The organism is Microvirga aerophila, from assembly GCF_003332305.1.
Lineage (GTDB): Bacteria > Pseudomonadota > Alphaproteobacteria > Rhizobiales > Beijerinckiaceae > Microvirga > Microvirga aerophila.
Genome location: NZ_QOIO01000027.1, coordinates 1 through 82,823, shown reverse-complemented (window position 1 = coordinate 82,823; position 82,823 = coordinate 1). Strand labels below are relative to the sequence as shown.

The following is an 82,823-nucleotide window of genomic DNA, read 5'->3' as shown; positions in this document are numbered from 1 at the left end:
ACTTGTTCGAGCCTCAGGAGTGCTGGAACTACCTCAAGGCAGCCGGATATGCGTCTGTTTAACCGTCCGATGCTTTAGAGCGCGGCGGAGATGCGCCACCGCTTCAGGCGCATTTTCGCAATGGTGGAAGATGTCGTCATAGGCGATTTCGACGCCCAGATCCGTTCCCTTTGTGGCGTCCGCCACCAATTGCTCAGCTCTTGCCCGAAGATCGTCCATGCCCGCATCGGTGAGCGTGCGCAACGTCGCCCAGATCTCAGCGTGTCCCGGCGCGATGCCGAAAGCGGCCTTGCCGAGTTTGGCGTGCGTCACGGTGACCATTGCGAAGTTCTCATCCTGGGTGCTGCCACCGCCAAGCGTGGTCAACGCGAGGAGCAGTTTTGCCACCGCGTTAGCCGGAGACACCCCGAATTCGGGCATCGACGCATGGGCCGTCTTGCCGGACAGAGCGATCCGCATGCCCCGCGATGCGCAGTTGACCGGTTCCTCGGCGAGGGCGACCTTGCCGGCCGGCATGCCGGGCAGGTTGTGCAACGCAAATGCGAAGTCTGGCTGAATTTCGCTGAACCTCGGATCAGCCACGACGGCTGCGGCCCCGGAGCCATCCTCCTCGGCCGGCTGAAACAGCAATACTGCACGACCGGTGCGTGGGCGCTGACGGCCAAGGCCACGGGCGAGGGCGGCCAAGATCGCCATGTGGCCGTCGTGACCGCATAGATGCGCCTTGCCTGGAACGGACGAGCGATGGAGGCTGGAGGAGATTTCTTCGATCGGCAGACCATCGAGCTCCGCACGAACCATCACGGTCGGACCAGGCTCCTCGCCGTCAAAAACGGCGGCGACGCCGTGTCCGCCAAGGTCGGTGATGATCCAATCCGCACCACTAGACGCCAAAAACGCCTGCACCATGCGAGCGGTTTGCACCTCCTCCCGCGACAATTCGGGGAAGCGGTGGAGTTTGCGCCGCCAATCGACGAGTTCGACCATGTCTTGGTTGGTGAGGAACATCGGAAATCCCGGTAAGAGTCCTATACGGATCAACCTTGGATTATACCACCTGTAACGGCCTAACAATGGTGTCTGGCCCGTACCTCCCGGACAACGGCCGGAACGGATGCGAGGTGCTATCCCCGGGCAGCGCTCTTCCTGATGCTCGACCTACGCGCCGCATCATCGTGTGGGGTTACCCCTAATTATAAAATTAGCAGGGAATATAACGGCCACCGCAACGTTTTCTTTGGGTGGCTGCGACGGATTCAGAAATCGGTCGTGCCAATCATCAAGGAACACGAACATGAGCTACGAAGTGGCGATCGGTCCGTGGTTGGCTTTGGTTTTCGTCATCATCGCATTTATGTTGATTATCTACCGGTTTGTATCCCCGCAGTCCCGCGAGCTTATTTTTGGCGTTATTGTCGCCGGAATGACGATCGAGTTCATCGTCATCCTTCCGATCTGGCTCGTTCGCATCTAGCCACGCAGCTACTCGACAACCTAACGATACATCCGGGCGGCTGAGATCTGCTTAATCGGCTTGCCGAGCCGGAAAGTTCACCAATAGAAAAGGGGCGACCTGAAAGGCCGCCCCGTTCTCAGTCCCTAGACCGAAGATCGTTAGCGAACGACCTGGACGATCTTACGGCTGCTCGGCTCAACGAGCACAGGGGTGTTGTTCACGACCGTATACCGGTAGCCCTTCACCTTATACTCGGCCGGCACCTCATGGTAAGTTACGCCGGATTCCGGGAGAACCGCGCCAACGCGAACCTCTTCCTTATAGGTGTAGGACGGAACCTTCTGGGTGGTCACATACTGACGGAACTCCGGCTGCTGCTGGTCGGCAATGCCGCCAACGATCGCACCCGTGACACCGCCTACCGCAGCGCCGACAGGACCGCCGACGATAGCGCCACCAACGGCGCCCGTTGCGGCACCCGCTGCAGCGCCGCCGGATTGAGCAAAGGCGCTAGCCGGAGCGAGGACTGCGAGAACGGCGCCAGCAAGAAGGATTTTCTTCGACATGTATACTCTCCTGAAATGACTTCGGGCTAATTGCCCGCTGGTGATACAACGTCGAAGTGCAGGAGTAGTTTCAGGTTTCTTCAATTAAAAACGCCTCATTTCTCTCATTGCAGCAACTATGAATGAACAATGAACGATGTGGGCGGGTGAGATTATTGCAAACCTATTCATCAATCGTTCATAGAGCACTATATTCGTTAATTTCTACTGCAGTTCCATTCGATGCAGCCTTATTCTAAAGAACAATGTGAAAGGTATACTAGACCTTTCTGCATCGATTCCGAATTATTCATAAAATACCGAGAGTATTTATTGAGCCTGTTGCACGGGAGTTTTGTTCTCTGCAAGAGGTTCTACCTTGGTCGGCATGTGATCGGCCGCCCACATGGCTGCTTGTGTGCGATTGAAGACACCAATTTTCCGAAGGATTGCTTTAATGTGAACCTTGACCGTCGCCTCGCACAAATTCAGCTGACGGGCGATGACCTTGTTTGGAGATCCCTCCGTCAGACAATACAAGATTTCGGTCTCGCGGCTCGAGAGTCTGTGGCCCTTCGGGTCCGAGGCTTTTGAACCTGTCCTGGCATCAGCAGAGTGACGCTCGGTATTGTGGCGCGCCTGGCTCATGATTTCGCGGACCAGGGAGGATGGAACGACCACTTCTCCGAGCATCACGAGTTCTAACGAACGAACCAGAATTTCGCGATCAACAGTCGTGAGGAAAAGCCCGTCTGCTCCCGCGTCTTGGGCAGAAATCAAAGTGTAGAGATCGAACCGATCCGCCATCAAGACAGTGCGCGCTGCAGGATGGAGTGCCTTCAGTTCTCTGATCAGCTCCAGCCGTCCGTCGAAACTTTGACTGCCATCGACGATGAAGAGGACTGGGCTCTCGTCCGGAAGGGAAGGGACATCGGATAATTCGTGGACCGGGTCCTTCCATACGTTGAAACGCGTCTCCGCTAGAAGGCTCTTCAGCCCAAGACAAAGCAAGGGATTCCTGGAGACCTGGATGGTTGCCACCGAGGTCGTATCCCTAACTTCCGTATGTGAAAGGTATCGATCGAAAGTGTCGGTTAACATAGGCGCCTGGCCTCTCTCGTAATAGAAGAGTCAAAATTGCTTGCCCCTGGTGTTCCCAGATATTATCGAACGACGTAGACGATCTCCCGTGACCCTGCATCAACGATAACTCGATGATTATTCACGACCGCGTAGCGATAGGTTTCGTGTTTCGGGATCAGGCGTAGCTCCACAAAATCGGGGAGCGTCTCTCCAATCGCAATGCGCCGGTCAATTGAGGTAGAGGGCGTGCTTCCCCAGTGAATTCGGGCGTTCCCCTCATTCGGCAGGCCTTCGGCAATGACGCGAGCAGCATCAGTGCCGTCACGTTGAGTGATGGATCCCGTGCTCAAAGTCGGGTCGATCGCACGAGACGCCGTACCCGGCGAATCGAACGTCGTTGTCATGCCGAAGAAGAGCACGATCAAACCCAGGAGATCTGATGCTCGCATACGCCACCTCTCCCGCTTGCTGGGACCGAGGTGAAAACGGATCGCATCAACGTTTTATTCCATGCAAGGCAAAATTTCGTTGGGCGCTGGTCTTTCAACGGCTGCTTTCAGCCAGTGCCTTTGTCTCCGCCGCGTCCACCAAAGGTTCTCCGGCGCCCGCATCCTGAAGATATGCCGTTACCAGGTCACCGCCGCTGCTCGGCGTATAGGCGGCATCGCCTTCGGGGCCCGCCATGGCAAAGGTGACGTTCCAATCGCCGTTGCGGCAGGCAACTGCCGCGGCTGCGCCGGCCGAACCCTGAAGCCGAAATTCTCGGCAGAGAGAGCCATTTGCCAGACGATAGGTCGAGATCACCCGCATGCGGCCAAGCGGCAAAGTCACATCCTTCCCAGACGCTACCGTGCTCAGTGCGTCTTGCACTGGGGCGTCGTCCAGCTGCGCGACCAAGCTTGCCGGGCGCGTCGGCAGGGCCTGGTGCTGGCCTACGAAGTAGCTCGCGGACGCGATAGCCAGAGCTGCGACCGACGCGGCAAGCGCTCCATTCAGGGAAAACCATGTATCGCGGCGTTGGCGATGCACGCCCACGGGCGTCTCGGGTTTCGCCGGCGGATCATCGGTTCCGGCGAAGGCGTCGATCTGCGCCTGGACAGCCGCGCGAAGTTCGGGCGAGACTTCTGGCAGGCGCTCTCTGGAGAAGGCTGACCGGGTCAGGCGCCTGCTGCGAAGAAAATCTGCGATTCGTCTCGTGACGGTAGGATCAGCAAGCATGGCTTGTTCCACGGCGCTCGCGACCGGCTCGTCGAGTTCGCCGTCCGCGAAAGCCATCAGGATCTCGTCACTGAGGTGCAACTGCGACATGGATATGTCTCCCCAGGAGCTTCTGCCGGGCGCTCATGCGGCGACCGTCAGTTCAACAAGGCGCTTGCGGGCCCGTGCAAGGCGGCTCATCACAGTGCCAAGCGGTACGCCCAAAACTTCCGCCGCTTCGCGGTAGGCGAGGTCTTCGACGCAAACGAGAACAAGCACTTCCCTTTGCTCGTGCGGCAGTTGTTCGATGGCACGTTGGACCTCCGTCAGAGCGAGCTTGCTTAGAAGTGGCCCCTCGCCGGGGTCCCCCATCAGTTGTCGATGAGTCGTCACGTCCTCTGTCATACCTTCAGCCTTCAATCGCCTCAGATGATCGATCCAGTGGTTTCGCAGAATGCGAAACATCCATGCGTCGAAGCGGGTCCCGGGCGTCCAGCTTTCGGCGTTCGCAAGCGCCCGCTCGCAGGCACCTTGGACAAGGTCGTCCGCAAGCGATGGCGACCGGCAAAGCACCAAAGCAAAGCGCCGTAGTCGTGGCAGAAGCGCCACAAGATCCTGTCCGATGGCTGCCGGCATTCCTGCTCCACATGGCCTGGATTGTAAGAGAACGAAAAAGCCCCGAGTTTTATTCCAGGCTATTTATGCCCATCTCGCCCATTCTGGGGAAAAAATCCTGTTCTGCATCGGCGGCACTTCGGCTGGAGGAGTTTGAGACTCCTGGATATTCGATGCATCTCGGCCTTATCGTTCAACGGTTTGGAATGGGGAAAAGTCGAAAAGGACCTCGCTGTTCCAAACAGAAGGACCCGCGATTGATACATAAGTGGTAAAGAATGGCCCGAGCGCCGCCTGCCCTGATCCTGCCCCTAAAGAGATATCAGACTCAGCCTGGCTCAATGGCCCCACTGACCCTGTTCTGCCACAGTTCAGGGTTTTGAGTGATGATAGGCAACAAGTCGCGTACCTTGACCGTTATCCTTGTCCTCGCAGTAACGACGTGAAAGGCTCTTTTATGGAGGCCTTGGTCCCAAACCGTAGATACACCCCCTTTGGGCCAGTTCCCGGTTGGCTCCCATTCTCGGCTCAATGCCGAAGTGAGCGATGAAGATGGTGAAAGGACGCCGCTACCTGCTGATTGCGACCGCTTCGCTCGCCCTTGCCTGCCCGGTCCAGCTCCAGCTCGATTTCAGCCATGGCTTCCACTTCCAGGCGGTGGACTCCGCTGCGAACGCCAAACCGGGAGATAACGGCGGTGGAGGCGGCAAGGGAGGTGGTGGAGGTGGAAATGCTGGAGGAAATGGCGGAGGGGGAAACGGTAATGGCGGGGGCAACGGAAATGGTGGCAACAGCGGCGGAGCGGCCGGAAATGGTGGCGGCAACGGAAACAGCGGGGGAAATGGAAATAGTGGGGGCAACGGCGGCAAGGGTGCTGGCGGGCTAGGAGGCGGTGCCGGCGGGCTGGGAGGCGGTGGCGGCAACAGCGCGACCGGAGGCGGGAATGCCAACGGCGGCGGCATAGGCGGCATAGGCGGCGCTGGAGGCGCGGGCCGAGGCGGCGGAGCTAGCGCGGGTGGGTCGAATGCTGGCGGTGTAGGCAACGCCGGCGGGAACGGAAGAGGACAGGGCAACTCGGGAAATGCCAGCCCCGGCAACAGCGGCGCGGCCGGCAACAAGGGTGGAAACAAGAACGGCGGCATCGGCGCGGGAGCCAGTTCAGGGGCCGCTGGCTCAGCAGGGGCTGCCGGAGGGAGCAAAGGTCAGGGACAGAAGGGCGGCGAGAGCAGTCGCAGCAGTAACGGCGCCAGCGGTCGGACCACGGCAAGCCAGAGCAGCAGTTTGAGCAAGAGTGTAGAGAGCAAGCCGTCCAACAGCCTTAGCTTTGGACGTGCGTCAGGCCTGATTGGCGCAGCCGCCAATAGTTCTAAGGCAAACAATCCCCAGCTGGGTTCACCGAACAATCCTCGGCTGGGTTCTCCCAGCCGAGCCGCTGCGACTTCCCCTGGCACAGCCAAGGGCAGTTCGGCAAGCCGGCGGTCGACACAAAAAACATCCCCCCAGGCAACCCAGAAGCAAACGCAGAAGCCGAAGACCCAGACCGCCAAGAAACCGAGCATAGAAATACCGGTCATCCGGCCTCTTCCTGCCGCCAAAGCGGATGCGGACGAGGTCGGTTTTAAGCCGCGCCAGGCGCAGCGATCCATTGTCGCGGCAGGTTTGACCGACAGGGACGTCGCCCGCCTGGCTGCCCGTGGCTATCTCGTAGAAGCACAGACCAAAGGCGTTCTTGCACCACGCGTGGTCCGGCTCCGTCTGCCCCAGGGCGTGAGCCTCGATCAGGCCCGACGCGCGGTGCGCGTCGCCGATGCGGCCGCTACTACAGACCTCGATCATTTCTACTATACCGACGAAGGCGCTCCCGGATGTTCCGGCTCCGAATGCGAGCCGGTCTCGTTGATTGGGTGGAACGTGACAGCGGCTGATCAATGCGGGGCAATGCCCGTGATTGGCGTTATCGATACCGGCATCGATCTCGATCACGAAGCCCTGAAAGGTCAGTCGATTGAAGTCCTGAAGGGTCCCCAGGGCGGCAGTCCTTCGCAGCGGGATCACGGCACGGCAGTGGCTGCTCTCCTCGTGGGCCGGGTTGGCAGCAACGCGCCCGGGCTTCTTCCCGGTGGAAGGGTTCTCGCTGTGGACGCCTTCTACCGCGACACGGGAACCGTGGACCGAACCGACGTGGCCACATTGGTTGCCGCAATGGAAATGCTAGCCGAGCGTGGTGTGCGCGTGATCAACATGAGCCTGTCTGGCCCACCGAATGAAGTGCTCAGGAGCGCCATCGAGGCGGCTCAGGCTAAAGGCATCGTGGTCGTTGCTGCTGCCGGAAATGGGGGCGCCAAAGCTGAGCCCTTCTATCCTGCCGCTTATCCTGGGGTCATCGCGGTAACGGCAGTCGACCGCCAACTCAACGTTTACCAGAGAGCAACCCATGGCGATTACATCGACTTGGCTGCTCCCGGCGTTGAGCTATCGGTCGCGGTCTCAGGGCATGGCCGAGTAACGAAGAGCGGGACTTCCTACGCGGTTCCATTCATCTCGGCGGCAGCGGCGGTGATGCATGCATCCGATCCGAGGATGGACAACAAAAGCCTTCGAGCAAAACTGGAGGGCAGCACCCGCGATCTGGGGCTGCCAGGGCGGGACCCGACCTACGGGTACGGCCTGATCCAAATGTCGCATCTCTGCCGATCGCTTCCAGAGGAGCAACCCGTTGCCCACTCAATGCCGGCTGAAAGCTCCCGAGTCCCATGATCCGCAAGGGCTGACATATCTGTCAAACGGTGTTCGGTCGCTGGGCTTCGATCGACCGCATATTCATTGCGTAGCCGGTTATCGAGGACCTGAGCAGCCAGGCGCTGCATCGTGAAAAATCCGCCGATCGCTCCAAAGAACCGGCAGAATTTCGGTTTTGCCGAGTGGTTTCGCCCCGGGGAATACAGGCGGGTCGAACAGGCGCTGGACGGGATGCGACGAGCCGGCGTGCGTTATATCAGAACGCACCTCTCATGGGCGGAGTATCACTCCTCTGGTGGTCAGGAATGGTACGACTGGCTGATCCCGTTCATCGGCAGAGATTTCGATCTCTTGCCCTGCATTCACTATACGCCGCCCTCCCTGTCGCGAACGGGAACGTCTGCGGGGCCGCCGCACCGGCTTCTCGACTACGCCGATTTTATCGATCACGTCCTCGGTCGCTACGGCACCCATCTGGATGCCGTGGAACTGTGGAACGAGCCGAACAATCTCCTGGATTGGGACTGGCGCCTGGATACCGACTGGCAGCTCTTTTGCGAAATGATCGGGGCAGCTGGCTACTGGGCGCAGGAGCGGGGCTTCAGGACGGTCCTGGGCGGGCCGTGCCCCTTCGATACCCATTGGCTCCGGCTCTTGGGCGAGCGTGGCGTCCTGGGCGTGATGTCGGCCGTCGGCCTGCATGGTTTCCCAGGTACCTGGGACAGTGAGGCCTCGACTTGGGATGGTTGGGAGCGGCAAGTCTCCGCCATGCGGAGCATCCTCGACGTTTATAACCCGCAGGCCGAAATCTGGATTACCGAAGCGGGTTATTCCACTTGGCGAAAGGATGAGGCGGTGCAGGCCCGTTCCTTCCTGGAGGCGCTGGAGGCTCCCGCCGATCGACTTTATTGGTACGGTTGGCAGGACATCGCCGGTGATGTGGCGGTACAGGAAGGCCTGCGGTTTGACGATCGCCACTATCACATGGGGGTCGTCGACGTTCACGGGACGCCCAAGCTCCTCGGCCGTCTCCTGATGGAAGGAGGCATTGCTGGGGTCGCGCGGACACTCTCGTTGTCAGCCCCTAATGTCGCCAAGCCCGTCGAACCGATTGTCGTCATTGGAGGAGCGGGTTTCGTTGGAAGTCACTTGGCAGAGAGCTTACTCGCCACCGGGCGCGAGGTGGTCGTCTTCGACAATCTCAGCCGCCCAGGGGTCGAAGGCAATCTCCAGTGGCTCAAGGACAGGCATCGCGACCGGGTCCATCCCATCATCGGCGACGTGCGCGACGAGACGACCGTGAGCGGCATCACCCGCGATGCAGAGGCGGTTTTTCATCTCGCAGGGCAGGGGAGCGCCGTAGGTTACTGCCATCCGGTGAACGACTTCGAGGTGAATGTGCGGGGCACGCTCAACGTGCTGGAGGCCCTCCGGCGCGTAGACCGGCGCATCCCGGCGGTCTTCGCCTCGAGCAGCAAGGTCTACGGTAGCCTCGCAAACATCCCCTTGCGGGAGGGACGGGACCGCTACAGCCCGGTTGACCGGGCTGTGGCAAGATGGGGAATCTGCGAAGAACAATGTCTCGACTTCCGGGCACCTTTGGACTGTTCAAGTGGCGCTGCCGACCAATACGTGCTGAGCTACGCCCGGACCTACGACCTCCCAGTGCTCGTGATGCGCATGAGCTGCATCTACGGGCCGCGCCAAATCGGCGCCGAGGAGCAGGGTTGGCTCGCGAGGTTCCTGATCCAGGCGCTTAATGGCCAATCGGTGATGGTCAGCGGCGATGGCAAGCAGGTTCGCGACCTGCTGCATGTGAGCGATGCAAGTTCGGCCTTCAGGGCGGCGCTGCATGGTGTCGAGCGGGTCAAAGGTCAGGCCTTCAACCTCGGAGGTGGGCCACGCAATGCCGTCAGCGTCAGGGCGGCTTTGGACGAGATCGAAGCGCTGTTGGGACGAAGCATTGATATTCGGTTCAACGAACGACGGCAGGATGATCGGGCCTATTTTGTCTCGGATACGCGCAAGCTGGAGCAGTCGTTAGGATGGAAACCGAAAACAGGCTGGCAGGAAGGCCTTGCCGAGCTGCATGATTGGTTCCGCAGCCTTCAGTCCCGCGTTGATATAGGCAGTCGAGAGGCCGTTTTCCCGCATCCGCCGCCTCAGACGGCTGCGAGGGCAGAATCCGCGTGAGGCCTAACTTTGCTCGCTTTGCTTTGAACTGAGTCTCTTCCCCTGATTCCATCCAGCGAAAGGTGCAACGTGACTGCAAGTCTGTCCGCTCCTGCCGATCTCGCGCAACGCATCAAGGCGCTTGCGCCGTGGTTCCACAACATCGACCTCGGCGGCGTCCAAACCGCGCCCGATCATTTCCTAGGGGATTATCCAAGCTTCAAATGGCAGGGCTTTCGGCATCTGCTCCCGGAGGATCTCCGCGGATGCAGTGTGCTCGACATCGGCTGCAACGGAGGCTTCTACTCATTGGAGATGAAGAGGCGAGGGGCGGAGCTCGTGGTCGGTGTGGACTCAGATCCGCGGTCTCTTGCGCAGGCCCATCTGGCTGCGGAGATTTCTGGCCTCGATATTTCGTTTCGCCAATTGTCCGTGTACGAAATCGGCGCATTAGGGCAGCGTTTCGATCTCGTTATTTTCATGGGAGTCTTCTATCATCTGCGGCATCCTTTGCTTGCGCTCGACTTGCTTCACGAGCACGTGGTCGGAGACCAATTCCTCTTCCAGTCGATGTTGCGCGGCAGCACATCCATTCCCGACCTTGAGCCGGATTACTCATTCGATGAGAAGGCAGTTTTCGAGCAGGAAGGCTATCCGCGGATGGTTTTCATCGAACACAACTATGCGAAGGATCCTACGAATTGGTGGGTGCCGAACCGCTCCGGGATGGAAGCGATGCTGCGCAGCGCTGGCTTCAGAATTGAACAGCAGACCGAGGATGAGGTCTATTTGTGCCGGCGAGGTGAGCGTCCAGCCATGGTCGAGCCACCACCGAAAGTCGCCGTATGATCCCCGTGCGCCTCGCTCGTTCCAAGTTCGTGCGATGTGAGAACAGCCGGTCATTCCCAGGAGGGGAGGGCCCAAACGCGCAGGGTGTCATTGTTGCCTAATCCTTTGGATAGACAGGACTTTTTTCTCTTGGGTCAGTGCCTCTGCAACATGTCCGAAAGGAACAAAAGGACAGCGCCGACGTTCATGAACGACAAGCCCAAGCTTCGTGTGTCGGAGCCGGGTGCAGCTTATAAAATAACCTTACTAGACAACTCTAATATATAGATGCTCGGTCGCCTCGAACCAGAAGGGCGGCTCTGTTTCTCCAGTGTAGCGCGTCATCGTCAACGATCGATCTGGAGTTAGCCGTGGTTGATACCATTCTCATTACCGGCGGTGCGGGCTTCATCGGTCGATATGTTGCTAGGGCCTGTTTAGAGCGGGGGCATCGGGTTCGTGTGCTCGACAGCCTCATCGAGCAGGTTCATGGGGCCAAGACCCAAGCCGACGGATTCGATCCTGAGGTCGAAGTTGTTGTTGGAGACGTGAGGGACGAAACGGCACTGCTCCGGGCCCTGAAGGGCGCCACGAAAGTTGTGCACCTTGCGGCAGAAGTGGGCGTTGGTCAGAGCATGTATGCGGTGGATCGCTACGTCTCGGTCAATGATTACGGGACAGCTGTCCTCTTGCAGCAATTGATCGACAACCCTGTCCAGCGTGTGGTGGTCGCTTCGTCCATGAGTATTTACGGCGAGGGGCTCTACCAGGACGCAAGCGGGAAGATCCGCGAGGACGTGGTTCGTACGCCTCGCAAGCACGAGAGCAGCTCTTGGGATCCACTGGATGAGCAGGGGCGGCCGATGGTTCCGGTGCCGACGCCGGAATGGAAGCGTCCCGCCCTGGCGTCCGTCTATGCTATCTCGAAATATGTCCAGGAGCGACTGACCCTGACATTGTCTTCCGCATACGGCATGGAGGGCGTGGCGCTCAGGCTGTGGAACGCTTATGGCCCGGGCCAGGCCCTGTCGAATCCGTATACGGGCGTCCTCGCCATCTTCGCGTCGCGACTTCACAATGGTCAGCCCCCGATGATCTTCGAAGATGGCGAGCAGCGGCGAGACTTCGTGCATGTTGAGGACGTGGCGCAGGCTTTTCTCTTGGCGCTTGAACATGAAAAGGCGCCCGGTGGCGTGTTCAACGTCGGGAGCGGGCAGGACAGGACAGTGACGGAAGTCGCCGAGCTTTTGAGTCAAGCCATGAGCCGTCCGACAAAGCCGGAGATCGCCGGCAAAGCTCGCCTCGGCGATATCCGTCACTGCATCGCAGACATCTCCAAGATCAAGCAGGAACTCGGATATGTGCCAAGCAAGGATTTCTCGGAGGGACTCGCCGAGCTGGCCGAATGGGTGGCTAAGCAGGAGGCCAAGGACCTTGTTGACGAGGCTCGCAAGGAACTCGAATCTCGGGGTCTCGTGGCATGAAGTCTGACCGACACTCGGGTGCGCCTGCAATTCTTGATCGCCGTCCGGTTCTCGTCACGGGCGGCGCGGGCTTCATAGGTTCCAATCTCGCAGATCGCTTTGCCAACGAGGGCCATGACGTTCTCGTCTTCGATAGGCTCGCCCGCCCGGGTGTCGAACGTAATCTCGACTGGCTCCGAAAGCGGCATCCCGACAGAGTTTCCGCCATCATCGGCGATGTGCGCGATGAGGAGGCCGTGACCAAAGCAGCCAGCGAGGCGAAGGCAGTCTTTCATATGGCCGCCCAGGTGGCGGTCACCACGAGCCTTGTGGACCCGCGCGAGGACTTCGAGGTCAACATTCGCGGAACCCTGAACCTGCTCGATGCCCTGCGCCGCCGGAGTGAGCCTGTCCCTCTCATCTTCGCGTCTACCAACAAGGTCTATGGCGATCTTGCGGATATCGCGCTCGATAAGAGAGATGATGCATACGTTCCGCACGATCCGGCGATCCGCCGCACAGGCATAGGAGAGCGGCGTCCGCTCCATTTCCATACCCCCTATGGCTGCTCCAAGGGTGCCGCCGACCAATATGTCCTCGACTATGCCCGGTCGTTCGGAATTCCCACCTGCGTGTTTCGCATGAGTTGCATCTACGGTCAGCGGCAGATGGGTACCGAGGACCAGGGTTGGGTCGCGCATTTTCTGATCCGCGCTCTGAACGGACAGCCGATCTCCATTTACGGCGATGGCTGCCAGGTTCGAGACGTGCTCGATATCTCGGATGCGGTGGATGCTTACGCGCGTGCCTGGAAGAATATCGCGGCCGTTCAAGGTCGCGCCTTCAATCTGGGCGGCGGTCCGGATAATGCGATCAGCTTGAGGCAACTCCTCGCCCATATTCAAGACATCATCGGCCGCCCTGTCGAAGCGTCCTATTCCGATTGGCGAGCCGGTGATCAACGCTACTACGTGTCCGATACGCACTTGGCGGCCCAGGATCTCGGACTGAAACCGCCGACGCCATGGCGCAAGGGCGTCGCGGCCTTAGCTCAATGGCTACAGGAGGAGCCGCACCCGGCAGCATCGGCGTCTCAGGGCACCCAACGCCGTCGCGCGGAGGCTGTGTCATGAGGGGCGCCGGCAGCGGCTCGATGTGGCTGGAGGGCACGTGTCCTCGTCGGTGAAAGAAAGCTCCCGCCTCCATGTCTTCATGACGGCTGACGCTGTTGGCGGCGTCTGGCAGTATGCTCTCGACTTGGGCGAGGGGCTGCGTCCCTATGGGGTCCGAATTGACCTCGCGGTCCTCGGGCCCGCGCCGTCCCCCGACCAAGAGGCTATGGCGGAGACGGCCGGCGTCCGGGTCATTCCGATGGGGCTGCCCCTGGACTGGATCGCTGCGGGCCGGGACGAAGTCGTCGCGGCCGGAAGGGCTGTTGCCCGAATGGCGGCGCAGGTGGATCCGGATATCGTACACCTCAACAGCCCCGCTTTGGCGGCGGACGCCTCCTTTCCGGCTCCTGTGGTTGCGGTCTGTCATTCCTGCGTTGCCACGTGGTGGCAATCTGTCCGTTCTGGTCCATTGCCGGAAGACTTCGTTTGGCGAGCCGATCTGGTTCGCCACGGCTGCCTGAATGCTGACATGGTCCTCGCGCCGACGGCAGCTTTCGCGAAAGCGACAGCCCAGAGCTATGACCTCGAAACGCTGCCTGTGGTTGTTCACAACGGACGCCGCGCAGCCGAACCTGCCGCGGGCGCAACACCCGGATTATTCGCTTTCACGGCGGGACGGTTGTGGGACGAGGGCAAGAACCTTGTCAGTCTCGACCGAGCGGCGAAACGGCTGTCGGTTCCGGTGCTAGCCGCCGGGCCTCTTGTCGGGCCCAACGGGGCGCAGGTTTCGGCGAGGCACGTCCAGACCCTCGGTCGACTGACAGATGTTCAAGTCGAAAGACATCTCGGCGCAAGGCCGATCTTCGCCTCCGTCGCACATTACGAGCCATTTGGCCTCGCCGTCCTTGAAGCAGCGCAGGCAGGCTGCGCTCTCGTCCTGTCCGATATCCCGACCTTTCGCGAATTATGGGATGGCGCCGCTCTCTTCGTCTCGCCCAATGACGATCAAGAACTTGCGAAGGCTATTGAGAAGCTAGCGGATGATGCGGACGAGCGCGCATGCATGGGCCGCCGCGCCCAGGACGCAGCGAAAGCCTACGATGTCGAGCGCATGAGCATGAGTGTATTAAGCGTCTACCGGTCCCTCCTGGATGCGAAACGGAATACTTCCTCCGTCGAGGACGCGGCATGAAGGTCGCCTACTTCACTCACTCCCTTGCGTCCTGCTGGAACCATGGGAACGCCCATTTCCTCCGAGGGGTCCTGCGTGAACTCAGGGGGCGGGGGCACGCGGTCGCCGCTTATGAGCCTGAGGGTTCTTGGAGCCTGGAGAATCTTCTGAAGGATCACGGTGAGGCTGGATTGGAGGCCTATCATCGGCTCTATCCCGATCTCTCGTCGCGTACATTTACGCCGGATGTCGATCTGGGTGCGATGCTGGCGGACGCGGATGCGGTGATCGTGCACGAGTGGAACGAGCCCTGGCTCGTTGCGACAATCGGTCGATTGCGGAGCAAGGGGGCATCTTTCACGCTTCTCTTCCATGACACCCATCACCGGGCGGTCAGCGACCCGCGTGCGATCCGGCAGTTTGATCTCGACGGATACGACGGAGTTCTGGCCTTCGGCGAAACCCTGGCCGAGGTCTACCGCAGTTGGGGCTGGGGCAACCGTGTCCATGTCTGGCACGAGGCAGCGGATACGCGCCTCTTTCATCCTCCTCAGGAAGAGACGGAGAGGCGGGGTTTGGTCTGGATCGGGAATTGGGGCGACGATGAGCGAAGCGCGGAACTGGAAAGCTTCCTTTTCCGTCCGGCGCAAACGGTGGGATTGCCGCTCGAGATCTACGGCGTGCGATACCCCGAGCATGCACTCTCGATGCTCACAAGCTACGGCGTAACCTATCGCGGCTGGCTGCCGAATGCCCGCGCGCCGGAGATATTCGCGCAGCACCTTGCGACGGTCCACGTCCCGCGCCGGTTTTATGTGGACTTGCTTCCGGGAATACCGACCATTCGGGTCTTCGAGGCACTCGCTTGCGGCATTCCTCTCGTGTCTGCTCCCTGGCGCGATTCCGAAAACCTATTCAATCCCGGCACGGATTATCTCGTGGCGCAGGACGAGGCGCAGATGGAACGTCACCTCATCGCCCTCAAGAACGATCCGGAGCTGCGAGCCGCCCTCGTGATAAATGGCCTGACCGCCATCCGAAGCCGGCATTCCTGTTCCCACAGGGTGGATCAGCTCCTCGCCATATTGGCTGCGCATGGTGCTCCAGTGTCAATGGAGATGACCGCATGAAGATCGCCTTCTATGGGTCCAGCCTCCTGTCCTCCTATTGGAATGGGGCCGCAACCTATTACCGAGGCCTCCTGAGCGACTTGGCCGGACGGGGATACGGCGTCACGTTCTACGAACCTGATGCTTTCGACCGTCAGAAACACCGGGATATGGAGCCCCCGGATTGGGCCGAGGTGAAGGTGTATCCCGCAACGGAGGAAGCGCTCCGCGGTGTGATCGCGGAGGTGGCGCGAGCCGACGTGGTTGTGAAGGCCTCAGGCGTCGGTGTCTTCGATGATGAACTCCTGGAAGGTGTTATCGCGGCGTCTCGCCCAGATACGATCCGGATTTTCTGGGATGTGGACGCTCCGGCGACGTTAGCCGAACTGCAGGCTAACCCGGATCACCCTCTGCGCCGCACGATGCCGTCCCTCGACATGGTTCTGACTTACGGCGGCGGCCCGCCGGTCGTCGAGGCTTATGAAGGCTTCGGTGCCCGCCGCTGCGTGCCGATCTACAACGCACTCGATTCGTCGACCCATCACCCCGTTCCATCGGACGAGCGATTCAAGGCAGACCTTTCTTTTCTCGGCAACCGGCTGCCGGACCGCGAGGCGCGGGTCGAGCAGTTCTTCCTGGAGCCGGCGGCACGCCTGCCGGATCGGAGCTTCATCATCGGCGGCAACGGGTGGGACACAAAAAACGTGCCGTCCAACGTCCGTCACATCGGGCACGTCTATACACGCGATCACAACGCCTTCAATGCAAGCCCTTTGGCAGTTCTCAATATTGCCAGGGACTCGATGGCCGCGACAGGTTTTTCACCCGCAACCCGTGTCTTCGAGGCAGCGGGCGCAGCGGCCTGCCTGATCACCGACGCTTGGGTAGGTTTGGAGCTTTTCCTGAAGGAGGGCGAAGAGGTGCTCGTGGCCCGCGATGGCAAGGATGTCGCTGACCATGTGGGGGCGCTGACCTCCGATCAGGCAAGGCGGATTGGTGATGCCGCGCGGGCGAGGATCATAGCCGACCATACCTACGCACGCCGTGGTGCCCAGGTCGACGCGATCCTAAAGGCCGAGGCCTCACGCAAACGCGAAAGGAGCGTCGCGTGACACCACTTCGCATCGTCGTTCTTGGGTTGAGCCTCTCCTCGTCGTGGGGAAACGGACATGCGACCACGTTCCGGGCCCTGTTGAAGGCTTTCGCGAAGAGAGGACATGACGTTCTCTTCCTCGAACGCGACATGCCTTGGTACGCGGCCCAGCGGGACCTGAGCAACCCTGACTTCTGCCGCCTTGAATTCTACACGGGCTTGGAGGATCTCGGGCGGCATCGGGAGGAAATCAGCAGAGCCGATGCCGTCATCGTCGGCTCGTTTGTACCCGATGGGGTTGAGGTCGGCCGTCTCGTTCAACGCACCGCAGGAGGGATTTCGGCCTTCTACGACATTGACACCCCGGTGACGCTCGCGAAACTCAAGCGCGGAGACTACGAGTATCTCAGCCCGGATCTGATCCCTGGATACGACATCTATTTCTCGTTCACGGGTGGTCCGACGCTCGACCTCTTGATGGACCGCTATGGCTCGCCCGCCGCCAGGGAGCTGTACTGCTCCGTCGATCCAGGCGCCTACCCCCAGCTCGATAATGGGAAACGGTGGGACCTCAGTTATATCGGGACCTACAGCCCTGACCGGCAGCCTGCCCTTGAGCGGCTTCTGGTGGAGCCGGCGCGACGCTCTCCGCACCTGCGGTTCGTGGTGGCGGGACCGCAATATCCGGCGGATATCCCATGGCCAACGAATGTGGAGCGCATTGATCACGTGCCTCCAAGCGAGCATCCGGCCTTCTATGCCGCGAGCCGTTTCACTCTGAACGTCACGCGGGAGGACATGATCCGCGCCGGCTTCAGCCCGAGCGTTCGCCTCTTCGAAGCCGCAGCGTGCGGCACCCCTGTCATCTCCGATATCTGGAACGGCATCGAAACGCTCCTCGCGCCGGGAAGAGAGATCGCCCTCGCGCAAAGTTCTGAAGATGTCATGAATGTCATCGACACTTGGACCCCCGAAATGTCGGCAGCCATGGGGAGGGCGGCGCGGGAGCGGATCATGGCGGAGCACACGGCCGATCATCGTGCGCGCTCCTTGGAAGAGGACCTGGCTGAGGCACTCCAGGCTCGACGCGACAAACGGCATCCAGCGCTGGCGGCTCGTGCGTGATGACAAGCAGATCTAGGGCTAGCGTCGAACAAACACCAAGCCATGACGTTCGTTCAGAGATGTCCGATTGACTGTTTGCCCGCAGAGGGAGAGCGTCTTCATGGTGAATGGCAGTCGCAAACATATTCTGGTCGCCGGCGGAGCCGGCTTTCTCGGATCACACCTGTGTGACGCTCTTCTCAGCGAAGGCGCGCACGTCGTTGCTCTTGACAGTCTTCTGACGGGGCGAAGGCAGAATCTGCGCCACCTTGAGCGGGAACCGCGCTTCGACCTAGTCGAAAGCGACGTCATTCAACCGATTCCAGCTCGCCTCCGCTCCAAGAAACCGAAATTCGATCAAATCTACAACCTCGCCTGTGCGGCCTCGCCTCCGCATTATCAGGCCTTTCCGGAGCATACGATGCTGACGAGCGTCGTGGGTACTCGCAACCTGCTCACGCTCGCCGAGGAGCTTGGTGCGCGCTTCTTTCTGGCTTCGACCAGCGAAATCTATGGTGATCCAGAGGTTCATCCCCAAAAGGAAAGCTACTGGGGCAACGTGAACCCAACCGGCCCCCGAGCCTGCTATGACGAAGGAAAGCGGGCGGCGGAGACGCTTACCTACGACTTCGATCGATCCGCCCGTGCGGACGTGCGAGTGGCGCGCATCTTCAACACGTATGGTCCGAGAATGCGGGCCGATGACGGACGGGTCGTGTCGAATGTGATCTGCCAGGCCCTGTCGGGGGAGGACATCACGATCTACGGTGACGGCAGCCAGACGCGCTCCTTCTGCTACGTGTCGGACCTCATCGAAGGCTTCATGCGTCTGATGGCCTTTGAGGGGAAATTCCCTGGCGCGGTTAATCTCGGAAATCCCCTGGAGCTGACCGTTTTCGACCTTGCAAGCCGCGTTCTGGCGATGACGGCCTCGACGTCTGGGATCATAACAAAACCGCTGCCGGTTGACGATCCACGCCGCCGCCGCCCAGACATCTCACGCGCGGTGGAACTCCTGAAATGGACGCCTTCCACATCGCTCGAACGGGGCCTCGAAGAGACAATCAAGTGGTTCTCGGATGAGCGGAGCCGCGAGGGCGCATCTGCTCGGACTTCCATCAACCGTGAAATCACGGTTCCGGCTGGCCCGGCATAAACGTCGTCACTGCCGGACGAGCCTGATAGCGTGACTCGCGGAGGCAAATTGTATTCCGACCAACATGGAATGGACCGTGTACGCCGTGGAGAGAAACTTGCAGAAACACGAGTTGCTCGGCCGCGATAGCGGTTCCCTCGACAGCACCTTCTCTAGGGTTGGTGGAACGGGTGCTGCGATCAACCGGATGCGGGCTGCTGTCCTGACCGGGCCTGGATCGTTTCGAGTGATGGAGACGGGGATTCCGGAGCCGGGGCCTGAGCAGGTCCGCATCCGGCTGGAAGGATGCGGCGTGTGCGCCTCCAACCTGACGCCCTGGGCGGGGCCGGACTGGATGACGTTCCCAACCGAGCCGGGCTCTCTCGGCCACGAAGGATGGGGCATCGTGGACGCGGTCGGGGATCAGGTCAAAGACTTCGCGATGGGCGACCGGGTCGCAGCGCTCTCCTACAGGTCCTACGCGCAATACGACATTGCCGATGCTGGCGCGGTGATCCGCCTGCCGCCCTCCCTGTCCGGTCAGCCATTCCCCGGCGAGCCGCTTGGCTGCGCCATGAACATCTTCCGCCGCAGCGACATCAGGGCAGGGCAGACCGTCGCCATTGTCGGCATAGGCTTTCTCGGCGCGATTCTGACCAGACTCGCTACCGACGCCGGAGCGCGGGTGATCGCCGTCTCCCGGCGGTCCTTCTCTCTGGACGTTGCACGCGCCATGGGGGCTGCGGAGGCCATTCTCATGGAGGATCATCATGCCATCATCGAGCAGGTCAAGAGTCTGACCGGCGGCGTATTCTGCGACCGCGTCATCGAGGCTGTCGGCAAGCAATGGCCGCTCGACCTTGCGGCCGAACTGACACGTGAGCGGGGCAAGCTAATCGTGGCCGGCTACCACCAGGACGGGCCCCGGCAGGTCAACATGTGGCTCTGGAACTGGCGCGGCCTGGACGTAATCAACGCACATGAGCGTGATCCTAAGATCTACGTCGAGGGCATCCGGCAGGCGGTCGAGGCCGTCGCGTCCGGGAGCCTTGATCCCAGCGCCCTCTATACGCACAGGTTTCCATTGGAACGGTTGGACGAGGCTCTCAACGCGACGCGCGACCGGCCGGATGGCTTCCTCAAGGCCCTGGTGACGTTTGAATGACGCGGTCTGGCGCTCAAATACCGCCGCTTGCATCCCTGAGGCGTCCGCGGCTGGGCTTCCTGGGCGTAGGCTGGATCGGGCGTCATCGCATGCAGGCCATCCTTGCAACGGGTATGGTCGATGTCGTAGCCATCGCCGATCCCTCGGCCGAGATGGCAGCCGAGGCCGGGCTGCTTGCGCCCGCCGCGAAGCTGATGACCACGGTGGACGACCTGCTTGCCGAGGGAGTGGACGGGATCGTCATCGCGACGCCAAGCGCCATGCACGCGGAGCAGTCGATCAAGGCCCTCAAACAAGGTGTCGCCGTTTTTTGCCAGAAGCCGCTTGGTCGAACGACAGCCGAGGTGCAGGCCGTCGTCGACGCCGCCGAGGCGGCGGATCGCCTGTTGGGAGTGGACTTCTCTTATCGTTCCGCGGAAGGGATGCGGCGTATCCGCGACATCATCCGCTCGGGGGAACTGGGGCGGATCTATGCGGCCGACCTCGTGTTTCACAACGCGTATGGTCCGGATAAGGCGTGGTTCTACGATCCTGCGCTGTCGGGCGGTGGATGTGTGATGGACCTTGGTGTTCACCTCGTTGATCTCGCATTGTGGAGCTTGGACTTTCCCGGCGTCTCCAGCACTTCGAGCAAGCTCTTTGCCGGCGGGGAGCCTTTGAGACACTGCGCTGGGCAAGTGGAGGATTACGCCATTGCCACCGTCGAGCTCGACACTGGCACAGCTGTGCAGCTGGCGTGCTCCTGGCGCCTTCAGGCCGGTTGCGACGCAGTCATCGCGGCGACCTTCTACGGAACCAACGGCGGGGTGGCGCTGCGCAATGTCGATGGCTCCTTTTATGATTTCATCGCAGAGCGCTACCGCGGCACATCCCGCGAAACTCTTGCAAGCCCTCCGGACGCTTGGGGTGGACGGGCGGCTGCGGAATGGGCGGCGCGCCTCGCTCGTGGAGACCGCTTTGATCCTGAGGCGAAGCGGGTCATCGAGGTAGCCAGGGTCATCGACGAGATCTATGCAAGATAATTCGGCTCCGTCAGGGAGCGACGAATGGGCCATTTGCCGCGCCGAACCGTTCCTGCGCGGGAACATTAACCCCGGTGGCGCAAAGGAGTGGCTCATGGAAAAGTCGCAAGACGGCCAGCGGAAAGCGGCCGGAGCGAATGTCAGCACGGCGGAATTGAACCCAGGCTCATTTTCCTCGGTCCTCGATCGAAACATCGAAGTTCTGCGCAAGAAGCGCGAGGAAGAGGAGCGGCAAGCCGGATTGCAGGAGAGGATCGCGGACGCCATAACAGTCTTCGCCGGAAGCATGGCTTTCGTCTACATTCACCTCGTGCTTGTCATTCTATGGGTTCTGGTGAACCTGGGCTGGCTTCCCCTTGTGCCGCCATTCGACCCGACTTTCGTGATCCTCGCGACCTTTGCATCGGTCGAGGCCATATTCCTTTCGACCTTCGTGCTGATCAGCCAGAACAGAGCCGCGGACGCCGCAGAACGTCGGTCCGAGCTCGATCTGCAAACGAACCTTTTGTCCGAGCACGAGATCACGCGCCTGCTCACGCTCACCCTGCAAATTGCCCGACGTCTCGGGATCGAGGAGGCCAGCGACCCGAGCTACTCCGAGCTTGAGCAACATGTCGCCCCCGAAAAGGTCCTAGACCAGATTGCGGAGCAGACATGAAGGGTGCCTTCTTCCTTTCGGCCTAACACCGGCACTATCGCCACGTAGCTTTGAGATCTCTCGAACGTCTAGCTTTCAGGTCCAGGCCTCGAGCCGGCAGTGACATTGAGCGGCATCTGGCGAGGCGGCCGCTGCTGAAAAAATGGCATGCCCGACAGTATTAGAGGTGGCTTTCCCGCTGAACTTACCGCACGGGCCTGAAGTGCTCGTGCATGCCCATACGCGTGCTCGTATTCCCCAGTTTACTTTTCCTGGAGAGCAGGCGAATCTCGCCTGCGGCCAAGCTCGAATCGGACCCGACTGCGGAGATCCTTCGGATGGTAGGCATTCTTTTGGCGCTTCTCATCGGCGTCGTCGCCGGGTTGCGGGCCATGACGGCTCCAGCAGCTGTAAGCTGGGCGGCGTCCCTTGGCTGGATCTCCCTTGGCGACACATGGCTGGAATTCCTCGGCTACAGGTGGACGCCGTGGATCTTCACCATTCTGGCCATCGGCGAATTCATTACTGATCAACTCCCCTCGACCCCAAGCCGTACCGTGCCGATCCAGTTCGGAACGCGGATCCTCATCGGCTCATTGTGCGGCGCGGCCCTTGGCATGGCATCGGCTGGATGGCTCCCCGGAGCCGTCGCCGGGGCGGCAGGTGCGGTGATCGGCACGCTCGGCGGGCGCGCAGCGAGAGCAAAGCTTGCCTCTGTGTTCGGTCGGGATTCGCCGGCGGCGATCCTCGAGGACGGGATCGCCGTCGGGGCCGCGTTTCTCATCGTGGCGGCCGCGCAATGACCCGCCGCTTCGACGCGATCATCGTTGGGGGAGGGCAAGCTGGCCCCTCCCTGGCCGGACGGCTTACTGCCGCCGGCATGTCTGTCGCGATCGTCGAGCGTAAGCTCTTCGGTGGGACTTGCGTCAATACAGGCTGCATGCCGACGAAGACCCTCGTTGCTAGCGCCTACGCGGCACACCTCGCCCGACGGGGCGCTGACTATGGAATCGTGCTCAATACGCCCGTGCGCATCGACATGGCTCGCGTCAAGGCGCGCGCCGAAACGGTTGCTTCGAATGCGCGGCGCAACCTCGAGACTTGGCTCCATGGCTTGGCAAACTGCACGGTGATCGAAGGCCATGCGCGCTTCGAAGGACCATATCGCCTCCGTGTCGGCGATGAGCTCTTGAGCGCACCGCGCATCTTTCTCAACGTGGGCGGCCGCGCCTCGGTGCCCGACATGCCTGGTATCGATCACGTGCGTTATCTCACCAACACCTCGATCCTCGCCTTGGACAAGGTGCCCGAGCATCTGGTCATTGTAGGCGGTAGCTATATCGGACTCGAATTCGCGCAGATGTACCGCCGCTTCGGCGCCCAGGTGACAATCGTCGAGAAGGGCCCGCGCCTGATTGCCCGAGAGGACCAGGACGTGTCGGAGGCGATTCGTGAGATCCTAGAAGGCGAGGGGATCGTTGTACGGACCAACGCGGAATGCATTAGATTCGAGCGCCATCCGGACGGCGTTTCCGTCGGCGTCAATTGCAGCTCGGGCGAGCCGGAGGTCGCGGGGTCTGACGTTCTACTGGCGGTTGGACGCCGTCCGAATACGGACGATCTCGGCCTGGACAAGGCAGGTGTCGCCCTGGATTCCCGCGGCTATATTCAGGTCGATGAGGAACTTGTCACGAATGTCCCTGGAATTTGGGCGCTCGGGGACTGCAATGGACGTGGAGCCTTCACTCACACGGCCTACAACGATTTTGAGATCGTCGCCGCCAATCTTCTCGACGGTGGCAGTCGCCGCGTCAGCGAGCGCGTTCTGGCTTACGCGCTCTATATCGACCCGCCTCTGGGCCGTGTGGGCATGACCGAGACGCAAGCCCGCGCCAGCGGGCGACCGCTGCTTGTCGGCAAGCGTCCCATGAGCCGCGTCGGGCGCGCCATCGAGAAGGACGAGACGCAAGGCTTCATGAAGATCGTCGTGGATCAGGATACACAGAAGATCCTCGGCGCCGCCATCCTCGGCACCGGGGGCGATGAGGCGATCCACGGCATCGTCGACGCCATGAATGCGGGTACGTCTTACATGGGCCTGCAATGGGCTGTGCCGATCCATCCCACCGTTTCAGAACTCATCCCCACCCTCATCGGGGAGATGAAGCCGGTTGCGTAGGACCGGCTTCCACCCTTTGGCAGCTCAGCCGACCACTAAAGGTACGCCGTCGAGAGCGCCGGGATCAGTGCAATGACCAGAAGGCCGATGAAGAGTGCGCCGATATAGGGCCAGATGGCGCCCATGGCCTCGTCTGGAGACACGTTGCCGATCTTGCAGGCGATGTAGAAGCCAATCCCGATTGGAGGGGCCATCAGGCCTACATTCATCGCGGTCACGACCACCATCGAGTAGTGAATGTCGTGAATGCCCAGGTTCTTAGCGATCGGGAACATGATCGGCGCCATCAGTACGAGCGCCGGCAGGCCCTCGAGCACGCAGCCTAGCACCATGAAGACCGCGATCGTGACCATCATATAGGTGACCCAGCCGCCTGGGAGATCGGTGACCAGCGCCGCCATCCTGAACGCGAAGCCGGTCTGCGTCAGGGTCCAGGCCATGGCCGAGGCTGTGCCCAGGATGATCAGGATGGCGCCGGAGAGCGCGGCCGTCTCCACCAGCATGTCGTAGATCTTGCCAGGGCGAATGCCGCCGTAGAGAACCATCCCGATGATCATAGCATAGAGCACCGCGATGGTGGATACTTCCGTCGCCGTGGCAAGGCCGCCGCCGACGGCGCTTCTGATCAGGAAGGGGAGCAGCAGGGCAGGCGCTGCAATCACCAGTGCCTTGCCGACCGCGCGCATCGGCGCCCGGCGGATGCCGTCCATGACCTCGCCCCGCGCCTTCCAACGCGCCAGAATGGCGAGCACCGCGAGCAGCACCATTGCGATGACGAAGCCAGATGTAAACAGACCGGCGATCGACACGCCGGCAACCGAGCCTAGAACGATGAGGACGATCGAAGGCGGCACCGTGTCGGCCATGGCCGCACCCGTTGCCAGAAGGGCGATCATCTCCTTCGGCTTATGGCCGCGGCGCTTCATCTCGGGAAAGAGGGCGGGCGCGACAGTCGCCATGTCGGAAACCTTCGAGCCGGAGATGCCGGAGACCAGAAAGAGCGATCCCAGCAGCACGTAGGACATGCCGGCCTTCACGTGGCCCAGCATGGAGGCGAGAAATTCCACAATGGCTTTGCCCATGCCGGTCGCGTCGAGAATGCAGCCCAACAGGACGAAGATCGGAACCGACAGAAGAATGAGACTCGACATACCCTCATCCATGCGCCCGATCAGCACGATCGTCGGCAGGGAGCTCGTGAAGGTCATGAAGGCTAGGGCGCCGAGGCCGAAGCAGAACGCGATCGGCACGCCAATGACCAGGAAGAAGGTCACGAAACCCACGAGGAAGATCAGGATGTTGAGGTGTCCGAGAGCCGGCAAGGACGACGAGACGAGCCACAGAACCGCGAGGGCGAAGGCGACGACGCCGGTCGCCGCCGCGATCTCCGTTAGGCTGGCGGATCGTATCGCATCCCGGAGTGCGAGGATCACCATCAGGCCGATCCCGGCCGGAAGGGCGGAGGCGCGCCAGGTCATCGGGATGTTGAGCGCCGCGGAGGTAATGTAGGATTCCTCCATCGCGTACTCGATCGCGGGCCACAGCATTCCAATGAGAAAGACGGCAACGAGGAGCGGGCCCAGGGCGCCGAAGAAGCCGCGAATGCGCTCCGGCATCATCTGAAGGAAGAGCGTGAGGCGCAGGTGCTCGTTGCGGTCGATGGCGATGACGGCTCCGAGCATTGCGAGCCATAGGAAGCACATCGAGGCTGCTTCATCCACCCAGACCACTGGGAACGAAAACACATACCGCGAGGTCACGCCCATCAACAGAAGCCCAATGATGATCGTCAGCAGAGTGGCTGCGATCACTTCGATCGGGCGCAGGAGGGGTGAGCCGGCCCGCAAACCAATCGGAAGATCTTCGAGCGGTTCGATGTGCATACTCTCTGTGACCATCGTCATCCATTCCTCCCGGCTTTGTTCTTCGGGCATCGCCGCCCGTCTTTAGCTTCATCCTGGTCCGACAGCGTGGCCGCTCGGAAACTCCGGCGCAAGCCATTCCGCATCACGGCAAGTTCTCTCGAAACATGACCTCGATCCGCATAGGATCAGGTGCGTTGTCCGGCTTTCTGCCCTCGCGCAGGTCCCGGAGCAAGGAGGCGCACTTCATAATCGTGTCCTCCGCGTTCTGGGTTATGACAGCGTCCATCGTGCCGTCGAGGAGGAATTCGCGGGTGTCGCCGGTGAGGCCGTGTCCCACAAACACCACCTCCTGCTCCCGTCTGGCATCCTTCAGAGCGCGTCCAACGCCGGATGCGCCGCCGCCGATATTGTAAATTCCATCAAGATCCGGATGGTGGGTCAGGAACGTGCGCATCTGGCGGTAGTTGAGCGCTTCGTCATCGTGCCCCTCGCGCAAGCCGACGACCTCGATGTCAGGGTAGAGCTCCTGGAGAATGTTGAGGAAGCCCATCTCGCGTTCGTTATGAGCGCGGTAGCTCAGGCTGCCGGCGATCATGGCGACCTTGGCAGGGCGCTTACAGATGAAACGGGCGAGAAGATAGCCGGCCATGCGGCCGGCGGCTCGGTTGTCGAGGCCGAAATAGGCAGTCCGCCCCGGGCTTGCCACGTCCGAGATCAATGTCACCACCGGAGTGCCGGCGGCGGAGATGCGGTTGACCGCTTCCCGCACGATTGGATGCTCGATGGCCATGAATACGACGGCGTCCGCCGACTTCGCATGGCGATGAAGGGCTTTCGCAAGAAGGTCGGGATTGAAGCTGCTGATGTACTCCACCGTGGGCTTGAGCGAGAAACGCTCGAGCTGAGGCGCCATCTCGGCAATCATGCGGCCAAGCATGGTAATGTAGCGGTTGCTTCCCTGTGGCAGAATAAACGAGACCGGTAATAGGGGGCGCACGTCGCGAGCACGCTCGTCGCTTTCATCCACATAGCCGAGCTCGGCCGCCGCCCGCATCACGCGCTTGACGGTTGCTGCCTTGACCCCGGTCCGACCATTGAGAACGCGATCGACCGTTGCGGTCGAAACATCCGCCACACGGGCAATGTCGATGATGGTGATGCGTCGGCTCAATCGAGGCTTTTCTGCGTGAATGTTCATAGAGTTACATCAAAAAACATCAAAAAAACGATTTGACCGCATCATTCTTATGATCAATTTTTTGATTAGAAAAGAACAAAATGTAGCTCATTGAGGAAATGTCATGACAATCAGCAGAAGATCAGTTCTCAAGGGACTTTCAGCCGCGCCAGCCGCAATATCTCTGTTCTCGATTCCCCGGTATTCTAAGGCGGCCGAAATCACTCTGCGCTACGGCAATAACCTGCCTCTGAGCCATCCCCTGAACATTCGCGCAAAAGAGGCCGCCGATCGGATCGCCAAGGAGACGAACGGACGCGTCGAGATGCTGATCTTCCCGGCCAATCAGCTCGGCGGTGACACTGACATGCTCTCGCAGGTGCGCAACGGTGCTCTGACGTTCTTCACCCCCTCAGCGCTGGTGATCGCCACCCTGGTGCCGGTAGCGGCCATCAACGCCGTCGGATTCGCGTTCAAGGACTACAATCAGGTATGGGCGGCAATGGACGGTCCCGTCGGGGCGTTCGTCCGTAAGTCCATTGCGGACGCGCGGCTTCATGCGCTCGATGTCATGTGGGACAACGGCTTCCGCCAGATGACGACGAGCGGAGCGCGCATCGAGAATGCCGACTCGATGAAGGGTTTGAAGATCCGGGTTCCGGTCAGCCCCATCAGCATTTCGATGTTTTCCGGCCTCGGCGCCGCGCCTGCCAGCTTACAGTTCAGTGAGGTCTACACTGCGCTGCAGACCAAGGTCGTCGACGCCCAGGAAAACCCGCTCCCGATCATCCAGGTGGCGAAGCTCTACGAGGTTCAATCCTCCTGTGCCCTGAGCAATCACATCTGGGACGGGTATTGGTTCATTGCCAATGGCCGGCAGTGGTCCGGCATGCCGGCCGACGTCCAGGAAATTGTCTCCCGCGCGATCAATCAGGCGGGCTTGAAGCAGCGCGAGGATATCAAGGCGCTGAACGAGTCGGTACAGACCGATCTGCAGAGCAAGGGACTGGCCTTCAACAAATGTGACACCGACAGCTTCCGGGCGAAGCTTCGTGAGGCCGGGTTCTATACGGAATGGAAGCAGAAGTTCGGTCCGGAGGCTTGGGGCCATCTTGAGAGTGTCGTCGGAACCCTTGCGTAGAACCTTCCGTGATCCGGCCTGCAAAGCCGGGACCTATTCCTTCCGGCACGGAGCCGAGGCTCCGTGCCTTCCTTGAGTTTTGCAGGTTAGAACATGAGCCGATTTCTGGGTGAAATCAGACAGGCCGGGTATGTCGTGGACGACATCGAAGCCGCGATGGATTACTGGTCGCGCGTTCTCGGCGTAGGGCCGTTCTTTTACAAGGAGCGTGTGCCTATCGAGAATTACACCTACCGGGGCGAGTCTTATCAACCTCATAATTCGGTTGCACTTGCCAATTCGGGGCCGCTGCAGATCGAGCTCATCCAAACTCGCAACGATGCACCGTCTATGTACCGAGACTTCAGGGAAGCCGGACATCGCGGATTGCAGCACGTCGCTTACTGGACGCAGAGCTATGACGAGGATCTGGAGCGCCTGACGGCCCTGGGCTTCGCGCCCGTCATGAGCGGGGAGGTCGGCGAGCGCGGCCGGTTCGTGTATTTCGACACTGAATACCATCCCGGTACGGTGATCGAGCTTTCCGAGGTCGCAGGTCCGAAGGGCAAGATGTTTCAGTTGATCAAGGACGCATCCGAGGGTTGGGACGGCCGCGATCCTGTGCGCCCGTTTCCGGATCTCTCCCGGATCTGAGAACCATGATGTCCGACACGCATTTCGAGGCGACCTATCTCGTCGAGACCCCGCTGCCGCTCGACAAGGTCGCCGAGATCATGGCCGGCGAGCAATCCTGTGGAACTTTCACCCGCGTCGAAGGAGAGACCGACGAACTCCGGTCCCGCGCCCGGGCAACAGTCGTTGTTGTCCATGACCATGGGGAAGTCGAGCAGCCTTCCATGCGCAGTGCGTGGCTCGACCGGAAGGGCATCTCAGATCGGTCCCGCCGGGGTGAAGTCATCGTCCGGTTCCCGCTCGCTAATGTCGGCGTCAACCTGTCGACACTTGCCGCAACCGTCGCAGGCAACCTCTTCGATCTCGGCGAGGTGACGGGCCTGCGACTTGAATCGCTCCGTCTGCCAGGCTCATATAGGAAGCGCTACGCCCTGCCGCGAAAGGGTGTGACGCAGACGCGGCGCGTGACAGGCGTGGCCCGGGGCGCTCTCATCGGCTCGATAATCAAGCCGAATGTGGGCTTATCAGCCGCTGAAATCGCTGCGCTCGTGGAGCGCCTATGCGCAGCCGGACTCGACTTCATCAAAGATGACGAGATCGCCGCGAACCCCGACCACGCACCATTGTCTGCCCGCATCCCTGCCGTGATGGCGGCTGTTCGCCGGCACCAGGACCAAACGGGCAAGCACGTGATGGTGGCGTTCAATATTACTGACGAGACCGATGCCATGCGACGCCATGCGGATCTCGTCACGAAGGAGGGCGGAAGCTGCGTCATGGCCAGCCTGAACTGGTGCGGCTACTCGGCAGTGGAAACCCTGCGGCGCAGCACGGATCTTGCCATTCACGGCCACCGCAACGGCTATGGTGCGCTCTCGCGGCATCCCGCGCTCGGCATCGGCTTTCAAGCCTACCAGACCCTGTGGCGTCTCGCCGGGGTCGATCACATGCATGTTCATGGCCTTGGCGGTAAATTCGCCCAGGACGATGCGGAAGTCGTGGCGAGTGCGAAGGATTGCCTGACGCCGCGCTGCGACGAGGACGATCGGGTCATGCCTGCATTTTCCTCCGGCCAGTGGGCCGGAACGGTGGGGCAGACATACAACGCAGTAGGCACGACTGATCTTCTCTTCATGGCTGGCGGCGGGATCATGGCCCATCCGGGCGGCCCGGCCGAGGGCGTTGCGAGCATTCGGGAAGCGTGGCGCGCAGTCGAGGCCGGCGAGGATCTTGCGGTTGCGCGCACCCGTCACCGGGCGCTGGCCGATGCCCACGCGTTCTTCGACAAGGCCTGATGACCAGGAGTTCGCAGTGACGCCGTCCTACGGTTGGTATGGAGACGATTTCACCGGGGCGACGGACACGCTGGCGACGCTGGCCCGTCGAGGTCAGCGCGCTTTCCTCTTCCTGAGATTGCCCGAAGAGCGGCACCTTGCGGAGGTCGGAGAACTCGACGCGGTCGGGATCGCCGGCGCAGCGCGCACTATGACGCGTGCGGAAATCCGTTCGGAACTTTCCCCTGTGGGAGAGTTCTTTCGCCGGCTCGGCGTTCGCGTCATCCACTATAAGTGCTGTTCGACCTTCGACAGCGCGCCGGAGCGCGGCAATATCGCAGCCGCTATCTCCGTGCTTCGGGATTATGTGGATCATCCAGGCGTGGCGATTGTCGGAGGGCAGCCGTCACTTGGGCGCTATTGCGCCTTCTCTAACCTCTTTGCTGCCTCCGGATTGGAGGGAGACGTCTTCCGGCTTGATCGGCATCCTACCATGAGCGGCCATCCGGCGACACCAATGACAGAGGCAGATCTGCGCCGGCATTTGACCCTACTCGGATTGCCGGCCGTCGCAGCGATTCACTGGCCCTTGCTCGTGAAAAGCGACCACTTGGTTCGCGAGGAATGGGAGCGGCTATCCCAGGGTTCGCAGGCAATTCTGTTCGATGCCCTCGAACAATGCCATGTCGAAGCGGTCGGTCGTCTCTGCAAGAGCCAGAGTAAGCAACGGTCTCTGTTAATGGTCGGAGCAAGCAGCGTTGCTCAAGCCTGTTTCGAGGAGGCAGGGGATTCCTTGAGCGGTCCGTCGGCTGCGCCAGGGCCCGTGCTCGCCTTCGTGGGAAGTCTTTCGCCCACAACGAGAGGGCAGGTCGCAGCAGCTCGATCCTATCATCGTATTCCGGTCGATCCGGACGATCTGACCACGAGTGCGCACCTGCGTGAGCAGGTTGTCGACAAGGCGGTTGCGGCACTCGCTCAAGGGCTCAATGTCATGCTTTCCACCGCTCCCGAGACGGGCGAAGCCCCGCCGGCAGCCACAGATTCCCTGGCCGATCTCAGCGGACTCGTCGTGGACAGCATCCTCAAGCGGCACCCGGTCCGGAGACTGGCCATTGCCGGGGGAGACACCTCCAGCAAGATCGTCGGCCGCCTCGGCTTCTGGGGCCTCGGCTACCAGGGCCAGATCAGCAACGGCGTTGCGGTCAGCGTCGCTCGCAGCAGCGACAAGGCCCGGGACAACATGCACTTGTTGCTGAAGGGCGGCCAGATGGGTCACACGCAGCTTTTCGAGACATTCTTGGCGGATTGACTGCCGCGCAAACGCCAGCAGCGCAGGCGGGGCTGTTGAATGGAACGCTCAAAGGCAGCTCCGGGTCATTGGAAGGCTTAGCCTTAAGCACGTGACTATGGGGTGCTTCCGCCACGGCTGATTTGATCCCCACCGGTCCCTGAAGAGCCAAGTTTTCTCAGACGGATAGGCCATTCGGCGAGGCTTTGTTGCGAAGCAGGGAGCCAGAGAGCGCCAGAGCCACTTGGCCAAGCCCAGGGGCAGGGGAACCCTCCGTTGGTTTGTACATTGAAAACTGTGCCTCTGCCTGCGTAGCAAAACTCGCGCTCGGCTTTCTCACTGGATCCACATGTCCGGGATATTGAAGAGCCCTGCGAACCGTTGGGAAAATGTGCCATGTCTGACGTCGTCGTGAAATCCCCCTTGCAGTATCTTGATCGGGCCACGTCAGCCCTGCGGGACCTTGGGATCACCCCACCCCAGGCCATGGAGGCTCCCATCAATGGTCTCCTGGAGAAAATTTCGGACCTCGACCAGGACCGGATCACGATCATCGCTCGGACATTAGGGCAGGCCAACGTCTTCAACGAGGTCGTGCGCGAGCAGACCGAGGGTGTGGAGATCGGCGAGCGCTACCGGCAAATCACAGAGTCGTTCAACTCAATTCGCGATGACTCCAAGAAAATGGTCGACCAGATCGCGGATTCGAAGATCGACCTGATGGAGCGCGTGACGAATGTCTGGATGAAGATTTCCAGAGGCGATATCGCTGATCGTTTCGATGACATCAAAGAGACCTATCTCGACGTGACCCGGTCCACGAGGGACCAGATCGAGCGCGAGCAGATCATCCTCGACGCCTACCGGGATTTCCGTGGCGCGCTCAAGCACGCGGAGGTCATGGCTCTGGAGGTTCTCAAAACCGCGGAGCAGAAGCTTGAGGCGGCCAAGGCGAGGCTGAAGGCTTCCTCTGACGCGGTCGTCAACTTCCAGGGTGCGGAGATTGCGGAGCGCGCGCGCCTCGAACTTGCCCGCGACGAAGAGCTACGCAGCACTCAGGACGAGGAAAAGCGCTACCAGATCGCCAAGGACCTCTCGGACAACCTCACCGTCAGCTACAACACCTCCGAAGTCATCATGGCCAGGCTGATGCAGATGACGAATGCCAAGGAGCGGGTCTATGCCCAGGCAGTCACGTTTTTCTCCACCAACGACTCCGTTCTGACCGCCTTGAGGGCGTCCTTCACGGGCATGTTCGGCCTGCACGAGGCGACGCAAACCCTGAACGAGATGAAAGAGGGCGTTTCCAGGAGTCTGGAGGTCCTGGCGGAGATCGGCGATCAGGTTGGCGAGGCTGCTGTGAAGGCCGGCTACGGCCCGACCATTCGGGCAGACGCGGTCAAGAAGCTCGTGGATTCCGTCATCTCCTTCCAGGAGCATTCGCTCGAAATCGTCGGCGAGATGCGCAGGCTCTCGACGCAGAACTCGGCCGAAATCCGTGATGCGGTCGAGGACGGCAAGCGGCGCATCGCGCGTCTCGTGGCGCAGGGAGAGGCATTGCCGATCAATGGCTGACTCGCCCGCCGCATCTGCCGCACCACTCGCGCCGGCTGCGGGGAAGACCCCTCAGAGCCTTGACGAGGTGATGCTCGCGATGGACGTGGTCGACACGCTCCGTCACCAGGAAAGCCTCGTCAACCGAGAACTCAGCGAGGAGCAGCGGGATGCCGAACTTCTGGAGCGGCTGCGGCAGATCTACCGGGGGCAGGGGATCGCGGTTCCGGATCGTATCCTCCTTGAGGGCGTGCAGGCCCTCAAGGAGCAGCGCTTCCTCTATACGCCGCCCGCGCCCGGTCTCTCGCGGACCATTGCAACCTTATGGGTCAATCGTGGTCGGGTCGGCCGAAGCCTTCTGACGCTCGTGGCCCTTCTGGGCTTTGGCTGGGGCGCCTATCATCTAGGCGTGGAGCGCCCGGCTCAGCAACGGGCCGAGCAGGAACGAATTCTGGCTGAAAGGAACCGGATCGAACTGGCCGAGGCGCTGCCGAGCGCCCTCGTGCAAGGACATGAGGATGTGCTGCGGGAGGCAAGGGTTCAGGCTGCCCGAGAAAAGGCGGATCAGATCCTCGCGGATGGTCGCGCAGCCGTTGCAAGCGCAGACGCTGCGGGCGCACGCCAAGCCATCAACGACCTCGAAGTCCTCCGCGCCGATCTCAGGCGAGAGTTCACGCTGCGGATCGTATCACGCCCCGGGGAGCCTAGTGGGGTTTGGCGGGTCCCGCAGCGGAATCCGGCAGGCCGAAACTACTACCTCATCGTGGAGGCAGTCTCTCCCGATGGGCGGATCCTCAGTATGCCGGTCACCAGCGAGGAGGATGGTCGAACCGTCACCACGTCCAAATGGGGTGTGCGCGTGAACGAGGAGGTGGCGATACAGGTGCAGCGGGACAAAAACGACGACGGCATCGTACAGCGCAGCCGCCTCGGCGAGAAGCGCCGGGGCTATCTCGACATCGATTACCTGATGCCGGTTCTCGGCGGCACAATCACGGGCTGGTAAGGCGATGATTTCAGGACGACAAGCCCTCGCCCAGATCGAACAGACTATCGAAAAGGCGCGCCAGCAGGAAGCGCAGCTTGAGCAGGCTTGGCAGGCCGCGAGCGAGGACGTAACGCGTTTACGGGTCGAGCGAACAGAGATGTTCCGTGAGCTCGCGCGCCTGAAGTTGGACGCGATCAAGAAGAACGAGATTGTTGGCCAACTGGACGCAGTCGAGCGCCAGGCCATCAATCTGCTAAACGACCGCCGCGAGGCGCTCAGGGTCATAACGGAGCGGCGTCGAGAGGCGGAGGAACGTGTTCGTCGGGCGGAAGCGGAGCGTCATTCGGCGGCGGCAATCTTGGAGAAGGCCTTGGGCGAAGTTGAAGCCTTGCGCAAAAGCGTCGAAGCCCAGATCCGCGTCAGCCCAGACTGGAGCGGCGCACGAACCCGGATCGACGAGATCACCAGAATGGCCGAGCAGGCCGAGAAAAAGGCCGTACAGGCGGAGGCTGACCAGAACGAGAAGCGTAGGCCTTATGAGGACGACCCTCTCTTCATGTACCTGTGGAACCGCAAGTTCGGCACCGCTGCCTACAGGGTGAACCCTCTGAGCCGCATTATGGACCGGCTCGTAGCCCGTGTCGTCGGCTATGACAAAGCACGTGCGAATTATACTCTTCTCAATGAAATCCCAGCGCGATTGCGGGAGCATGCCAGCCGCATCGTCGACGAACTGAGAAATGAGCGGGATCGACTGACCGCCATTGAGCGAACTGCCCTGAGGGCCGCAGGCATCGAAGCGCTGGAGTCGGTGGCTTCGAATGCGAAGAACGCAATGGACGCAGCCGACCGGCGGCTCATTGATGCGCGCGAGGCTCTTGCCAGGATAGACCGCACCCATGACACTTCCGTCCTGGAGGGAGATGCGCCTTATCGCGAGGCGGTCGAACTGCTGGCCTCTGCCGATGCTCGAGAGGATTTGAACCAGCTTTACCAGGAGGCTATGCGGACGCCGACGCCACGGGACGAGGAGATCGTCCGCCGCATCCAGGCGATTGATGTCATGATCGTGCGAGCGGAACGGCAGGTGGCCAACACGCACCGGCAATTGCAGCAGGCCGCGCAGCGGCGCAATGTGATTGAGCACGAATGGACCGAGTTCCGTCGCCAAGGCTACGACAACCCCTACGGGACATTTGGGAACGAGGCTGTGCTTGGAAACGTTCTCGGGGGCGTTCTCACCGGGGCGGTCGGAGGGGCAATTCTTGGGGAGGTTCTTCGAGGCGGCTTCCACCAAGGACCTAGCCCATGGGATTCCGGCTTCGGCGGCGGCATTCCGTTCCCGCAACCGGGCGGGTTCGAAACCGGCGGATCGTTCGGCGGAGATGGCTTCAGGACCGGCGGGGCCTTCTGACAGGAAGGCTTGAGTTTTTGAACGTTCGGCGCTGCTTGCTGATTGAGGCGCCCATATCGACGTAAAACACACAAAATGCCTTCGGAAAACTCACACCGCGAGGTGTGGGCGGAGGGGTTGTTTGATTCGCCCGAATACTTCGGGGCTGGTTCTGGAGTATCTGACTTAATAGCCCCTGATATCCGCAAGGCTTGTTGTGCGCACCTATCAAGTAGCGAGCATGAGCTGATGTTCCGCAGCCGCAGATAGGGTCGCGCTCATTCTGCGACTTGCTTTGTCTCCAGTACCCGCACGCGTCTGCCCATTGCGAGGTTTGGGCTGATTAGATCCGAGTTTTCCGCTCGAAGCTGCTGGAGATGACCCTAGCCAATCTGCAGGTTCGAATGCGACTTGATCCATCAAACAACGGATAAGCTCGTTTCTTATCACTATTTGGAGCTGATGGCGGCTGCGAAGCTTGGAGAAGTCGCGCCAAATCAAGGTAGGATAATTGGGAATAATGATATGGCCGTTTTATAGCGTATTACTTAGTAATTTGCTTAGTCATAATCTGGTATAATTTAACTTACAGACGGGATCATTCAGTGTGCGTACCAAAAACCAGCTTAAATCCCCGATTGAAGCACCTTTTGAATATATTCAAATCTATCAATATTCATTTCATCTAGCAGTCTGAGCTGATGACATCTGTGTTGATGGTGTAGGCCGCTATTCCTATACAATCGGGTAAAGAGCTACGCAACCTAAGTAGGGGCAGTTATGGCTTATACTCGTATTGTAGAGAATCTTGTCTTGACCTCGACGCTGCGTCTCGACAGCTCAGAATGGGACAACACCCTGGTCCGCAACGTGACCATCAAGAACGCCTCCGGCGACGGCATCTTCATCAAGGGCGTCAAGAACGTCAAAATTGAAAACGTCACCATCGACAAGGTGAGCGGGTCGGGCATCCGCCTGTCCTCAACCGACTCGACCAAGGATGTGGTGCTCGAGAACAACAAGATCACCAACATCGGCGTCAACGGCATTGGAGCCGCCCAGCGCATAGCCGACGGGGTTGATCATCCGGGCCTTGTGATCCGCGGCAACCACATCCAGAACACCGGGCAGAAGAGCCCGGGCAACGGCCTCGATCACGGCATTTACGTCCAGACCTCGGACGTGCTGGTCGAGTACAACACGGTTCTGAACTCGGCGGCCGGCAATGGCATCTCCATCCGCTCCTCGGGCGTCGTGCAGTACAACACCATCGACGGCGCCTACGAGGCTGGCGTGGGCTACTTCCCCGACCACATGGCGGGTCCATCCGACAAGCTGGTGGTCCACGGCAACGTGATCAAGAACTGGGGCAAGGCGTCGGCCAACTACGGCGGCGTGATGATCAAGACCGGCAGCGATCACTCACTGGCCGTCGATGACTTCGTCACCACCAACAACCAATTTGGATCCGGCGCGTCGTCCGGCGATGCATGGTATATCCAGTCGAGCTGGTACAAAGGCCATGCCAACTTCCAACACTCCGGCGATGCTGCTTGGACCCTTGGAAAGGCTTCTCCTGCTTCGGCGGCGGCTCCTGCAAGCGCGACGAGCGCAACGCCCACGACCCCCAATGGTGGTTCAGGAAACGATTGGCTGGTCGGCGGCTCTAGCAAGGACACCCTAGTTGGCGACGCCGGCGACGACCACCTTGCCGCCAAGCTTGGCAATGACGTCCTCAGCGGCGGCACGGGCCACGATACGTTTGTATTCGACACCAAATTGAGCAAGGCGAACCGAGACAAGATCAGCGACTTCAACGTGAAGTACGATTCGATTTGGCTGGACAACCTGTTCATGTCGAAGCTCAAAGGCTCGGATCAGGGCTCTGTCAAGCTCGCCAAGAAGTACTTCAGCCTCGATTATGCCAAGGACGGTAGCGACTACATCATCTACAACAAGAGCACCGGTGTCCTGTCGTACGATGTGGACGGATCCGGCGAGAAGGCTGGGGTCGACATCGCAGTTCTCAGGAAGGGTCTTAATATGAGTCACCACGACTTCTTCGTCGTCTGACGAGAACACTCGTGCCGGGGAGCGCCGGCCCTACCGGCGCTCCCCGGGTCACGGGGATCAAACCTCGCCTCAGGCATCGGGATCGTGTCGTTCAGCAGATGGTGGCGCGACACGGGCGAGTTCTTCCTTGATCAGTTGCGCCGTCTTGCGACCGATGCCGGGGAGCCAATGGACCCGGTCCGCCACTGCCTTGAGCTGATCTATCGTCGTAATGCCCTCCCGTTGCAGCGCGTCCCAAGTGCTCTGGGGAAGACGCAAGCCTCGAATTGGTCCTTCCCATCGATCCCATGGGCCTTTCGACATTGCCTCACCTCCCGACCTTTGTCCTTTTTCAGGTTCAGGGTACGGGGCGAGCAAAATTTGCCAATGATCAGAATCCCATAATTGGGCCCGGATATCCTTATTTTCCTCGGGCTCTTCCCTTTGGGCCGTGGGTCTTGGTATCACGATGCCGGTCAGGCAGCCTCCTAGCGTGAGAGAGCTTTCCTGAGGAACGCAAAGCCGAGGGCCGACAGGAAAGCCGCCTGCTTCTTGTTGGCTGCTCCGTGGCCGCCATCCTCGGGCTCATAGAAAAAGACGGTTCGCTTCAGGGCTTCGAGCTTTGCGGTCATCTTGCGTGCATGACCTGGATGCACGCGGTCGTCCCGTCGGGATGTGACTAGGAGCACCGGCGGATACGCCCGGTCTGCATCCAGGTTCTGATACGCCGAGAACCCCTCCATGAAAGCCCAGTCTTCAGGCTTGTCTGGATCTCCGTACTCTGCCACCCAGCTCGGTCCAGCGAGCAGGCGGGTATACCGGCGCATGTCGAGGAGCGGTACAGTGCACCAGATCGCTCCAAAACGGTCCGGATAGCGGGTGAGCATGTTGCCGACGAGAAGACCGCCGTTCGAGCCGCCATAGGCCGCAAGCTGGTCCGATGTCGCGACCCCGCGCTCCACGAGATCGCCCGCGATGGCCGCGAAATCGTCATGCGAGAGCCGCTTGCCCGCACGCATGCCGGCCTTGTGCCAGTCCGCCCCGAACTCACCGCCGCCGCGGATATTGGCGACAACCCAGACGTTGCCGCGCTCCAGCCATACCTTGCCGATGCCGCCGAGATAGCCTGGAGTCAGGGAGACAGAGAAGCCGCCATAGCCGTAGAGCACCGTCGGCCGAGGACCATCCTGGTTCTTGGGGCCAATTTGAAAGTACGGGATACGCTCTCCGTCGACCGAAACGGCTTCATGTCGCGTAACCTCCAAGCCGGAGCCACCGAACGCGGGAGGCGTCTCCTTGAGCAGGTGAATCCGCTTGTTCTCATCCACGAGGGCAAGTTTCGTCGGCTCAACGTAGCTGGAGATCGACAGAAGGATCTCGTCCGTTCGGTTCAATTGCCCCGTATCAAGCGGTGACGCATGCACGGAAACGGCCTCGGGCATGCCTTCTAGACGTTCCAGCGTCCAGTTGCGGCCAGGGGTTGCGAGCCAGATCTGACTCGAGAGGTTGTCGAGCACCGTGAGCACTAGTCGCGAGCGGCTCCACCAGAAGCCCGCAAGCACGCGACGAGGCGCTGGCTCGAAAAGGATTTCGAAGTTCCTGTCGCCGCCGAGAAATCGCGAGAAGCTGATCGCCAGCAGCGAATCCGCCGGATAGGTGCGCCCGGCTGGCGACCAGTCCGTCTTGAGCTTCACCACCATCCAATCCCTCTCCACATCGAAATGCGCGTCGAGGGGAAGATCGATTGCAAGGGGAGAGGCGTCGTCGCGCGCCAGATAGCTGATCCCTTCCTCGAAGGTGATTTGGCGGCGGTAGAAGGTGCGCTCAAAACCCGGCTCCCGGTCGACGGAGGCCGAGATATAGATGTCGCTGATATCACCCTCGAATAGCAGGGGCGCCTGCATTACATCCGTGCCCCGCCGCCAAAGGCGGACAGTGCGCGGATAGCCCGAGGCCGTAGCGGCGTTCTCGCCGAGAGTCGTTGAGACCAGCAGGGTGTCGTGATCGAGCCAAGTCGCCCCGCCTTTGGCTTCCGGCAGGGCGAAGCCGTTGGTGACGAAGCGCTTCTCGGCCAGATCGAATTCCCGGACCACGACCGCGTCTGCGCCTCCTCGGGACAAGCTTACGAGACCGAAACGCTGCTCGGGCTCGCGGGCGCTGCAGCCCTTCCAGACCCAGTCCTGGTTTTCCTCACGCGCCAGAGCGTCGATATCGAGCACCGTTTCCCAGCTTGGCTCCGCCTTACGATAATCGTCCATGGTGGTGCGCCGCCACAGGCCACGCACATGCGCCGCATCCTGCCAGAAATTGTAGAGCTGTCCGACGCGGCGCGTCACGAACGGGATGTTGTCAGGGCGCGTCGAAATCTCATACAGGGCAGCCTTGTCGGCTTCGAAAGCCGCATCACAAAGGGCTGCTTGGGTGATCTCGTTTCGGGCCCGAACCCAGGCGAGCGCCTCGTCGCTTTCAACCTCCTCCAGCCACAGGTAAGGATCGGGGCGCTCCAGCATCGGTTTGTTCATAGGTCGGCATCCGGTTCGGGTTTGGTCCCGCGCATATAGGGCGAGCCGTGGGTGAAACCGAGCCCGGCTCCGGTGGCCGCGTCGGCTGGCCATGGGGTAGCTTGACTGTAACTTAACACCATTTTCGGCCACAGTTTTCATGTCTGTAGAGGGTTCTCGCGCCGAATGATTCGGGGCGTCATAGGGCCAAAGATGACCCGCGCCTTTACTTTCGTGGCTGCCTTCCTGCTTGCGGGCGCAGCGCACGCAGCCGCTCCACAAGCAGCGGATCCGGTTTATTTCTGGGATCTCAAGCCTCGCTCGCTCCGGCTACTCGTCGCATCACCGCAGGTCATGGTCACTCGGACCAAGACCGGATGGGATGCCTATTGCCGCTGTCCCGTGGCTCTGACACCCGCTGAAATCCCCAGCGTGATGAAGAAGGCCATCGTGGCCGTCGAGGACAAGCGCTACTTCGATCATAATGGGGTGGATGTTCTGTCTCTGCTGTCGGTGCTCAAGGGCGGGCTGTCCCGGGGCGGCAGTACCATTCCCATGCAGCTCCTCAAGAACCTGGTGTTCCACGATCTGCGCGGCAGCGACGCGCTTACGCGTCTGGAGCGCAAGGGTGCCGAGGTTTGGTATGCGGGCCTTTTCGACGAGGCGGTCGGCAAAGAAGAGCTCTTGGCCGCGTACCTCAACCAGATCGAGTTCGGCGGCCGGGACATCGTCGGCCTCTATCGCGCGAGCCGTCACTACTTCCGAAAAGAACCCAAGGATCTGACGCTTTACGAGGCAGCCCTCCTGGCCGGGATGGTGCAGGCTCCGGCCCGCTTCAACCCTCTGAAGGAAAGGACCCGCGAGCGCGCCCATGAGCGTGCGCTTCTGGTGCTGAAGCTCATGGCCGAGCAGGGCAAGATCACCGAGAAGGAACGCCGTCGCGCCGAACAGGCTGGAGCGCGACCGGGCGTCCTTCCGGAGTTCAGGATCCAGCCTCAGGCCTTTACCGAATGGGTGGTGCAGGGTTGGGGCGAGAAATACGTCCAGCCTGGAGAGACAGTCCGGTTCTTCGTCACGCTGAACCCGCGTTTCCAGCACCTGGCGGAGCGACATCTCGATGAACTTGAGAAAGCCGGCTCGATACCATCTTCGTATGACGTCGGGGCCGTCATGATGGCGCCGAACGGGCGCGTGCAGGCAATGGTCGGATCGACCGACTGGTCTGAGCGGCAGTTCAATAACGCCGTGAAAGCCAGCGTTCAGGCTGGCTCGACCGCGAAGCTGCCACTTCTGATTGCCGCCTGCGAGAGCGGCAAGACGCCGGAAAGCCGCGTCATTGATCTACCCATCACAGGGAACTGGCCTGCCAACGGCACGCTCGGTTATAAAGGCCAGACCACCCTCAGAGAAGCTTTTGCGTCCTCGCGCAACGCCGCAGCGGTTCGCCTTGCCAAGGAAATCGGGGTCGACAAGGTGGCCGAGGCCAGCCGACGCATCGGAATTGAACCGGGTTCTGCGAACGACCCGAGCTTCGTCCTCGGCTCCTATTCCACCAACGTGATGACAATGACAGGCGCTTATGCTGCTGTGGCCAATGGAGGCTACGAGGTGAAGCCGTCCGGAGTGCTCGCGGTGATCGATGGGCGCGGTCAGGTGCGGGCGGATTTTCTAACTGTCATCAGGACGAGGGTTATCCCTGAGAAGTGCATTCAGCCGACGCATGCGATGTTGCGGGAAGTTGTGCGCAGCGGAACGGGCAGGGCGGCGACGCTGAAGCGCTGGTCTGCCTATGGCAAGACCGGCACCACGACTGGAAATGCCGATGCCTGGTTCGTCGGATGGAGCGAGGAGCGGGTGCTCGGGATCTGGATGGGCCGTCGCCGTGGCGACGATGGCCCTACGCTCGCGGGCGCTGGGGCCCCGGCGGCGTATTTCCGGCGCGTGGCGAATGCGACGAACGAATGGGCAGCGCATCAGCGAAGCCTCGATGAGCGCAGTGCGGCGGTTGCGCATACCGAGCGGCAGATCGATCCCCGCAAGATCGTCGACTGGTTCTCGACCCTCGGACATGCGATGAAAGCCCCGGATTCTCAGTCCGCCAAGGACATCTTGTTCAAGGACAAGCGGACCTGATCCGTACTCTTTCGCGCCGTCAGATATGGCGTCCTTGATGATCGAGAGGTCGATGTGAGCGAGATGATACTCGTGCGGGAGCCCGCACTTGAGGCTGCAACATTTGCGGCATTGCGGGAGGGCGGCGCCGACGAGCGCTCGGCTGGCGCTGCGACGCGGGCCATGATGCACGCCTCGCGGATCGGCGTCGATAGCCACGGCGTGCGTCTGACCGCGCATTACGTAAAGGCGCTGCAGGGCAGCCGGATCAATGGCGCTCCGAACATGGAGGTTCGCCGCACGGCGGCCTCGTCGGCAGTGCTGGATGCGGATGACGGGCTCGGACATGCGGCCGCATATGAGGGTATGAAGCTTGCTTGCGCCATGGCGAAAGATACAGGCGTGGCGGCTGTGGGAATCCTGCGATCGAGCCATTATGGCGCGGGCGGCGCTTATGCGCTCGCGGGAGCCGAGGAGGGCATGATCTCCCTATCGATGACGCAGAGCGACGCCGTCGTAGCCCTGCACGGTGGGGCCGAACGCTTTCATGGCACGAATCCTATCGCGGTCGGCGCGCCGGTGCCGGGCGAGAGGCCGTGGCTACTCGACATGGCTACCTCATCGATCCCCTTCAATCGTGTGCTGCTCTACCGCACTCTGGGGAAAACCCTGTCGGACGGCGTTGCAGCCGATGCTTCAGGCCAGCCTACGACCGATCCCAACGCGGCCGATATGCTGATGCCGCTCGGAGGTGTTGATTTCGGCTTCAAGGGTGCGGGTCTCGCCGGTCTCGTTACACTATTCTCGTCAATCCTTACAGGAAGCACGCTGGACCATCTCGTGATCCGCATGGCCGAGACGGACGACTTCCAAACGCCGCGGAATTTGGGCCATTTCTGCCTCGCGATCGATCCTGATCGCTTTGTTGGCCGGCAGTTCTATGAGACCGCCATCATGCGCTATCTGGTAGATCTGAGGTCGAGTGTTGCGCGTACCGGCGAGACGGTCATGGCACCAGGTGATCGCGAATGGGCAGTCGAGCAGGAACGCCAGCGTACCGGTATTCCGGTTGATCCGGAGACGGCGCGCTTCCTGCGCGTATAGCGGTCACTCAAACGAAGCCGCCCGCGAAATGCGGGCGGCGTCCTGTCCGTTAAATCTGCTTCAAAGGGGCAGGTTCTTGAGCGACGACACGGTAGTCATCACGCCGCGCAGCTCTGCAAGGCCCTTGAGGCGACCAATGGCCGGATAGCCCGGGTGGGTCTTCTTGCCCACGTCGTCAAGAAGCTCATGGCCATGATCGGGGCGCATCGGGATGCGCCATTTCGGATCGCCCGAATCCTTTCGCCGCTTCTGCTCTTCGAGGAGAGCCGTCACCACCGCGACCATGTCGGTGTCGCCGCCCAGATGATCGGCTTCCATGAAGGACCCGTCCGGCTCCTTCGCAACATTGCGCAAATGGGCGAAGTAGATGTGCTTGGCGAAGCGCCGCGCGATTGCCGGGACATCGTTGGCGGGTCCTGCGCCGAGGGAGCCGCTGCACAGGGTGATGCCGTTTGCCGGCGACTCGATTGCGCCCACGATGAATGCGAGGTCGTCCTCATTGGAGACGATACGTGGCAGGCCCATGAGAGGACGCGGCGGATCGTCGGGATGGATGCACATTCGAATGCCGACTTCCTCTGCAACCGGGATCACCTCGCGCAGGAAGCGGGCAAGGTTCTCGCGAAGGCGCGGTTTGTCGATCTCGCGGTAGCGGTCGAGCATGCGGCGCAGGCCCGGAATGTCGTAGCGGTCGTAAGCGCCGGGAAGGCCCGCCATGATGTTCGCCAGAAGTTTGCGGCGATCGGCTTCCGTGGAGCGCTCGAACCACTCCTTCGCGCGGGCCAGGACTTCGGGCGAATGGTCGGCTTCCGCACCAGGGCGCTCCAGCATGAAGCAGTCGAAGGCGGCGTGCTCATGCGCGTTGAAGCGCAGCGCCGTTCCGCCGCCGGGCAGGGGATAAGCCAGTTCGGTCCGGGTCCAGTCGAGCACCGGCATGAAGTTGTAGCACACCGTGGTGACGCCGCACTGGGCGAGATTGCGCAGCGACTGGCGGTAGTTGTCGAACAGAGGTTCGAGGTCGCCTTCGCCGATCTTGATGCTCTCGTGGATCGGCAGGCTCTCGACGACGCTCCAGCGAAGGCCAAGCGACGGGTCGGCGGCAATGAGCGCCTTGCGGACCTCGATCTCCTCCACGGTCCAGACCACGCCGTAGGGGATCTGGTGGAGTGCGGTCACGATCCCGGTCGCGCCGGTCTGGCGGATGTGGGGAAGCTGCACGACATCGTCGGGGCCGAACCAGCGCCAAGTCTGTTCCATTTGATAACCTCGTGGGAGAACCGGGCTTAAGCGCCGGCGTGGGAGTTGAAATCCGCCGCAGCGCCGCGGGCGCCGCGGGCCAGAAGCGACGCGTAGGCGGCAATCAGCGCACTTTCGAAACGCGGATCGCGCGCCAGATCGTCGCCGAAGATCGCTTCGATGCCCAGGACCGCGCGCACACGCGCCTGCGGGTCGCCACCGGCCTTGTCGAGGGTATCTCGGAGGCGGGCCGCCAAAGGATCGCGCACGTCAATCTCGCGTCCGTGCTCGTCGACTCCGCCCACATAGCGCATCCAGCCTGCAACCGCGAGGGCGAGACCGGGCAGGGGAAGCTCCCGCGTGAGGCGCTCTCGGATTGTCGCCAAAAGGCGCTGCGGCAGCTTCTGCGAACCGTCCATGGCGATCTGCCAGGTACGGTGCCGGATGGCTGGGTTGGAATAACGCTCCAGCAGGGCTCTTGTATAAGAAGCCAAGTCAGTTCCCGGCGGCGGCGGCACGACGGGAACGATCTCCCGCCAAAGTCGTTCGACGAAGGTCCGGAGCACCGGATCAGCCACCGTATCGGCGATGGTCTCATGACCCGAGAGATAGCCCAGATAGGCAAGCGCCGAATGTGAGCCGTTGAGCAGGCGCAGCTTCATGTGCTCATACGGAGCCACGTCGCCGACGATTTCCGCTCCGACGCGCTCCCAGCGCGGACGAGCGTCGCCGACGAAACGGTCTTCGATCACCCATTGGCGATACGGTTCGTGAACCACGGCTGCCGCATCCGTAAGGCCTGTCAGCCGCGTTGCTTCCGTAAGGTCGTCCGGCGTGGTCGCCGGAACGATCCGGTCCACCATCGTGGACGGAAAGGCCGCATTTGTTTCGATCCAGTTGGCGAGACGGTCATCCCTCAGCGCCGCGAAGTCACTGACGAGCGTCGCCACCACATCGCCATTCGACGGAAGGTTGTCGCAGCACAGGACGGTGAACGGCGCCAAGCCGGCGGCCCGCCGCCGCTCCAGAGCCGCCACGATGAACCCTACGGCCGTTCGCGGTGCATCTGGATGCTCGAGGTCGTGCCGGATGTCGGGGTGCTGCTGCTGCAGACGTCCGGTCGCCGGATCGATGCAGTACCCCTTCTCGGTCACCGTCAGGCTGACGATTCGGGTGTCGGGGCTCCCCATGGCGTCGATGACGGCCGAGGGATCCTCCGGCGCAACCAGCACCGAACGCAGGCAGCCGACGACGCGGGCCGAGAGGCCGGAAGGGTCCCGTTGAAGGGTCGTATAAAGGCCGTCCTGAGGCATCAGGCGGTCGCGCTGGTCAGGGCGCTGAAGGCTCACTCCGACCATGCCCCAGTCTCCCGGCTCGGTTGCAAGGAGATCTTCCGTGTAGAGGGCCTGATGCGCACGCACGAACGCACCAAGGCCCAGATGCACGATCCCGGTCCCCAGCCGGTCCCGGTCATAGGCTGGACGTTGGGTTTCGGCCTGCGCGGCGGCCAGGGTCGATGCGGAAAGACGAGGAAGTGTGGCTGTCATGGCTTTTTCGAACTCAGGCATCGTTGAGGATCAGGTCGGGGTGCTCCGTCGCAAGCCTTTCGGCGCTATTGAGCACTTCAGAGAGATGAACCCGCATGGCTCTCTCGGTCGCATTGGGATCCCGCTCAAGGATCGCGGCAAGAATGTCATGGTGCTGGGCGATAAGGGACGCGACAGGCGTAACCACGGGAAGGCTCAAGAAGCGGATGCGGTCGAATTGCGATTTCTCTCGCTCCAGTACCGGCCAAATCTGAGCGATGCCGATATCCTCAGCCAAGATTCGATGGAATGCGTCATCTGCAAGGGTGAAGCCTTCGGGATCCGTCTGGACGTGCTCCTGCTCGGCCAGCGTCAACGTCGCGCGATCGTGCGCCTCCGGCGATAGGCCACGCTCGGCGGCGCGGCGGGCGATTGCCACTTCAAGGGCCTCGCGCACGAAGCGCGCCCGCTGCATGGCCGCAAGGGAGATCCGGCTCACGAAGCTGCCGCGCTGCGGCAGGACTTCAATCAAACCTTCCTCAACCAAGCGTATCAACGCCTCGCGCACCGGGGCACGACTGGTGCCGAAGCGCAGTGCAAGCTCGTTCTCGGACAGTCTCACTCCCGGCCTGAGCTGGAGCGTCACAATATCCTGCCGGATTTGGGCATGGATACTTCTTACCATCGCCGAGGCTTGCAACGCGCCGTGGCCTGGAGCCTGCTCATTATCTTTGCGTATGAGTGAGGTCAGCATTGGGAACACACCAATGAAAAGGGACGGGCAACGCAAACCAATTATCGGGCGCGATTGGCCGAGATGGCTCGGGAAAGCCTAGCATTGCCTGAAGTCCATCTTGTCGACTAGTCGACAAGTAGCATTCCCGAAATTCCAGTGCAAGGAGGAATGGAGTTCAGCTGTCAGGCGCTGTGATAAGCCTTTGGATGAGTTTTACTTTCGCGAGTAGCAAAATCTTAAACGGATGACTTCATTCTTACCCAAACTGGTAAATTTGCCTGACCTTCCTCAACGGGAGCGATCGGGCAGGGCAGCCCTTTAGAACATCAAGAACAACAGGCCCCGGTGAACGACATGGTCTTGGGCAGCAATGCTCCCTGCTGGAACGAGATTGATCGTCTTGCCGCGTTGCGTGAGTTCGAAATTCTCGACACTGCGCCGGAAGGCGCATTCGACGGTATCGCCAGGATCGCAGCCCATGTCTGCAACGCTCCGATCGCTCTGGTGAGCTTCGTCGACGAACGGCGCCAATGGTTCAAATCCGATATCGGCCTAGGCGTGAAGGAGACAGGACTGGACCTGTCGGTCTGCGCTCATGCGATCCTTCAGCACGGCCTTTTTGTCATTCCGGACATGGCCCGGGATCCGCGCCTCGACTGCAACCTCTCGAATGCCGAAGGGCAGCGCCTGCGCTTCTACGCGGGCGCGGTGCTCGAAACGAACGATGGGTTTCCCCTTGGGACGCTGTGCGTTCTCGACTACGCGCCGCGCCCGGAAGGGCTCACGAACGAGTAGGAGGAGACGCTGTCGGCTCTCGCCCGTTCCGTAATGGACCAACTGGAGCTCAGACGTACCAATAAGGCGCTCGCGGAAAGCAAGAGGCGGCTCGAAACGATCACCGAGACCATCCCCCAAATGGTTTGGTCTGCCCGTTCGAATGGATACAATGCCTCCTATAACCATCGTTGGTATGAATTCACTGGCGTACCCCCCGGCTCGGCGGACGGCGAAGGCTGGGACAGGGTCGTTCACCCGGACGACCGGGATCGGGTTCTATCCGCTTGGCAGGATTCCCTCGCGACCGGCGAGGACTACGAGATAGAATATCGGCTTCGCCACCATTCGGGGGTGTATCGGTGGATCCTGGGCCGCGGAAGCCCGTTCCGCGACAGCCAAGGGCGGATTGAGCGATGGTACGGGACTTACACGGATATCGATGATTGGAAGAAGGCCGAGGCGTCTCTTGTGGACGGCGAGGAGCGCTACCGTGCATTGATCGAGGCCAGCACAGCCATCGTCTGGCGTGCGTCGAAAGACGGCTCGATCATCGAGGGCTGGGGCTGGGAGACCTTCTGCGGCCAAGGACCTGACGCCTACAGGGGCGAGGGCTGGTTGGACGCGGTCCATCCCGACGATCGGGAACGCGTCATGGCCGCTTGGCGGGAGACGCTCGCCTCTCCCAAGCCCAGCGCGAACGAGTATCGGGTTTTGCATCGGGATGGCCAATACCGGTGGATCCACGCCCGGGTCGTGCCCCTCAAGGGAACCGATGGTTCGATCCGGGAATGGGTCGGCACGATCACCGACATCAACGACAGCAAGCAGGCCGAAGCCGAACTCTGGCGGGCTGCGAACCATGATTCTCTGACCGGATTGCCCAATCGGGTCCTGTTCCAGCTTCGTCTGGAGCAGGCCGTCGCGGAGGCGAAGCAGAACAACGGGGCCGTGAGTCTCCTGCTGATCGATCTGGACGACTTCAAGGACGTTAATGACACCCTCGGTCACGATGCAGGCGACGCGCTGCTCAAGGAGACAGCGGCTCGTCTGTCGATGATGACCCGCGATTGCGACACCGTGGCAAGACTCGGAGGCGATGAGTTCGCGGTGCTTCTGGTGGAGCCATTTCGGCTCAACCATGCGACGGGTTTAGCCGAGAGCATGATCAAGAGATTGCGCCAGCCCTATTCCTACGCGGGACGAGCGCTCGTCACCCGGGCCAGCATCGGGGTCGCGGCATTTCCCGATCATGATTCGGAGCCGGTCGAACTCATGAAGGACGCAGATATCGCGCTCTTTCGAGCGAAGGCCGAGGGCCGCAACCGGGTCACGGCGTATTCGCCCGCCATGAGAGCATCGACAGAACAGCGCCTCACGCTGGGACGAGAGGTGCGGGAGGCGATTTCCCGGGACTGTATCGTGCCTTTCTACCAACCGAAGGTATGCCTCTCCACGGGCAGGATTATCGGCGTGGAGGCTCTGGCGCGGTGGAGGCACCCGACCAAAGGCATCTTGACGCCGGATACCTTCGGCGCAGCCTTCGACGATCCCGAACTTGCGACAGCTATCGGCAAGCGGCTGATCGGAAAGATTTCCTCGGACATGCGCAGGTGGCTCGATGCTGGCATCAATCCGGGTCGAGTGGGCGTCAACCTCTCATGCGCAGAGTTCGGCCAGCCTGATCTTGCAGAGGATATCCTGCGCATCCTGGCGCTCGTAAAGGTGCCGACGGATCACTTCGAGATCGAGGTCACCGAAAAGGTCCTGCTGGAGGGGCGGTCGGATTCCGTGTCGGCCACGTTGGAGAAATTCCAGCGGCATGGGGTTCAGATCGCGCTCGACGATTTCGGAACGGGCTATGCCTCCCTGGCCCATCTCAAGCGGTTTCCGGTCCATCACATCAAGATCGACAGGACCTTCGTTTTTGACCTTGAGCAGGATGCAGGCGACGAAGCCATCGTGGCAGCGGTCATTGGCCTTGGCCGTAGCCTCAACATCCAGGTGACCGCTGAAGGCGTGGAGACCGAGGGACAGGCGCAAAGGCTGCGTGAATTGGGCTGCAATAACGCCCAGGGCTACCTCTTCGCGAAGCCGATGGCAGTTTCAGAGCTTTCTTCGTATTTCAGCAACAATATCCGCCCTTCTGCCTGAGCCGCAAGCCTAGACGCTCTCGCCCTTTCTGATAAGCCGTGCATCACTTGCCCAGTATGGGGATAGGCCTATAAATGCGTACTGGCCGGGCTGGGGTGGCTCGGCAAGACGGCATTCCTATCAGGTCGGTGCCCAGGCGTCGCCCTCACTTCATGCAAAGGCCATAGATGGCACTGGTCAAGACGTCTGAACTTCCAGGCAAGGGTAACTCACGTTCTGCGAGCAATGACGTGTCGCCGACCCCTATCAAGGGGCCGGGCGGGCAGCGGCGGGCGCTCGACCGGATGAGAGCCCGACAACAGAAGGCTGCGGAGCGCATCGGCGCAGCTACCGAAGAGCTTGCAAGCGGAGTGGTCGAAGCATCCTCGGCAGCTGAAGAGCTACGCCGCGCCATGGAGCAGATTGCGACCGGCGCGGAGGAAGCCGCCGGGGCCGCCCAGCAATCCCTTACCGCCATCATGAGCCTCGGCGCATCCTTTTCCGATGCCCGTACACATGCGGAGGCCTCCCGGGCAAGGACGGCGGCTCTTCAGACCCTTCTCGCCGAGACAGGCGCTCAGATCAATATCTCCGTGGCGGCCGTGGAGGCGAATGCTTCGCGCCAGCAGACCCTGGTGGACATCATCGCGCTGCTAGAAAGGCAGGCTGTCAACATAGGTGATATCACGCGGGCGGTCGGCGACATTTCGGACCAAACCAATCTTCTGGCGCTCAATGCCGCCATCGAAGCGGCCCGGGCCGGGGACAACGGCCGGGGCTTCGCGGTCGTAGCAGACGAGGTGCGTGCCCTGGCGGCCAACTCCGAGAAGAGCGCCCATGAGGTTCAATCGCTCGCGGAAGGAATCGCGACCGAAGTTCGCTCCGTGGCCGAAAAGATCAGAAAATCCGCAGAGGACGCTTCCGGAGAGGCCCAGGTAGGCCGGTCGGTGGTTGTGGTGCTGGACAAAATCAGGACGGACGTTTCGGTCCTGGCCGAAGGCAGTCAGGCCATTCTCCTGGCTGCCGTCGAAGCCGAGTCGGCGGTCCGTGAGGCGCAGCGGGGCGCGGAGCAGGTCGCCAGTGCTGCCGAGGAGCAGGCTGCCGCAGCCGCAGAGGCGCAACGGGCCGTCCAGCAGCAGAGCGTTTCCCTGGATCAGAGCCAACAGACCGCGCAGGCTCTCGCGGCACTTGCTGACGATCTCCAGATGGGATCGACAGGCGCTGCGAATGCCGAGCAGGTCGGATCAGCCGCGGAAGAACTGTCGGCGGCGATTCAGGAACTGTCCGGCGCGGCGGGCCAGATCATGACCGCTGTCGATCAGATCAGCCGGGGGGCTCAGATGCAGGCTGCCGCGACCCAGCAGGCGAACGCGGCCATGCAGCAGATCGAGAAGGCCACGAGCGACTCGCGCGACGCAGCCGGAGCTGCGGTGAGGCAGGTCGAAGAGTTCTCGGAAGTTCTCCTGCAGAACCGGTCCTCGGTGATGCGCCTCGCCGCCGGGGTCGAAGCGACCTTGAAAGAGATGCGGGCGGTCGTCGGATCGATCGGAGGACTGGAGGATTCCAGCCGACGCATCGAGAAGATCGTGGACGGGATCGCGCTTGTGGCCGTGCAAACCAATATGCTGGCCGTGAGCGGATCGATCGAGGCCGCCCGGACAGGCGAGGCGGGCCGAGGCTTCGCCATCGTTTCCGGCGATATTCGCGCCTTGGCGCGGGATGCATCGGATAACGCCGACCGCATCAAGGACGTGGTTCGTCAGATCCGTGATCAGGTCACGGCCGTGCGCCACGATCTCGATCAAAGCATCAATGCGTCGGAGGCTGAAATCGCCAGAAACGCGCTGATTGTCTCGAGGCTTGGCGCGATCGATACGGATGTGGCGGCCATCCGGCAAGGAAATGTCGCTGTTCTGTCGGGAGCAGAAGGCATCCTAACCGCCGCTCGTGAGGTTCGAGCCGGAACGCAGCAGGTCGCGGCTGTGGCCGAGGAGGCCGGAAGCGCCGCCACTCAAGCCGCAACTGCCGCTCGCCAGCAGGCCACCAGCGCCGAGGATCTAGCAGCGGCCATCGAGGAGATTGCTTCGCTGGCCGATGAACTCCAGATCGCGGAGTCGTAAGGCCATGACGGAGACGGCCCCTCCGGCTGTCGATCGCTCGTTTCTGACAATAAAGGTCGGCGACGAGCGCTTCGCCGTGCCTGCATCCGACGTAGCAGAGGTGATCCGCCCCCCAAGCGTGACGCGCGTTCCTCTCGGACCAAAGAGCCTTGTGGGCGTCGCCAATCTCAGGGGCGCGGTGATGCCGGTGGTCTCCCTGCGGGCTCTTCTCGGGACCGAGGGTGAGCCGCCGGCAAGCCCTCGTGTGATCGTGATTGATCGTGGTTCGCCGATCGGCCTCATGATTGACGAGGTCACGGCGCTCGGCGCCGTGGATGGCGTTGGCGACACGGATCGCCCCGATGACGGGGCGCCGGCTCGGCTCATCAATCTCGACGGATTGCTGGCCCGAGACTTCGGCAGCCTTGTGCGCCGGGCGCGCCAAGGCCAGTCGTCATCTCCGGCAGGTCACGAGCAGGAGACGACGGCCGTCGACGAGGAGGCTCTCGTCAGCTTCGGTGTCGCGGGCCAGGACTTCGCCTTGCCACTCGAAAGCGTCCGCGAAGTGGTGGCTCTGCCGACCGGCATTGCAGCTGTACCGCGCACGGAGGCGGTCATGCTCGGCGTCATGACGCTGCGGGGGCAACTGCTGCCGCTTGTTTCACTTCATGGGCTTCTTGGATTGCGCGGGGGCAGTCAGAGCGATGCTCGGTCCCGGGTCGTGATCACGCATGTCGGCGATGAGGCGGTCGGCCTCGTCACAGACGGCATGAAGGAGATCCTTCGGGTGCCCTCCGGCATGATCGATCCTGTTCCGGCGGTCCTGACCCGGGGCGCTGCAGAAGCCGAGGTGCAAGGCATCTGTCGTCTCGACGGCGGGCGGAGACTTGTGTCGATTCTCTCGGCGGACCGCCTCTTCCGCGACAGGTCATTGGCCGAACGGATCGCGCCTCATACCACAGAGAGCCACGACATGGGCATGAAGGACATGCGCGCGGACAGTGACGAGCAGTTCATCGTGTTCCAGCTCGGCGGCGAGGAGTATGGCCTGCCGATCGGGTCGGTCGATGAGGTGGTTCGCGTGCCCGAGACGCTCACAAGGCTGCCCAAGGCTCCCGCTTTCATCGACGGAGTCATGAACCTGCGCGGGCGTGTCGTTCCCGTGATCGACCAGCGGCGGCGCTTCGACTTCGAGGGCAGGGGCGAGCGTAGACGCGAGCGCGTGGTCGTCGTCACGATCGATCACCTTCAGGCCGGGTTCGTCGTGGACGGCGTGTCTGAAGTACTGAAAATACCCGCAAGCCAATTGCGTCCAACGCCGGAAGTCGGCGGCGACCGAAGCCAGGTGATCGATCGCATTGCCAATATCGAAATCGAGGGGCGGATGATCCTTCTTCTCGATCCGCGCGAACTACTGGACAAGGCCGAAAAGGATCTTCTTGCGGCCATGAACGACGGCAACACGGAACGGCCCACTTCGTGATCCGGCTGCTCATCGTCGATGATTCGCCATTGATGCGCCGCCTTCTGGGCGGCGTGTTCGCCGCCGAGGGCGATTTCGAAGTTGCGTTCGCGCGAAACGGCGTCGAAGCGCTGGAACAACTGGCTGCCTTCGAGCCCAACGTCATCACGCTCGACGTGCACATGCCGGAGATGGATGGCCTCACATGCCTCGACCGGATCATGATCGAGCGGCCATGCCCGGTCGTCATGGTGTCGTCGCTGACGGAGGCGGGGGCGGGCGTAACGCTGGAGGCGATGGATCTCGGCGCCGTGGATTTTATCGCAAAGCCGGAAGGGGCCATGTCCCTTGAGATCGATATGCTTGCGCCGCGTCTGGTGGAGAAGGTTCGCGCCGCATCCGAGGCGCGTCTGCGGCGGAGCCTGAGATTGACTGATCGGGTGCGGATGCGAAGCGGCCTCGGCGCAAGACCTCGAACGGCATCTCAAAAGGCTGCTCCAGCAGCAAGAAGACGGCTTGTCGAGACTGCGTCAACCGACGGTGTCGTTCTGGTCGGAACATCCACCGGAGGCCCCCCAGCCCTGGATGCCTTGCTGTCCCGACTGCCATCCAGTTTTCCATGGCCGGTTCTGGTGGCGCAGCATATGCCGGCTTCATTCACGGGACCCCTCTCTCGCCGCCTTGACAAGCTTTGCGCATTGACCGTCACCGAGGTGACGCATCCCATGCCTCTTGCGCCGGGGTCCGTCTATATCGGTCGGGGGGATGCCGACATCATCCTTGGCATGCGCTCGACAGGCCTTGTGGTTCTGCCGGCCCCGTCGCTTCCAGAGCATCGCTGGCATCCCAGCGTCGACCGCATGGTGGAAAGTGCCATGCAGCACTTCGCGCCCGACAAGCTTGTCGGCGTATTGATGACCGGGATGGGCAACGATGGCGCGGATACCATGAGCCGCCTTCGCGCCAAAGGCGGGCGGACCATTGCCGAGGCTGAGGAGAGCGCGGTGGTATGGGGCATGCCCGGTGAACTGGTCCGTAAGGGCGGCGCCGAGTTCGTCGTTCCCCTGGACCAGATCGCCGATCGGGTCATGGACGTGGTAGGATCCCCATGAGGCGGCCGTCGAACCCTCGCGGAAGAGCCGTCAACGACGCAGATGCATCTGCGTCCATGCTCACGGCCGACGAGCTGCGCCGCTTCTGCGAATTCCTCTATCGGCGCACCGGAATGCTGTTTGGAGAAAGCAAGCGCTACTATGTGGACAGGCGCATCGCGGATCGCATGTCGGTCACGGGCGCGCGTTCCTTTCCGGCGTACTTTGCGTACCTGCAATCCAACAACGAAGAGATCGAACGCCTCATCAACGTCTTCACGGTGAATGAAACTTATTTTTACCGGGAGGAGCACCAGCTCCGCGTCCTCGGTCGGTCGCTCCTGCCGGAGATCGTGCAAGGCAGACAGCCCGGTGATCTGGTTCGCATCTGGTCGGTGCCATGCTCGACGGGCGAGGAGCCTTATTCGATCGCCATCTGGCTGCTCGAGAACTGGGCTTTGGTTGATGCCTACCATATCGAAATCGTCGGCTCGGACATCGACACGCGCGCGTTGCTCGACGCGCAGGCCGGCGAGTACGGAGAGCGGGCATTGTCGCGCCTGCCCCAGGAGGTCGTGGAACGCTATTTCGAGCCGTCCGGCGACGGACGCCGTACGCTGATCCAGGATCTTCGGGAATCGGTGAAGTTCACGCCCGTCAATCTCGTCGAGACCGCCTCCACAGCGACGCAGGGGCGGTTCGACATCATTTTCTGCCGGAACGTCCTGATCTATTTCGATGACGCTTCGCGCCTTCTCGCCGCCCACAATCTCTATGATTCTCTCCAGCCAGGGGGATTCATCTGCCTCGGGCACACCGAATCGATGTCGCGTATTTCGGACCGGTTCGCAGTCCGCCGCTTCGAGGACGGCATCGTTTATCAGCGCTCCGAGGGGAGGGGCTGATGGACGATCTCATCGAGCACTTCATCGTCGAGGCGCGAGAGCTCGTGCAGCAGGCGACGGAGGATCTCCTGGCGCTGGAGAGCGACCCGGCCGACTCCGTGCGCCTCGACAGCGCTTTCCGTGCGGTGCACACCCTTAAGGGATCGGTTGGGCTTTTCGATTTCCCGCCCTTGAACCTTGCGCTCCATGCCGCCGAAGACGTTCTCGGCGGACTGAAGGATGGACGCGCCACCGTTGACAGGGCTGTCGTCGACGCGCTGCTCGAATGCATCACTCGAACTGAGCAGTGGGTTGGGGTCATCGAGCAGACGGGGCATCTGCCGCCGGACGCCGCAGCGGAGGGGCGGCGTCTTGAGCGCGCGCTGCGCTCCAAACTCGATGCGCGCCCCTCTAACGAGGCCGGCAACGCGCCATCGACAGATGCCTCCTGGGCCTGGAAGCTGATTGCAGCCAACCCAGAAGCGAATACGATCCTGGAGGCGGGCGAAACGCCCCTGACCGCGATCCGCTATACGCCGCGTGCCGATTGCTTCTTTGCGGGCGACGATCCGATGGCGTTGCTTCGCTCCGTTCCCGACTTGGTGGTGCTACGACTGTCGAACAGAGAGCCGTGGCCGAGCCTGTCGGCGTTTGATCCGTTTTCGTGCAATCTCCGGATTGATGCCCTGTCGTCCGCGTCGCTCGATGAAGTGAAGTCCGTCTTCCGCTTCGTTCCGGATCAGGTCGCATTCCATGAAATGCGGAACGAGGCCGTGGATGCCTCCGGACGGGATGTTGGTCTGGGGGAGCGGGCGGCAGTCGTCGACGGCGCGGGCGCACGGGTGCTTCGCGTCGATGCGAAGCGGGTTGATCACTTGGCGGATCTCGTTGGCGAGCTTGTCATCGCCAAGAACGCCCTTGCCCATCTGGCGGCGCAGATTGACGAAGGGTTGGATCAGAGGGAGGTGGCCCAGCGCGTCGCATCGAGCCAGGCCACCATCGCGCGTCTGATAGCAGACATGCACCGGGGCATCATGGATGTGCGTATGCTGCCCCTGCGGGACATCTTCCGGCGCTTCCCGCGCGCGGTCCGGGAGATTGCAGGCCGGCTCGGCAAGGGCATCGACTTTACTGTGGAAGGCGAGGGAGTCGAGGCTGACAAATCCGTGGTCGAGGGATTGTTCGAGCCGCTCCTCCACGTCATCCGCAACGCCGTCGACCATGGAGCCGAACCGGAAACTGAGCGCCTGAAGGCCGGCAAGAGCGCACGGGCGAGGGTGACGCTGCGGGCTCGACGCGACGGCGACCGGGTGATCATCGAGGTCGAGGATGACGGGCGCGGGATCGATCCGGCAAGAATCCGTCAGGTTGCCCGCGAGCGGAAACTCCTCCCCGGCCACCAGATCGACGGGATGAGCGACGCCGAGACCCTTGATCTCATCTTCGCGCCCGGATTCTCGACCGCCTCCGAGGTGACCGATCTGTCGGGACGTGGCGTCGGTATGGACGTTGTGCGCACCGCCATCGAGAAAATGGGCGGACGCGTCGGCGTCGAGAGCTCACACGGGCGGGGGACCACCCTCCGGCTGTCCCTGCCGCTGACCGTCGTGATGACCAAGGTGATGACGGTCCGGGTCGGGGGTGAGCTTTATGGCATCCCCATGGACGGGATCGTCGAGACGGCTTTTGTGCCGTTCGAGCGCATCGTCCCGGTCCGCGACGCACAGGCCTTCGTACTGCGGGACCGGACCCTCCCACTGGTCCACCTTGCCGACCTTTTGGGCATTCGCAACGCGAAGACCGAGGAGGGCGCGAAAGTGCTCGTCATGCCGATCGGGAAGGACTTGGTCGGGATCGCAGTCGATGGGTTCGCCGAGAGGATGGACGTGCTGATGCGGCCAATGAGCGGCCTTCTCACCGGAATGCCCGGCGTAATGGGAACGACCCTGCTGGGCGACGGCAGCGTTCTCATGATCCTCGATATACCGGAGCTGATCGGATGAGCGTTCGCCTGGACGGCCACATCATCAAGCTGGAGGGGGCCTGCCGGGTCGAGGATGCGGAGCCGCTTCTGGCATGGCTTCAGGCCGACAGGAGCCGCGTCGTCGACCTGACCAGGGCAGAGCACCTTCATGCGGCCGTGGTCCAGGTTCTCATCGCATTAGAGCCTCCTTTGCAAGGCGAGAGCCGGGATCCTTTCGTTCGCAGCTGGATCGCCCCGCTCCTCCGGGAAGCGGGGCCTATCGACACAGGGTTGCAGGAGGGCTGAACGGTTGTCATTCCTTCCTCTTACATTAAAAAGAGCATATGAGTTTTCGCCCCAGGCGAAGCCGGCCGCCCGGCCAACCCTTTCCCCTCGCGGAGTACATGAGTGCCAACTACCGTTCTGATCGTCGATGACAGCAAGCTCGCCCGCATCGTTGCGGGCAAGACCGTGGCTGCGCTTCAGCCCGAATGGGACCGTATTGAGGCCAGCAACGCGAACGACGCGCTTGCGATCCTGCGGGAGCAGAAGGTCGATCTGGCCATGATTGACTTCAACATGCCGGAAATGGATGGCCTCGCACTGGCCGCACAGGTGAGGGCTCTCCACCCAAACATGCCGATCGCGGTGATCACCGCCAACATTCAGGACGAGGTGATCGCCCGGGCGCGGGAAGTCAACGCTACCTTCGTGAGCAAGCCTCTCACGGAGGACGGGCTTCGGGGCTTTGTGTCCGGGGCGGCGCTCCGCCTACGAGCGACGGGTGCTTGAGCTTTATGTCAGTTGATATCGCCCTGAGCGAGCTAGAACGTGACGCGCTGACGGAGCTGGTGAACATCGGCGTGAGCCGGGCAGCCTCGAGCCTTCGCAAGATGATCGGCGAAGAGGTGATCCTGTCCGTTCCGGCGATCGAGATACTTTCCCCGAAGGACGCGTCAAGGCTGATCGAGGAACGGGAAGCCGGTCAGCTCGTTGCTGTCCGCCAGCAGTTCGAGGGGGCATTCGCAGGTCGTGCTCTGCTGATCTTTCCCGAAGAAACCAGCCTGGATCTGGTCCGGGCTGTTGTCGGCAATCAGCTCTCGCCGGACGAAGTCGCGGAAATGGAGCAGGAGGCGCTGGCCGAAACCGGTAACGTGATCCTGAACGGTTGCCTCGCCACCATGGCGAATATGCTGAAACGCTCGCTCGACATTTCGCTGCCTGAAGTCATTCGGGGCGACGGGCCGCTTCTGTTCGAGCTCCTGCATCAGAGAGCCGAAGGCGGGCTGGTGCTGTTTCTCTACATCAATTTCTCCGTCCGCAATCGGGATATCCGGGGCTATATTGCCATGCTCATGGATCTGCCGTCGTTGGCGGCTTTGCAGCAGTTGATCGCCGATTTCATTGAGCGAGTTGTCGGAAAGGAGGTCGAATCTGTGTCATCCAAAGGAACGGATTCACAGAACGCCTCCTGGCAGGCATGACGGTCCGGAATTCACCCCAGCAGCCGCACCGGCGGGCGATCGAGTCCGCGGTCGACGAACTGCGTCGGCAGGCCGGTCCGATCTTCACCGCCCTGGAACAATCCGGGCTGCCCTTGGCTATCACCGACCCGCGGCTGCCGGACAACCCCGTCGTTTTCGTGAATGACGCCTTCTCGGAGATCACCGGTTACCCCGCAGAGGAGGCTATCGGACGCAACGGCCGATTCATGCAGGCGCCGGAGAGCGACCCGGCCACCACTGCGCGAATCCGCGCAGCCATCGAGGCCGGACGGGAGATCTCCGCCGAGGTCCTGAACGTTCGCAAGGATGGTACGCCGTACTGGAACAGGATGTTCATCGCGCCGATCCGTGATGCGAGTGGAAACATTATCTTTTTTCTGTCCACCCATTTCGACGTCACACAGGTTCACGAAGCCGAAAGGATACATAGGGATCTCCAGACCGGTCAGAAGAAGCTCGACGAAACCAACGAACGGCTCCGCTTCACCCTTGCCGTTGCAGGCGCCGGCGGGTCCTGGGAATGGGACATCGTCAACCAATGTCTCAATGCCGATGCGCGTTTCTCGGCTCTCTACGGTCTCGATCCGATAGAAGCTGCGCGGGGCGTACCCGCCGATGTTTTTTTCTCGGCGATCCATCCGGAGGACCGCCCGAGGATCCGCATTGCCGTCGCGGGCATTCTCGGCGGAGCGGAGATTTTCTCGAAAGAGTATCGGCTCGTCGCTCCTGATGGCTCGTTGCGGTGGGTCCACGCCCGTGGCCGATGCCACTTCGACGAGAACGACCAGCCTCTGCGGTTCACCGGCGTTCTGGTGGACATCACAGAGCAGAAGCACGTCGAGGAGCGCTTGCGGATTGCGCAGACCGCTGGCGGCATCGGAACCTTCGAATACGTTCAGGGCTTCGGCACGGTCAGCGTTTCGGACGAATTCTGCCGGCTCCTCGGGCTTCACCTTACCAATGCTCTGCCGGTTCGCACGATCAATGCTCTGGTGATGCCGGGAGATCCCCCGGTGATCGAGCAGAGCCCTGGCCTTGAAGGCACGTCCTACGCGGAATTCCGCATTGCGCGCTCCGATAACGGCGAACACCGTTGGCTCGCCCGCAGGGGCGAATATGTGCAGGACGTGGAGACGGCCGGCATCAGATTTATCGGCGTCGTCTATGATATCACGACCGCGAAGCAGTCCGAGGAGAGGCTTCGGGAGCTCAACGAAAAGCTCGAGAGCCGGGTCGAGGAACGGACACGTGAGCGGGATCGCCTCTGGAGCCTGTCGAGCGATCTCTTCAGCGTTTGCGACGGCCATGGACATCACACCGCCATCAATCCTGCTTGGACAGAATTGCTTGGCTATAGGGAGGACGAGGTCGTCGGAACCAGGTTTGACGCCTGGGTTCATCCCGAGGATGAAGCCTCTACACACGAACACCTGAAGGCTGTCCTGAGGGGGGATGCGGTCGGGGACTTCGACATGCGCCTCCGGGCAAAGGACGGCGCTTACCGGTGGATCAACTGGACCTTCGCGCCCGCTGGCGACATGTTCTACAGCGTCGGCCGGGACGTCACGCAACGTAAGCAGCTGGAAGACCAGCTTCGCCAGAGCCAGAAGATGGAAGCGATCGGCCAGCTGACCGGGGGCATCGCGCACGACTTCAACAACTTGCTCACCGGTATCGTTGGGTCGTTGGACCTCATGCAAACCCGCATCAGCCAGGGCCGAACCGAGAATGTCGAGCGCTACGCCAAAGCGGCAATGACGTCGGCGAACCGGGCCGCGGCGCTGACCCATCGGCTCCTTGCCTTCGCCCGGCGCCAACCCCTTGATCCTAGGTCCGTTGACGCCAATCGGCTCGTGACGTCGATGGAGGATCTTCTCCGCAGGACCATCTCCGAGTCGATCCAGCTCGAACTGGTCCCGTCAGACAACCTTTGGCTGACCCTGTGCGATCCCAACCAACTGGAAAGCGCCATCCTGAACCTCGCCATCAATGCGCGGGACGCCATGCCGGATGGCGGCAAGCTCACTATCGAGACCAGCAATTTTCATCTCGATGCTGCCTCTGCGTCGACCCAACAGGACGTCGCCCCCGGCCATTACGTGGCAATCAGCGTCTCTGATACCGGAACGGGCATGCCGGCCGACATTGTAGCTCAGGCCTTCGATCCGTTCTTCACGACCAAGCCCTTGGGTGAGGGGACCGGCCTCGGCCTCTCCATGGTGTATGGGTTCGCCAAGCAGTCCGAGGGGCATGTGCGGATCTACAGCGAGGTCGGCAAGGGCACGACCGTCAACGTCTATCTTCCGCGGTATCATGGCGAGCTCGATGACCAAGATGTGCCATCAGGCCTGAGGCAGGCTCATAGGGCCGAAGCTGGCGAGACGGTTCTCGTCGTCGAGGATGAGCCTGTGGTCAGGGGCCTCATTCTGGAGGTTCTTGGCGATCTGGGTTATCGGGCCCTGGAGGCGGATGATGGTCCGTCCGGACTGAGCGTCCTGGAATCGAAGCAGCGCATTGATCTTCTTGTCACGGATGTAGGCTTGCCAGGTCTCAACGGTCGTCAGCTGGCTGATCATGCCCGTCTGCTGCGGCCGAATCTGAGAGTCCTTTTTATCACTGGTTATGCGGAGAAAGCCGCGATTTCGTCCGGCTTTCTGGAGGCCGGCATGGAAATGATCACCAAGCCGTTCGCGGTCGATGACCTCGCAAGCCGGATTCGACACATCATCGAGAGATCATAACTTAAGGGGCGCGCCTCCGAGAGAATCCTTGGGCTAGGCCCATCCGGCAAGGCCACGGACCTGCATTGTCGAACGCTCGTGCTGACGTATTTATGGGGCGCCGGGGCTGCTGCCCGCCAGTGAGGACATCCCATGACGAAAGCCGCACTTGTCGAAGCCAATGGCGCTCACATTCCGGCCCTCGGCCTAGGAACCTGGACCCTTCGCGGTGATGCATGCTCCGAGGCTGTGCAATGGGCGCTCAAGGCGGGCTACCGCCATATCGATACGGCTGCCATGTACGGCAACGAAGAGGCCGTTGGGGCTGGCCTGAGGGCATCGGATGTCCCACGTGATGAGATTTTTGTCACGACAAAGATCTGGCACAGCGACCTCAGACCCTCCGAACTGTTGCACTCCGCCGAGGCCAGTCTCCAACGGCTCGGCCTCTCCCAAGTGGATCTTCTCCTGATCCATTGGCCCAACAGTGACGTTCCGCTCAGCGAGACCGTGAGCGCCCTGAACCAAGCCAAGCGCCAGGGGCTGACGCGTCATATCGGCGTGTCGAATTTTTCAGTCCGGCTACTGGACGAGGCGGTGCAGCATTCGAGCGAGCCACTGGTGGTGAACCAGTGCGAATACCATCCCTATTTGGATCAGACCCGCGTTCGGGCGGCCTGCCGGAAGCACGGAATGGCCTTCACGTCCTATTGTCCTCTTGGGAAGGGCGACCTGACGAAAAATCAGGTCATTCAGGCCTTGGCATCGGCGCACGGCAAGACACCTGGGCAGGTGGTGCTACGTTGGCACGTGCAGCAGCCGTCAACCGTGGCCATTCCCAAATCGGGCAACCAGGGCCGCATTGCCGAGAACCTCGACATCTTCGATTTCGAGCTGTCAGTCGACGATATGCAGCAGATCTCAGGCCTGGCGCGGCCAGACGGCCGCATGGTCCGCCCCGGCTGGGACATGGACTTCGATGACATGGCGTAACGGGAACGCCTCCGCTGGAACAGCCCTTCCAGCTTGGCGTTTCTCTCTAGAGGAGAACGCGATGCCAACTCAGCTTCCGAACGAGAGCCGTCTTCGTGAGCCAGGCTCAATGGAACTCGACCCCTCGGCGGAGGGCGTCGCCATCGACGAGACCCGACGTCTCATTGCATCCAGCAAAGTCGAGGGCACCCCCGTGTTCAACAGGGCAGGGGAGCAGCTTGGAACCGTTTATAACTTCATGGTCGACAAGATCTCCGGCCATGTGGCCTACGTGGTCATGAGCTTCGGTGGTTTCCTCGGCATTGGAGAGAGCTACCACCCGTTGCCTTGGCGGGCGCTGACCTACGATACGCGGCTTGGCGGTTACATGGTCGACGTGGACAAGGACCGTCTCGCCGACGCTCCCCGATATGGCGCGAACGAGGATCCGTTTACCGACGACGAGTACGGCGCCAGGGTAGACGCCTATTATAAAACTGCACCGACGGTGTGATCCTTCGCGCACCCATAGGGCAGCTTCTCAGTCGGCATGGCTTATGGGTTGGAGCCGTTCAAGCTCTGCCGCATTTTTTCGAGCTGCTCCCTCAGGGCGTCGAATTCTTTTGCCTTGAGGCCAGTCCCGCAGACCACACGGGGATAGGCCTCCGAGACCGGCTTTTGCAAGGCGTGACCCTTGGCCGTGAGGCTGATCCGAACCTGCCGTTCATCCTCCATGTCGCGTGACCGTTTCACGATCCCTCCCGCCTCAAGACGTTTCAGCAGAGGCGTGAGGGTGCCCGAGTCGAGATAGAGCTGCCGCCCGATATCCTTCACGGTCAAGTTGTCGTTTTCCCAAAGGACCAGAAGGACAAGGTACTGAGGGTAGGTGAGACCAAAGGGCTCCAGGAGAGGCTTGTAGAACCGACTGAACGCGTGTGACGCCGCATAGGTGGCGAAGCACAGCTGCTTGGAAAGCCTCAGAGCCTCGGAACTCAGCGTGTCAGGCTTTTTCGGCGCCATTCCGGTCTCCGGTTTGATTGACGGCCCTTTCGGATAGAAATTAGAGTGCTTGTTCATTTTACTATTGTTTGCAGTTCGATTGTAGGCTAACGGAAGTTCAATTCATTGTGTGTGTGGCTTCGACTTTTTTGACCGTCAGCCATTCTGGTTTCCAGTATCACGTTGTGTGGCGTTGCCGTTCCCGCAATGGCGTAGCTCTGCGTATAGCTGAATGAACTTCGGTACAGTTGCCGCCGACCGCTTTCGCGTGCGCGAATGCGGTGGTCTGGACTGATGTCCTCCAGTCTCGGGGAGATTTCGCCCCGTGGAAACAACCTGAACAGTGCAAATGATTGAAGGTCGGGCACACAGCCCGGCGGAGTTTCTCGGCGTTTGACGCTTCCCTTGTCGTCCAACGCTTTCAAGCAGGAAGGGAGAATATAATGTCCCGATTCAATGCGATGCAGGCGGAGGCCTGTTATGACCAGATCGAGCAGGACATCATCAGGGCTTATGTCCAGCTGGCTTTAACGCCGGATCATGCCGATGGTTCCCGCACCATCAGGCTTGCGCAGTTTGGCGCTGTCGAGGTGCGGTTGTCCGAGGCTCCCTTGGAAGACACGCCTCCCACGGTCCCTCCCTTCTGGGTAGAGATCTACTCGTATGAAAGCGATTCCATTGTCGACAGCTGTGGATGCTTCGAGTTCGACGAGGACGAGTTGTCAGCTGCGGTCGAACTCGTGATTGAAGCTCAGCAGGGTCAGCTTCTGCACTGAACGGCAAAGCTCGCTCTCATTTGATGAGAGCAACTGCCTCGCGAAAGCGCGGGTGTTCGGCCGTTCCAAGCCATTCGAACAGCACCATTTCGACGGTCACGATCTCGGCGCCGTGACGCTCCATGCGACGGATGGCTGCTTCTTTGCTTTCGGCGCGTCTCGACCCGATCGCATCGCGGGCCACGAAGACTTTTCGCCCTGCGTCGAGGAGACCGAGAACGGTCTGCAGCACGCACACGTGCGCCTCGCACCCAGCAACGACCACATCAGGGCGACTTGGGATCATCCCAGGGAAGGTTTCAGCCCGGGATGCGTCGAAGGTCATCTTGTGGACGACAGCCGCGTTGCCCGTCGGTAGCTCGTTGACCGTGGAACCAAGGCCCTTCGGATTCTGCTCGGTGAACAGGGTCGGGACGTCAAGCATGGCCGCAGCGTTGATGAGACGCCGCGCATTTGCCGTAGAGGCCGCACCGTCTTCAATGGCCGGCATCAAACGGGACTGAAAATCGATCACCAGCAGGGTCGAGGTTTCAGGATTGATCGTTCGCATCCGATTTCCTTTTCAGCCTTTCGATGCTCTCATCGGTATAGCGCGCCATGAGCTCGGAAGCCGACGCTCCGAACATTCTGATGCGACCTGTGTGTGCGAGCAACAGGAGGCCAGCCGCGTGCGCGAAAGCATCGACCATGAGCAGATCGGCCTCCTCAGGCGTCGCGCCCATTGCCATCGCGGCATTCGTAATCGGCTTGAGAGCTGCCGCAAGGCCGGCGTTGAGCTGCTCGTCCCTCTCGAGGCCAAGGCCCCTCGGCCTCATGCCGCCCCGGAAAAGATAAAAGCCAAGGTCGAGATCCCGTGGGTTCTCCGCATAAAAGCCGAAAAATGCCATGGCGGCTGCACGCAAACGAACGGCAGGATCAACGAGATTTGCTATCGCTTGGTCGACGGTCGCGCTTAGGCTCACCAGCGAGGTCTGCAGCACCTCCGCGTAGATCGCTTCCTTCGAATCGAAGTGAAAATAGAGCGCAGCCGGCGTGTATCCGGCCTCCGCCGCGATAGCGCGCAAGGACGCGCCGTCCAGTCCTTCGGTTTCGAAGACCTTTCGCGCGGCATTAAGGATGAGGCCGCGCTTCAGCTCTTTGACCGCTTGGGATCGTCCCTGCCTGCGTTGTTCCGCCACCGTTTCGGGATCTCTGATTTGCGCTTGACGATTTTTCTAACACTGTTCAAATTCGTCGGCAAGGTCGAACCAGGAGGCGTCCATGATGATGACGGCTGCGGACTACCGTGAATCGCTCCGCGCCTACAGGCCGCGGGTGTTCGTGAATGGCAGCGCCGTGGAAAGCGTCGCTGATGAGCCCCTCCTTGCGCCGGGGGTGAATGCGGTCGGCATCACCTACGACCTCGCCCACAAGACGGAGCATCTGCCGATCATGACCGCCCGCCAGGGCTCATCCGGCAAAACGGTCAACCGGATGCTCCACATCAACGAGACCTCGACGGATCTGCTCTACAAGCTCGAGGCCATTCGACTCGTGTGCAAGATTTCCGGCTGCGCTCAGCGGTATCTCACCCACGATGCCCTCAATGGGATCTTCCAGGCGACGCGGCGCACCGACGACGCACACGGAACAGATTATTCCCAGCGCTTCATCAACTATCTGCATGAGGTGCAGGATGGCGACCTGACTCTTGGCGTGGCTATGACGGACGCGAAGGGCGACCGGTCCAAGCGCCCTGGCCAGCAGGCGAATCCGGATGTCTATGTGCACATCAAGGAGCGGCGGCCGGACGGCATCGTGATCCGTGGCACGAAGGCGATCGTCACCGGTGCCCCGTACATGCACGAGTTCCTCGTCATGCCCTGCCGCACCCATACTGCTGAGGACGCCGACTTTGCGGTGTGCTGCGCCGTGCCGGTCGATGCGCCTGGTGTCACCATCGTGGCGCGGCCCGCCGGTCGGCCCGGCGAAGCGGCGGCGAAATTCTCCGCCAAGTACGGCCAATCCACGGGTGTCGTGATCTTCGACGATGTTTTCGTACCACATGACCGGGTGTTCCTAGCCGGCGAGCACGAGGAGGGTGGCTTCCTGACCACGTCTTACGCCACCCATCACCGCCATTCCTGCATCGGTGCGCGGGCAGGCTTCGGTGACCTCCTGATCGGGGCAGGCGCTTTGATGATCGAAGCGAACGGGCTCGATGGCGACCGGCATGGACATATCCGGGATGCAATGGTCGAGCTGATCACGATTACCGAAAGCTTTTATGCCTGCGGCGTCGCCTCGTCGGTCTACTGCGTCAAGGATCCTGCCGGATCCGTGATGCCGGACGCGGTATTTTCGAATATCGGCAAGCTCCTGCTCGCGACGAAGATCTACGACATGCACAAGCTTGCACATTATGTATCGGGCGGGCTCATCGTGGCCCTGCCAGGTCCAGATGAGGACCACAACCCCGAGACCCAGGGATCGCTGTCGGCGGTTCTCAGAGGACGGCCCGATATTCCGATGGAGCAGCGGATGGAAGTCTCCCGCCTCATCGAGGATCTTACCGTCTCGCACCAGGCCGGATGGTACTCCGTGATCTCCCTTCATGGTGGTGGCTCACCCGAGGCGATGAAGCGGGAGATCTGGCGCAACTATCCGATGAACGAAAAGGTCGAGCTTGTGGAGAGCCTGCTCGACCGGGGCGTGCTTGAGGATGGCAGGCGCGTATTAAAACAGCCGGGGCGGTGCTGTGCAACGGGCTGCGAGGTGCCCAGCCTGCCCGCTCCCGCGCCCGATCCTCAGCCGCCGACCCCGGTGGCGGCCGAGTAGGGGTGGCAAGCCTGGACGTGGACATTTCAAGACTCTTCGAAGCATTCTTTGCTCGGGATGCGGTCACGGTCGCCCGCGACCTGATCGGCATGACACTGCTCGTGGATGGGGCCGGCGGTCTAATTGTCGAGACGGAGGCCTACACAGGCGAGGATCCTGCGTCTCATAGTTTTCGCGGCCCAACACCCCGCAACGCGCCCATGTTCGGCCCGGGCGGCCACGCTTACGTCTATCGCTCCTATGGCATTCATTGGTGCTTGAATTTCGTATGCCTGCCTGGGAGCGCGGTCCTGATCCGGGCAGTGGAGCCCACGACGGGTATCGAGACGATGCAGGCCCGTCGTGGGGTCAATGATCCGCGCCTGCTCTGCTCAGGTCCGGGACGCCTCTGCCAGGCGCTCGGCGTGAGCAGCGCCCATAACCAGCTCCGCTTGGATCAGCCGCCTTTCAGGATCATGGAACGCGCAGAAGACGTCGAGGTCGCCATAGGATCGCGGATCGGGATCACCCGTGCGATCGAAGTGCCCTGGCGTTTCGCACTGGCAGGATCACGATTTCTCAGTCGAGCGATCTGACAAGCAAAGCTTCAGTACGTCTGCTCGGACCTCGAACGCCAATCCCGCGGGCGCTGGTCGTCGTAGAGATCGGACGGTTCTTCGGGCGGCCGGGCACGGGGCAAGCGGGCATCTTCCTCCAGCGATCGTGCCTGGCCGGGCGGCTCCTGGTCCGCAATCCTGTTGAGGAGTGCAAGTCCACCGAGGAGGAAGTCGCGGACCGCCGCGACAGCCATATCGGCAACATCTCTCAGGCGTAGATCCCCCAGACCGCCTGCATCATCCCCTGACCTATGTTGAGCTTGACTGTAAGGCGTATGGCGCTCCGGCCCGTTAGGCATCAGGCCTGAAAAGACTCCTGCGCCTGCCAGAACGGCAATCAGAACCAATGGGACGAGGAACCGGAATGCCAGACCGATGACCCTGGTGATGATCACGTAGCCGACAATCAGTATGATCGCCGTAGTTATGATGCCAATGCTCAAGCTTTCATGTCCCCATCCGATGTTCGCAACGACTGGGCGCCATCGCATGCATTGGCGGCCTTTTTATGGTTTTCACGACACCAGATGGCCCTTGAGGGCTCCCCATCCGCTGTGAACTTGCGGCAGAAAAGGTTTGTCAGGCGACCCGCGAGGCGACAGCTTGGGCCTTATGCAGCAGGCTTTGAACCCGCCGGTGTCGCGCTGAGAGGCGGAAAGCTTCCGCCACGCATGGACATCCATGACCCTCAAGGACCGAAGCCAGAAGGGCGAGATCTTCGGCCAAGCAAGCATCGTCAAACGCTGCTTGATCCAAGGCGGCTGCATGGTCGCGAGCAATCAGGGACGATCCGCATCTCTCGGTCATTGACAGGCTCTGGGGCTGGAGGGGTTGCTGGTCTGCAGGTGTGGCCTACGCAATCTGTTTGCAAGGCCCTGACTTGTATTATCTGGTATTAGGCGTCGTCGACGCCCAAGTTCTGTTGGTGCATGATTCCATGAAAGGAGTAAGCGCCATGGTTTATCGGTTCGCTGTCGCTTCAGCGTGTCTCTGGGCATTCTGCGCGCCTGCTCTCTCCCTCGAGCCGCCGGTCGTCTGGCGGGAGCCGGAAACGGGATGCGCCTACCTGCTGACACCTCAGGGGGGTGTGTCGCCGCGCCTTCGACGGGACGGCTTGCCTGATTGTCCCGATGCCTCCGCCAGTTCACGTCTCGTGGATGACGCAGCTCGCGGAATATCGCGGGGGCTCGACACCCTGCAGCGCGAAGTGGAACGTTTGCGCGAGCGCTTTCGCGATCAGCCGCCATCTGAGCGAATGGGCAATCGGACGTGAGACCACGTTGCCAAGCAGGCGTAGGCTCTGGGTTTAAGCACTGCGGTGTGTTTGCCGCGTATTATTCGGCCGGCACGGTAGCAACGTCTGATCTGCTCCCAGCTTCAGGCTCGGCCTTCAAAGTCAGGTCGAATTTCGCACGGGGCAGGTGAACCTCCCGTTCCGGCGCTGGCTCCGGTGTCCGTATCCTGTCGACATTCCCCCGGTCGGAACGCTCTGGCCGGTCCGCAGCAGGTTCACCTCTGCCCCTGAAATCCTCATGCCGATTTCTCCCGCCCATGCCTTGTTTGGCGTTCTTCCGTCTCCGGCGCTTGCGAGACTCCTCTCGGGCTGGGGCGCTCTCAAGCAAATAAGCTCCTTGGTCCCTGCGATCGTAGTGGAGATCTTTCTGCCACGCAGTTGGTCCGATGTTGCGGATCTTGCCTCCCTCAAGAGTGACGACCCGTCCCGACATGCGAATGGTTTCCGGTCGGTGGGCAATGACGATGCGCGTGATGCGCATGTCGCCGAAAGCCGCGTTCACGAGCCTTTCCCGTTCGACGTCCAGATGGCTGGTGGCCTCGTCGAGCAACAGGATGCTGGGTTGGCGGTAGAGCGCGCGCGCAATCACTACGCGCTGCTTCTGCCCACCGGACAGAACGGTGCCCATATCGCCGATCAGCGTACCATACCCCATCGGCATGGCGGCGATGTCGTCATGCACGGCGGAACGCTTGGCGCATGTGACAATGCGCTCGAAGTCCGGCCGTTCGGAGAAGAAGCTGATATTGTCAGCGATGGACCCTGCAAAAAGCTGATCGTCCTGCATCACGACGCCGATCATCGCCCGATAGTTCTCGATCCCGATGCGGGCCAGAGGCTCCCCGCCGATCAGGATCTCTCCATGAGTGGGCTTGATGAGACCAGCCAGCAGCTTCAGCAGGGTTGATTTGCCGCCGCCGGATGGCCCGACGATAGCGACCGATTCCTCCGCCCCGATGCGCAGGCTCACATTGTCCAGCACCCACGGGTCCTGCTCGCTGTAGCGAAAGCTGACATTGCGCAGTTCGATCGACGGGGGCGGTTGTCCTCCAGACGGCGGCGCCAGGGAGGTGCGTGTCTCCGGCTCGGTGAGCGCGATATCGGCCAAGCGCTCCGCGTGAAGCCGCAGCATCTTTAGGTCTACGGCCCGATCGATGAGCACGCTGACGCGGCCGATGAACTGGTCCTTGTAGGCGATGAATGCGAGCAGCAGGCCGATCGACAAGGTGTTGTCCAGGACCTGCCTTGCGCCGAGCCAGATGATCAGGATTTTCAGCAAACCCATGAGGAGGGCGTTGCCGTTTCGGAACAGGAATCTTAGCTTGGATGTCGTGAGCTCCCGGTTGGTCGTCTCCACAAGCAGATTCAACCAGTGCGCCCGGCGATCCTCCTGTCCGTTAAAGAGCTTGATGGTGCGAATGCCCCGCAGGGTTTCCAGGAAATGAGTGTCGAGCCTTGCGTCCCATACGATGGCTTCCATGGAGGCTTGGCGAAGGGGCGTGTACAAAGCCCACCGGAGAAGACCGTAGACAACTGCGCCCGCTACCACGATTCCCGCCATGCCGGGTGCGATGACCAGCATGATGGCAAGCGTGAGCCCAGCCATAAGGCCATCCATGACCGCTTCAATCAGTTCGGTGGTAATTGCGTCAAGGATTGTTTCCTGGGAATGGAACCGCGAAGTGACATCGCCCAGGTGTCGAGCCTCGAAGAACGACGCTGGAAGGTTAATGAGATGGGAGAACAGGTTTGCCCGCGACTGCACCTTCAGCGTCGCGCTCAAGCCCATGAGCATCCAGCTTCGCATTGCGGAAATCGATATCTGCATCAGTAGCAGAAGCATAAATGCGAGCACTAGCGTGACCAGCAGGTCCCGGTCGGCGGAGACCAAAGCGTGATCGACCACCCATCCCAGGAACAGCGGAGAGGCCATCGCGAAGACCTCGATGGCCAGCGCGAGGGACAATTGATGGGACAGGGCCCGCTTCACCCCGACCATGCGGCCCAGCAGCCTACGGAACCGGATACGCGGCGGCGCGGCCGCAGGCTCGAAACGGTCGGTGGGATAGAGCTCGAGCGCCACCCCCGTGAAGTGGCGGGAGAAGTCCGCTTCCTTCATGCGGCGCACGCCTACGGCGGGATCATGGATTACCACACCGGAGCGTCCGACGCTGACCAGAACGACGAAGTGATTGAGGTCCCAATGCAGAATGCACGGCAGCCGTAGCTTGGACAATTCATCGACATCGAGGCGCAACGGACGCGGCGCGAAGCCGAGTTGGTCGGCAATGCGTACGAGCTCCTTGAGCGTCGCGCCTTTCAGCGACAGGCCGTAACGCCGGCGCAGGTCCGCCAGATCCGCCTCGTAACCGAAGTAGCTCGCTACCATGGCGAGACTTGCGAGGCCGCATTCGGAGGCCTCCGTCTGCAGGATCATCGGAGCGCGTCGTCCCCAGCCGAGATTGAGACGTTCGACGGCGCTCATGCGGCCCACTTCCCGCTGATACTGAACAAGGGTTCGAGCATCCACTCCACGAGCCGGCGGCTCTCCAAAAGTACGTCGGCTTCGAGCTGCATACCCGGCTGCAGGGGCATCTGCTTGCCATAGGCGACGACGCTCTGCTGCGAGAGAGTGACGGTCACACGGTAGACGGGCTCATTCGATCCGTAGAGCGCCGTCAGACCGGAGAGTTGCTGGGTCATCTCAGACGGGCTGACGGCGGAACGTGAGACAGATGTCACGATACCCTCGTGGAAGCCGAATTTTTGGTAGGGAAACGCCTCATAGCGCAGCAGAACTCGCTGGCCCTCACGGAGGAACCCGATGGCGCGGCTGGGACTGAAGAGCTGAGCCTGCAGCGTGGCTCCCGCGGGAACGATGTTCATCAGGGGAACGCTGGGCTGGGCGTTGCTGCCCTTCTCGATTTGCAGTCCTGTGACCGTGCCGTCCTCAGGCGCCAGGATCACGATTTCGCGGCGCTCTTCGGCTTCTGCGAGCTCCTGTTCGAGCAGCGCCACGTTTCGCTCGATTTCGGCGAGCTGCGTGAGACGCCGCAAGGGAATCTCCCGTAGCGAAGCCTTCATCTGCAGGTACTCGCGTTGCAAGGCGGCTTGAGTGCGCTCGAGAGATTGCAATTTCGCCGCCTCTTGGATTCTCTCCCGCTCGGCCTCCTCCAGGCGCGGTTGCGGGACGATATCGCGGGCGCGCATGGCCCGTGTTCGCTCGGTGACGCGCTCGCTAAGCTGCAGGCGGGAGCGCTGAAGGTTCATTTCCTGGACCAGATATTTCTGCTCGTCTTCAAGCACCCCGATGCGCTGCAACAGGTCGGCAGTCTGTTGGGCAAAGAGGCGGTCCTGGGTGAGTTTTTCCGCCGACATGCTGTTGCGGCGCTTCGTCAAGCGGTCGACGACTTCCTGACGTGTTGCTCCGGCCGCCTGGCTCTGCATTTCGGTCGAGACCGCCAGAAGGGGCGCACCTTTCTTGACGTCCATGCCCTCCCTCACGTGGATTTGAGTAATGACCCCCGTTTGCGGAGCGAAGACACGCACGACCCCCTGCTGAGGCACCAGCCATCCGTTGATACGCGCCTTACGGGTATAGGAGGTGAAGAACAGGAGCCCAAGCACCGCCGCAGTGGCAAGAAGCGCCAGAGAGGCAAACATCCAATGGGTGATCCTCGGCTCCAGCAGCACTGTTCCGAGCCACTGCGACTGGTGCTCGACCATCACCTCCGGCCGAAACAGCGGTTGGGCAGGGGGCTGGGCCGGAGCCGGCTGAAGGCTTCGCTCGGAGATGTCGAGCGTTGTGCGAGGAGCTTGGGTGGCGGTGTCAGTCCGCAACGTTGTGATCCTGTACCTCGAACTTTATGTCGATCATCTGAACAGGGCGAGGAATGCGTTGCACCTTGCGGATCCTCGGGTCGAGAAAATCCTTGAGCAGCGGCGGTCGGGCAGCCTTGAAATAGAAGGCCGGAGCCTCCTGCACATCCTCGCCGGCGATGAGGTTGAGTTCGTCCCTGCGTGTGACTGTTTGAATGATGCAGGGGGCGTGAGTGACGCCATGATCGAGCAATGCGAATGCTCGGTGATGGCCGTTGTGCAGGAGCAGACGGTTGTCGGATTGTATTGCCGTCAGAAAGTTCGAGCTGAAGCCGACGACGAGCCCCATGATCACGGCGGTAGGTCCGAACCGTTCCCCGCCGGCGATTTGGTCCGAGCGGAGAAGGGCCGCTTCGCGGAAGCGAAGGTCGGATGAGTCCGATGTGAACGAGTAGCGCGTCCCGCTGATGCGCCTGATGTTGATCTGCGGTCCGGGGCGGTCGATCGGGTGACAGAAGCGAAACACTTCCTCGGCGCCAGGCTGTGCGGGCAACTGCTGCCTTAAGCGATTGGTATGGGTCAGGTTCACATGCAGCTGCGCCACGACCAGTCGCTCCAGCTCCACCATCGCAAAGCGTGTGGGAAGCATGTCGTAGGAGCGGCGAAAGCACGCATTCGCTCTGACGTCGTTCTCGAGAGGCTTCAATGATTGCGGAAGATCGTGGATCCCGATCTTGTCCGCAATGCCTGCCTCGCTGATCTCAAGGTCATAGTAGTAATCGTTCGCCGTGCGCCATTCGTCCACGAGAGCCGAACGTGGGAGGGCCTTACCGTCGATCACGTGGTCCTGCACGTAGTCGAGATAATGGTGCAGGGGCGGTTGGCCGAGCAACCACAGTTCCTCCTGCGCGCCATCGCGCTGGGTGACTTGTTCAGCCCAGCCTGGGAGAGCATCCATGCCTCAATCTCTATCGCATCTTTAAAAGTGGCGTTTGAAGAAAAGCTTGTCATCCTGCGGACAGAAGCCCGGCGCGCCGGAAGAGGTCCAACGCGCCGGCGCCAGAGTGATTAGTATTTCTTGCAGTACTTCTTGCTCTTGCTGTGGCTCTTGCTATGGCTCTTACTTCTGCTCTTGCTGTGGCTCTTGCTGCCCCTCTTATGCTTATATTTCCGGGGAGCACATTTACCGCCGGCACCGTAGACGTGGCCAAGCTCTTCCATGTTCAGGTCGCGCATTGTTTTAGCTCCTGTTGTCTTGAATTATTTATTCATAAAAGCGGGACGTCCATTGCATGTATGCGCAATGTATCCATGCCGCTAATGCTAATAAGATTTGAAAAAACACAATTTATCAATTCACCCCTCAGAGTATTGTTTAAAATCATTTTGATTAGATTTGTTATAAAATTATAACTCTTGTGTTGTAATAGTAATTATATATAGAAAAGTCAAAAACGATCGCGCCGTAAATCCAGCGCAAGTATCCTATATAAAGACTATAAGCTAGTCAGGACCGACTATTGATCAGTCGAAGACATAGTCGCTCGATTTACCGGTGGCAAAGCTCATGGCGTTTCCTGTTCTGGCAGCTTCTGAGCCGGCGATCATTGCGCCAGCATCGGCACCTTTCCCATAGACGCCTTGGTTGGAGAAATATTCCGGAGCCGACTAAAAACCGCCCACTTCAAAATGGCTACCGCCGATGAGTGGTGATCGGAGAGGAATAAATGGCCTATCTTGCGGCTCTGTCGCTGGTCGAGTCCGCGGGTGGGCGGCCTTTCGCAGCCGCGCTTCAGAGCAGGTTTCATGGATGAGATTGCGGCGCTGATCGAGCCGAACATATCAGCCTTGCGCCGCTATGCTTTCGCGCTTACGCGCGACGGTGATCTTGCGGATGACATGGTCCAGGATTGTTTGGAACGTGCTGTCAGAAAGTGGCACCTCAGAAGTTCTGATGGAAACTTGAGGGCATGGTTGTTCGCCATCCTGCACAACGTCTTCGTGTCGCACATGAGGGGTCCTTCCAGGCGAGGGCACCAGGTCGATCTGGAAGGTGCCGAGAACACGCCGTGTCCGACCATGAGCCAGGAGCGTCACTTGACCGAGCGGGATGCCTTGGCAGGGCTTGATGACCTTCCGCCCGAGCAGCGGGAGGTCCTCTTGCTGGTTGGGGTCGAGGAGCTGTCCTATGCTGAAGCCGCCGAAGTGCTCGGCATTCCGATCGGTACGGTTATGTCCCGGCTGAGCCGTGGACGAGAGGGATTGCGTCGGTTCATGGAGACCGGCTGCTCGGAGCCCGTAAGGAGCATCAAGTGAGCAAGGTCGAGCGGCCAACGGAGGCGGAGCTGCAGGCCTACGTGGACGACAGGCTCGGCTTCGAACGAAGGGTTGAGATCGAAGCTTATCTTCTGGCGCATCCGGCGGCTGCCTCCCGTATCCAGTCCTATCGGAAGTCGCGCCATGATCTTCAAGAGGCTTTGCGTGCTAAGCTCAGGGAACCGATCCCACGGCGTCTCCGCGTGAGCGGGTCTTCGGCAGGCGCGTGTTGCCCGCGCCGCTGCGGTTGCATTCGCAGCTTTTTGTCTCGTGTTAGGTTTTCTTCTGGGATGGTCCGTACGCAACTTTGATATCCCGCCACTTGGGGCCTCGGCCCAGGTGCGTGCCCTGAAGCATGATGCAACCTCCGCTCACCGCCTCCTTGCTGCAGGCGGGCTGGCCAGTGCGTTTCTGACAGCCGAGGAAGCCCAACTCCAACGGTGGGTGCAGAGGAGAGTAGGTGGGTCGTTCAAAATCCCCGATCTGTCAGAATTCGGGATGCGGTTCATGGGTGGTCAGATCCTTCCCTACAAGCAGGACAATGCCGTGGCGCTGCTGCTGTACCGAGACGATAAGGGAGGGCGGGTCACTGTCTATCTCCGGGCTGGGGAGCATGGGCAGACGCGTCTGCATTCAGCCCGCCTTGACGATACGCTGGTTTTCTATTGGCTCGACAGCCGGTGTGGCTATGTGGTTGCCGCTGCCCCGGATCTCGAACGCCTGTCGAATATCGCGAAAGCAGTCTATGATTATTTCGAGAGGCCCAGCGACGACGGCGCGCGCCTCTGAAGCTGTGCCGGAAGAGGGCGGTTGATCCTGCCGGACGTCTGCCAAGCCTTCGGAACAACGCCGCATGCAGTTGATTGTCCCACAGAACGCTGCTGTGAGGAGCCTGTGCCGAACATTCCATTGCCCAATCAGCCCTATCCGGAGCCGACGCCGGCGGATCCGAACCCAGCCCCGACGCGCCCACCTGAGCCGTCAGAGACGCCCCAGCCCGAGCCCGTCGGCGTGCCGCCAGCCTCTGCTCCGGAAGGACTTCCGCCGTCCAACGAGCCTGTCGGTGTACCACCGACCTCGCCGCAGGAGATTCCCGTAACGCCGACGACTCCACAGCCCACGGCTTAGAAAGCTTAGCCGTTCAGCTCTCTGACGCGGTAGTGAAGTGGCTGACAATTCATTCAAAAGCTGTTGTTGGTGCTGCTCGCGACCTCGGCAGAACCGAAATACCAACCCTTTCGGTCCGGCCGGGCGCTGTTGGGCGTCCAGTGCCGCGTCCGAGCCAAGCCAGGACGGACATTATAGACCGGGCGCCATTGATGCTTGGTGGCACCGCGCGACCGACTAGCGAGAAGCCAGCCGAGGGCGCAGCGGACCGCTCCGGCAACGGCAATGGCCGCGAACGGATGTTCCACGATCCGATGCTGCACCGCCTCAAGGTGATATCCATCTGAGCGCATGGCTGCAGCGCCCTTTCGCCAGCTCTCGGGAACATAGGCTTCGCCGCGCCGATAAAGATTGCGCGCGACACTGGTGGCAGCATCCGCAATGTGCTGCGCAGAGGTTTCGGTTCTCATGTCCAGTCCTTGATCAAGAGGCTTCAACGCCTCGTGAAGTATTCCGGACGAATGTCGTGCAGCTACGCTCCGCGCGCCCGACATCGTCCATGCCGGTGGATCGCTTGCCGGGAAGCTCTCCTCCACGGTCTCATCGACAAGTTGCTCTGCTTCTCCGAGGTCTCTTTCCGCAATTGCCTGACGCGACTGACCAATCTTCTCGTCGGGCATGCCCGTCTCCGTGAATGCTTCTCGGTGTTCCTGCAGGCCAATGGAGGGAAGGCCCGTTGGTTCCCGTATCGGTCAGTGCATCGGATGAGAGAGGTTGATCGCCTCAACGAACGGAAACTCGTGCACGATGTCTCCGGCCTCGTCCGTGACCTGAAAGTAGCAGGCAGTCCAATTGACGGGTCGCGAGAACTCGGTCTGCATCAAATTCCGGGCCATGGCGAGAGTTGCCTCCCACGCCTCGTCGGCGTCGCGGAAGTCCTGACCCTCCAGGTCGGGAACAACCTCGCCCTCAAGATTCAAGTTGAAGAAATAGCGCGGCATGACATCGCCTTTCGTTGTCGGCTCCGCCGCTGTCACAACAGGACCGGAAGGCCGAAGTTCCGTAACTGGGTTTAGTCGCTCGGGAGCCCGGGCGAGCGTGATCCCGCAGGATCATGCATGCATCTTTGCAATCAATCAGTCGTGGTTATTCGCCCGTCCTTCTCCTATTTTCTGACCAGCCCGGGCAAACAGGCAACCCTATGAAAGGACGCCACAATGCGCCAGAACGGTATCCATCACGTCACGGCAATCGCTGGTCCGGCCCGCCGCAATATCGACTTCTATACTCGGACCCTCGGACTGCGTCTCGTCAAGAAGACCGTCAACTTCGATGATCCCAGCACCTACCATTTCTACTATGGGGACGAGGCCGGGCATCCAGGGACTGTCCTGACCTTTTTCCCGTGGGAGCATGCGGCTCCGGGGCGGCTGGGCATCGGCGAAACCCAGGAAACGGTGTTCCGTGTGCCGGAAGGGTCCGTTGGCTACTGGACCCACCGTTTCATCGAGCACGGCGTGTCCCACGACGCGCTGGAGAAACGTTTCGGCGAGACCGTTCTGGCCTTCAAGGATCCCGATGGCATGAGGCTCGCCCTCGTGGCCGTGCCGGGGATCGAGAATGAGCCGGCCTGGACGACTGGCGAGATTCCGGCCGAACATGCCATTCGCGGGTTCCACAGTGCGAGCCTTCTCCTGGCGGACGCCACGCCGACGGGCGCGATCCTGACGGACGTGCTCGGATTTACCGAAGTCGCCCGGGAGGGAACCCTGGTTCGCTACAAGGCGGGCGATACCGCGATCGGCGGCATTGTCGACCTGCGCGCGGCAGGCAACTTCATGCGGGGCCGGTCCGGCGCTGGAACCGTCCACCACATCGCCTTCCGGGCCGAGAACGACGCCGCGCAGGGCGAGATGGTGAAAAGACTTGCCGAGAACCACGGTATCCACGCCACTGAGCAGAAGAACCGCGATTACTTCCGGGCCGTTTATTTCCGTGAGCCTGGTGGGCTGCTGTTCGAGATCGCTACGGATGATCCCGGTTTCGCGGTTGATGAACCTGCAGCTTTGCTGGGGCAGGCCCTCAAACTTCCACGTTTCCTGGAATCCAGGCGACCCCAGATCGAGGCCGTTCTGCCGGAGGTCGCTTGACACGAACCATGCGCCGGACTTGAGCGGGCCGGCGCAATCATCAGACGATCAAGGAGGATCGCATGGACATCGGACTTCTAATCGGCAACCAGGATCAGGCTGCCGGGACTGGAGCCACGTTCGAGCGCAGGGACCCAGTCACGGGCGAAGTCGTCACCCGAGCCCCTGCGGGGAGCGTCGAGGATGCCCGCCGGGCCATTGAGGCTGCGGACGCGGCCTTCGCTGACTGGTCGGAGATGGGCCCAAACCAAAGGCGCTCGCTGCTTCTGAGGGCCGCCGATGTGATGGAGTCCAAGGTTCAGCAGTTCACCGAACTGATGATCAAGGAGACCGGAGCCACAGGTCCCTGGGCCGGCTTCAACGTGAAGCTCGCGGCCGGGATGCTGCGCGAAGCAGCCGCCATGACGACGCAGATCACCGGGGAGGTGGTTCCATCCGATAAGCCTGGCACGCTGGCGCTCGCAATCCGCCAGCCGGCCGGCGTCTGCGTTGGCATTGCGCCCTGGAACGCGCCTGTGATCCTGGGCACCCGGGCCGTCGCAATGCCGCTCGCCTGCGGCAACACCGTCGTGCTGAAGGCCTCGGAACTTTGCCCCGGAACGCACCGCCTGATCGGCGAGGTGTTGTCCGAAGCAGGGCTTCCGCCCGGTGTCATCAACGTGGTGACGAATGCGCCGCCGGATGCGGCGCAGGTCGTAGAAGCTTTGATCGTGCATCCGGCTGTCAAGCGCATCAACTTCACCGGTTCGACCCGGGTCGGCAAGATCATCGCCGAGACGGCCGCCCGTCACCTGAAGCCGGTTTTGCTCGAACTCGGAGGAAAGGCTCCGTTGATCGTTCTGGACGATGCGGATCTCGATGCGGCCGTGAACGCGGCCGCCTTCGGGGCCTTCATGAACCAGGGTCAAATCTGCATGTCGACGGAGCGCATCATCGTTGATGAGGCGGTTGCGGATGAATTCGTCGCCAAGCTCGCCGCCAAGGCAAAGGCACTGCCTGCCGGCAACCCGCGCGATCGGGTGGTTCTGGGATCTCTTGTCAACTCGGAGGCGGCCGAGCGCATCGAGGAACTGGTTCAGGACGCCGTCGAGCAGGGGGGCAAGCTCGTCGCGGGCGGAACCCGGACGGGGACGATCATGGATGCAACCCTTGTCGATCATGTGCTGCCGGGGATGCGCATCTACAGCGAAGAATCCTTTGGGCCGGCCAAGAGCATCATCCGCGTGAAGGGGATCGAGGAGGCTATACGGGTCGCCAACGACACGGAGTACGGCTTGGCGTCGGCAGTATTCGGCCGCGACATCCAGCGCGCCATGAAGGTTGCAAAGCGGATCCAGTCTGGCATCTGCCATATCAACGGTCCGACAGTCGGTGACGAGGCTCAAATGCCCTTCGGTGGCGTGAAAGGGTCAGGTTATGGTCGCTTCGGCGGCAAGGCCGCCATCGCCGAGTTCACCGATCTGCGCTGGATCACCATTGAGGATCCTGACCAGCATTACCCGTTCTAGCATCCAAGAAGGTTCATAAGCACTCGCGCCGGAAGTCTATCTGGGATATCGACATTTTTGGGCGGACATCACGGATTCCCTCAAGACTCCATTTGACAGCCAGAGGGCGGGAGGCTACGAGCGCGTCTCCTTCGTTCGTCGAACCGCTCCGGCAGTTCGAAATCACCCTGCGAAGGATGTTACGCGGGCGTAGCTCAGTCGGTTAGAGTGCCGGCCTGTCACGCCGGAGGTCGCGGGTTCGAGCCCCGTCGCCCGCGCCACTACACTTCTTCAAGAGCAAGCCGCAGGTCCTCCGCGTTCAAAAGGGCGCGTCGCTCGGCGCGCTCGGTCGCCTCCTGAGAGCATTTCTCCAGATGGGCCGACTTGTTGATGACCTGAAGATTCGGCACACCCCAGAAATCGAGCAGTTGCGGCCAAGAGCGTTGGCGATGCTCCGACCAGACAGCGAAAAGCGGGACGCGGTGGTCGACTTCGGAGGTCTTCAGCAGGCGGCGCCCGGTTATCGGACATTTGCGACCCTGGCGCAGCTTGAGAGCCTTCAGATAGTCTGTCGGAGCATTCCAGAGCGTCCAGGCGACGACGCAACAGGCGTGCCAAGTGGCGTTCTTGTTCGGCTTGCCATCCCCCCATGCATCACAATGCCAGCCGAGACGGTAAACTGGTTGTCCGCACACGCAGCAATGTCCAGGACCACGATCGAAAGCGGGTTCGCGGTATGGGGCAGGGGGCGCCCGAAACGACATCGGCAGACCCGATGATTTGCCGGTTCCCAGCTGCCATTGCCACCCCTCGGGTGCTCCGCTCTTTGCCGCGAGTGCGCGGGCCAGCCGGTCGGCACGCAGGGGATGATGCCGCCAATACGACTCGACGGCCCGGCGTTGCGTCGGCGGGATCAGCGGCTGTCTGAGAGCATGCGCCAGGACGCAGGGCGGAAACAGCTGCGAGAGACGCCTCTCGAGCCGAACGCGGGACTTTTCGTTTCTCTCATCTCTCCAGGCGGACATGGCACCTGTCTATCGGTCCAGATGCTTAATTTTTGCTGAAGACCTACGACGGCCGGCGATTCTCCAAATGGCAAACAGAATCGGAGATACGGCTCCTGGTCGAGCCAGGAGCCGTATCTCCGATAACAAGACGGTCGTCAGGAGCTAGCGACGACGAGCATGCCGGGAGCGACGCTGGGGCCGTTCCTCGCCAGGGAGCAGGCTATAGACAGCCAGACCCGCCAGAACGCCGGCTCCGAGCAGCAGAAGCGGGTTGGATTTCATCGTTTGGAACGTGCCCGACGCCGCCCTCTGGAGGGTGAATCCGGTGGGGGACTGGTGCATGATCTGCTCCACACGAGGCAGATTTTCCTCCCGGGTATGAACCGTGAGATCGTAACCCTCGTCGTCCTCGTGCCGGTCGAGATCGATGCTGTTTCGGGCGAATCCGCTTGAGACGAGCCGTTGAACGGCTTGATCGGCGGCTTTTCGGGACGGAAAGGTTCCGTGGGCGACTGTAGTGCTCGGCATTAACGGCTACTCCTTGGGTTGCTCACGGGAATGGCCAAAGGCTGCCGAAGGTTCCTTTCCACGCTTCCGGGCCCACAGGCGCCGGCTCCTCTCAGACGGTCTCCGCAGCCCTAACTGACTTTTTACCTGTCGGATCCACATTGCAGGACAACGTCAGCCGATGAGCGGATGGTCCGCTCCAACAAACCAGATCAAATGCAAACGAAACAACAGTCTCCGTTTGAATTGCCCGCGAATCATGATTCGGCATCAGAGCTGGCCGCCCAGCCGAACCCGGCCGTCATTCCGTCGGATCAGACGCCCCTGCCGGCCCAGGCTGCCCCAGTCGCGGGCGCTGCCGGCTATCAGGCCGTCGCCCCGAGCTGGTGGCAGGCCTTCGTGGTCGATAAGGGAGTCACATCCACCCGCACGCCGGACCGCTTCCTGCGGGAGCGCAGCGGGCGGCCGGCCGAGTCCCGTCCGGATGCGGTGGCCCCCGCTCCCCGGGTAGCCCCGGCAGGAGTGCGATCCTCGGTCAACCCACGGACTGGCGCGCCTGCTCAGAAGGTAGCTCCGCCCACCTCTGTTCGCCTTCGGGCCGAGCCCATCCAGGAGCCGACCGTTCACAATCAGATCGCCGAGCTCCGTTCGGCCTATGCGTCGAGCACACCCGGTGCACAGGCACCCGAGCCCGTTCCATCGCCTGTAATCGCCCAGCCGGCCGAGCAGGCCGAAGCGCCCACCCGCGGCATTGATCTGCCGGCGACCTCATTCGCTTGGCAACCAAGCCTGTACCGGGTGGGGCCTGTCTCACTCATGGGTTCGTTTGCCCCTTCAGCCCAGACGATCGAGCACGAACCCGGCGTGAAGATCGATGAGGTCGTCGCTGAGGCGAAGCCTGCTCCAGTGGAACTCGATGCATCCGACGACCTCGATAGCGGATATCTGTTTCTCTATGGAGACGACGTTCCAGGGCCGGCACCGCGCCCGGAGAGGGTTTCGGTAGGGCAGGGGGGTTCGAAGCCTGTGCCGAAAGATGATGGTTCAGCGCCAACCAAAGTCGCGGCTTCGGAGCCGGCTCCAACGGTTGTCGCGGAGGAGGTGCCGGAGACGCCTGTCACCCGTCCCATCATACCTGTGCTGCCGGCGGTTGTGACCGAAGCACCATTCCTGCCGGCTCCCGTTCCGGCACGGATCCTTCCCCCGCGTTCCGCCATCAACGACAATGGATCCTACGAGTATCCGCACATCGAATTCCTGGCCGAGCCACCCGTTTCCGAAGGCCCCGCGCTGACAGAGGACATCCTCGAAGAGACCGCGGGACGTGTCGAGAAGACGATCCGCGACTTCGGCGTCAAAGGTGAGGTGATTCATGTCCATCCCGGTCCGGTGGTGACGCTCTATGAGTTCGAGCCGGCTCCGGGCACCAAGTCGTCGCGGGTGATCGCGCTATCCGAGGACATCGCCCGCTCCATGAGCGCGGTCTCGGCCCGCGTCGCGGTCATCCCAGGGCGCAACGCCATCGGCATCGAGCTGCCTAACCAGAAGCGCGAGACGGTTTTCTTACGCGAATTGCTTGCAAGCCAGGATTTCGAGACCTCGAAGCACAAGCTGCCGCTTTGCCTCGGCAAGACCATTGGTGGTGAGGCCGTGATTGCAGATCTGGCGCGCATGCCGCATCTGCTGGTGGCGGGCACCACCGGCTCGGGCAAGTCGGTGGCCATCAACACCATGATCCTGTCGCTGCTCTACCGATTCACTCCGGAAGAGTGCCGGCTGATCATGGTCGACCCGAAGATGCTGGAGCTCTCCGTCTACGACGGCATCCCGCACCTGCTCACCCCCGTCGTCACGGATCCCAAGAAGGCGATCATCGCCTTGCGCTGGGCGGTTCGGGAGATGGAGGACCGGTACAAGAAGATGTCGAAGCTGGGGGTGCGCAACATCGACGGCTTCAACGC

At 61.3% G+C, this 82,823-nt stretch carries 72 protein-coding genes and 1 tRNA gene; 48 read left to right on the top strand and 25 right to left on the bottom strand.

Annotated elements, in window-relative coordinates; genetic code table 11:
- Nucleotides 1-33: 33 nt before the first annotated feature.
- Entirely contained in the window at nt 34-1,008 is a 975-nt protein-coding gene (locus DRB19_RS16110) for an amidohydrolase (protein WP_114187048.1), read from the bottom strand.
- Nucleotides 1,009-1,294: 286 nt separating this feature from the next.
- On the opposite strand from DRB19_RS16110, the gene DRB19_RS16105 reads away from it, so the two are divergent.
- Entirely contained in the window at nt 1,295-1,474 is a 180-nt protein-coding gene (locus DRB19_RS16105) for a hypothetical protein (RefSeq protein ID WP_114187047.1), read from the top strand.
- Between the two features lie 140 nt (nt 1,475-1,614).
- Here DRB19_RS16105 and DRB19_RS16100 read toward each other — a convergent pair whose 3' ends face one another.
- The 5 genes from DRB19_RS16100 to DRB19_RS16080 all read right to left on the bottom strand — a co-directional run bounded on the left by DRB19_RS16100 (nt 1,615) and on the right by DRB19_RS16080 (nt 4,917).
- Nucleotides 1,615-2,022: a DUF1236 domain-containing protein gene (locus DRB19_RS16100; RefSeq protein ID WP_114187046.1), complete on the bottom strand. Its 408-nt coding sequence runs from the start codon at nt 2,020-2,022 to the stop codon at nt 1,615-1,617.
- A gap of 309 nt (nt 2,023-2,331) precedes the next feature.
- Nucleotides 2,332-3,042 carry a LuxR C-terminal-related transcriptional regulator gene (locus tag DRB19_RS30005; RefSeq protein ID WP_210207485.1) on the bottom strand — a complete coding sequence of 237 codons (711 nt, stop codon included), beginning with the start codon at nt 3,040-3,042 and terminating at the stop codon, nt 2,332-2,334.
- Nucleotides 3,043-3,164: 122 nt separating this feature from the next.
- Nucleotides 3,165-3,533 (bottom strand): DUF1236 domain-containing protein, encoded by a 369-nt coding sequence (locus tag DRB19_RS16090; protein WP_114187044.1) that lies wholly within the window; start codon nt 3,531-3,533, stop codon nt 3,165-3,167.
- 94 nt (nt 3,534-3,627) lie between these two features.
- Complete coding sequence (locus DRB19_RS16085; RefSeq protein WP_114187043.1) at nt 3,628-4,392, bottom strand: anti-sigma factor; 765 nt, start codon at nt 4,390-4,392, stop codon at nt 3,628-3,630.
- Nucleotides 4,393-4,425: 33 nt separating this feature from the next.
- The gene (locus DRB19_RS16080) at nt 4,426-4,917 is read right to left on the bottom strand and encodes an RNA polymerase sigma factor (protein ID WP_114187042.1); all 492 of its coding nucleotides are present in this window, start codon (nt 4,915-4,917) and stop codon (nt 4,426-4,428) included.
- A gap of 525 nt (nt 4,918-5,442) precedes the next feature.
- Here DRB19_RS16080 and DRB19_RS30000 point away from each other — a divergent pair.
- From DRB19_RS30000 to DRB19_RS15995, 15 genes are all read left to right on the top strand, one after another.
- Nucleotides 5,443-7,653 carry a S8 family serine peptidase gene (locus DRB19_RS30000; RefSeq protein WP_147021761.1) on the top strand — a complete coding sequence of 737 codons (2,211 nt, stop codon included), beginning with the start codon at nt 5,443-5,445 and terminating at the stop codon, nt 7,651-7,653.
- 111 nt (nt 7,654-7,764) lie between these two features.
- The gene (locus DRB19_RS16060) at nt 7,765-9,828 is read left to right on the top strand and encodes an NAD-dependent epimerase/dehydratase family protein (RefSeq protein WP_245439564.1); all 2,064 of its coding nucleotides are present in this window, start codon (nt 7,765-7,767) and stop codon (nt 9,826-9,828) included.
- Nucleotides 9,829-9,897: 69 nt separating this feature from the next.
- Nucleotides 9,898-10,656: a TIGR04290 family methyltransferase gene (locus DRB19_RS16055; RefSeq protein ID WP_373867368.1), complete on the top strand. Its 759-nt coding sequence runs from the start codon at nt 9,898-9,900 to the stop codon at nt 10,654-10,656.
- A 350-nt stretch (nt 10,657-11,006) separates the two neighbouring features.
- Entirely contained in the window at nt 11,007-12,119 is a 1,113-nt protein-coding gene (locus DRB19_RS16050) for an NAD-dependent epimerase/dehydratase family protein (protein ID WP_114187038.1), read from the top strand.
- On the top strand, nt 12,116-13,231 hold the full coding sequence (locus DRB19_RS16045) for an SDR family NAD(P)-dependent oxidoreductase (protein ID WP_114187037.1): 1,116 nt from the start codon (nt 12,116-12,118) through the stop codon (nt 13,229-13,231). The genes DRB19_RS16050 and DRB19_RS16045 overlap by 4 nt, the downstream gene beginning before the upstream one ends.
- Nucleotides 13,232-13,268: 37 nt before the next feature.
- A complete protein-coding gene (locus DRB19_RS16040) occupies nt 13,269-14,402 on the top strand; it encodes a glycosyltransferase family 4 protein (protein ID WP_245439562.1) in 1,134 nt (377 codons plus the stop codon).
- Nucleotides 14,399-15,511, top strand: a complete 1,113-nt coding sequence (locus tag DRB19_RS16035; protein WP_114187036.1) for a CgeB family protein — start codon at nt 14,399-14,401, stop codon at nt 15,509-15,511. The genes DRB19_RS16040 and DRB19_RS16035 overlap by 4 nt, the downstream gene beginning before the upstream one ends.
- On the top strand, nt 15,508-16,602 hold the full coding sequence (locus tag DRB19_RS16030; protein WP_114187035.1) for a CgeB family protein: 1,095 nt from the start codon (nt 15,508-15,510) through the stop codon (nt 16,600-16,602). Before DRB19_RS16035 ends, DRB19_RS16030 begins: the two co-directional genes overlap by 4 nt.
- Nucleotides 16,599-17,708: a CgeB family protein gene (locus DRB19_RS16025; protein ID WP_114187034.1), complete on the top strand. Its 1,110-nt coding sequence runs from the start codon at nt 16,599-16,601 to the stop codon at nt 17,706-17,708. The genes DRB19_RS16030 and DRB19_RS16025 overlap by 4 nt, the downstream gene beginning before the upstream one ends.
- 100 nt (nt 17,709-17,808) lie before the next feature.
- Nucleotides 17,809-18,843 carry a UDP-glucuronic acid decarboxylase family protein gene (locus DRB19_RS16020; protein ID WP_114187033.1) on the top strand — a complete coding sequence of 345 codons (1,035 nt, stop codon included), beginning with the start codon at nt 17,809-17,811 and terminating at the stop codon, nt 18,841-18,843.
- 187 nt (nt 18,844-19,030) lie between these two features.
- Nucleotides 19,031-19,987 carry an MDR/zinc-dependent alcohol dehydrogenase-like family protein gene (locus tag DRB19_RS16015; RefSeq protein WP_114187055.1) on the top strand — a complete coding sequence of 319 codons (957 nt, stop codon included), beginning with the start codon at nt 19,031-19,033 and terminating at the stop codon, nt 19,985-19,987.
- Nucleotides 19,984-21,009, top strand: coding sequence for a Gfo/Idh/MocA family protein (locus DRB19_RS16010; RefSeq protein WP_114187032.1), 1,026 nt, complete (start codon nt 19,984-19,986; stop codon nt 21,007-21,009). The genes DRB19_RS16015 and DRB19_RS16010 overlap by 4 nt, the downstream gene beginning before the upstream one ends.
- Nucleotides 21,010-21,103: 94 nt before the next feature.
- A complete protein-coding gene (locus DRB19_RS16005) occupies nt 21,104-21,667 on the top strand; it encodes a DUF1003 domain-containing protein (protein WP_114187031.1) in 564 nt (187 codons plus the stop codon).
- 317 nt (nt 21,668-21,984) lie between these two features.
- Nucleotides 21,985-22,449, top strand: a complete 465-nt coding sequence (locus DRB19_RS16000) for a DUF4126 family protein (RefSeq protein WP_114187054.1) — start codon at nt 21,985-21,987, stop codon at nt 22,447-22,449.
- On the top strand, nt 22,446-23,825 hold the full coding sequence (locus tag DRB19_RS15995) for an FAD-containing oxidoreductase (RefSeq protein ID WP_114187030.1): 1,380 nt from the start codon (nt 22,446-22,448) through the stop codon (nt 23,823-23,825). The genes DRB19_RS16000 and DRB19_RS15995 overlap by 4 nt, the downstream gene beginning before the upstream one ends.
- A 35-nt stretch (nt 23,826-23,860) precedes the next feature.
- On the opposite strand, the gene DRB19_RS15990 is transcribed toward DRB19_RS15995, so the two are convergent.
- Complete coding sequence (locus tag DRB19_RS15990; RefSeq protein ID WP_114187053.1) at nt 23,861-25,729, bottom strand: TRAP transporter large permease; 1,869 nt, start codon at nt 25,727-25,729, stop codon at nt 23,861-23,863.
- A 103-nt stretch (nt 25,730-25,832) separates the two neighbouring features.
- Nucleotides 25,833-26,888 carry a LacI family DNA-binding transcriptional regulator gene (locus tag DRB19_RS15985; protein ID WP_114187029.1) on the bottom strand — a complete coding sequence of 352 codons (1,056 nt, stop codon included), beginning with the start codon at nt 26,886-26,888 and terminating at the stop codon, nt 25,833-25,835.
- Nucleotides 26,889-26,991: 103 nt separating this feature from the next.
- Between DRB19_RS15985 and DRB19_RS15980 the strand changes: the two genes are divergently transcribed.
- The 8 genes from DRB19_RS15980 (at nt 26,992) to DRB19_RS15945 (ending at nt 37,190) form a co-directional block, all read left to right on the top strand.
- Nucleotides 26,992-28,008: a TRAP transporter substrate-binding protein gene (locus DRB19_RS15980; RefSeq protein WP_114187028.1), complete on the top strand. Its 1,017-nt coding sequence runs from the start codon at nt 26,992-26,994 to the stop codon at nt 28,006-28,008.
- Nucleotides 28,009-28,101: 93 nt separating this feature from the next.
- Nucleotides 28,102-28,641: a VOC family protein gene (locus tag DRB19_RS15975; protein WP_114187027.1), complete on the top strand. Its 540-nt coding sequence runs from the start codon at nt 28,102-28,104 to the stop codon at nt 28,639-28,641.
- Between the two features lie 5 nt (nt 28,642-28,646).
- Nucleotides 28,647-29,915 carry a ribulose-bisphosphate carboxylase large subunit family protein gene (locus DRB19_RS15970; RefSeq protein ID WP_245439560.1) on the top strand — a complete coding sequence of 423 codons (1,269 nt, stop codon included), beginning with the start codon at nt 28,647-28,649 and terminating at the stop codon, nt 29,913-29,915.
- Between the two features lie 16 nt (nt 29,916-29,931).
- Nucleotides 29,932-31,203, top strand: a complete 1,272-nt coding sequence (locus DRB19_RS15965; protein WP_210207484.1) for a four-carbon acid sugar kinase family protein — start codon at nt 29,932-29,934, stop codon at nt 31,201-31,203.
- A gap of 375 nt (nt 31,204-31,578) precedes the next feature.
- Nucleotides 31,579-32,757, top strand: a complete 1,179-nt coding sequence (locus DRB19_RS15960; RefSeq protein WP_114187025.1) for a cell surface protein — start codon at nt 31,579-31,581, stop codon at nt 32,755-32,757.
- Nucleotides 32,750-33,742, top strand: a complete 993-nt coding sequence (locus DRB19_RS15955; protein WP_114187024.1) for a DUF6384 family protein — start codon at nt 32,750-32,752, stop codon at nt 33,740-33,742. Before DRB19_RS15960 ends, DRB19_RS15955 begins: the two co-directional genes overlap by 8 nt.
- A gap of 4 nt (nt 33,743-33,746) precedes the next feature.
- Nucleotides 33,747-35,138, top strand: coding sequence for a coiled-coil domain-containing protein (locus tag DRB19_RS15950; protein ID WP_114187023.1), 1,392 nt, complete (start codon nt 33,747-33,749; stop codon nt 35,136-35,138).
- Between the two features lie 759 nt (nt 35,139-35,897).
- Nucleotides 35,898-37,190 carry a right-handed parallel beta-helix repeat-containing protein gene (locus DRB19_RS15945; protein WP_114187022.1) on the top strand — a complete coding sequence of 431 codons (1,293 nt, stop codon included), beginning with the start codon at nt 35,898-35,900 and terminating at the stop codon, nt 37,188-37,190.
- 69 nt (nt 37,191-37,259) lie between these two features.
- Here the strand turns inward: DRB19_RS15945 and DRB19_RS29995 are convergent, their stop codons facing one another.
- Nucleotides 37,260-37,493, bottom strand: a complete 234-nt coding sequence (locus DRB19_RS29995) for a helix-hairpin-helix domain-containing protein (RefSeq protein WP_147021763.1) — start codon at nt 37,491-37,493, stop codon at nt 37,260-37,262.
- Between the two features lie 164 nt (nt 37,494-37,657).
- Nucleotides 37,658-39,691 carry a prolyl oligopeptidase family serine peptidase gene (locus DRB19_RS15940; RefSeq protein WP_114187021.1) on the bottom strand — a complete coding sequence of 678 codons (2,034 nt, stop codon included), beginning with the start codon at nt 39,689-39,691 and terminating at the stop codon, nt 37,658-37,660.
- Nucleotides 39,692-39,883: 192 nt separating this feature from the next.
- On the opposite strand from DRB19_RS15940, the gene DRB19_RS15935 reads away from it, so the two are divergent.
- Nucleotides 39,884-41,803 (top strand): transglycosylase domain-containing protein, encoded by a 1,920-nt coding sequence (locus tag DRB19_RS15935; protein ID WP_114187020.1) that lies wholly within the window; start codon nt 39,884-39,886, stop codon nt 41,801-41,803.
- 54 nt (nt 41,804-41,857) lie between these two features.
- A complete protein-coding gene (locus DRB19_RS15930; RefSeq protein WP_373867369.1) occupies nt 41,858-42,886 on the top strand; it encodes an Ldh family oxidoreductase in 1,029 nt (342 codons plus the stop codon).
- Nucleotides 42,887-42,946: 60 nt separating this feature from the next.
- Here DRB19_RS15930 and uxuA read toward each other — a convergent pair whose 3' ends face one another.
- Genes uxuA through DRB19_RS15915 form a run of 3 tightly spaced genes read right to left on the bottom strand, consistent with a single transcriptional unit; the run spans nt 42,947 to nt 46,333 of the window.
- Nucleotides 42,947-44,143, bottom strand: a complete 1,197-nt coding sequence (uxuA, locus tag DRB19_RS15925) for a mannonate dehydratase (RefSeq protein WP_114187018.1) — start codon at nt 44,141-44,143, stop codon at nt 42,947-42,949.
- A 26-nt stretch (nt 44,144-44,169) separates the two neighbouring features.
- Complete coding sequence (locus tag DRB19_RS15920; RefSeq protein WP_210207483.1) at nt 44,170-45,669, bottom strand: mannitol dehydrogenase family protein; 1,500 nt, start codon at nt 45,667-45,669, stop codon at nt 44,170-44,172.
- A gap of 13 nt (nt 45,670-45,682) precedes the next feature.
- The gene (locus tag DRB19_RS15915; protein ID WP_162815714.1) at nt 45,683-46,333 is read right to left on the bottom strand and encodes a GntR family transcriptional regulator; all 651 of its coding nucleotides are present in this window, start codon (nt 46,331-46,333) and stop codon (nt 45,683-45,685) included.
- A 405-nt stretch (nt 46,334-46,738) separates the two neighbouring features.
- On the opposite strand from DRB19_RS15915, the gene DRB19_RS15910 reads away from it, so the two are divergent.
- From DRB19_RS15910 to DRB19_RS15850, 13 genes are all read left to right on the top strand, one after another.
- Nucleotides 46,739-47,179 (top strand): GAF domain-containing protein, encoded by a 441-nt coding sequence (locus DRB19_RS15910; protein WP_114187015.1) that lies wholly within the window; start codon nt 46,739-46,741, stop codon nt 47,177-47,179.
- A 33-nt stretch (nt 47,180-47,212) separates the two neighbouring features.
- Nucleotides 47,213-49,312 (top strand): sensor domain-containing protein, encoded by a 2,100-nt coding sequence (locus DRB19_RS15905; protein ID WP_114187014.1) that lies wholly within the window; start codon nt 47,213-47,215, stop codon nt 49,310-49,312.
- Between the two features lie 230 nt (nt 49,313-49,542).
- A complete protein-coding gene (locus DRB19_RS15900; RefSeq protein WP_245439557.1) occupies nt 49,543-51,411 on the top strand; it encodes a methyl-accepting chemotaxis protein in 1,869 nt (622 codons plus the stop codon).
- A gap of 4 nt (nt 51,412-51,415) precedes the next feature.
- Nucleotides 51,416-52,873 carry a chemotaxis protein CheW gene (locus DRB19_RS15895; RefSeq protein WP_162815713.1) on the top strand — a complete coding sequence of 486 codons (1,458 nt, stop codon included), beginning with the start codon at nt 51,416-51,418 and terminating at the stop codon, nt 52,871-52,873.
- Nucleotides 52,870-53,964, top strand: coding sequence for a chemotaxis-specific protein-glutamate methyltransferase CheB (gene cheB, locus DRB19_RS15890; RefSeq protein WP_114187011.1), 1,095 nt, complete (start codon nt 52,870-52,872; stop codon nt 53,962-53,964). The genes DRB19_RS15895 and cheB overlap by 4 nt, the downstream gene beginning before the upstream one ends.
- A gap of 56 nt (nt 53,965-54,020) precedes the next feature.
- Entirely contained in the window at nt 54,021-54,848 is an 828-nt protein-coding gene (locus DRB19_RS15885) for a CheR family methyltransferase (RefSeq protein WP_174799955.1), read from the top strand.
- A complete protein-coding gene (locus DRB19_RS15880) occupies nt 54,848-56,830 on the top strand; it encodes a chemotaxis protein CheA (protein WP_114187009.1) in 1,983 nt (660 codons plus the stop codon). Before DRB19_RS15885 ends, DRB19_RS15880 begins: the two co-directional genes overlap by 1 nt.
- A complete protein-coding gene (locus DRB19_RS15875; protein ID WP_114187008.1) occupies nt 56,827-57,096 on the top strand; it encodes a hypothetical protein in 270 nt (89 codons plus the stop codon). Before DRB19_RS15880 ends, DRB19_RS15875 begins: the two co-directional genes overlap by 4 nt.
- A 102-nt stretch (nt 57,097-57,198) precedes the next feature.
- The gene (locus tag DRB19_RS15870) at nt 57,199-57,582 is read left to right on the top strand and encodes a response regulator transcription factor (RefSeq protein WP_114187007.1); all 384 of its coding nucleotides are present in this window, start codon (nt 57,199-57,201) and stop codon (nt 57,580-57,582) included.
- 5 nt (nt 57,583-57,587) lie between these two features.
- Nucleotides 57,588-58,274, top strand: coding sequence for a chemotaxis protein CheX (locus DRB19_RS15865; protein WP_114187006.1), 687 nt, complete (start codon nt 57,588-57,590; stop codon nt 58,272-58,274).
- Nucleotides 58,271-61,036 (top strand): PAS domain-containing protein, encoded by a 2,766-nt coding sequence (locus tag DRB19_RS15860; RefSeq protein ID WP_114187005.1) that lies wholly within the window; start codon nt 58,271-58,273, stop codon nt 61,034-61,036. Before DRB19_RS15865 ends, DRB19_RS15860 begins: the two co-directional genes overlap by 4 nt.
- 132 nt (nt 61,037-61,168) lie before the next feature.
- Nucleotides 61,169-62,008 (top strand): aldo/keto reductase, encoded by an 840-nt coding sequence (locus DRB19_RS15855; protein ID WP_114187004.1) that lies wholly within the window; start codon nt 61,169-61,171, stop codon nt 62,006-62,008.
- Nucleotides 62,009-62,069: 61 nt separating this feature from the next.
- Nucleotides 62,070-62,501 carry a PRC-barrel domain-containing protein gene (locus tag DRB19_RS15850; RefSeq protein WP_114187003.1) on the top strand — a complete coding sequence of 144 codons (432 nt, stop codon included), beginning with the start codon at nt 62,070-62,072 and terminating at the stop codon, nt 62,499-62,501.
- Nucleotides 62,502-62,542: 41 nt separating this feature from the next.
- On the opposite strand, the gene DRB19_RS15845 is transcribed toward DRB19_RS15850, so the two are convergent.
- Nucleotides 62,543-63,007 carry a MarR family winged helix-turn-helix transcriptional regulator gene (locus DRB19_RS15845; RefSeq protein ID WP_176602647.1) on the bottom strand — a complete coding sequence of 155 codons (465 nt, stop codon included), beginning with the start codon at nt 63,005-63,007 and terminating at the stop codon, nt 62,543-62,545.
- Between the two features lie 422 nt (nt 63,008-63,429).
- On the opposite strand from DRB19_RS15845, the gene DRB19_RS15840 reads away from it, so the two are divergent.
- The gene (locus DRB19_RS15840) at nt 63,430-63,762 is read left to right on the top strand and encodes a hypothetical protein (RefSeq protein ID WP_114187001.1); all 333 of its coding nucleotides are present in this window, start codon (nt 63,430-63,432) and stop codon (nt 63,760-63,762) included.
- A 16-nt stretch (nt 63,763-63,778) separates the two neighbouring features.
- Here DRB19_RS15840 and DRB19_RS15835 read toward each other — a convergent pair whose 3' ends face one another.
- Complete coding sequence (locus DRB19_RS15835) at nt 63,779-64,312, bottom strand: isochorismatase family protein (RefSeq protein ID WP_114187000.1); 534 nt, start codon at nt 64,310-64,312, stop codon at nt 63,779-63,781.
- Nucleotides 64,293-64,940: a TetR/AcrR family transcriptional regulator gene (locus DRB19_RS15830; protein WP_114186999.1), complete on the bottom strand. Its 648-nt coding sequence runs from the start codon at nt 64,938-64,940 to the stop codon at nt 64,293-64,295. Before DRB19_RS15830 ends, DRB19_RS15835 begins: the two co-directional genes overlap by 20 nt.
- An 82-nt stretch (nt 64,941-65,022) precedes the next feature.
- On the opposite strand from DRB19_RS15830, the gene DRB19_RS15825 reads away from it, so the two are divergent.
- Together DRB19_RS15825 and DRB19_RS15820 are read left to right on the top strand one after the other, a co-directional pair.
- The gene (locus tag DRB19_RS15825) at nt 65,023-66,579 is read left to right on the top strand and encodes a 4-hydroxyphenylacetate 3-hydroxylase family protein (RefSeq protein ID WP_114186998.1); all 1,557 of its coding nucleotides are present in this window, start codon (nt 65,023-65,025) and stop codon (nt 66,577-66,579) included.
- A gap of 23 nt (nt 66,580-66,602) precedes the next feature.
- Complete coding sequence (locus tag DRB19_RS15820; protein WP_114187051.1) at nt 66,603-67,154, top strand: DNA-3-methyladenine glycosylase; 552 nt, start codon at nt 66,603-66,605, stop codon at nt 67,152-67,154.
- A gap of 11 nt (nt 67,155-67,165) precedes the next feature.
- Here the strand turns inward: DRB19_RS15820 and DRB19_RS15815 are convergent, their stop codons facing one another.
- From DRB19_RS15815 to DRB19_RS29990, 5 genes are all read right to left on the bottom strand, one after another.
- Nucleotides 67,166-67,618, bottom strand: coding sequence for a hypothetical protein (locus DRB19_RS15815; RefSeq protein WP_114186997.1), 453 nt, complete (start codon nt 67,616-67,618; stop codon nt 67,166-67,168).
- Between the two features lie 891 nt (nt 67,619-68,509).
- Nucleotides 68,510-70,954, bottom strand: coding sequence for a peptidase domain-containing ABC transporter (locus DRB19_RS15810; RefSeq protein WP_114186996.1), 2,445 nt, complete (start codon nt 70,952-70,954; stop codon nt 68,510-68,512).
- A complete protein-coding gene (locus DRB19_RS15805; protein WP_245439555.1) occupies nt 70,951-72,309 on the bottom strand; it encodes a beta-barrel domain-containing protein in 1,359 nt (452 codons plus the stop codon). The genes DRB19_RS15810 and DRB19_RS15805 overlap by 4 nt, the downstream gene beginning before the upstream one ends.
- Nucleotides 72,299-73,246: a hypothetical protein gene (locus DRB19_RS15800; protein ID WP_114186995.1), complete on the bottom strand. Its 948-nt coding sequence runs from the start codon at nt 73,244-73,246 to the stop codon at nt 72,299-72,301. The genes DRB19_RS15805 and DRB19_RS15800 overlap by 11 nt, the downstream gene beginning before the upstream one ends.
- Nucleotides 73,247-73,356: 110 nt before the next feature.
- Complete coding sequence (locus DRB19_RS29990; protein WP_162815712.1) at nt 73,357-73,524, bottom strand: hypothetical protein; 168 nt, start codon at nt 73,522-73,524, stop codon at nt 73,357-73,359.
- Between the two features lie 570 nt (nt 73,525-74,094).
- Between DRB19_RS29990 and DRB19_RS15795 the strand changes: the two genes are divergently transcribed.
- Together DRB19_RS15795 and DRB19_RS15790 are read left to right on the top strand one after the other, a co-directional pair.
- Complete coding sequence (locus DRB19_RS15795) at nt 74,095-74,604, top strand: RNA polymerase sigma factor (RefSeq protein WP_114186994.1); 510 nt, start codon at nt 74,095-74,097, stop codon at nt 74,602-74,604.
- A gap of 507 nt (nt 74,605-75,111) precedes the next feature.
- Nucleotides 75,112-75,393, top strand: a complete 282-nt coding sequence (locus DRB19_RS15790; protein WP_147021765.1) for a hypothetical protein — start codon at nt 75,112-75,114, stop codon at nt 75,391-75,393.
- Between the two features lie 392 nt (nt 75,394-75,785).
- On the opposite strand, the gene DRB19_RS15780 is transcribed toward DRB19_RS15790, so the two are convergent.
- Together DRB19_RS15780 and DRB19_RS15775 are read right to left on the bottom strand one after the other, a co-directional pair.
- Nucleotides 75,786-76,391 carry a hypothetical protein gene (locus DRB19_RS15780; RefSeq protein ID WP_114186992.1) on the bottom strand — a complete coding sequence of 202 codons (606 nt, stop codon included), beginning with the start codon at nt 76,389-76,391 and terminating at the stop codon, nt 75,786-75,788.
- Between the two features lie 72 nt (nt 76,392-76,463).
- Entirely contained in the window at nt 76,464-76,712 is a 249-nt protein-coding gene (locus DRB19_RS15775) for a DUF6894 family protein (protein WP_114186991.1), read from the bottom strand.
- 216 nt (nt 76,713-76,928) lie between these two features.
- Here DRB19_RS15775 and DRB19_RS15770 point away from each other — a divergent pair, with 216 nt between their 5' ends.
- The 3 genes from DRB19_RS15770 (at nt 76,929) to DRB19_RS15760 (ending at nt 79,629) form a co-directional block, all read left to right on the top strand.
- Nucleotides 76,929-77,861, top strand: a complete 933-nt coding sequence (locus DRB19_RS15770) for a ring-cleaving dioxygenase (protein WP_114186990.1) — start codon at nt 76,929-76,931, stop codon at nt 77,859-77,861.
- A 62-nt stretch (nt 77,862-77,923) separates the two neighbouring features.
- Nucleotides 77,924-79,369 carry an aldehyde dehydrogenase gene (locus DRB19_RS15765; RefSeq protein WP_114186989.1) on the top strand — a complete coding sequence of 482 codons (1,446 nt, stop codon included), beginning with the start codon at nt 77,924-77,926 and terminating at the stop codon, nt 79,367-79,369.
- Nucleotides 79,370-79,552: 183 nt separating this feature from the next.
- A tRNA-Asp gene (locus tag DRB19_RS15760) sits at nt 79,553-79,629 on the top strand.
- Here DRB19_RS15760 and DRB19_RS15755 read toward each other — a convergent pair.
- Nucleotides 79,630-80,373 carry a hypothetical protein gene (locus DRB19_RS15755; RefSeq protein WP_114186988.1) on the bottom strand — a complete coding sequence of 248 codons (744 nt, stop codon included), beginning with the start codon at nt 80,371-80,373 and terminating at the stop codon, nt 79,630-79,632.
- Nucleotides 80,374-80,517: 144 nt separating this feature from the next.
- Nucleotides 80,518-80,883, bottom strand: a complete 366-nt coding sequence (locus tag DRB19_RS15750; protein WP_114186987.1) for a hypothetical protein — start codon at nt 80,881-80,883, stop codon at nt 80,518-80,520.
- 195 nt (nt 80,884-81,078) lie between these two features.
- On the opposite strand from DRB19_RS15750, the gene DRB19_RS15745 reads away from it, so the two are divergent.
- The coding region (locus tag DRB19_RS15745) for a DNA translocase FtsK (protein WP_276330613.1) at nt 81,079-82,823 on the top strand (1,745 nt) is incomplete at its 3' end.

Excerpts from the sequence above, each read along its gene's own strand:
- DRB19_RS16110 (WP_114187048.1), bottom strand. The coding sequence starts at position 1,008 with ATGTTCCTCACCAACCAAGACATGGTCGAACTCGTCGATTGGCGGCGC.
- DRB19_RS16105 (WP_114187047.1), top strand. The coding sequence starts at position 1,295 with ATGAGCTACGAAGTGGCGATCGGTCCGTGGTTGGCTTTGGTTTTCGTC.
- DRB19_RS16100 (WP_114187046.1), bottom strand. The coding sequence starts at position 2,022 with ATGTCGAAGAAAATCCTTCTTGCTGGCGCCGTTCTCGCAGTCCTCGCT.
- DRB19_RS16090 (WP_114187044.1), bottom strand. The coding sequence starts at position 3,533 with ATGCGAGCATCAGATCTCCTGGGTTTGATCGTGCTCTTCTTCGGCATG.
- DRB19_RS16085 (WP_114187043.1), bottom strand. The coding sequence starts at position 4,392 with ATGTCGCAGTTGCACCTCAGTGACGAGATCCTGATGGCTTTCGCGGAC.
- DRB19_RS16080 (WP_114187042.1), bottom strand. The coding sequence starts at position 4,917 with ATGCCGGCAGCCATCGGACAGGATCTTGTGGCGCTTCTGCCACGACTA.
- DRB19_RS30000 (WP_147021761.1), top strand. The coding sequence starts at position 5,443 with ATGAAGATGGTGAAAGGACGCCGCTACCTGCTGATTGCGACCGCTTCG.
- DRB19_RS16045 (WP_114187037.1), top strand. The coding sequence starts at position 12,116 with ATGAAGTCTGACCGACACTCGGGTGCGCCTGCAATTCTTGATCGCCGT.
- DRB19_RS16035 (WP_114187036.1), top strand. The coding sequence starts at position 14,399 with ATGAAGGTCGCCTACTTCACTCACTCCCTTGCGTCCTGCTGGAACCAT.
- DRB19_RS16030 (WP_114187035.1), top strand. The coding sequence starts at position 15,508 with ATGAAGATCGCCTTCTATGGGTCCAGCCTCCTGTCCTCCTATTGGAAT.
- DRB19_RS16020 (WP_114187033.1), top strand. The coding sequence starts at position 17,809 with ATGGTGAATGGCAGTCGCAAACATATTCTGGTCGCCGGCGGAGCCGGC.
- DRB19_RS16015 (WP_114187055.1), top strand. The coding sequence starts at position 19,031 with ATGCGGGCTGCTGTCCTGACCGGGCCTGGATCGTTTCGAGTGATGGAG.
- DRB19_RS16010 (WP_114187032.1), top strand. The coding sequence starts at position 19,984 with ATGACGCGGTCTGGCGCTCAAATACCGCCGCTTGCATCCCTGAGGCGT.
- DRB19_RS16005 (WP_114187031.1), top strand. The coding sequence starts at position 21,104 with ATGGAAAAGTCGCAAGACGGCCAGCGGAAAGCGGCCGGAGCGAATGTC.
- DRB19_RS16000 (WP_114187054.1), top strand. The coding sequence starts at position 21,985 with ATGGTAGGCATTCTTTTGGCGCTTCTCATCGGCGTCGTCGCCGGGTTG.
- DRB19_RS15995 (WP_114187030.1), top strand. The coding sequence starts at position 22,446 with ATGACCCGCCGCTTCGACGCGATCATCGTTGGGGGAGGGCAAGCTGGC.
- DRB19_RS15990 (WP_114187053.1), bottom strand. The coding sequence starts at position 25,729 with ATGACGATGGTCACAGAGAGTATGCACATCGAACCGCTCGAAGATCTT.
- DRB19_RS15985 (WP_114187029.1), bottom strand. The coding sequence starts at position 26,888 with ATGAACATTCACGCAGAAAAGCCTCGATTGAGCCGACGCATCACCATC.
- DRB19_RS15980 (WP_114187028.1), top strand. The coding sequence starts at position 26,992 with ATGACAATCAGCAGAAGATCAGTTCTCAAGGGACTTTCAGCCGCGCCA.
- DRB19_RS15975 (WP_114187027.1), top strand. The coding sequence starts at position 28,102 with ATGAGCCGATTTCTGGGTGAAATCAGACAGGCCGGGTATGTCGTGGAC.
- DRB19_RS15970 (WP_245439560.1), top strand. The coding sequence starts at position 28,647 with ATGATGTCCGACACGCATTTCGAGGCGACCTATCTCGTCGAGACCCCG.
- DRB19_RS15960 (WP_114187025.1), top strand. The coding sequence starts at position 31,579 with ATGTCTGACGTCGTCGTGAAATCCCCCTTGCAGTATCTTGATCGGGCC.
- DRB19_RS15955 (WP_114187024.1), top strand. The coding sequence starts at position 32,750 with ATGGCTGACTCGCCCGCCGCATCTGCCGCACCACTCGCGCCGGCTGCG.
- DRB19_RS15950 (WP_114187023.1), top strand. The coding sequence starts at position 33,747 with ATGATTTCAGGACGACAAGCCCTCGCCCAGATCGAACAGACTATCGAA.
- DRB19_RS15945 (WP_114187022.1), top strand. The coding sequence starts at position 35,898 with ATGGCTTATACTCGTATTGTAGAGAATCTTGTCTTGACCTCGACGCTG.
- DRB19_RS29995 (WP_147021763.1), bottom strand. The coding sequence starts at position 37,493 with ATGTCGAAAGGCCCATGGGATCGATGGGAAGGACCAATTCGAGGCTTG.
- DRB19_RS15940 (WP_114187021.1), bottom strand. The coding sequence starts at position 39,691 with ATGAACAAACCGATGCTGGAGCGCCCCGATCCTTACCTGTGGCTGGAG.
- DRB19_RS15935 (WP_114187020.1), top strand. The coding sequence starts at position 39,884 with ATGACCCGCGCCTTTACTTTCGTGGCTGCCTTCCTGCTTGCGGGCGCA.
- uxuA (WP_114187018.1), bottom strand. The coding sequence starts at position 44,143 with ATGGAACAGACTTGGCGCTGGTTCGGCCCCGACGATGTCGTGCAGCTT.
- DRB19_RS15920 (WP_210207483.1), bottom strand. The coding sequence starts at position 45,669 with ATGACAGCCACACTTCCTCGTCTTTCCGCATCGACCCTGGCCGCCGCG.
- DRB19_RS15915 (WP_162815714.1), bottom strand. The coding sequence starts at position 46,333 with ATGGTAAGAAGTATCCATGCCCAAATCCGGCAGGATATTGTGACGCTC.
- DRB19_RS15910 (WP_114187015.1), top strand. The coding sequence starts at position 46,739 with ATGGTCTTGGGCAGCAATGCTCCCTGCTGGAACGAGATTGATCGTCTT.
- DRB19_RS15905 (WP_114187014.1), top strand. The coding sequence starts at position 47,213 with ATGGACCAACTGGAGCTCAGACGTACCAATAAGGCGCTCGCGGAAAGC.
- DRB19_RS15895 (WP_162815713.1), top strand. The coding sequence starts at position 51,416 with ATGACGGAGACGGCCCCTCCGGCTGTCGATCGCTCGTTTCTGACAATA.
- DRB19_RS15885 (WP_174799955.1), top strand. The coding sequence starts at position 54,021 with ATGCTCACGGCCGACGAGCTGCGCCGCTTCTGCGAATTCCTCTATCGG.
- DRB19_RS15880 (WP_114187009.1), top strand. The coding sequence starts at position 54,848 with ATGGACGATCTCATCGAGCACTTCATCGTCGAGGCGCGAGAGCTCGTG.
- DRB19_RS15875 (WP_114187008.1), top strand. The coding sequence starts at position 56,827 with ATGAGCGTTCGCCTGGACGGCCACATCATCAAGCTGGAGGGGGCCTGC.
- DRB19_RS15865 (WP_114187006.1), top strand. The coding sequence starts at position 57,588 with ATGTCAGTTGATATCGCCCTGAGCGAGCTAGAACGTGACGCGCTGACG.
- DRB19_RS15860 (WP_114187005.1), top strand. The coding sequence starts at position 58,271 with ATGACGGTCCGGAATTCACCCCAGCAGCCGCACCGGCGGGCGATCGAG.
- DRB19_RS15855 (WP_114187004.1), top strand. The coding sequence starts at position 61,169 with ATGACGAAAGCCGCACTTGTCGAAGCCAATGGCGCTCACATTCCGGCC.
- DRB19_RS15850 (WP_114187003.1), top strand. The coding sequence starts at position 62,070 with ATGCCAACTCAGCTTCCGAACGAGAGCCGTCTTCGTGAGCCAGGCTCA.
- DRB19_RS15845 (WP_176602647.1), bottom strand. The coding sequence starts at position 63,007 with ATGGCGCCGAAAAAGCCTGACACGCTGAGTTCCGAGGCTCTGAGGCTT.
- DRB19_RS15840 (WP_114187001.1), top strand. The coding sequence starts at position 63,430 with ATGTCCCGATTCAATGCGATGCAGGCGGAGGCCTGTTATGACCAGATC.
- DRB19_RS15835 (WP_114187000.1), bottom strand. The coding sequence starts at position 64,312 with ATGCGAACGATCAATCCTGAAACCTCGACCCTGCTGGTGATCGATTTT.
- DRB19_RS15825 (WP_114186998.1), top strand. The coding sequence starts at position 65,023 with ATGATGATGACGGCTGCGGACTACCGTGAATCGCTCCGCGCCTACAGG.
- DRB19_RS15810 (WP_114186996.1), bottom strand. The coding sequence starts at position 70,954 with ATGAGCGCCGTCGAACGTCTCAATCTCGGCTGGGGACGACGCGCTCCG.
- DRB19_RS15800 (WP_114186995.1), bottom strand. The coding sequence starts at position 73,246 with ATGGATGCTCTCCCAGGCTGGGCTGAACAAGTCACCCAGCGCGATGGC.
- DRB19_RS29990 (WP_162815712.1), bottom strand. The coding sequence starts at position 73,524 with ATGCGCGACCTGAACATGGAAGAGCTTGGCCACGTCTACGGTGCCGGC.
- DRB19_RS15795 (WP_114186994.1), top strand. The coding sequence starts at position 74,095 with ATGGATGAGATTGCGGCGCTGATCGAGCCGAACATATCAGCCTTGCGC.
- DRB19_RS15790 (WP_147021765.1), top strand. The coding sequence starts at position 75,112 with ATGGGTGGTCAGATCCTTCCCTACAAGCAGGACAATGCCGTGGCGCTG.
- DRB19_RS15780 (WP_114186992.1), bottom strand. The coding sequence starts at position 76,391 with ATGCCCGACGAGAAGATTGGTCAGTCGCGTCAGGCAATTGCGGAAAGA.
- DRB19_RS15775 (WP_114186991.1), bottom strand. The coding sequence starts at position 76,712 with ATGCCGCGCTATTTCTTCAACTTGAATCTTGAGGGCGAGGTTGTTCCC.
- DRB19_RS15770 (WP_114186990.1), top strand. The coding sequence starts at position 76,929 with ATGCGCCAGAACGGTATCCATCACGTCACGGCAATCGCTGGTCCGGCC.
- DRB19_RS15765 (WP_114186989.1), top strand. The coding sequence starts at position 77,924 with ATGGACATCGGACTTCTAATCGGCAACCAGGATCAGGCTGCCGGGACT.
- DRB19_RS15755 (WP_114186988.1), bottom strand. The coding sequence starts at position 80,373 with ATGTCCGCCTGGAGAGATGAGAGAAACGAAAAGTCCCGCGTTCGGCTC.
- DRB19_RS15750 (WP_114186987.1), bottom strand. The coding sequence starts at position 80,883 with ATGCCGAGCACTACAGTCGCCCACGGAACCTTTCCGTCCCGAAAAGCC.